This window comes from Bacillus sp. FSL M7-1345 (genome assembly GCF_038006985.1).
GTDB classification, from domain to species: domain Bacteria; phylum Bacillota; class Bacilli; order Bacillales; family Bacillaceae_G; genus Bacillus_A; species Bacillus_A cereus_U.
The window spans coordinates 4,284,503-4,399,845 of record NZ_JBBOWG010000001.1; the positions used below are offsets into that span (position 1 = coordinate 4,284,503).

Genomic DNA, 115,343 nt, shown 5'->3' on the forward strand with positions numbered 1-115,343 from the left:
CATTTTAATGCCGATTCCTGTTATGTGGACATTCGGTGCTATGTTCTCCGGTAACTTAGTTGGCAAGTTACAAACGAAACAAATTATTTTACTTGGAGCTAGCATTTTATCAGTTGCTACTTTCTTATTATTTACATTATCAACAGATTCACCATCATTCCTTATTTATGTTGCAGTCGGATTATTCGGCTTAGGAATGGGGCTTGTTACACCAATTTACATGGTAACAATTCAAGCAGCTGTACCGGCTCATACACGCGGAACGGCAGTTGGTTTAAACACATTTATTAATACATTTAGTCAAACACTAGGTGCTGCAATCTTCGGAACAATCTTCAATACGATGATTCATGCACGTGGCATTAAAAACCTTGATCTTGTTTCTTCTGGCGGACATGGAGGAGCTACAGCAAACGTAGTAACCGAGTCTCAATCCGCATTAGCATCAAGTGTACACGTCATTTATATGAGCACGTTCGTATTAGCGGTATTCACATTAATTATCGCTTGGATCCTATTAAAGCCAGCTAAACAAACAAGTGAACAATAAAAAGAGGATGACCATTTTGGTCATCCTCTTTGCATAAAATCTACTCTTCATTCTCCACAATATGTTTAAGCACGGACAATTTATTATCCCAAAAACGTTCATAATACGAGAGCCACTGTTGTAATTCCTCTAATGGTTCTGGATGCAAACGGTATATCTTTTCTCTCCCGCTCTTTCTCCCACTCACTAAATTCGCTTCTGAAAGAATATGAAGATGCTTTACAACTGCAGTACGGCTCATCGGAAAATGATCCGTTATTTTTGAAATTGGTAACTCTTTATCACTTAATAACCGCAACACTTCTCGGCGGGTTGGATCAGCAATTGCTTGAAATACGTCATATTTCGCTGCTGACGAGGCCATTTAACCTTCGACAACCTTTTTCAGTTTTTCATTTACAATCGCTACCCAGCCGCCATTCATTCTATCGCGAATAATAGAGCTCTTCGCATTCGCTTTCGGAAGAATTTCATCAGGATGTTTCCAGCCGCCGTGAATTAACGTAAATTCTGTTTTATTATCTCCTAAGTCTTTCAAATTAAATGAAACAACCCAACCATCTGTATCCCATGAGAAAGATAAATGATTTGGTTCATCAATCTCTAACACTTTACATGGTGATGGTCCAAAAGGTGATTGCACATGAAACTCATGTCCTACCTCTAATTCGAAATCATTTGGCATAAACCATGACGCAATTCCTTCTGCAGTTGATACTACATTCCATACTTTTTGAATAGGCGCGTCAAAAACGATTGTTTGTTTAATATCATTTAATGTATTTTGTTGTTCCATTTTATATCTCCTTTATTCGGCATCAAAATATAACACCTTTTAGTTTCACATTAACAATATAATACCTTTTGGTTTCATGTCAAGAAAGGCTCTTTTTCACTGTTGAGAAATTCTCAACATTTTTTCAACAGGACAAACACCCTCTCAGCATTCCTTCATAATATACTCACAAAGGCAATGAAAAATAGAAAATTCCCTCAACATGAAACTCCGTCATTCATATTGAGAGAAGCGCCTAACTTATCTCATCTGTACTTCGTCTCTCCTCCTTCCCTCGGGGACAATACACGAGATATGTAAAACTAGAAGGAGTATTCCCGCCATTTGGGTAGGTAGTTATTTCTCTTCTCCTCAACATTTCCTTAGGGGCGAAATGACTACCGACACACTTTTTTAAACAAAAATAAAAAGGAGATGAAAGCTATGTTCTATTGTATTAACTGTTCTGAAATTCACCATGAAAAACACCCGAATGATAAAGTTTTCAAAAACGGTTTTTATATTGATCCATTTTTAGGTGATCGTTATCACCTCGGTATGTGCACTGATGCTCAGGAGCATGAAACAGGAGAAGTTTTTTTAACGAAAAAGAAAATCGGCGCAACACAATCTATTATGAATATTTTACCGACACATGTTGTCCCAACATAAAGCATAAAAAAGAGCTGGCTCCCCAGCTCTTTTTTATGCTTTATAAACAATCATCGCTGAAAAACAATAAATTTGATTTTCATCATCGTTAATTGAAACACCAACTTGATACTTTATATCTACAAAATTTCCATCATCAATTTTTTTCAAAAATACATTTACAGATTCTTCTAAGTCTTTTTCATGACTTTCATCAAACACTTTCACACGAATCATGTTAACACCATCCTAGATCGCAGCCCTCCGCCGCTTGTTTATTGCCACGGTGCGTATCTATGATGCGATAAAACTTTCCATCTTCATATATATATCCGTCTTCTAACACATATTGTTTATCTTCAGTATAGACATAAAACTTACCTATCATAAACTTACTCGTATATAATTCCAAATAATCTTGCCTAAATTTAGCTACAACTTTATTTGTAATATCAATTCTAATTGTGCGCCCCACCTTCTCTCCCTCCCTTGCAAAGAACGGATTTAGGTATATTGTATTAGCGATTTTATATTTTATGCTTAAAAATAAGTGGATATGCCTTCTTTCTGCGCCTGTACTATTTTTCTAAAAAAATCCCCCCTATTTATTCAACGTTATAAGAGCAAAAAAACAAATTAAAAAACGACTTTTATATATTGACTACAGCATATCAGATGTGATATTATATAAAATTTGACATTTTTATCCTAGTATGTTATCATTAAAAGTGGTTACCACATATGGAGGTGGATGATTTGTTTCAAATTGGTGATAAAATCGTTTATCCAATGCACGGTGCAGGAATCATCGAAGCAATTGAAGAGAAAGAAATATTAGGCACTACGCGTCAATATTGTGTTATACGCATCATTAGTAAAGATATGCAAGTAATGCTTCCGATGAATCAACTACAAAAATCAGGTATACGTTATATCGTCGATAAAGGTACGTTAGATGGTATACTTCTTGAATTTCATCATGGGGAATCAGACCCATCACTCTCTTGGAAACAAAGATATACAATGAATATGGAAAAAATGAAGAACGGCAATCTTCAAGATAGTGCAGAAGTTGTTCGTGATTTACTTCGTCGCAATAAAGAAAGAGCATTAAATGCGAGCGAAAAACAAATGCTAGATAATGCGCGTAAAATGGTTATTAGTGAAGTTGCGCTCGTACAGAATGTTTCAGAACATCAAGCAACAGAATTTCTTCAAGATACAATCAATCATTAATTTTAAAAATAGCCGACCGCTATTTTTTTTTGCAAAAAAGGACAAAGAGATAAAACTCTTTGTCCTTTTCATATTACCCACGCCCAGCTTGGAATGATGGGTATAAAGTCATTCCACCATCTGCAAATAACGTAATTCCAGTTACGTAACTCGCCTCTGATGAAGCGAGCCAAGTTGCTACTGCTGCGATTTCTTCAGGTTTTCCAATGTAGCCCATCGGAATCATACTTTCTACGTCAGCACGCTGCTTTGGATCAGCAAACTTTTCAGCATTAATTGGCGTATTAATTGCACCTGGTCCAATATTATTTACTCGAATACCTTTCGGTGCATATTCTAACGCTAACGTTTCTGTCATAAGTTTAATACCGCCCTTACTTGCCGCATAGTGCACGAATAATGGCCACGGGATTTTCTCATGAACACTAGACATATTAATGACAGATCCTTTAATATCATTTTCCACAAAATATTTAATCGCTTCACGGCTCCCTAAAAAAGCACCCGTTAAATTTGTATTGATTACTTTATTCCAATCCTCTAACGGCATTTCGTGCGATGGGACTGCGTTTTCTATCCCTGCATTATTAATCATAACGTCGAGCGTACCAAATTCTTTCACAGCAGATTGAATGAGATTCACAACATCCGATTCAATCGTGACATCCCCTTTTACAGCAATCGCTTCTCCGCCTAATTTTTTAATTTCTTCTAACACATCATTTGCTTCTGACTCTCGTGAGCGATAATTAATAACAACTTTCGCCTTCTCCTTAGCAAATCGTACCCCCATCGCTCTTCCGAGACCCGTTGCTGACCCTGTAATAACGACAACTTTCCCTTCTAAATCGCTATACATTTCAATACCTCCTTTAACTTTTTGCAATACCTAGCATAATTCCGGCTGCGATAATAAAAACGATACCAACGACAATCCCTATTAATTGACGCTTCGTTTTTCTTTCACCTAATATAAGAATCCCGCCAAGCGTCGAAATAATAATGCCCATTTGTGAAAGTGAAAAACTTGTTGCAACTCCGACGCGCGGCTGCGAAATGAATAAAAACATATTTCCAGCTGCCCAAATTAATCCTGGAATAATATTTCGTATCGCATATTTATTAAATGGATGATGTTTAAACGTAAGTAAAATGCCTCCTAACACCATACCGACTGCTTGCGGTAATAAAGCAGACCAACCATCTACGTTAAATAACCTAATAACTACTACATAAACTAAATAACCGACCGTTGAAATTAATAAAATAATAATTCCTTTTTTGAAATTCCCTGCTTGCTCTGCATTCTTTTCTTCTTTACTTTGAAGTGATGTTAAAACAACCCCGATAATAATACAAACGAGCGCCAAAACTCCAAGGACAACTGATATTGTCGTCGACCATTCATGAAATACAATAACGCCAAATAAAGTCGTCGCAACTAATTGAAGTCCCGTTGAAATTGGCATCGTTCTGGAAACACCCATTAAATCAATACTTTTCAATTGATTCGCCTGACCAAGCGCCCAAAATAAACCTGACACAATTCCAACTCCAATAACGGTAGGCGTTAATACTGGCTTCACAAAAATATAAACAACAATCGCAAAAATAAGCGCACCGAACGTTGTACCGAGCGTTTGACTATACGGTCCCCCGCCCAGTTTCACGTTAAATAGCACAATGCTTCCCCAAAATATAGCTGGTAAAATCGCTAAAAGTATATCCATCGCTCATTACCTTTCTTTACTAAATGTCATCAGTTACTGCTCTACACCATTAGAGTGTGCCTTCATTTTTTCCTTCGCACGTGCGCAAACCTTTTCTGCGATCGCACTAGACACATTTTTTTCTCGCTCTACTTTTTTTATTTTTATTTGATCCAAATAATCTTCTAAAGTGAGTGTAATACGATCGTTCGGCGGATTATGTGCCCCTTGAAATGTAAGAAATTGTATCGCAACTGCAAATTTAGGAATAAACTCATCTTTCTTCCCTATGCGCTTTATGTTTGTAACGGATTCACATTCATGTTGATCTTCTGTCACTTGCCTTATAACCGAGTAATATCGATTCAGTAACGCACTTTCTAACAGCTGTTCCGTCGATTCTTTTGCCAAAGAATTGCTTGGAGAAAAGAAAAAAACAGAACATATCATTGAAATCATTACACATATCTTTTTCATAATTCCCTCCTTGTTCTATAAGTTAGTGTTCTCAAAACTTCCATAAAAAAACGACTTTCCCTATATAGGAAAGTCGTTTTTTATAGCACAAATCCAATATTAACCACCACTCACTGGTGGTATTAGTGCAACTACATCACCAGATTGTATCGTATCATCTTCATTTGCATACTCTTCATTAATCGCAACCATAATTGGCGCTGACACTGCTACATTATATTCTTTCGCAACAATATCTTTTAACTCTGCAACCGTAATATTTTCTTTCTCTATTTGTAATTCACTCGTTCCTGCTTCTTCTTGCAAGTTCGCAAATAACAATACTCGAATCATATTTATAACTCCTTCCCAGGCTCTCCTGCTGGATATGGTGTTTTTTCTAATTGATCACCAATCCATGAGTCACCATCTTCCCAAAACTCCTTTTTCCAAATCGGAACAATTTGCTTAATACGCTCCATAATATATTCATTCGCTTCATAAGCCTCTTTGCGATGAGGCGTTGACACAGCAACAACAACCGCTATATCAGAAATTTGCAGCGTGCCGATGCGATGCGTAATCGCAACATGTGTACCGGGCCACTTCTCCTTCACTTCTGACCCAATTTTCTGTAGCATCTTTTCTGCCATCGTCTTATAAGCTACATACTCTAAGTATAGTGTACGACGCCCTTTCGTAAACTCCCTAACTGTTCCGATAAATGTTGTGACAGCACCACATTCACGGCGAACTACTTTCTTTGTCACTTCTTCAATCGAGATTTCTGTATCCATTACTTCATAATATGTAGTTATCATTTTGCACTCCTAACCGTTTGTAAAAACCAGTCTATATACAATTTTTCTTCTGTTATATGAAATACTTTATATTCTTCTCGTACATTTGACGGAGCATCATACCACGTAATAACCGCCGCTATATTTTCTACTTTATGTAAAAGTTCAGCGTCTTCCGCAGAACGAAGTAACACTATTTTTGGATATTCCTCAGCTTTATAGCCCTCTATTAAAATCGTATCCACTTCAAAAAATTCGTACAAGCGGATAATTTCTTGCAAGGACCATTCATCTCGCAAAGAGGACAGAGATAGTAATCCAGCGCCTTCTACACTACTTACTACAGCACCAGCTTTTCGGTGTCTTTCACTATCTTTTTGTGCTACTTCAGGAAAGCCCCCGTGACCATGATGTTTAATTGTAGCAACCTTCATTTCTCTTTCAGCTAATGCATGTACCATTTTCTCTACAAGTGTTGTTTTCCCGCTATTTTGATACCCTACTATTTGTAAGATTGAAGAGGCTTTGCCCACGGCCAATCACTTCCCTCAGAGCATTCTAACAATAATACAGATACTTTCATTCCTGCTTCAAACCCTCTCGTCCCTCCAGGCAGCACAATAAAAGCATTTGCATCCGCAAGTGAAGAGACCGCACTCGATTTATCTAAACCAACTGGCGCCGCTTGTAGTGCCCCATTAACAATGCTCGCTTTCGCTCTTACAAAACGAGTAAACGGATTTGGTTTCGGAAAATCTTTTTGCAAAATAGCATCAGCTCTATATGCGTGAGGATCCTTCGCATGCAAATACGTTTTTATAATTGGATGCATTAATAATTCGAAACCTACATAACAAGCTGACGGATTACCTGATAAACCGAAGAGTAGCTTTCCATCAACTTCAGCTACTGTCGTTACACTCCCCGGCCTCATCGCTATTTTATTAAAGAGTACATTCGCCTGTAACCTTTCATAAATAGCTGGTAAATAGTCGTAATCCCCTACTGAAACACCGCCCGTTGTAATTAAAATATCAACCTCATCCATCGCTGATTTAACGGCTGTAAAACATGTGTCTAACTCATCGGCAAGTTGTCCATAGTAACGAACTTTTCCGCCAGCTTTCATAATTTGAGCGGCAATCATATAAGAGTTACTATTTCTAATTTTCCCTGGCTCTAACGCCTCATGCACTTCTAATAATTCGCTGCCTGTCGTTACAATACCGACAACCGGCTGTTTTACAACTTTCACAGTGCTATATCCAAACGTCGCTAATAATGCGGCAACACCCGGATTAATTACAACACCTTTCTTAACAAGGACTTGATTTTGTTTTATATCTTCTCCTTTAAATGACACATTGTCACCGTTTTGGAAAGGACGTTTTAACTTCATATATGTACTTTCGTTCCTCTCGAATCCTTCCGTCAGTTCTAGCATTACGACTGCATTGCAATCTTCTGGAATAGCTGCTCCTGTCATAATACGAACCGCCTGAAAAGCCCCTACTTCTTCTGTAAAAACAGATCCTGCTCCGATTTCTCCTATTACTTCAAATTCAACCGGCTGCTCTTGACTCGCTTCCTTCGTATCTTCTGCTCGAATTGCGAAACCATCGTAAGGAGAACGATCAAAGTGAGGAACGTCGTGATCTGAGACAACATCCTCTCCAAGAATCCTCCCGTAACTTTCTGTAATAGAAACTTCTTCTACTTCACCATGCTTAGCGTATTTCATAACCCGCTCTACTGCCTCAGCAACTTGAATCGGGATTCGTTTTTCTACCATTGTTTCTCACCTCATATTTGCAAAATATCTAATCTCGATTACACTTTATATATTAAATCGCAATTACTTCAAGGAGGAATTCCATGTCTTCATTCACACATTTCAACGACCAAGGACGCGCTAAAATGGTCGATATAAGTGATAAAAAAATAACCGTTCGAACAGCAATAGCATGCTCTAGCATTCTCGTTACGAAAGAGATTTTTGATAAAATCTCTCACAATGAAATTGGTAAAGGTGACGTATTAGCCGTCGCACAAATCGCAGGTATTATGGCTGCAAAACGTACTTCTGATATTATCCCAATGTGCCATCCTTTATTATTAAAAGGTGTTGACGTCTCTTTCGATTGGAAACAGTCAGAAGAACAATATCGACTACTTATTGAAGTAAAAGTTAAAACAGAAGGTAGTACCGGCGTTGAGATGGAAGCTTTAACAGCCGCTTCCGCTACCGCTCTTACTGTATATGACATGTGTAAAGCCGTTGATAAGGGTATGATTATTGGCGAAACGTACTTACTTGAAAAAACGGGCGGAAAAAATGGAGATTATATTAGAAATTCTTAATCCTACCTTTTCCATTTGAACCTAAAGGATCTCCCTTTAGGTTCAACCTATATATCTTGTATATAGTCGTTTCGCAACATTCATATCATTCGTACCATGAATAAACGCCCTGCCATCTGTAAATAAAACAAAACGATATTCTTCCACTGGAAATGATAATAAATATGGCGTTGCTTTTACATCCACACTTTTTTGTAAGCGCTTTTTAATTTCTTCTAAATTAAAACCCTGACGCACACCTGGACGGATTTGAACTGTATTTCGCCCACATAATACTTCTGTTTTCGTTTGTGCTTCAAATGTTAAACTCGGATATGTACGTAGCTTTCCACAAGATAAACATGTATCCTTTTTCTGCCTATTCACTTTAAATGCCATCTGTTGATTATTCCAAAGATCAAATGATAGCATCGTTTCACGAAGTGCCTCAAAATCTTCTACTAATATTTTCAAGGCTTCCGTTATTTGATGTGCAACTACTAATTGCACTGCTGGCTGTATAATACCGGCCGTATCACATGTCGCTCCGCTCGCCGGATGTTCCATTAAACATCGAAAACACGGCGTTTTTCCTGGCAAGATGGTATAAGTTACTCCGTAACTTCCAACACATCCTCCGTATATCCACGGAACGTTATACATCTGAGATATATCATTAATAAGCAGGCGCGTTTCAAAATTATCTGTCGCATCTAATATTAAATCTACCCCTTTAATTAACTCTTCCATTTCTTGCACCGTTACATCAGTCACAACCGGTACAATTTCTACTTCGGAATTAATAGCTTTTAAATGTTCTGCTGCCGCTATCGCTTTCGGCTTATAATGCTTTGCATCTTCTTCTGTATATAATTGTTGCCTTTGTAAATTACTCCATTCTACATAATCACGATCAGCAATTGTTATTTTTCCAACACCTGCTCTAACAATTGCTTCTGCATTCGCTGCTCCAAGCGCACCAGCACCGATGACGAGCACATGCTTCCTTCTTATTTTCCGTTGTCCTTTTTCCCCAACACCTGAAAATAACATTTGTCTTGAATATCGCTCTTGCATACGACATCCCCCTTTCTTATCCTCCTATATAAGACATTTCAATTTTCGGACGATTTTTCGCACTTTCTTCTGTCCGTTCATCTGAATAGCGATCTTTTCTATTCTCCCATACATCTTGTATAGCTTTTAATAACTCATTATCTGAAAGGTTTTCCCTCAGAAGTTTCCTTAAATCCATTCCTTCTGTCGCAAACAAGCAAGTATAAAACTTTCCATCTGCTGAAATTCTTGCTCTCGTACAAGAAGAACAAAACGACTCAGAAACAGAGGTAATAAAACCAACCTCTACATTCGTTCCAACGTATCGATACCGCTTCGCAACCTCCCCGAAATAATGAGCTTCAGCTGGCTCAATTGGATACACCCCATGAATCATATCAATTAATTCTCGTTTCGTAATAACTTGATCAAAATTCCATCCATTCGTACTGCCAACATCCATAAACTCAATAAATCTAAGTGAAATTCCTTGTTCTTTAAAATACGCAGCAACCGGAAGTACTTGATGATCGTTCATCCCTTTTTTCACAACCATATTTACCTTCACTTCAAGGCCTGCTTCTTTCGCTGCCATAATTCCTTTTAACACTGGTTTCGTATTCATATTCCGGCCATTAATTGCACGGAACACATTATCATCTATCGCATCCAAACTAACATTGACTCGGTGTAACCCAGCTTCTTTTAACGCCTTCGCTTGCTTCGTTAAATGAATCGCATTTGTCGTTAATCCTAGATCTACTAAACCGTCAATTTTCACGAGACGTTCGATAAGTTTTGTTAAGTCCTTACGGAGCAATGGCTCACCGCCAGTAAGTCTAATTTTCCGTACACCGATGCTAACAAATACTTTTGCTAATCGCTCGATTTCATCAAATGTCAGTAAAAACTCATCTTTCAAAAAAGCATAATCAGGACCAAACACTTCCGCTGGCATACAATACGTACACCGTAAATTACAACGATCAATGACAGAGATGCGCAAATCTTGAAGTGGGCGTCCGAAAAAATCTTTAACCTTCTCCTGCATCGCCACTCTCCCTTTCTGCCAAATTTATCCCTTTCTTCATTCTATTATAATATATTTTTGAAACGTGATGTTTTTGCTAAGGTGAATAAAGTGAAACTTTAAACAATAGAAGGTTATCAATTCCCCTCTGATTAGCGAGAACGACTCTCAAATACTGGGATAAAAAAACCTTGAAACATAAAAGTTCCAAGGTTTTTCTACTTATTAACTTAATCTAATAATAGTGAGAGTAGCTCCTGGTGTTGTCGTAGATAATGTAGCTATTGCAACTAATCCAAATAATTGTAAACTAACAGCAGCTCCAGCAGGCAAGTTAGCAATTATTGGTGCACTAAATGAACCAGTAGCCACTGCCGGAGAGTTTATCGTTCCCGCAAGCGGACTGCCATTTACAGTTATACGAGAACTTACAAGTAATCCTGCCGTTAAATTAATTGTATAGGCTATATAATAATTCCCTGCATTCGCAACTGTAAATACAGTATTTCCACCACTAACGGTTATTCCTGGTCCAATATTTTGATTGTTCGGTAATGGGATATTCGTACCACCTAATAAAACGGAAATAGCGGTTCCTGATGTATTATTTGCAAATGCATACGTTGCAGTTGTACTAACTCCAGTCACCCCGGTCGCTCCAGTGGCTCCGGTTGCTCCAGCTCCTGTTGGGCCTGTTGGACCTTGGATTCCTTGTGAACCTGTTGCTCCCGTGGCTCCGGTTGGGCCTTGAGTTCCTTGTAACCCTGTTGCTCCCGTGACTCCCGTTGGACCTTGAATTCCTTGTGGGCCTTGCGAACCGGTTGCTCCCGTGTCCCCGGTTGGGCCTTGTGGGCCTTGCAAGCCTTGCACACCCTGTGGACCTGTTGGACCTATTTCCCCTTGCACACCTTGAATGCCAGTTGGGCCTTGTGGACCGGTCGGGCCTTGGATTCCTTGTATCCCTTGAATTCCCTGTGGGCCTTGTGCTCCCGTTGCTCCGGTTGCTCCTTGTATCCCTTGCGGACCTTGTTCTCCTTGAATTCCTTGAGGTCCTGTTGGTCCTTGAATTCCTTGTGGCCCTTGGATTCCCTGTGGACCTTGATCTCCCGTCGCCCCAGTTACTCCTTGTATCCCTTGTGGACCTTGAATACCTTGCGGGCCTGTTGGACCTATTTCTCCTTGCACACCTTGTATTCCTTGTGGGCCCTGTAAACCCGTCACTCCGGTTGCTCCCGTTGCTCCTATATCTCCAGTTGCTCCTGTATCTCCGGTTGCTCCCGTCACACCTGTCGGACCAGGTGGCCCACCCGATGGACCTGTTACTCCTGTTGGTCCCGACGGACCTGTTGGACCACTCGGCCCTGCTGGCCCTCCGGAAGGTCCTGTTACCCCTGTTGAGCCTGTTACGCCCGTTGGGCCTGTAGTTCCCTCACCAGTCGCTCCCGTTGCCCCTGTATCTCCGGTTACTCCCGTCGGACCTTGTATTCCTTGTATTCCTTGTGGACCTTGAACACCTTGCGCTCCCGTCGCACCTATTTCTCCTTGTATTCCTTGCAATCCCTGTGGCCCCATTGGCCCTGTTGGGCCAATTGTACCTTGAGGACCTTGCACTCCTTGTGGACCCTCTGGCCCTGTTGGACCAATTTGTCCTTGTATCCCTTGTATTCCTTGAATCCCTTGTGCTCCTGTCGCTCCCGTCGTCCCCTGTATACCTTGCACTCCCTGTATACCTTGCACTCCCTGTATACCTTGCTGACCTTCTGGACCTGTTGCACCTACCGGTCCCACCGGTCCTTGTATTCCTTGCTGTCCCTCTGGCCCCGTTGGACCAATTGGCCCTTGTACTCCTTGTACTCCTTGTATTCCTTGTATTCCTTGCGGGCCCTGCAGTCCTTCTGGACCTTCTGGACCTGTTGGCCCCAATTCACCCATCGGTCCTTGGATTCCTTGTATTCCTTGTGGACCTGTTGCTCCTATTGGCCCTTGTACTCCTTGTATTCCTTGAGGCCCTTGCTCTCCTGTTGCTCCTGTCACTCCTTGAGGTCCTATAGCCCCCTGTATACCTTGTGTTCCTTGATCTCCCGTCGCTCCCGTTATCCCTTGAATCCCTTGTACTCCTTGTATTCCTTGTTCTCCCATTATTCCAGTCGGACCAGGAATACCTTGAATCCCCTGTGGACCTTCTGGTCCTGTTTGTCCAAGTGGCCCTTGGATCCCTTGAATCCCTTGCACTCCTTGCGGTCCTGTCGGTCCCATCTCTCCCATCGGACCTTGAAATCCTCTTGGTCCTTGAGGGCCCGTTGGACCTTGTGGACCTGTTGGGCCTGTAATCCCTATACCCGTAAATCCAGTTGGAACAGGAGGAAAAGTAGGCCCAATAAGTTCTGGTGGAATTCTAAAATTAGAGTTTAACGAATGTTGTTTCCCTTTATTATCACGCTCTTTCACATTTTCACCACCTACAAACCATCTTTTTACATGAAACAAAACTCTTCTTTTTAATCTATTTACAAAAGCAATCTCCAAGACTACTTTTATTAGACTCTAATTTATTTTATGAAGTGAATTTTTTAATTAAATTAATAAAAACTCCCCTAATTTCCTAGGGGAGTCCAGCTGTTGAATCCATATTATCTGTATTAGGGACAGCTTGCGCTATACCCGATGCATTTACACTTTGCCCCATATTTGTTCCTGTTAAAGTACCAGCAGGAGTTCCTCGTGTATATGTTGTCGTCACAGAATCTCCCGGCTGTAAACAAAGCTTCGTCTCCGTTCCTATTACTGTAACCACATCAATCCAAGTGCAACCCATTGAACCACTATACGATTTCGTAGCAGTAAATGAAGTATCACTCAAATTATCCCCTGTAAATATATTCCCAGTATTATTAACTATAATAAATTCTTTAATACGTGCAGGCATACTTACACTCTACCTTTCCTTTATGCACCTAATGTACGTGTACTTGTCGCTAATGGCGGAAGAAACACTGATGTTCTAATCACAGCTTCTGACTGTCGTTTCCCATTTAAAAAAACAGCCGCACTCGATCCTCCAGCACCAGCATATATTTTTGCCACAGCTAAAGGTGAGATATCATAACAGTCACCGACATTAACAGCTCCTGTATTATTTATAATTTTTACTTTACGCATGTTAATCCCCATTTACCTACCCCCCTTTTATACACTGTATGCAAAAGAAAAAAACTTGAAACAAACACGTTTCAAGTTTTTGCAGCTACTTATTTAGTTTCGCCTTCATATTGAAGCATACCGCCAACCATATTCACTGTTTTAAATCCTTGCTCATTTAAATAATGGCATACATTTTCACTACGCATTCCTGAACGGCAAATAAAGATATATTCATTCTCTTTCTCAAAGAAATCTACTTTATTTGGAATATCGCCCATTTTAATATGTACAGCTTCCGGAATTTTCCCTGCCGCTACTTCTTCATCTTCCCTTACATCTACTAAAAATAATGTTTCTCCATTTTCTAAACGCTCTTGCACTTCTTCTGTAGTAATTGTTTTTACTTCTGTCATATGTAGTTCCTCCTTATATACAATAAAACCTTCAGTTTCTTCTTTAAACAATCATTTCTCATCAATTTTAGCACGCGAAGGAAGGAACGCAAAGAATGGAACATGTATTTCTCAATTTTCCCGCAAAACTTATTCTTTACAAACATAACTAGCGCATTGTATCCTCAATATACTTGTTTGATGAAAGGAGCCAGTTAAAATGACACTTTTTCTTTTCATTATGGGCATCATTTTTTTAATTGTTGCAGTTATTGCTCTTAGTATGAAAAATAATAAAAAGATAAAATCCCCTCAAGAAATGTCATTCTTATTTCTATTACTTAGTATAGCTTTCTTCGGTTTATCAATCGCTTCATATATTTTCCGTCTGCAAATCATGTAAAAAAAGGTGCCTACTATAAATCATGCACCTTTCCACATTAATTATTTCCTACACAAAACTAGATACTTTCCGGTTTAAAAACTCATAAACTTTCTTTTCAAATAAATGAACATCTAACGCTCCTGCCATATGCCCATTTATACTTTCTATCTCATATACTTCTGCATACTTCCCTTGCTTTTGCAAAATTTCTACCATTTTATAATTGTAACGAGGCGGCTGAAGTAAATCTTGTTTACATGGAATCATGAGTACATTCGCTTCAATCTTAGAAAGAGCCTCTTCTAAGGAAGAAAATCCATGTGCAATATCATGTAATAAGACCGCTTTTGTAGTGTACATCCATGAATTTGCATCTACTAAATCTATACTTTTACATGTCACTTTATTTATTTCTTTCTCAAATGATGTTAATGCAGAAAATTGCTGATAAGGTGCCATTTCTATACTGTTCCGCGGGAATGCCGTTTCATAAAAATGTTCATCAAATGCGTTCATAAACATCATTTTATTCGCCAAATGAAGCCCCTTCGTTGGTTGTTCCTCTCCGTACTTTCCACCTTTCCAATTTGGATCAAGCTGAATTGCTTCGATCGCATTTTGCGCTACATTTCCCGACGTTATAATTGGGTTTTGCGGATTCGTAATAACTCCAATCATTCGTTCTACCATATGAGGATAGTGGACAGCCCATTGCTGCGCAATCATCCCACCTGCCGACGGTCCCATTACAGCATGTAATCTAGCAATCCCCATATCTTTTATTAACTCATATTGCATACGTGCTACATCTAAAAATGTGAAAACTGGAAAATCCATCGCATACTCAAAACCAGTCATCGGATTTATCGATTTCGGTCCCGTTGTAATCACGTAGGGGTTTTTCACCTGTACATTACAAAGATTATCAGTACATATAATGAAATATTTATTTGTATCAATTGCTTTCCCAGGTCCAATTAATCCATCCCACCAACCAGCCCCCTCATCATGCTCTGTATATTTTCCAGCCGCATGACTTGTTGCACTAAAATAGTGACAAACCAAAATCGCATTTGATCTTTCTCTATTTAAAGCACCATACGTCTCATACCCCATTTGAACAGGAATCTCCCTACCATTTTCAAACACAAACTCTTTTAAAACAAACTTCTCCTTTTTTACAATTTGCACAGACTCGCCTTCTTCCCGTCGTTTTATGAACTGCTTACTAAAGGATTTTTTCTATGCAAACCAATCTCCTCCTTCTTTTCATAAATAAATGAATAATATACAAAATTAGCCACAAAATAGCACTATATTACACAATCAAAGAGGGCATACATATGATTTGGAATTGGTTACGTAAGAAAAAAAATTCAAATACAAAAGAGACAGATGATTCGAAACAACAGTCTGATGATCAAAAGGAACATAACAAAAATAAGAATGACGAGCCAAAAAGTACGGAACAAACTGATGATTCTTCTCAAAATAAGCAACAAAACTCTAAACAAGAGGATAATTCTCAAAACAAACAGCAAAATTCTAAGCAAGAGGATTCTTCTCAAAACAAGCAGCAAAACTCTAAACAAGAGGATTCTTCTCAAAACAAACAGCAAAGTTCTAAACAAGAGGATAATTCTCAAAACAAACAGCAAAGCTCTAAACAGGAGGATTCTTCTCAAAACAAACAACAAAGTTCTAAACAAGAGGATACTTCTCAAAACAAACAACAAAATTCTAAACAAGAGGATAATTCTCAAAGCAAACAGCAACATTCTAAACAAGAGGATTCTTCCCAAAACAAACAACAAAGTTCTAAACAGGAGGATAATTCTCAAAACAAACAGCAACATTCTAAACAAGAGGATTCTTCCCAAAACAAACAACAAAGTTCTAAACAAGAGGATAATTCTCAAAACAAACAACAAAGCTCAGGAAGTAACAGCATTTATGACTTTAGCAAACCAGAAAATGACCATATTCATTCTCTACAAGATTTAATAGAGAAGCTGAAACAGTCTAGTGATTTTGTTAATTACCACACATCTGACGATGAAACGATGCCTTATTGGATTTCTTACTATCGCCCTTCACTTGATGGTGAGAAATTGCAAAAGTATTTAATGCCTACTCTAATGGAACGTCCTTGCGCTCCATTAGAAGAATTAAAAGAACATATTCCGATGAGTGGTATTACAATTACGAACGACTTACAAAAAATTGAGGACATGGTTTTAAAAGGCCATGCAATTATTCAATTAAATCAGCAAGATCAAAAGTGTATGCTTGCAAATATTGCAATTGATAATTATCGTGCACCAACTCCTCCATTAAATGAATCAACCGTTATCGGACCTCAAGAAGGCTTCGTAGAGGATATTGATACGAATATTAATTTAGTAAGAAAACGCCTTCCTGTTTTAGAGTTACAAACAAAAGAAATGATTATCGGAGAGTTCTCAAAAACAAAAGTCGTTATGATGTATTTAAATAACTTAGCTGAGAAAGATAATGTAGATTTTCTAGAGGAATCATTACGGTCTCTTGAATATGATCAAATTAACGATAGTGCATATATACAAGAATTAATGGGGGAAAAATCTATTTTTCCGCTCTATATAAATACAGAGCGTACTGACAGAGTTACAAAGGCACTTATTGATGGCAAAATTGCTATCTTTGTTGATGGTTCTCCAAGTGTCCTCTTAACTCCTGTATCATATTTCGATTTCTTCATTTCACCAGAAGACTATAACGTTTCTTGGTTATACGCTACATTCTCAAGGATTTTACGGCTAATCGCTGTTTTATTCTCAATTTGCGCGACACCATTATATGTTGCCACTTTAAACTATCACTATGAATTAGTTCCGAGTGACTTACTTGAAACATTGATTTTATCAAGGGCTCAAGTACCATTTCCCCCTTTAATAGAAGCACTCTTCTTAGAACTTGCCATTGATTTATTAAGAGAAGCTGGTGCGCGATTACCAATGAAAGTTGGTCAAACACTTGGTATTGTAGGCGGTATCGTAATCGGACAAGCATCTGTACAAGCTGGTTTAACGAGTAATATTTTATTAATTATCGTTGCCTTATCAGCGTTAGCTTCCTTTATTACGCCCATTTATAAAATGGGTAACGCCGTTCGTTTACTGCGTTTCCCATTTCTCGCCTTTGCAGAAATAGGTGGTCTATTTGGTATCTCTCTTGGATTTATCTTTTTATTTACCCATCTTTTTAGACTAACTTCTTTACGTAAACCGTACGCACTTTTTTATCCAACTAGACAACAATCAATGAAAGATTCATGGATTCGTTTTCCATTAACGATGATTGATACAAGAGATGTACAAGCGAGACCACAGCATGTGAAAAAGTCAGCAAAAGGAATTTCAACAAAACATAGATCGGATTTTGATGATTAAGAAATGAGGTGCATTGATGAGTAAAGTTCAAGAAAAATATCAAATATCTCCTATCTTTGTTTTCTTCTTAATTCACAGTGCACAGTTTGGTGCTGGCGTTCTCGGGTTTGCTCGAATTATAGCAAAAGTCGCTGGATACGACAGCTGGATGGGAGTTCTAATCACAGGAATCTGTATCCATATTCTTATATGGATGATGTATTTCTTATTAAAAGAAACAAACGGGAATTTAATTGATTTACATCGACAAACATTTGGAAAATGGCTAGGAAACGGTATTAGTCTTATCTTTATGATGTATTTTTTAATCGTCAGTATTTCTGTCATTCGAACATACGTTGAAATTATTCAAGTGTGGATGTTCCCTACCGCTTCAACTTGGATGTTAACACTCTTTTTATGCTTAGTTAGCTATTACATTATTTCTTCCGGATTTCGTGTAATTACTGGCATTTGCGTTATCTCTATTGGCGGTACATTAGGATATTTATTTCTTAGCCTTTTCGTTTTGAAATATTCACATTGGGCTAATTTACTACCTATGTTCACACATTCTTTTTCAGATATTTTAAAAGCTGCAAAACTTTCAATATATAGTATGACCGGATTTGAGGTCTATCTTATGATATATCCATTTGTAAAACAACCTAAAAAATCGCATAAATTCGCTCAATACGGAGCACTGTTTTCAAACCTGTTATATTTATTCAGTACTCTTTTAGCCTTTACTTTTTTTAGTGAAAAACAATTATTTAAAACAATCTGGTCTCAGCTCTCTATGACCCAAGTTATTCAGCTTCCGTTCATAGAAAGGCTAGAATATATTGCAATCTCAGCTTATGCACTCGTTATTGTTACAAGTTCCATCCTTCCTTTATGGGCGGCAATGAGAGGAACTCACGAAATATTTCGCGTAAAACAAAGAGGGGTTCTAATCGCGTTTATCCTTATCACCCTCATTGTTTCACAACTTTTAACAAACAGACACGATATTAATAATTTTATTAGTAATGCATCAAAAGTTAGTTTTTGGCTCATTTATGTATACATCCCAATCCTATTTATCATTGTGTGGGTGAAAAGAAAATGGAAAAAATAAAAAGCAAAAGCAAATTAATACTTATTTCTTGTATAACACTCTTCAGTCTAACTGGATGTTTACAAAAAAATATTATCGATGATGTACAACTTATTCAAGGAACTGTTTTCGATGTAGCAAAGGATAATAAAGTAAAAGTGACATTCGTTTGCCCTATTCAGCGAAAAGGAAATAAAGTTCAAGTTTTTGAAGGAACGGCAAATGCGGTAAAACAAGTAAAAGCAGACACATCTTTAGAATCTTCTCAACCATTTGCGAGCGGACAAATGCGAGTTGCTCTATTTACTACAAAAATTGCAAAAAAAGGAATGTCTACTACATTTGACACATTAATTCGAGATGTGAATATAGGGAACGCTTTATATGTTGCTTTATTAGAGGGAAGTGGCACTGAACTTTTAAAAGGAAAATATACGACTTCATCCAATGTTGCAATTTATATAAAGAAATTGCTAGAACATAACATGGAAACTGGTCCTTTACCAAAGGATAACCTGCATATAGGAGCATTCCGTTATTATCAAGAAGGGCAAGACTACTATATTCCGATTTTAAAGAAACATGCTGACAAAATAAAAATCATTGGAATTGGTCTTTTTAAAAAGGATAAATATATCGGTAAAATTGAGGAAAAAGATATGTTCATATTTAAAGGACTGTTAGAGAAACACAGATTAGATTCACATGAATTTAAAACGGATTCTGCGTACGTAATGATTAATAATATTCGTTCTGTTCCAACTTACGATATAAAAATAAAAAACGGTAAGCCTTCTTTTTTTATTCATGTTAAGCTTGATGCTCGTATTCAAGAATTATCGAAACAAATTAACTTAGAAAATGCAAAGAACACAAACAACATTGAAAAAGCCATCCAAAAACAATTGGATACACAGGGGAACAAACTAATTAAACAGTTTAAATCTTTAGGTGTCGATCCTCTCGGGCTAGGAGCTAAATATAAGCAACATTATCGCCCATTCAAATTAGAAGAGTGGAAACGAATGTACAAAGATGTTCCTGTTAAAATAAAATACACCGTAAATATTACAAATTCTGGTGTGATTGAATAAGTTAATGATTGAACTCCCCTCTCTGGCATGGTACAACGGAGAGGGGAGTTTTTATTTTTAAATAGAGAAAAGGGATATTTACGGGGGAGCTTATGTCTAAAAAATTAGTAAAACCTATTTTAAATGGTATTTTATTTCTCGGCGTCTTTTTATTTGCTCATACATACTTAAAAAATGTTTCTTTCACACGTTATTTACTTGTCGTTATACCAATGCTACTCATCGGAATGTTTGGCATCGATCTTATTTTATCCGTTTTAATTAAGAAAGAAGAATAACGAGCGAACATCTTATTTCTCATAAGATGTTCTTTTTATTAAATAATCACCTTATGTTACAATAAACTTCGGCACAAAATGAGAAAGGATGAAACAACATGACAAACGAAAAAGGTTTAGATAAAGGATACGAACTTGTTGCAAAAATGCATGAAGAATTCGGACATCCTGTGACAAATACTCCAACAAAACTAACAGAAGAGCGTGCAAAAATTCGTGCTAGCTTTATGCAAGAAGAGTTAGAAGAATTTCTAGAAGCAACAACTGTTGAAGATCAATATGATGCACTTATTGACCTTATTTACTTTGCATTCGGAACGTTTGCAGAAATGGGCGTACGTCCAGATAAAGGATTCGAAATTGTAAACAACGCCAACATGGCAAAACTATTCCCTGATGGGAAACCTCGATTCCGCGAGGGCGATGGCAAAATTTTAAAACCAGAAGGCTGGGAAGCACCAGAACCACAACTTCGTGCGGAAATTGAACGTCAACGTCAAGAGGCATTAGCAAACGCAGGAAAATAATATAAGAGCAGCTGCTAGGAATATTCTTAGCAGCTTTTTTGTACTATCATTCACAGGTCATGAACTTCGTGTTTTACTAATGAATCAATATCGCATTTCGAACTGCAAATATGTTTTTCCTCAAAATAAAAAATCCCCTTGTACACAAGAGAATTTTTCATGTAATTCATTAATGTCCCACATGTCCAGCATGACCCGCTGCTCCAGCTGTAATTCCAGCTGTTCCCGCTGCAGTTCCAGCTCCTCCACCGTACCAAATTTGTTGTTGCCCTTGATGATTTTGTTGTCCTTGATGATGTTGCTGCCCTTGGTGGTGATGTTGTCCTTGATGATGTTGCTGCCCTTGGTGATGGTGTTGCCCTTGATGATGGTGTTGTCCTTGATGATGGTGTTGCCCTTGATGATGGTGTTGTCCTTGATGATGGTGTTGCCCTTGATGATGGTGTTGTGTTTGAAAAAGAACAGCCTGCGGATGAATTTGGTGATGACCGTGGTGATGTACTTGTTGTTGATGGTGACCGTGGTGTTGATGATGACCGTGGTGCTGATGATGACCGTGGTGCTGATGATGACCGTGGTGCTGATGATGACCGTGGTGCTGATGATGACCATGGTGCACATGATGACCGTGAACACCTTGTGGGAAACCACCAACTCCACCAGCTACAACACCGACGCCAGGTACAGGAAATCCTGTTTGTACGCCTCCCACGAAAGATGGAAATGTAGTTGGCATACCTATAGGCACTCCTCCTTGTGCTCCTTCTACAAAAGATGGAAATGTAGTTGGCATACCTACAGGTACTCCTCCTTGTGCTCCTCCCACGAAAGATGGAAATGTAGTTGGCATACCTACAGGCACTCCTCCTTGTGCTCCTCCTACTAATGTCGGAATTCCTGTTTGTGCTCCAGCTACTGATGTTGGAAATCCTCCTTGTGTTCCCCCCATCCAACTTGGAATTCCACCATACCCGTGTTGCTCATCTCCTCCCATGAACATCATTTGTCCATAACTATCCGATCCGCCCCCGAAGAAGCCATGTGGTGCATTATTGTCCATTCCTTTCATTCCTTTCACCTCTTCTTCTCAATTTAGCCTACCTTGTTTATCATATTTTCTATAGAAGAATAGGTGTTTGTCTATATGGGAATTCCGCACCTTTTTCTTCGCTCTTCATTCATGATAGGATTAATTAACTGATTATTTTTTCTTCATTTGAAAGGAGGCATTTCCATTGGAGAACGTAGCAAAGGCTTCAATCGACGATTTAGATTCAATCGTACATATAGATATCGATGTGATCGGAGACGCTAGTAGACGAAATTATATTAAACACGCTATTGATGAAGGAAAATGCATAATTGCAAAAGAGGACAATTCTATTTCCGGTTTTCTAACATACGATACAAATTTCTTTGGTTGTACTTTCCTCTCATTAATAATTGTTTCGCCAACGAAAAGAAGACAAGGTCATGCAAGCTCATTAATCTCATATATGTTAAGTAATTCTCCTACTCAAAAAATATTTTCTTCAACGAACGAATCGAATGAAAGTATGCAAAAAGTTTTTAGTGCGAACGGATTTGTACGTAGTGGAATAATTGAAAACTTAGATGAAGGGGATCCAGAACTTATTTTTCACATAAAAAAGCTCAGAGCATAAACGCTCTGAGCTTTTATTAATAATTAATTAGTTTGCAACAACGTTAACAAGTTTTCCAGGAACGACAATTACTTTACGAACTGCTTTTCCTTCGATTTGTTCTTTAATTGCTTCAAGTGCAAGTTGTTCCATTTCTTCTTTTGATGCGTCTTTACTCATTGTTAGTTTTGCGCGAACTTTGCCCATAATTTGAACAACGATTTCAACTTCATCTTCTACAAGTTTAGACTCATCAAATGTTGGCCAGCTTGCATATGTGATTGTTTCATTGTATCCAAGCTTGCTCCAAAGTTCTTCCCCGATGTGAGGTGCAACTGGTGCAATCATTTTTACGAAACCTTCTACATATTCTTTCGGAAGTGTTTCAGCTTTGTATGCATCGTTGATGAATACCATCATTTGAGAAATCGCTGTGTTGAAGCGAAGCTCTGCATAGTCTTCTGTTACTTTCTTCACTGTTTGGTGGTAAGCTTTTTCAAGCTCTTTGTTTGGTGCATCAGTAATTTTCTCACTTAATTCACCGTTATCTTGAATGAATAGGCGCCATACGCGGTCTAGGAAACGACGAGCTCCGTCAAGACCATTTTCAGACCAAGCGATTGAAGCATCTAATGGTCCCATGAACATTTCGTATAGACGAAGTGTATCTGCACCGTGGCTTGCTACAATATCATCAGGATTTACAACGTTACCTTTTGATTTACTCATTTTCTCGTTGTTTTCACCTAAGATCATACCTTGGTTGAATAATTGTTGGAACGGTTCTTTCGTTGGAACTACACCGATATCATATAATACTTTATGCCAGAAACGAGCATATAGTAAGTGAAGTACAGCGTGCTCTGCTCCGCCGATATAAATATCAACTGGAAGCCATTGTTTTACTTTTTCAGGATCTACAAGTGCTTCGCTGTTGTTTGGATCGATATAGCGTAAGTAGTACCAGCAGCTACCAGCCCATTGTGGCATTGTATTTGTTTCACGACGACCTTTTTTACCAGTTTCAGGATCAACAACATTTACCCACTCTTCAATGTTTGCAAGTGGTGACTCACCTGTACCTGAAGGACGAATGTTCTCTGTTTTCGGAAGAACTAATGGTAATTCTTCTTCTTTCACAGCTGTCATTGTACCATCTTCCCAATGGATTACTGGAATTGGCTCACCCCAGTAACGTTGACGGCTAAATAACCAATCACGTAGACGGTACGTTACTTTTTGATTTCCTGCGCTTGTTACTTCAAGCCACTCAATCATTTTTACGATTGCTTCTTCTTTATTTAAACCATCAAGGAATGCTGAGTTTACGTGCGCACCATCGCCTGTATATGCTTCTTTCGAAATGTCTCCGCCTTTTACAACTTCCTTCATTGGAAGATTGAACGTTGATGCGAATTCATAGTCACGCTCATCGTGAGCTGGAACTGCCATTACAGCACCTGTTCCGTAAGTTGCAAGAACATAGTCAGCGATCCAGATTGGTAATTTCTCACCATTTACTGGGTTAACTGCGTAAGCACCAGTGAATACACCAGTTTTCTCTTTCGCAAGTTCTGTACGTTCTAGGTCGCTCTTCATTTTTACAGAATTAATGTAAGCTTCTACAGCTTCTTTTTGCTCTAGTGTTGTAATGTCAGCAACAAGTGCATGTTCCGGAGCAAGTACACAGTAGCTTGCACCAAATAGTGTATCAGGACGCGTTGTGAAAACTGTGAACTTCTCATCTGTACCATCGATGTTGAAGTGTACTTCTGCACCTTCAGAACGACCGATCCAGTTACGCTGCATATCTTTTAAGCTTTCTGGCCAATCAAGATCATCTAGATCTTCTAATAGACGATCTCCGTAAGCTGTAATTTTTAACATCCACTGTCTCATCGGACGACGCTCAACTGGATGTCCACCACGCTCACTCTTACCGTCAATTATTTCTTCATTCGCAAGTACTGTACCAAGTGCTGGGCACCAGTTTACAGGTACTTCATCAACGTAAGCTAAACCTTTTTCAAATAGTTTTAGGAAGATCCATTGTGTCCACTTGTAGTAGGTTGGATCTGTTGTATTTACTTCACGATCCCAATCGTAAGAGAAACCTAATGCTTTAATTTGATTACGGAACGTATTAATATTAAGCTCTGTAAATTCTGCCGGGCTATTTCCAGTATCAAGTGCATATTGCTCTGCTGGAAGACCGAATGCATCCCATCCCATTGGATGAAGAACGTTATACCCTTGCATACGCTTCATACGAGATAAAATATCTGTCGCTGTATATCCTTCTGGATGCCCTACGTGTAAGCCTGCACCTGATGGATATGGGAACATATCTAGTGCATAAAATTTTGGTTTTTCCGTCTCATCTGGCGTACGGAATGTTTTATTCTCTTCCCAATGACCTTGCCACTTCTTCTCAATTTTTTGATGATTAAAGCTCATGAGATACCCTCCTTGAAATTCCATTTATTTTCACCGCCCAAAATACAAAAAACCTCTCATCCCTAGAAAGGGACGAGAGGTTATAGATTCCCGCGGTACCACCCTAAATTAATGTAATAAATACATTCGCTTAGATCCGTAACGTGGATTAACGGCAATTGCTACTAATGATTTCACAACTGCAACTCAAAGGCGAGTTCATAACGAAACGTGGATTGACTTGCACCGACCGTCAACTCTCTAAACCAGCTTCTATTACTACTACTCCTTCTCACTGTTATTACAAATATGAGTTAATTAAATATATTCTAAAACATGTTACATGTTCCGTCAAACTAAACTGCAATTTTTTCTTCAACTGTTTCTTCTACTTTTACTCGTCTATCATAAATACTCGTTGCTATAAGCGCTACTACAAGCATTACCATGATCGCAATAAACAATACTTCCATATTGTATAAGTCAACAATCGCTCCGCCAACGACCGGTCCGAACATTTTCCCTACAGTCGCTGCGCTATTTACAACACCTTGATAAAATCCTAGCTTATCTTTCGGCGCAAGTATATTTGCAATGGTTGGAATTGCCGGCCATACGAATAATTCACCAATTGTCAATGTCACCATCGCAACGAGGAACATCGTAAATTGCTGCGCTTGACTTAAAACAATAAACGACGCCGCAAAAATGATAATTCCAATCATAATTTGCTGTTTTAAAGAACGCTTCATCCAGCGAATCAGCATACTAACGAGCGGCTGCGCACAAACAATCATCGCCCCGTTTATCGTCCATAATAAACTGTAGTGACGAAGGCTAATATTTAACTCTTGCATATACGTCGCAATTGCCCCTTGCCACTGTACGTATGTAACCCAGCATAAAGCATATGCTACACATACGATTAGAAGCGCTTTGAAGCCAGGTGTAAGTGACCAACCTTTTTTCGTTTCGGCTTCTTTTTGTACCTCTTGCTCTTTTTTTGCTTCCATACCACGAAATCCAATAAACGCAATTAAGAAGAAAATAAAGTATAAAATAAAGTTCGCTAAGAAAATATAATCAAAACGATAAGACGCAACTAATCCACCGCACGCTGTTCCAATAGCAATACCAACATTTTGTCCAACATACATTGCATTGAACGCTCGTCTCCCGCCTTCTGGCCAAACCGTACCAACCATCGCATACATCGATGGAAACACCATTCCAGAACCGAATCCAATTAATGCTAGCCACACAACATATAACGGCCAACCATGGAAAAATACAAGACCTAAAATCGATACAAGTGTAATGACAATCCCTACTAAAATTGATTTATAACCGCCCCATTTATCAAATAAAACACCGCCGAGCAAGTTTCCGATTACACCAGTAAGCGAGTTGATCATTAATACCATTCCGGCTACTGATAAAGATTTCCCTAAACTATCATGTAAGTAAATTGTATTAAAAGGCCATAAAAAAGAAGCACCCGTGACATTAATAATCATCCCAGCTACTAATAGCCATACTTTCCTTGGCATAGTCTCCCCTCCTATTCTCTTTTTTTCGTTCATATATATAACAGTAAAATTGTAGTCGTTTTTAAATAGGAAGGCAACTGATTAATAGTTGATGAAATTCAGATAATAGCACAAAGACGATTAGAATGTATTCTAATCGTCTTTGTAAAATATCAATCTATAAATAATGGAATCGTTCCCTCGCGAAAGGTTATCCAACTTCCTTTTTACGTTTTGCACTTTCTTTAGCACTCCATTTAAATATTTTGTCTAGTAGAGAGTATATTCTCCCAGACTCCTTCGTTAATAACGGCCCTAACGACGCCAATATTAAAACATATAAAGCTGAGAATGGTTTAATCGTTGCCATTAAGCCACCCGCTATTCCGAGATTCGCGACAATAATGGAGAATTCCCCACGTGATATAAGTGTTAAACCGATATTCGTAGAAGCCTTATGCGATAACCCGGCTTTACGCCCTGCAATCATTCCAGCTGTAAAATTACCGATGAGAGTAATGAAAACTGCTCCTAATGCCAACCATACTGCTCCTCCAAGCGAAAACGGATCTATACTTAAACCGAAGCTGAAGAAAAATATAGCCCCAAAGAAATCACGAAACGGGACGACGAGATGCTCAATTCGATCACTATGCTCTGTTTCTGAAAAGACGAGTCCTAACAATAAAGCCCCAATCGCTTCCGCAACATGAATTGTTTCTGAAAATCCTGCTACAAAGAATAAAATAGCGAATATTACGATAATAAAAATTTCGTTTGACGAAATATCTAATACTTTATTTAGAAACGGCGTAGCTTTTCTAGCAATTACAAAGAATAGTAACATATATCCTACTGCGATTAACACGGATGTAAGAGCACCTACAAATGACGTTGCACCTCCGAGTACTAATCCTGAAACGACTGATAAATATACAGCTAAAAAGATGTCATCAAACATAATGATTCCTAAAATTAGTTCTGTCTCTTTATTACCAGTTCTTCTTAAATCAACGATTACTTTCGCTACAATTGCACTCGATGAGATTGTAATGATTCCCGCAATAATTAATGTTTCGAGTAAGGGGAAGCCCATTATATATCCATAAAGTAAACCTAATATGAAATTAAGCGATATATGAACACTACCCCCAAAAGCAATCGACTTTCCTGATTTAATTAATTTTTTTATTGAGAATTCTAAACCTAAGTAGAATAGGAGGAATATGACGCCAACACGGCCGAGGAAGGAAATAACTTCTCCGCTTTCAATAAACCTTAAATCGATAAGTCCTAAATCTGGGGCATGAGGCCCCACTAGCATACCGAGTATAATGAGAAACGGAATAATCGAAAACTTTAACTTTGCAGCGAGGTTAGCTGCAAAAGCTACTAATACTAACGCAGTTCCAACTTCAAAAATTAAAGTATCCATCGATTACGAGTCACCTCCTGCTGAAAGTAACTCATTAATAATTTTTTTCACTTCATGTCTTTCGCCCGATAATACGAGCATATCGCCAGCTTCAATGATAGAATCTGGGCCTGGATTAAAGAATTTCTTCATATTCTTTTTCAAAATAGCAATGATTGTTACGTTATATGTTTTTCGAACGTGTAAGCTACCAATTGTTTTTTGTACCACTGGTGCGTTATTTTCTACTTTAAACCATTCAATTGATAATCCTTCAAAAGCCATCTCAATCGTGTCTAAAGCTTGTGGTCTATATACCATCCCGCCTAATATAGCCGCAATTTGTCTCGCCTCAGAATCGCGAAGAGAAATGCTTGAAATACTCTCATCATGATCCGCATCGAAATGATACATTTCCCTTCGTCCATCATCGTGAATAACAATAACCATTTTTTCATTACCCTTTGTTATCACTTCAAATTTACATCCAATGCCCGGTAGTTCACTCTCTCTAATATTCATATTCCCGCCTCCTAAAATTTTTTAGTTACGGCTCTTCCCTTTTACAAATCTACATCAATCTCTGTTTTAAACTTTTCATCTTTTGATATCCCTAAATACTTTAACGTTTCTGACGGAGTCGCGTGATGAAAATGTTTTTGCAACAGTGCGATTGCTATGCCTCTTTTATATGCATGAAATCCAAATGTTTTTCTCATTGAGTTCGTTCCAATCTTACCAAGTATTCCGACCGCTTCAGCTGCACTATGGATAACACGATACGCTTGTTGGCGTGAGATTGAATTTGTTGTTTTATTAGATTGAAATACGTAGTTTTCTCTTTGAATATCAAAAGATTGTACGTACGCTAAAAGCGCCTCTTTTACTTTTGTATTTAAATAAATATCTTGTTTAAACTTTTCATCTTTCACAGGAAGAGAATAAAACTCTTTAACAGTTCCATCTTCATTTAATACATCTTCAAATTTAATACTCAGTAGTTCTGTAATTTTTAATCCAGTGTTAATCCCAATAACAAATAAAAGATAATCTCGCTGCGAGTGTTCTTTTAAATATTCTTTCATAGCCTGAATGTGCTCTATATTCTTTAATGCCTCTACAACTTCCATACATGTATTCTCCTCATCTTATGAACGGTAATTTTCTCATTATCCTGTCCATTTTACCTTATCATGCTATGAGATTTCCATGTATTATCCATTACCTTTTAATTTTTTTTACACTATACAATTGGAGCGATATACTTTAATACACCTAAAAATTCTGGATATTTATGATTTGGAAACTTACTATTGTAAAAATACGTTGCGGTTAGAAAAATAACGAGGGATAAAGATGAAAATAGTAAAACTTCTTTTGACCTTAGCGCTATGCCTATAACTTCAAATAAAGACCCATCTTCTTTCTGCAAGTTGGATTCCTCCTTTCTTTTCCGCTACTTTATGCATTTAGTTTATGTTACTTAATTATATTGTATACTACAATTAAGTAACATATCAATGATTTTGTTATTTTTTCTGAAAATAACAAAAAATACCAAGCACCCTCTGCTCGATATTTTTCGTTATTAATCTTCTTTCGGAAGAACAATTCCTTTATACAATTGAACTGTAATGAAGTAGTAAATCGCATAAATGACTACGAAAATTACAATTGGTATCCAAATACGGAAGTACGGATCGACTAAAATAAATCCGAAAATATTCATACCAACTAATACGTGGGCGATACCCACAATTGCCGGGAATAAGAATACTAAGAATAACTCTTTATAAATTGATTTTGTTAATAATTCACGGCGCACACCGATTTTACGAAGCATTTGATAGCGTGTAATATCTTTTGATGCACCAGAAAGAATTTTAAACATTAAGCAACTTGCCATCATCGCCAAGAAAGCAATTCCAAGGAAGAAGCCCATAAATACTGTTCCACTCGCAACACCATAGAACATATCGTAAGATTGATATTTGCTGTTCATTCTTTCAGCTGTTACATTTTTATATTTATCTAGCTGCAACTCGTCAAGTTTTTTCCATTCTTTTGTATATGTTAAAAAGTCATCTGTTTTTCCGATAAATGCTATACCTTCTTTACCATTTATCCCATCGTACGTTTTTTGATCTACAATCTTAATTGCATGATCTTCGTATATATAATATGGATGGATTGTACTAAAAGCATCTACCCATTCTACTGAAAGTTCTTTAGCGTTCGCATCTTTTTCATTCATTTCTCTAGAAACTGCACCTACTGGTAGTTCCTCTGAAACTTTTTTCGTATTCACTAAATCCTTCATCGACTCCATATTTGCCATATCTCTTACTAAAGGACGATTTTTCTCTAAATCTTCTTTTACATAATAAACGTATTTATCATCCAATTTGTAACGATATTCACTTTTCTCTTTAAATGTAATACCGTCCAAAATTTTCTTTTCTTCAGCTGTTGGGTTATGAACTACTGAATCATATATTACTAAACCATCTACCATTTTTATAACGTTATTTTTAAACGCCATACCACCTGAAATTGCACCAGCTCCAAGAGCAACTAACATCGCTACCGTAGCAAGCACCTTTGTTAAACTATTAATACGGAAATTTAATTGTGCAAAAGTAAAAGCGTTAAGCCCTTTTTCACTACGTTTTTTATTACTCTTTAACTTTTTAATAATGACCGGGAGAAGTGATCCAAATAGCATGTAAGTACCGGCTGTTGTTGTAATTAATGCAATTAGGATTCCCATTTCTCTTAGTTTTTCCATATAAATCATTGATGCATAGCCAATTCCTAATAAAATAACCGCAAGGAATGCAACTAAACCTGTCATTTTTCCTTTTACCGCAACACGTTCTGTTTGTGCATCTGCATGTACAAGTTGTAATACAGAAATACGAGACAATTTAATACTATTCATAATTGCTGATAATACAAATAGTGCAAAGAAGAAGATGCAAGTAACAGTCATAGATGGAATATAAAATGCTTTATACCCTTCACCAGCAAATTCCAATTGTTTCATTAGTAATTGACCGATACCTTCTGCAAGTCCTACACCAACTGTAATTCCAATTGCAAGAGACGCAGCGCCTAATACGATTGTTTCAATAAACATAAGTAATGTAACTTTATGTTTTTTCGCTCCTAACATCATGTACATACCAAACTCTTTTTGACGAAGAGATAATAAGAAAGAGTTCGCATATAAAATATAGAAGAACGTTATAATAGCTAGTAAAAATGAACCTGCTTGGAATACGAATCCAATAGACTTAATTACAGAATTGGATTCAAGAAACGCTTTATTCAGCGCTAATGTTTGAAACATATAAAAAATTGAAATCGACATGACAAGCCCGATAAGTAAGACAATATAATCTTTCAACTTACTTTTTAGCCCTGACATGGAAAGTTTGAATAACATACTTAATCCTCCTTCCTTACGCTTTTTGTGTACCTAAATCTGCAAGTACATCTAAAATTTCTTTATAGAACTCTTCACGCGTACCACCGCGGTGAATTTCTTTATATAGCTCACCGTCTTGAATGAATAAAATACGCTGACAGTAACTTGCACTATATGGATCATGCGTAACCATCATAATCGATACGCCTTGTTCTTCATTTAAGTTTGTCATCGCATCAAGTAAACTCGCTGCATTTTTAGAATCAAGAGCTCCTGTTGGCTCGTCCCCTAAAATAATTGCCGGCTCATGCACTAGTGCACGCGCTGCTGCTGAACGCTGCTTTTGTCCACCAGATACTTCAGTTGGATACTTTTGAAGGATTGCTGAAATCCCTAACATATCTGCTACTTTTTCTACTTTCGGTCCAATATTACGTGATGAAACACCTTGAAGTGAGAGTGGAAGTGCAATGTTTTCATAAATAGATAAGTTCTCTAATAAGTTAAAATCTTGGAAGATGAACCCCAATTTTTGTGAACGGAAATCAGAAAGCTCACCTTGTTTCATTTTCGTAATGTCCGTACCTGCTATTTCCACAACGCCGCCTGTTGCTTTATCTAGTGTTGAAATTACATTTAATAATGTCGTTTTACCAGAACCAGAAGGTCCCATAATCCCAACAAATTCACCCTCTTGAATTGAGAATGAAACACCTTTTAATGCGTGTGATTGGTTCTCACCTTTTTTACCGTACACTTTTTGAACGTTTTTCACGTCTACAACTGGTTTCGTCATATATATCCTCCTACGTTTGTTTTTCCATTACCTATTTTGCTCCTTTTGGAAGTAAACTGCTATTTGTTAACATTACAATTACCTTACACTTTTGTAATAAAATAAAACCAGGTCGTATTTCGACCTGGTTTACTCTGATTGCTTCGATCTTTGAGGTTGTCCTTTTTTACTGTTACGCTGTTTCACTTGAACAACTGGATCAAGTTCATTTGAAAATTCAGCGTTATGTCCATTTTGCGTTTTTTGCTCTGGATTATTTTGATCTGAACGTTTCGCCATTACATTCACTCCTTTATTAGTGCGGCGTAATAATCATTTGATGTTGCAATTGGCGAATTGCCATACGTGCTCTATTTAACTGCTCACGTTGCTCATCATTCGCATGTTGCTGCATCGTTTGTAAGTCGTTATATGCTTGTTCTAATTGCAACTGCGCATCTGAATACTCCATCTTATTGTAATGCTCTTGTCTCATGCCTTGGTCTAATTGTTCTTTCGCATATTCCACCGCTTCTTCCGCTTGTGTAATATACGATTCAAGTGATTGACGCTCTGCCATACTTGTCCCTCCTTGCTTCAATTCTCCTTTAGTGTGTCCCTTCCATATGAACCTTATGAGTATGTTATAATGGATTTTGTTTCATTTTGACTCGTCTTAGGAGGGAAAATAATGAAGGTTCAAAACCCTTTTCCATATACAAATGACAATAAACGTTATCATACATGGAATTACCACTTACGAAATGAATTTGGTGAAAAAATCTTTAAAGTTTCATTAGACGCCGGCTTTGATTGCCCAAACCGTGACGGCACAGTCGCTTACGGAGGCTGCACATTTTGTAGTGCCGCTGGATCTGGTGACTTTGCAGGTGATCGCCGCGATGATGTAATAACGCAATATCATGAAATGAAAGAAAAAATGCACGCAAAGTGGAAAGACGGAAAATGTATCGCTTATTTCCAGGCCTATACAAATACACATGCTCCACTTGAAGTGTTAAAAGAAAAATTCGAACCGCTTCTAACAGAAAAAGACGTTGTCGGTCTTTCTATTGCGACTCGTCCAGATTGCTTACCGGATGATGTTGTTGAATATTTAGCGGACTTAAATAAACGCACGTATCTTTGGGTTGAACTCGGACTTCAAACTGTTCATGAACGAACTGCAAATCTTATTAATCGTGCTCACGATTATCCATCTTATGTGGAAGGCGTAAATAAATTACGTAAGCACGGTATTAGAGTTTGCTCGCATATTATTAACGGTCTTCCCCTTGAAGATTACGACATGATGATGGAAACAACTCGTGAAGTTGCAAAGCTTGACATACAAGGAATTAAAATTCATTTACTTCATTTGTTAAAAGGAACGCCAATGGTGAAGCAATATGAAAAAGGACAACTAGAATTCTTATCTCTTGAAGATTACGTAAGTCTCGTTGTCGACCAACTTGAAATTATTCCAGAAGACGTAATTGTGCACCGCATCACAGGTGACGGTCCACCTGATTTAATGATCGGCCCAATGTGGAGCTTAAATAAATGGGAAGTATTAAATTCCATCGATGCAGAATTTGTACGCCGCGGAAGCTGGCAAGGAAAATATGCAAATGAGGAGAAACAAAAATGAAATTAGAACGTGTATTACCGTTTGCTCGCATGCTACTGCAAACGGCTGTTAAAGAAGGCGATTACGCAGTAGATGCAACACTTGGCAATGGACATGACACTTGCTTCCTAGCTGAAATCGTTGGAGATAACGGAAAAGTATTTGGATTCGATATTCAAAAAGAAGCGATCGAAAGCTCTACTATCCGACTAAAAGAAAAAGAACTTTTCGAACGTACTGTTTTAGTTCACGATAGTCACGACACACTTGTATCCGTATTACCAGAAGATGCAAAAGGAAAAGTAACAGGCGCAATCTTCAACTTAGGTTACCTTCCTGGCGGTGACAAACATATCGTCACAAAACCGAACTCAACAATCTCGGCGATTGAACAATTGCTAGAACTAATGGCACCTGAAGGTATCATCGTCCTTGTCATTTACCACGGACATCCAGAAGGACAAGTAGAACGTGACGCTGTTCTCAAATTTGCAGAAGAACTAGACCAAAAGCAAGCTCACGTTTTGCAATACGGCTTCATTAACCAGCAAAATAACCCGCCATTTATTGTGGCGATTGAGAAACGATAATATATCAACGATTTTGCCGATATATCGATTCTTCGACAAAACATAACAAAAAAAGACGTGCACTCACTGCACGTCTTTTTCTTATTCTCCTATATAATGGATGTATACACTATTTGAAGAAAGAAGGATAGAACTTTGCTAGTAAAACTAAGAGGAATTCAAAAGAAGTACGGCAAATCACTCATACTAGACAACATCGATTTATCCATTCCAGAAGGAGAAGCACTCGCTATTATTGGCGGTAATGGAACTGGAAAAAGCACTTTGCTCAAAATAATTGCAGGTTTTATTTCACCTACGGCAGGGACACTTCAAAGAAAAGAACATATACAAATCGGTTATGTACCTGAGCATTTTCCTGAAGGGATTCGTTTTACATTAGAGGATTATTTATATCATCTCGGCCACATTCATGGTTTATCAACAAAATACTTAAGAAATAAAATTCCGGTGCTCCTTGAATCTTTTCACTTACATCACGCAAGGCATTCCGTTGTACGAAACTTTTCAAAAGGTATGAAACAAAAAACAGGTATTATGCAAGCATTACTTACGGACGTCCATTTATTAATTTTAGATGAACCACTTTCTGGGCTCGACCCTAACTCTCAGCAAGAACTAGAGCATATTTTACTTTCATTAAAACAACAAGGTATATCTGTACTCTTCACATGTCACGAAAAACAACTACTAGAACACTTCGCCGATAGAATTGTGACGTTAGCTAATCATACAATTGCGGAAGATACCTCTGTGCAAAAATCAACAGAACAGGTCTATATTGAGGCAATCGTTCACGAAACATTTTCAGCAATAGAACTACAACAACAATCCGGATTTATACATGTTACACACAATTCAAATCAAAACCTCATTCAATTACAAATCGAAAAAGATTATACAAACGACATACTTCAGTTTTTATTACATAAAAAGGCATCCATCACACTGCTACAACCTAATTTTTAAATCGAAAGAAGGTTTATTATGTTTGCGCTTATTCGTTACCATTTTCTCGATTACACAAAATCGTATAAGTACATTCCTCCTATTGCGATGTACTGTATAAGCTTGCTTTTTGTATATACATATAAACCGACTCCTATTGTACCGACATATTTAGAAACCGCACTCGCACTTTATTTATTATCTGCCTGGATTACAATCACAATTTTTCATACTGAAGACCCTGTACAAGAACAAATCACTATTTCACACACAAATAATATTTCGGCATTATACGTTGGTAAATATATTACGGCTCTTCTCATTTGTACTGTGTTATCTTTTATATCCATAATCTATCCAATTATTTTGCAAATGTTTAATGAAAAAATGACAGCTTCTTTATTTCTAGTCGGATTTCTCGCTCACATGTCTTTCTCTATACTAGGAATTTCAATCGCAACATTATTTACTAGAAATATTATTCAAAAAGCAAGCACCGCTTGGCTTAGTCTTACATTTATATTACTTATGACGATTGCTTCAATCCGTTTTAAAACAGAGCTACTATGGTTTTTACCACCTGTCGAAAGCTTTTTAATGCTTGGGCAATACAAATATAATATACTTACTCACACCCTATGGCTCACAGCTTGGGCTATCGTATATTCATTTTTATTACTTACTTTATTTCTTTTTCTCATTCGCAAAAAACGTTTTTAATTACATATTAAAGGGGACGAAACAATGATCGGAATACTAGCAGGAATGGGACCAAAATCAACTGGACCATTCGTCGATACAGTTGTAGCACAATGCCAAACAATATACGGAGCAAAGCATGATATGGACTTTCCTCATATGATGATTTATTCTTGTCCAACACCATTTTACATAGATCGGCCTATTGATCATATAGCGATGAAAAAGGCGATTATTGAAGGTGCACAAAAACTTGAAAGTACTGGTGTAGATTTCATCGCAATGCCATGTAATACGGCGCATCTTTATTTCGAGGAATTAAAGCGTTCTATTACCATTCCTATTTTGAATATAGTCGATGAGACGTTAAAAGCAATTCCTGAAAATACAAAAAGAGTCGCTCTTCTCGCAACAGAAGCGACTGTTCAAGCAGGTATTTACCAAGACGGGATTATAAAACGTAATATAGAGTACATTCATAATGAACAATGGCAAGAAATGATTAATCAAATTATTACTTGTATTAAAGGCGGAGAAATTGAGGAAGCTCGCAAATTATGGAGTGTGCTCGTTTTACAGTTAAAAGACGAAGTAGATACCGCTATTATCGCATGTACCGATTTGAATGTGGTGGTGAGTGAGGACTTTGTTGATTCCGCTCAATGTCTTGCGAAAGCAGTTGTTAGGATGTATGCATCAAATATAAAAAGGTCTTCATAAACATAGAACACATCCCTTTTGAAATGTGTTTTGTGTTTGATAAAAATCCCCAAAACTTTTAACATTTTTCACAATTCTTTCAAAATATCCACACTTAATCTCGCTATATTAAATAAGTAGTTTATTCATATAGGGAAGGTTAGGGGAACTGAAGTATGAAACAAAATCGTTCACTTCATTACATTTTTTGGCGTTGGCATTTTTATGCTGGACTTTTTATTACGCCGCTTCTTATTACTTTGTCACTGAGCGGAATTGGGTATTTATTTCGGGAAGAAGTTGAAGATTTCATCTATAAAGATTTATATTTTGGGAAGAGCGCCCAAACAGAATCTATTTCGATGTCTGATTCTATTTCATTAACAGAGAAAAAATATCCACATTATAGTGTGGCGAAAATTAGTGAGTTTAATGGGGATTATAATACGAGACTTACAATCGCAAATGAATATACAGGAACGCAAAAATACGTTTATTTAGATAGCAATAATCAAATTGTCGGAGATCAAAACGCAAGTGAAACGTTTGCCAATATAATGCGGGAACTACATAGTTCTCTTTTAGTTGGTGGCACTGTCGTCAATTATATTGTAGAACTTGCGGCGTGCTGGACAATCTTTTTGATTATAACTGGGTTGTATATGAGTATACGCCAATTCAAAAACACACCATCATCCAATAAGCGAGAAAAAGCAAAACGATGTCATTCTATTATCGGTATTATATTTACAATTCCTCTCGTTCTGTTAATCGCAACTGGATTGCCGTGGTCTGGATTTATGGGTAACCAAATTTATAAAATTGCATCGTCGAATGAAGCGCTCGGATATCCAAAATTGTATATGGCACCTCCTGAATCAAAGGTAAAAGAGTTGCCATGGGCAACAAGAAAAGAAGCTCCTCCTGAATCTAACTCAAGTGAGCCAAAAATAATTTCAATTGATGAGTTACAACAAGGGATTGAAATAAAGAAGCCATATGTTATCTCACTACCGACTGATCCGAAAGGTGTATTCACTGTTTCGAAATCAAGTGGTTCTGGTATTACGGGCATGCACGTGGCACCAAATGAAGAGATAACAGCTTACTTTGATCAATATAGCGGAAAACTTATTTCAAAAACGGACTATCGTGATTATGGATTATTTGCACGATGGTTCACTTACGGTATCCCGCTTCACGAAGGACATTTATTCGGATGGCCAAATAAAATATTATGCTTACTAACGACATTATCTTTATTACTTCTCATTTATTACGGAATAAAAATGTGGTTAGCAAGAAAACCGAAAGGCAAATTAGCAGCACCACCAAAACAAAAAGATAAGAAAAGCATATTCGTTTTCTTTATCATGATGGTTATACTAGGCACTGTAATGCCTTTATTCGGACTATCTGTTTTAGCTATCTTCACAATCGAACTTCTCATATACGTATTTTCAAAAATACGATCATAATAAAGTGAAACTTTAATCAGTGGGGGTTTTGTCCACCCCCCACTGATTATTAGTTGAACCAATCGGGCTTTTACGGGCAGTTGATCTCCCACCTAACTCCTTCGCATTCGCCGAATTTTGAGGTGGGAGTCTTACTGCCCGTTAATGCGGGATAAAAAAAACCACTCTACATGAGTGGTTTTCTTCGTCACTGCGCCATTTTCTTTCGGTACATCTTCCCGTTCCAGTAGAAGAATCGTGAAGTGAGCCCTCCGTATTTTACAATGCGCCGTGCCATTTTGTGCATATTCTTTTGCGCTGATACTTTTTGATCTGATAAATAAATACCAAGTAATCCTCGGCTTATGAGACGATGAAACTTCGCATGAGGCAAATCACCAATGCTCTTCTCTGCTTCTTCTACAAAATGTTTCATACGATCTAATATGGCTTGCTCGTTTTCGTAATAACTACAGAAATTCAAATCCCCGCCCATGCGATCTTCTTCTTGATCGATGAAATAATCAAGTAAAATGTGAAGTCCTTGTACGTAAGGAAAATATCCTTGTCTAATTTTCTCAATATCCTCATCATGTAATTCATCATGAAATGCATATGCCACAAGACAAAAGATTCCTAAGGTTGATCCTGCACAAGCCGAAAATTCAAACCAGCTCATCGGCGGTAAATTTTCTTTATGTGCTTCAAACCATGTTTTTAAGCGTGGTTCTCTTTCTTCTAACTTCACATGTTTATGAATTTGCAAATCACAATAATAACAAGCAAGCTCATGAAGAATTGGAGCAATTTTATCATAATGCTTCGTTTTCTTTAAAACATCCTGACACGTTTCAACGAGCTCATCTAAATAACCACCATCATCTTGATCATCACGATAACGATAATAATTACCGCCTCCTTCAACTTCAGGACTTAATGCCATTACCATCGACTCATGAAGAGCCGCAAAGTCTTTCGGATCAAGTGATGTACTACGATCACATAAATTATCCAAATAGTCGCTAATCGTTTGATATGCTACGATAAAACGAATACATTCCTCTCGATGTTCATTTGCTAGCAGCGCTAAAATGCCACCGCCCTCGCAATGAAACGTTTTATTCTCAATACTTGCGATTGCCTGACTATGAAGCTCGTCATTCGGAATATGGTAGGCACGCTCTTTCCACATCGCTAGCTCATGGTGTACAACCGGAAACACATCACGGTATACTTTCGCCATGAGCGTTATGGGATTACTCGGTACGTTCACTTCTTCCTTCATCTCCTCTGTTAAATGTACAAATAATGATTTATTTGTTTGTTTTTACTATATTATTGATATGAATTTCAGTAAATGACTGAATATAATTCAAAATTTCATCACGCTCATACTCATTTAATAACTCATGATAACAATTAGGCCATTCTTTATATGCCTTATCACTAATTTTAACATTATCAAACCACATGCGGACACGTGTTTTATCTACAAGTTTATCCTCACACGCCTGCATTAGCAAGAGTGGAACATCTGGAAAATCATCTATTTTCTCATGAGCAATCTCGATAGACTTAATCAATTCACTATACCAACGTACTGATACTTTGCGCAAGAACAATGAATCATTCTCCATCGCATCCCTCACTTCATGGTTACGAGTTGACATTTCTACAGTGAGATTTGTTGTAAATTGCAATTTTGGAGCAACGACATTTAATATTTTTGAAGCAGCACGAAGCGGAGCAGAAGGTGCAGCCAATACTCCTAAACAAGGCGAGCTTAATACAATCCCATCTATGTCCTCTCTTTTCGTTTCTTGCATCATACGAATAACGACAAGTCCTCCCATACTATGACCAAATAAAAAAATAGGCAATCTATATTTTCTTGCTTCTTTCACCCATAACTTTATTTCCTCTATGTATTCATCAAATGAATCGATATGTCCTCTATTTCTTGAAGTTGTTCCGTGTGCTGGAAGATCCCCCATAACGACGTGATAACCGCTATGATTCCACATTTCTGCAACTGCTTCATAACGCCCATGATATTCCATAGCACCATGCACGATAATAATGACGGCTTTCGCTTCTTCCGCTTCATAGTTCCACATACGAAACTCCTCCATTTCACTCTTTTTCATAATTTGATACACTAAAACTAGTCTCTAGGAAAGGAAGGCTTTACATGATATATCCTTACAAAGAAAAAAATCCGAAAATTGCGAGTAGTGCTTTTATCGCTGACTATGTTACCATTACAGGCGATGTGACAATTGGCGAAGAATCTAGCATTTGGTTTAATACAGTCATCCGCGGTGATGTATCACCAACGATAATTGGAAATAGAGTAAATGTACAAGATCAATGTACACTTCACCAAAGCCCACAGTATCCTCTTATTTTAGAAGATGACGTTACCGTTGGGCATCAAGTTATTTTACATAGCTGCAAAATTGAAAAAGATGCTTTAATTGGAATGGGATCTATCATATTAGATGGCGCTGAAATTGGTGAAGGAGCTTTCATCGGTGCTGGTAGTCTCGTTTCACAAGGAAAGAAAATCCCTCCTAATACGTTAGCTTTCGGTCGTCCTGCGAAGGTCATTCGCGAATTAACAGAAGAAGACCGTAAAGATATGGAACGTATCCGCACACAATACGTTGAAAAAGGACAATATTATAAATCGTTACAAAAATGATTTTATCGCTGCCATAAGACTGGCAGCTTTTTTTATGAAAAAATCTAACTTTTTCTTTACAAAACATTATTATTCCCTCAATAAAATCTTATTAAAATAGAAGTTAATAACTCCATATATATGTAAATGAGGGAGGAAAAATCTCATGAAGGTCAGTGGACTATATAAAATAGAATGTTACATTTTCAAAGGAATTAATCGCTACTTTGATCAAAAAACATTAAACATCTTTTTCAGCAATATTACCCATATCGGTGGTGCTACCTTCTCCATTGCACTTACCCTATTCTTTTTAATTTTCGCAACAGGGAATTTGCATCAAGCTGCAATTGCAACTGCTATTTCTTTAACAATTAGCCATATCCCGGTGCAAATACTAAAAAGATGGTATCCACGAAAACGCCCTTATTTAACAATTCAAGATGCGAAATATCCAGTACAGCCTTTAAAAGATCATTCTTTTCCATCCGGACATACAACGGCTGTTTTCTCTGTCCTCATTCCATTTATTTGCTATAATCCAAACTTGCTTGCTTTTCTATTACCGTTAGCATTATGCGTCGGTATTTCCCGTATTTATTTAGGGCTTCATTATCCGTCAGATGTATTTGTAGGCATGTGCCTTGGCACTTGCTCTGGCATCATCTCTTTTTATCAATTCATTCCACTCATGTAAAGGAGCGCTATGATGAGAGTCGCCATATTTACCGATACATTTACCCCACAAGTCAACGGTGTGGCGAAAACTTTGGAACGTTTAACTAAATATTTTCAAAAAGAAAATATCGCCTATTCTGTTTTCGCCCCTCAGCATACGGCAGAAGATAATTTCGTTACGAATGTGAATAAAATGAGAAGCATCCCGTTAACAATATTATATCCAGAATGTCGCTTTGCCTTTCCTACTCCGCGCATTAAACGGGAACTTCTTGCCTTTAAACCTGATATCATTCACATTGCTACGCCTTTCAATATGGGACTTTGTGGATTATATTATGCCAAAAAGTTAAATATCCCGGTCGTCGGTTCTTATCATACTGATTTTGACGCCTATTTACGCTATTACAAAATCGAATTTCTCTCTAATATGCTATGGAACTATTTAAAGTGGTTTCATGGTCATATGCAAAAAAACTTTGTTCCTTCTCCTGAAACATTACATCAATTAAAGAAGAAAGGATTTCAACAGCTCTATATTTGGGGACGTGGTGTAGATTGTACTCTCTTTCATCCAACTTACAATAAAGACCTATTCCGAAAAAAATATAATATTACAGCGGAATATATTCTTTCCTACGTCGGACGTCTTGCTCCTGAAAAAGATATCGACACTCTTCAAACACTTATTCAAATGACGAACAAAGAACGTGACGATATTCATTGGCTCATCGCTGGAGATGGTCCTCTCGCGAAGGGCCTGCATGAAAATGTTCAAAAAACAAATGTAACCTTTACTGGATATTTACAAGGTAAAGATTTAGCTGAAGTCTATGCTTCCTCCGATCTAATGGTATTTCCATCTACTACTGAAACATTTGGGAACGTCGTGCTGGAGTCACTCGCATGTGGTACACCTGTTATTGGTGCGAATAGTGGCGGGGTTAAAAATATTATTGCAGATGAAAAAACTGGAATTCTATGTGAACCAAAAAATGCGGACTCATTTTTGTCATCCATTTATGAATTATTAAATAATGAAGAAATGCGTAAACAAATGAGCCTAGATGCTCACTCCTACGCTACTACACAAAGCTGGGATGAAATTTCCAGTGATTTACTCATGCATTATGATGATGTGATTCAAAGTCGAAAAGCGGAAATGCTAGCTTAAACGCAGCTTATGTATCATCAATTTGCAAGATAAAAAGAGATCACACTTCGAAGTGTGATCTCTTTTTATCTTGCGCTTTTATTTAGCGGTTCAGTTGGTACATAGATATAATGAATAAAATTCGAACTTATTTTTCTTCCCCTTTTGTCTGAGCCGCATCGAACGTCCAGTTCAATTTCAATGTATCTCCTTGGAATACGTTTTGATCTTCTCCATTATCTTCAAATATGAATTTCACATAGAAAGTGTCATCCGTGCCTGGAGCAAGTCCGTTTCCTTCCCAGTTTACGACACCTTTTTCTACAAGATCAGGCAAGTTGCCATCAGCAGTAGCTTGTTTCAATTCAGACAAAGTAGTTTCCCATACAGGAACTGTGTTCTTGTCTATATTCCATAAAAACTCCACTTTGACATGATCACCGAAATCAGCATTTCCATTATCACCTTTTGCATCTGTTACAGTGTAATCAGTAAGAAGATGAACGTCCTTAATTTTCAAAGTACCGCTGTTGATTAAGTGGAAATCGCGTTCTATTTGATCACCCGGTTTGATTTTGTCAACATCGATGATAACTTGTGGATCAATGCTCAAATCTAACGTACCAGCCGCAAATGTGTTTTCTGATACTTCTTTATCACTGAAGTAAGCAAACGTTCCGCCTCCGATTAAAGATAAACCAAGAACTGCAGATGCAACACCCATACCAAGTTTTTTCTTAAGACTCATTTTAATAATCCCCCTATTTTTATAATATCTAAGCTATTAAAAAGCTGATAAGTCCATATGAGGTAAAAACGAATTGTTTCCTTACTTGATGTCTTTTAGATTTATCTCTAAGATAGTCATTGAATTCTTAATAAAGAACTTCTCGTTTTATTTAAGAGCGACTATCGATATTTACAGAAGATGATATTTCTCCCTCTTTTATCAACAGCCACTCCTAGGACACCTTCTTTTTATCCCGCTACTTGCGGGCAGTAAAACTCCCACCTTAAAATTCGGCTGGAGCAAAGAAGTTAGGTGGGAGTCGGGCTGCCCGTAAACGCCCGATTGGTGAAGGCTAATAATCAGTGGGGGATGAACAAAACCCCCACTGATTATAGTTTCACTTTATTTCTTCGGTTCTAGACCGATCTGACGTAGGAAATCTGCCAGTCCTTTTTTACCAATTGTTTCTTTTGGCTTAACTACTTCTGGAACACCGACTTCTTTTTGCAAGAAGTTTTTCTCAATGAAGCGGACATCTGTCTCGTCTACGACACCGTCTTGATTGATGTCTTGCGGCAAGATAGATGCATCCTTCTTACCGTATACTTCAACTACACTTTGCATATCGCGAATATCAATCAATCTGTCACCATTTACGTCCCCTGCAAGACCTTTAGCACCTAATGTAACATGTTGCCCGCGCATCTCACCATTTACAGAATATCCAGGAATGAATTTCTTCATCGATTTGAGATGTCCCGGAATATCGAAAACAACTGTGTATGCTTCAGTAGAAGCTGGGATACCATGAATGGTGAAGAATCCTTTATTATCAATTGTTCCCTGATATTTTTTACCTTTTGGTGACATCGCATATACTTGGGCACCGATTTTTGTATAATCCGCTTTTCTCAAGTACTGAGAGCCCTCAGACCCAATCAAAAATGCTTCCGGTTTGATGGAACCCTGCACTCTCGAATGCGTTGGAATGATATTAAAGTTTTCTGTTTTGAGATAAGGAATGGCAGTAGCTGCTGTTTGTCCAGCTTTCATATAAGACGCCTGTTTTACATTAAATCCGATAACATTATCGAAATATGCATCACTTACTAATTTGAACGTGACATCAAGGAAAGGCATATCTCCATCCATACCACTGAATGCATTCCCTTTCATAGATGCGCCGACCTTCACTGTATTAGTGTGAGTTCCTTCTGTCACGACAGGTTCTTGCAGCGATACTTCCAAGCCCTTGTCCTTCGCGTACTCGTTTACCGCATTGTTCAGTTTCACATTCTCAAACTTAAACAAATCTTTGATGAACTCGGCCTGGAATTCTCCAGATACAAGCTGCTTCACATTATTGAGACTCAGTGTCATCGTAACGTTATCGCCGACTTTCACATCTTTCTTATCGTAACTAGAAGTCGTATATTCCGTACCTTCTTTTACAAAGACATAGTTTTGTTTACCCATTGCCGTTGCCATATCAAACGTAGTCAAAGTTAAATGTAAAGGTTTTTTTGCAATATCACTTTCCTCAATTCCGAATTTTACATCTCCATTCGCTTGGATCGGGAAGAACCCATCTATGAATCCAGAGTTTGCAGAGTAACCCATTGTATTGGAAGATTGGTCATAGTTTAAGCCTTTTGATTGTAATACGTCCACTGTCTCATCCTTAGCCGTTCCATGTAACCATACTGCTTTTTGTCCATCCTCTTCCGTAAACATGGAGTCATTAATCTCGATCACTCCTGGTTTTTTATCCATATTTACTTCCGGTGCTGTATTGTCCACAATAAGCGGATTGTCTACAACATATGATTTCCCTTCCTCATCATGTGCAATCATTTCCAGTATATAATCGCCTACCGGAAGCTTCACAGGAAGATCGCCAATCGGCTTGGAAGGATCATTTGTAAATGGATAGACAGTACCGCTGAATACTCCTAGAAGAAAAGTTTCTACGTCTGTCGGCAATTTACTGATGTTCGCTGTTCCTATAAAACCTACAGCTTTCCCTGTTTTACTGTCCTTAACAAGCACATCGATTGTTTTCATTGGGCTATTCAACTTCATTATTCCGTGGACCATAGGGTTTAAATATTGCCAGAAAGGTGTTGTATTTGTTACGGATGGTGAAGTCGTTTTTATATATTCAAATCCCTTTTCCGTCACCATGACAGCGAATGGGATTTGATATGTTTCGGCCGGATTGTTCGCATTCGTCACATGGATATACCCTTCATATCTGCCTTTCGCTGCGCTAGCAGGAATCGTGATTTTCGGCTCCATCTCCTGTGATTGTCCACTTGCTACTGTAATAGAGCCTGGTACCTCAACTTTTACACCGTTCTTCGCTGCATCTTGAATACCTGTACGTTCGCCGTGATACTCCACTTCTAATTTAAAGGATTTTTCTTCCTTGCTGTGGTTTTGGACATTTACTTTTTTGCTCGCTTCAATCGGTTTATCCCCTTGCTTAACATGTCTGCCAAACACGATGGATCCTGTTTGTTCGTCAATTTCGACAACGTTTCCGTTCTCGACATTTTGTGTTTTGTCTAATACTTTAATGGATGTGTCCGTATGAACGGCTTGATACGCATCAATGCGCCCCGCACCCACTTCGTATACAGAATTCTGGCCATTCAAATCATCGGATGTATTCATAAGAGCCGCTTTTACATCGAAAGGAGTATATTCTGGATGCTCCTGCAAAATCAATGCAGCTGTACCCGCTACGTGAGGAGACGCCATAGAAGTACCAGACAAGCGTACATATGCATTGCCGTAATTTATACCGTCCTGCGGATCATTGATGTATTCCGGTGCAGTAGAGAAAACCGACACACCAGGAGCGACTACATCTGGCTTAATGTCATAATTCCCATTTACCGGTCCGCGTGAACTAAAATCAGCTAAGTGATCGCCTTCCGTTTTTGTATTGCTCAGCGTCTCGAATTTGAAAGATACTTCACCTAGCGCCTTTAACCGTTCGCCATCTGCTTTTGACAGACGGAAAGATGGAATAAGGCCTACCCCCTCACCTAAGTAGGCAGATATTTGTCCGTCAGCATTGTTATACACGATAACAGCTTTCGCTCCGGCTTTTTTAGCATTTTTGATTTTTTCATCAAACGTAATTTCCCCGCGTTGAATCAGCGCAATTTTCCCGCTCAAATCTTTTCCAGTAAAATCAGCTTCTTTACCAAGTCCCGCAAATACAATCGGTAAGGTTTGCCCTTGTAGATCTTCTAACTTATCAGGGAAATCTTTACCTAATAGCTGCATATTTTCAAATTTTTCATTGGATGCACTCCCGCTGAATGTAGGAATAGACATAGAAACATCACTTGCTCCTACCGAAATGCCAAGAGCTGCCGTTCCCGGGGAACCGAGAGTTTTTTCGTTCGGTCCGGCGTTACCTGCGGCAACAACTGTTACCACACCTGAAAGCATAGCGTTATTTGTCGCAACAGAAGTAGCATATAAAGGATCGTTAGTCTGCGCACCAAGTGACATATTGATAACATCCATACCATCTGTAATCGCTTTATCTATTCCAGCAAGAATTCCTGCTGTATTACCTCCGCCCCAAGGACCTAATACTCTATAAGCATATAAATCTACATCAGGTGCTACACCTTTCACAGCATAATCTGCATTGTTTTTCTTTTGAGCTGCAACCGTCCCCGCTACATGTGTACCATGATTTGTATAGTACACTAAGCCTGGATATTCCGGCTTACCAGCTTTTATCCAATCCTCGTACGTTGTTTCCATCGGATCTGCATCGTTATCTACAAAATCATATCCGCCTTTATAAGCATCTTTTAAGTCAGGATGATTATAGTCAACACCTGTATCAAGAACACCGACTTTAATCCCTTTACCCATAATGTTTTCTGCATGAAGCTTGTCCACACCAATTTGCGGAATGCTGTCCGCCATTTTCGGATCGATTGTTTCTTTTGTTTCTACCGGAGGTTCCACTTTTACCTCGTAATCTTTAAAGACACGTTTTACTACTCCAGATTGGATCAGCTCCTGCACAGCCACACCAGGTAACGTCATCGCTACACCGTTGATTGCATTCTTATATTCACGTGTGATTTCCACTTTTTTCGTATCGTACGTGCCGGCATCCTTCTTCGATTTTAAAGATTCGACATGTTGTTTGAACACTTTATGCTCTTCATCCACTTTTGCTTGCGCAGTAGTAGCAGCTATTTTCTTCCCTTTCGCCGCTTGTTTCATCACTTCAATTTTTGCTGGAGCTTGATTGAATTCCACGATAACGTTAACTAATTCAGGACTATTAGAATCAATATCAGGTGAAATCGTAAAATTAGGACTTACATCTAACTGTTCCAACGCCTTTCTTTGTTCTGGAGACAGATTCATTAGTACCTGTTCCGCATTATCAACTGGCTTCAGTTCAACCGCGCTTTCTGCCAATACATTATACGGAATACCTTGTGACACTAGCATACCAGCAACTAAAGTTCCTGTAAGAACCCTCCCAAATTTCCCTCTCTTCATACAAGTTCCCCCATCTAAATTTATTTGTATTTGTAGTCATTGCATAACATAAATTTCCGAAGCTATTAGGCTACGACTCTACTTTCTTATCTTATTAAATTTAAACTTTTCTGAAAATTATCAAAAAGTAATATTTTTTTAGTTATTAGTTCTATACCGTATAGTACAAAAGAACTACCCCGCACTTTATTATTTTGAGTAAAATAATAAAGTGCGGGGTAGTTCTTTTAAATGATTTTTATTTAAGAAAATGGAACAAGCTGATTTCGCACGGCATATATGACTGCTTGTGAACGGCTTTTCACATTTAGTTTTCTGAAAATCTTATTAATATGGATTTTAACTGTCTTGTCACTGATATATAGAGCTTCAGCAATTTCCTTATTGCTAAGACCTTTAGCCAATTCAAACAGTATTTCTTTTTCACGCTCTGTTAGTTCATTTTCATTTGATTCTGATTTCGTTTGCTGATGATATGTAATCAACTTTTTAGTCATACGCGGATGAATCACAGAATCTCCTTGTAATACCATTCGGATTGCCGCCACTACCTGATCGGATGATGAATCCTTCAGTAAATAACCGTCTGCACCTGCCCGAAGAGCAGCCATCAAGTATTCATCATGTTCATACATAGTCAATACGAGAACACGGCAGTTCGGATACTGATCTTTCACGAGTGATGTAGCCTCAATACCATTTTTTCCCGGTAAATTAATATCCATTAAAATACAATCAGGCCTACAATCTTCCACTTTCTTTACTACCTCATCCCCGGAAACAGCTTCTCCAACTACTCGCATATCAGATTCGAGTTCCAATATACTTCGAATTCCATCACGCAAAACAGTATGATCATCCACTACTAATATTCGAATCATGATACTCCTCCCCCATTTCTGAATCTGGAATTAACAATGTGATTTCTGTACCTTTTCCTGCTGAACTATCAATCTGAAGGGTAGCCCCTAGCTGTTCAGCCTGTTCATTCATATGTAATATACCATAATGCGGCTCATGCTTTGCTTTAATCATAGATTCAAAAAGAGAAAAGCCAATTCCGTTATCCTTTACCTTTAAAAGTACATGTTCCCGTTGATAGCTTAGTAAAATGTCAACTTTATCTGCCTTTGCATGCTTTATAATGTTCTGCAAGCTCTCCTGTAAAGTATCGAAGATGACTCGTTCTTTCGTAAAACTAAGTTTTCGAGAACGGCCTCTTTCATGATATAGAATGGCTAGACCATATTCTTGTTTTAAGGATTGAACTTTATTTATAATTGCTTGTTTTAGTCCTAATCTTTGTGTTGGATATGGCTTTAAAGCATAAATAGAATAACGAACTTCACTTAAACTCTTCCGTAATTTTTTTATGCTTGTATCTACCACTTGCTGCATGTCCTTTGGTCGATCTGCATATTTTTTCTGAGCTGACTCCATCTGAAATATCACTCCAGCCAATGCTTGTGCGATTCCATCGTGGATTTCACGAGCAATTCGATTTCTTTCTTCTAAAATCGTTCTTTTTTCCTGTTCAGAGACGAGTGTCCGTGTTTTAAGCAAGCTACCTAATTGATTGGCAAACGTAGCTAAAGTCTGTACATCTTCAGTAATAAAACTCGCACTCCTGCTTTTCCCTGCCACAAACATTCCAACTAATTCATGATTTACCTTAAGAGGTAAATATACAAGCGAGCGCATAGTATTTTCAAACACTTCATCTCCCGGAGCCATACCTGTTTTCCAATCAGTAACAACAACAGTTTCTGATATCTCTTCAAACTTCTTATGCAGGTCAGAATAATTAGAAATATCACGACGTACTTTTCCATCCTTTAATAAAAGTGTCCAGTTCTCTTCATCTTTTGCCCATAAAACATATGCCTGTATTCCTAAGAATCCTTTCAGCGATTGTTTCATCTGCTGTAAGTTTCCGGCAGATAATCCATGACTTAATTCCGTCGTAATGGAAAAAAGCTTATATAATCGTTCTTTTTCCACCCGTATTTGTCTAACGAAAGAGCTAATGATACAAATTGCCACAAGCGGGAAAAAGAAGAATAGAACCATGATTTCATCCATCACTCCGCGATATCGGCAATCTAAAATATGTATAAGTGAAGAATAAAATAAACAAAAACTCAAACTCAAGAGTACTAATATATTCTTTTTACGCCACTCTTCTAGCGGATAGGGCTGAGGAAGAAGTATGATTAAAAGATCGTAAAATAAACTGTTAAAAAGGCAAAGAAATGCGCTGAATAAAAACAAGCTTATAAATTTTTCATATAAAACTGAAAGATTCATTCCAGAAATAAAAAAAGAGAAACATCCACTGGAAAACCATTCTGCTAATACGATACTAAGAGCAAGTTGCGCACAATTGAATACCGTCCTTTGCATAGGTAATCGGCGAAGCAATTGGATACTTAACATCACACCCACACACGAAACAACAGTTATATGCATTCCAAACTGCCAATTCATTGTATAAATAAGTGTAAGGCTGAGTGTGATCCCCCCTCTCCAAATGCGGATAGGAAAATACTCAGTAATTCCCATAAACATAATTAACAACAAAAGCAGTATAAGATGGGAAGGCATTTCACTTAAAAATAAGGAAATAATAACAGCAATTAAACCAAGAAAAGAGATAGAATAAATATAAAAACTAGCTACTTGCTCTCTCATAGAAGTAAAATCTATCTTTTTCAAAACGATCCCTCCCTCAAAAAAATTTATCCCGCTATTTGCGGGCAGTAAGACTCCCACCTCAAAATTCAGCTGGAGCAAAGAAGTTAGGTGGGAGCCCCGCTGCCCGTAAACGCCCGATTGGTGAAGGCTAATAATCAGTAGGGGATGAACAAAACCCCCACTGATTATAGTTTCACTTTATTATCATCATTATCTACTAAAAAACCGGCACTGGCAAAATGAGAAGGTTCTCATTAGCCAATCACCGGCTGTGCGCTGTCCCTTAGAAGGGATGACACAATATTAGTATAAAACAGGCCTCTTCATTCCGCCACCCATCAAATGTTATAATTGTAAATATATTCTATGTCTATCATATAGAACTAAAGATGTATATGAATCAATTTCATAATTGGTTTTTACCGGTAGAAGATACTACTTTAAATCCAAGTTGTTCATATATTTTCAGTAATTCACTCTCCATTATATATTTTCTTCTTCCACATTCATTTTCTATTCTGTAATTGACTATATTCTTCTTTTGTATTTACATTAAGAAATAACCCCTTCGACAGCTGTGATTCTTCTGCCGTAATATACTGCGTTTTACAATGAGATAATAGCCCCTGCATACTTCTCTTATCTTCTTTTAATAACCGCTCTATTTTTTCTTTTGCTCGGTGATGATACAATGCTAACAGTGGTTGTTTCCGCCCCTCCACCAATGGAACAATTGCTTCATACGCTTCATCTACTCGTTCTATAAATGCCATCGCCCATTCTTTCGAAACATTTGGTGTATCACACGGTGCAACGATATACCAATCTGCATCTACGAATTCCATGCCTGTTAATAAACCAGCAAGCGGACCGTTTCCTTTATACATCGCGATATCTTCTACAACTGGTACATGCAATATATGCAAGAGATCATTAGTAATCGCTGGGTTGCTAATTACAACAACGTCTGTAACAACCTCTTTCAATGCCTCTATACTATACTCAATAAATGTTTTCCCGCGCCAGGTTGCCAATGCTTTCGGCTCTCCAAAACGACTAGACTGTCCGCCGGCCAATACAATTCCTGCAATTTTCATTGGCGATGCAGCTCAAATGTAATATGACCTAATTCCGGTAAAATTAACTTATTCATCGCAAGACGAACCGCTCCGCTAGACCCTGGCATTGAAAAGACAACTTTACGTCCGATTGTACCGCCGATTGCTCTACTTAACATCGCACTACTTCCGATATCTTCTAAGTAACTTATCATACGGAACAACTCACCAAATCCAACAATTTCTTTATCTAATAACACTGACACTGCCTCAATCGTTACATCACGTTTCGTAATACCAGTTCCGCCATTCGTTAACACAACATCAACATCTTCCCTATGATAACCAGCTAACACAGCCTGCTGAATACTTTCTTTATCATCTTTCACAATTTCATAAGAGGTCACTTTATGTCCTGCTTCTATTAATAATGCATGTAACAATTGACCACTCTTATCCGTCTCTTCCGTACGTGTATCGGAAATCGTCACGATCTTACAACGCACTTCTTTTGGCGCTTGTTTTTTATGTTCAGTTACACTCATTTTGCATCTTCCCCTTCTTAAAAGCTTTTCTTCATTTTATCATACATATCTTTACACAATTCTGTATGAAGCCACCGATACGTCATGATACAATATAAGTATGAAAACCCACAAAAAGGAATTTAAATAGGTATACTATTTCCATTTCTTATACTCCTAGCTTTCACATCATTAGCTACTATTTATCTCTTCTTATGTTTTCTACATAATAGGTTTAGTTTTTAAATTTACAATACAAAATAATTCGGAGGTTCACATACTATGGAACTTTATAAAAAATTAACAACGACATTCATCCTCTTATTTGTCGCTTCCATCACTGTCGGCTTTTCTTTAAAAGGCGCAATTCCATACGCTACATTAGTGAGTATTATATTTGCAACGCTATTTTTACTGAGCAGTGCTTTTTGCGCAGGAAAAGCGCGTCAACTGAAAGGTTGATTGTCTATGTTCCGTAAGAAACCAATCCTTTGTAAATTATGTGAAAAGGAAATACAAACGTATGAAAAAACATGGATTCACATGCCATTTCCGGCAAGTGGTATGACAAATATGAAGAAGTATATTGAGCTAGACGGGGAAGTTTATTGTAGTTCTTGCATTCAAGTAGTAAATAAAGTGAAACTTTAATCAGTGGGGGTTTTGTTCTTCCCCACTGATTATTAGCCTTCACCAATCGGGCTTTTACGGGCAGTTAGCCTCCTACCTAACTTTTTTGCTTTACAGCCGAATTTTGAGGTGTGAGGCTTACTGCCCGTTAATGCGGGATAAAACCAAATAAAAAAAGCTTTGCGACACGCGCAAAGCTTCTTTTTCATATATTATAGACCAGCTTGCTCTTTTAAAGTAGCTGCTTTGTCTGTACGTTCCCATGTAAGATCTACATCAGTACGTCCGAAGTGGCCGTAAGCTGCTGTTTGTTTGTAAATTGGGCGACGTAAGTCTAGCATTTTAATAATACCAGCTGGACGAAGATCGAAGTTGTTACGAACTAGTTCCACTAGTACGTCTTCAGATACTTTACCAGTGCCAAATGTATCAACTGAAATTGATACTGGTTGCGCTACGCCGATTGCGTATGCAAGTTGTACTTCTGCTTTGTCAGCAAGACCAGCTGCTACGATGTTTTTCGCAACATAACGAGCTGCATATGCTGCTGAACGGTCAACTTTCGTTGCATCTTTACCAGAAAATGCACCGCCACCGTGGCGAGCGTATCCACCGTAAGTATCAACGATGATTTTACGTCCTGTTAAACCAGCATCACCTTGTGGTCCACCAATTACGAAGCGGCCAGTTGGGTTAATGAAGAATTTCGTTTCTCCATCCATTAATTCTGCTGGAACTACAGCTTTAATTACATGTTCTTTTAAATCGCGATCGATTTCTTCCCATGTAACATCTGGATGATGCTGTGTAGAAATTACAATTGTATCCACACGTACAGGTTTACCATTTTCATCATACTCAACTGTAACTTGCGTTTTTCCATCCGGACGTAAGTATGATAATGTGTCATCTTTACGTACTTCAGTTAAACGACGAGCTAATTTGTGAGCAAGCGAGATTGGAAGTGGCATTAATTCTTGTGTTTCATTACATGCGAAGCCAAACATTAAACCTTGGTCTCCTGCACCAATTGCCTCAATCTCAGCGTCAGTCATTAGACCTTCGCGTGCTTCTAGCGCTTGGTCAACACCCATAGCGATGTCAGCAGATTGCTCATCGATAGATGTTAAAACTGCACAAGTTTCTGCATCGAATCCATATTTTGCGCGTGTGTAACCAATGCCTTGAATTGTTTCACGAACGATTTTTGGAATATCTACGTAAGTAGAAGTCGTAATTTCCCCCGCTACCAATACTAAACCAGTTGTTACAGTTGTTTCACAAGCTACACGTGCATTTGCGTCCTTTGCTAAGATCGCATCTAAAATTGAATCAGAAATTTGGTCACAAATTTTATCTGGATGTCCTTCAGTTACAGACTCAGATGTGAACAGATGACGTTTTTTTGTCATGTGGTAAACCTCCCTACAGTAATTGTATATATTGTACGGAACTCATCCTTAATTTGCCACAAACTGCGACATACATTTATTCTCCCACACAAGCATACAGAAAAACCTTTCCTACTTAACATAGAGGAAAGGTTTAATTTGCTACTTGCATACTGCTTTTTGCCCTTTGCTCTTATCGTTCGAGACCGTTAGCCTCGCACAGGTTTTAGCACCTATTCACCTGTATTTACCACTACAAGTGAGGTTGCTGGGCTTCATCGGGCCTGTCCCTCCGCCAGCTCGGGATAAGAGAGTATCCGTCCCAACCTATACTAAAGAAATGATATTCATTTGTCAATTAATATTCACATTTTCCTGAAAGTTTTTCTCAATACGCATAGAATGAAATATTAATAAGGAAATGATACATTCACACAAACAAAAATAAATAAATAGTATACATTATTTATATAATTGTGTTATACTCTTGATGGGGATTACGAGAAATATTTCATTAAATGAAAAGGATGGTATATAAATATGAGTACTGTGAATGTCCAAATTGGTTTACATGAATTATTGAACGGAAGCAATGCACAGATTCAATTAAGTGTTCCGCAATTAGTGGAAAAAGTATTAATGCGAAACGAAGGGAAATTAACTTCTACTGGTGCCGTTTCTGCTTCAACAGGAAAATACACAGGACGTTCTCCTAAAGATAAATTTATTGTGAAGGAAGCATCGGTTGCTGACAAAATTGCTTGGGGAGCCGTGAACCAACCGATCTCTGAAGAACATTTTAATAAATTATATATAAAAGTTTTAGAATACTTAAAAGAAAAAGAAGAGTTATTCATCTTCAAAGGATTTGCTGGCGCTGATCGCAACTATCGCCTACCAATTCAAGTTGTTAACGAATATGCATGGCATAATTTGTTCGTACATCAATTATTTATTCGTCCAAATGAAGAAGAATTAGCAACTCACGAATCAGAGTTCACAATTGTTTCTGCACCAAACTTCAAAGCAGATCCAGCAATTGACGGTACAAATTCTGAAGCATTCATTATGGTTTCATTCGAAAAACGTATCGTACTAATCGGTGGTACAGAATACGCTGGAGAAATGAAAAAATCAATCTTCTCTATTATGAACTTCTTACTACCTGAACAAGACATTCTTTCTATGCACTGCTCTTCAAACGTAGGCGAAGAAGGCGACGTAGCACTATTCTTCGGTTTATCTGGAACAGGCAAAACAACATTATCTGCTGATCCAAACCGTAAATTAATCGGTGACGATGAGCACGGTTGGTCTGATAACGGTGTATTCAATATTGAAGGCGGTTGCTATGCAAAATGTGTAAACCTTTCTCATGAGAAAGAGCCACAAATCTTCGATGCAATCAAATTTGGTTCCGTTTTAGAAAACGTTGTCATTGACGGTCAAACACGCATCGCCGACTATAACGATACTACTTTAACAGAAAATACACGTGCTGCATACCCTATGCATGCGATTGACAATATCGTACTGCCAAGTGTTGCAGGACATCCAAATACAATTATTTTCTTAACTGCTGATGCATCTGGCGTATTGCCTCCAATCAGTAAGTTATCAAAAGAGCAAGCTATGTACCACTTCTTAAGCGGTTACACTAGTAAGCTAGCAGGAACAGAGCGCGGTGTTACATCTCCGCAAGCTACATTCTCTACTTGCTTCGGTTCACCATTCTTACCGCTTGATGCATCCCGTTATGCTGAAATGCTTGGTGAAAAAATCGAGAAACATAATGCAAAAGTATTCTTAGTAAACACTGGCTGGACTGGTGGCGAATACGGTGTTGGTAAACGTATGAACTTAGGTTACACTCGTGCAATGATTCAAGCAGCACTAAGCGGTGAACTTGCTAAAGCTGAAACTGCAAAACACGACATCTTTGGCCTTGAAGTACCTTGTCACGTTCCAGGTGTACCTGACGAAGTATTAATGCCTGAACAAACTTGGGCTGATAAAGATGCTTACAAAGCAAAAGCAATTGAGCTTGCAAACGAATTTAAAGAAAACTTCAAAAAATTCGATAGCGTTTCTGAAGATATTATTAACTTAGGCGGTCCAATCGCTTAATATATAAACTTTCTGTTGCAATAACCCTTTACTCATATGAATAAGTATCGTGTAGCCAAAAGTTTCGCGTACTCACCGACAAAACCCAATGCGGCTTAACGGCTACACATACTTACATAAAAAAGAAGCTTACGTTTTTCGCGTAAGCTTCTTTCTATATATTCTTTAATTTACCCACATACAAACCACCGCAAACAGATTTCTCGCTCATTCTCTCCTTCTAGTTTCACACCGCATAGGGCTAAAAGAAGTCTAACCGCTTCTATCCATCGCCAGATCCTCTATTCCATCTAAAAAAGTTCCAAACCTAATTTTCAATTGATATACTCGGATTTCCATACATACAAACCACGGCTTCGAAAATATAAATAGGTTTTACGCTCACTTGCTCCTTCTGGTTTCACATCGCATGTGGCTAAAAAAGGCCCTAACCGCTTCTATCCACCGCTGGATCCTCTGTTCCATCTAAAAAGAGGCTTTTTATCTTTTTATCTTGTCATCTTTTTTAGCCCTTTATTAATTCTTCTTCATCCTTCATACTATAATACCCTAAATTCACAACGATTAAGAAATAACCACCCAGAATCCCTACTGCAAATGCCCACATTACCATATGATGCTCAATTTCGTACATAATAATAGCACCCAAAATGGCAGCTGCAAAGCGATTAAACATACCAAGCGTCGGCGCTTTTGTCTTCTTTACGATACTATCTCCAAGTTTTTCGATACGCCTTCCTAAAATCCAAACACAATACATGCTTACAATAAGTCCAATTCCTGCACCTAGAAAATGTGCTGAAAACGGTGTTAACATCCAGCCTAATAACAGAATACCTAGTAGATAATACGATTGAATTTTAAACGACCTTAATGACATACTAATCATGTTGTACTCCCCTTCAATAGTTTTTATCTATCCAACCAAAGCTATATAACTCATTTCTTTCGAGTCCATGCTACTTAAAATCCATTTCACTCAAATTAAAAAACATAAACAGTATGTTTATGTTTTTTAATTACTTTTAGGAAATAATATTATACAAGATTTATAATGTAGAATCCCTCATAAATGTGACGTTTTTCCAAACATTTTTCGTCCATTTATGAAAAAAGTGATATCAATCTATGAACATACGGATATGATGTAATAAGCACAAAAATAAAGGGGGCGTCTAATGGTTTATTTTTTAATGGCTCTCATTCACCTCATTGTCCCTGCACTTATTGGACTTTCCTTGTATTGGTACACGAAAAGACATAGTATTTTCTATGCTGTCCTCGGTGTTCTTCTTCCAGGTATTATTCTTATTACACTCTTCCGTATTCCATTTTTAAATTTAATTCCACTTATTACTGCTATCTTGTTTCTCATCTTTTTACCAAAAATAAAAAAATAGGAAAGCAGATCATAGGTAATCTGCTTTCCTATTTTGATATAGGTTCTTGTACGGTAGAGTGCGCTTCTATTTTCTCCGATTTCACAAACCATAGACCGAAGAAAATGATAATTCCACCGATTATTTGTTGAAACGATACATATTCATTTGCCCATACAGCTGCAAATAAAACAGCTACAAGCGGTGTTATATACATATATACCATCGTATGTGACGCACCAATTTTTTGAACACCAACATACCACATCACTAAACCGAATACTGTTACAAAGAAAATAGAATATAGTAAAGCAAATAGTGTCATTCCGTGTGTAATGTGAAATGGCATGACAAATACATGTGGACCACTTAACAATAAGAGCGGAATCGCTCCAACTAATGTAGACCATGCAGTAACACGTAATGCTGAGTATTTTTTAATAAGCGGCCCTGCTAAAACGGGATAAAGTCCCCAACATATTGATGTAATAAGTCCAATCCCATTTCCGTAGAAAGAACTAGCGAGTGAATGCCCCGCTACTAAAACTAATGTAGCACCAATAAAGGCAATCATGGAACCAACTAACTTTCGAGAAGAAAATTTTTCTTGTTTCAAGAAAATCGCAAATAAAGTTGTAAAAATAGGTGAAATAGAAATGAGTAAAGAGGCATTTGTAGCGGATGTATATTGTACAGTTTCCATGAATAACGTTTGATACAGTACAATACCTACCGTGCTAACGATGATTAATCTTGGTATATCTTTTCGCTCCATATAAAGTGACTTTTCGATAAAGAACGTAAGTAATAACAGTAGTGGTGCTGCTGTCATCATTCGAACTGCCGTAAACTCAATCGCCGTAAATTCTAAAAGTCCATATTTTGCAATCGTATAGTTAATCCCCCAAATAATAACGACACTTAAAATTAATAACTCAATTCCCCATTTTCTCATACGCAATCCCCTCCGCAAAGAAAATTATACAGAAAATTCAATAATGTGTACATTTCATTATGTGAAAAAATCTTTTTATTGTATGAAGAACCTTATCTTAGTAAATGAAATTTTATAGACGATTTTCAAAGTATATCAGCGATTCGAAAAAGAATATCGACTTATCAATAAGAAACGACAATAGTATCACCCTATACTATAAAGAAAAGGCAGCTCCAAAATTTTTTTGGGCCGCCTTTTCTTTACTATACTCGAACATGTAACTTCATATTCGGATTATAAAACTGGCTTGGGCTCTTCAGCTGAAAAGTCCCTCCAACTTCATGCCAATCAACTGTTAACTTATCATCCATAAATACAAGCTTTGTTCGATCTGCAATAAAGTTTAGTACGCTTGATTCAATATCTACATCGCGCTCATCTTTCTCTGAAACGGCTACTAAATCAATAATCCCGCTCATAACACAACCGCAACCTTCATTATCGTAAAATAATTTTATATATTTCGCTTCATTTGGAATCGTATCCATAATCTTTTTATATGCTGCTTCTGTTACAGTAACGTACATGCGTAAATCTACATCCTCTCTTCTCGTATCCTTTATATATTGTACCACCATTTTTCTTAAAATTTATATACAGAAAATTAAGACTAACATACAATGTATGTGGTAAAGGATGCTATATCACTGATGTTCAAACTACAGCGATATCCCATTTTCTTAAGTCTATTAGGTAGCTTTTTTATTTCTAGCGGAATGATATTACAACACATACTTCCCTATTCTCCTTCTATTGGCTGGATTCTAGGTTTTATTTGTTTTACATCCGCTTCTTATTTTGCTATGAAAAATAAAAACAACTAACAAAGTAAGAATTATCTTAAGGAGAATTTTGATGTAGACGTTACTTTGATTCCACAGGAGACATGGTGGTTATCAAACTAATAACACCTCCCCTATTTTTGAGATCTATATACACAATACGATCGACCACACAAAAATATAGAATCTACAATATATATATAGTAGTTCTACTTTTAAAACTAGATTTTCAAAAATATAGAGAGGAGACAATATATGTACCAACGCAATTGCTTTAGTTGTGACGGTAGACGCAACAGTGGTTCTATCGGAAGCACTGGACCTACTGGTGCTACAGGTCCTACTGGCGCTACAGGTCCTACTGGCAATGCCGGACCTACTGGGGCCGGTTTACAAAGTACTACCGCTTTTAGTCTAGCAGCCGCTCCTAACTATAAAACGGGACAAGTTGTGACTTACACAAGTAGCGGCTATGTTGTAAAAAAAGATGCACCTCAAGGGTTTCCGAATGTGTCCCCAGATTATATCGTATTAGTAGAAGGTGGACCTACTGGCAACACTGGTTCTACTGGCATCACTGGTTCTACCGGCATCACTGGACCTACTGGCATCACTGGACCTACTGGCATCACTGGACCTACTGGCATCACTGGTTCTACCGGCATCACTGGACCTACTGGCATCACTGGTTCTACCGGCATCACTGGACCTACTGGCATCACTGGTTCTACCGGCATCACTGGACCTACTGGCATCACTGGTTCTACTGGCATCACTGGACCTACTGGCATCACTGGACCTACTGGCATCACTGGTTCTACCGGCATCACTGGACCTGCAGGTAGTTCATCAGCGAAAAGTATTGTTTTTCAAGGGACGAATGCTGGGTTTCAACGTATAGCAGGTTCTCCAGGAATTGATTCTAACGTTATTCCGTATGTAACTGCTGGAGCTGGGAATATAGTTGGTTTTGCTGCATCTATAAATATTAATAACTTACCCGCTGCTGTTTATACGATTGATATTTGCAAGGATGTCCCAACAAACCTCTCTGCCCCTACCTCTAGTTACATCCTATCTACTATCACTTTAACTACTACAGATAAAATTACGGGGACTATGACATTTTCAATTAAACCTACGGATATTGGCTCTAGACAACCTCAAGTGTATAACCCTACTCCAGTACCTGGACCTGCCACTGTAACTTGGACTAGTATTACAACTGGAAACCTGGTTTCGAGGGGGGATGCGATATCTCTTTATATTACCCCCGGGATTACGGCAAGTGCTGTATATTCTGTTTTTCTAATCACTGATATATAGCCCACACTTACAAATCGTTCATTTCACAAAAAAACTCGCTACCGAGGCCAACAAAATTACAAATAAATTAAAACAAATAACAGACAAATTCATTATATACCTCACCTTGGATATATCCATATTTGGATTTTTCAAATTGGTACACTATGTCAATATTGTAAACATCCCCTTTATTGGATTCCGTACTTCCATCCAAAATGAAAAGGGAAATCACTCTAAAGAAAGTGATTTCCCCTTTTTTAAAATATCCCACCGTTAAATCGGCAACATAATCTCAACAGTCGTTCCAACTCCAACTTCACTTTCAAAGTTCAATTTACCGTGGTGATCTTTAATAATTTTTTCCGTAACTACTAATCCTAAGCCTGTTCCAGTTTCTTTCGTTGTGTAAAAAGCTTCATTTAGCTTCGGAATTTTATCTTTCGGAATGCCGCATCCCTCATCTATAATTTGAACAATGATCACATCTTCCACTATAACTTTTACAGTAATAGTTCCGCCAACTGACATTGCTTCAATCGCATTTTTAATTAAATTAAAAAATACTTGTTTCAATCGTTTCTCATCACATGTAATTGAAGGTATGTCTTTACTATAAATAGCATGCATTTTTATCCCTTGTTCTAAAGCTGGCTTTTCCATAACCCTGATAACATAAGAGATGATTTCTTTAATATTATGAGTTTCGGATTCTACCGATTTAGATTTCTCAAACCCATTTAGTTCTGTAGCAATTGTATAAATTCGCTCTACTTCCTGTCTCATAATTTCACTATAAATCTTATCTTCTGGATATTTTTTCGCTTGCTTATTCACAAGTTTTTTCAATTTTTCTAACGGTCTTCTAATCTTATCGCCAATTACTGTTGCCATTTTTCCAACCATCGCTAATTTTTCTACATTTTGTATTTCTTTGTCCATCATTTCAAGTGTACGAACGTAAGATTGGAATCTTAAAAATATAATCCAACATATAATAACAAACACGCTATATAATGCTATTGGGATAAGAACGATAAAGGATTGAACAACGAATCCCATAAGTGCATATTTTCCAACAATAGTTCCGGCAACTAACCAAAAGTACCTCTTATTCACAAATATCGGTGCAAATAAAATAAAGAATCCTTCTACTATATTCCCGCCATCAAATTCCGCATCACTTCCGTAATAAATAATGAAGTTATTAATAAAATCCAATATATTATAGCCAATTAAAATAATATACTTCACAATATACGGCTTTTTCCATTTCATAAAATAAAGTCCTATAAAGAATAATCCAACCATCAAACTATATAGCCCTAAACCTAATCCTTCTCCAAAAACATCTGCTAGTTTTTGATTTTTATCTGATAAAAGGACAATAGCCTTTTCAGCAAAATCATACGCAAAAAATATAACGAAGAATAAGCTTAAAAATATTATTAATGCCTTTATCTCTTCTTTTGCAAATATATTGCCTTTTTCCATATGATAACTCCTTTAACAACACCTCTTAATCTTGTGTCACATTGCGCTCACATTTTTTCGGGAGTAGTATTTCTACTCTCGTCCCTTTCTTTACTTCACTAGAAATGTGTAATTCTCCAAGATGCTCTGTCATAATTCGCTCTGCTACCGTAAGACCTAATCCAATTCTATCTTGCTTCGTTGTATAAAAAGCATCCTTAACTCGTCCTAAATTATCCTTTTTTATCCCAAAACCACTATCTACTATACTTACTATTACGTAATCTCTTTTTTTATTTTCAACTTGTATTTTTAATGTTCCGCCATGCTCCATTGCCTCTAAAGCATTTTTAATAACATACAAAAATACTCCTTTTAATTTGCGTTTATCACATTCAATTTCACTTCTATTTTGCTCTTCATTAAAGGTGCAATTTATATTTAACTCGTTCATTTTTTCGCGCATGTTTTCTACCGCTTGTACTAAAACATCACTTACAATGTGTTTTTCATAAACAGAAGGTTTACATGTAGCAACCTCCATTAATTCGCTAATCATATTATTCATATTTTCTATTTCGAGAATCATTTGTTCATATGTTGCATCTTTTTCGTGTTTCTCTTTTTGTAATTGCGTAAACCCTTTTAATGAAGCAAGTGGGTTTTTAATTTCATGTCCGACTGTCGCTGCCATTTTTCCGATAACCGCCAATTTTTGTGACTGACTTGCCTCTGCAATACGTCCCTTTACTGCTGAAAGATATTGTAAAAATCGATTTAAAATAATAAATGACACGAAAAGTAACACCATATTTATAACAAGAGACATAAACAAGTTAAGTTCTCCAAATACAAATAGGTATATCATATATTTCCCTATAAGAAATGGCGCTAAGACAAATAAATATCTTTTACTCAAAAAGATCGGTACGAAGAAAATGAAAATATATTCAATTACATTCCCTTCATCAAATGCTATTGTATTATGAAAAGCATACCATCCAATATTAAAAGTCTCTGCGATCATGTATGCAAATAAATATGTATATTTAACTAAATATGCTTTTCCTCTCTCAAATAAGTAAACACTAATACCTAATATAGCCATAATATATGCAAGCTTCCATATCACTTTATGCCAATTTCCTAAAGGCATTGTATCTTCTAATATAATCGCGTATGCAACCTCGTATACAATTAAAATAACATGTATTACCCATAAGAAAATCTTAGCGTTTTTCTTTTCTTCTTTAGCTGATAGAAAACTCTCTCCCACTTCAACACCCCTTCAAAAGAATACCATTTATTATAATAAATGATTTTCATAGACAAACAAAGATAAATTGAACAAATGAGGAAAATCAATCCATAGATAATATACTTCTTCAGACCATATGTAAGCATAAAAACCATGAACAATAATACGTATAATATGGGAGGTGCTTTATATGGATGGTCGTGAAAATAAGAAGATAGAACAGTTACAATCCTTTACGAAAAACAATGAAGGAAAAGAGATGACGACGAATACGGGGGTCAAAATTTCAAATGATGAAAACTCTTTAACCGCCGGCGATCGTGGCCCTACACTTTTAGAAGATTTCCTGATGCGAGAAAAACTCGCTCATTTTGACCGTGAACGAATTCCTGAAAGAGTCGTTCATGCTCGCGGTTACGGAGCACATGGTGTTTTTGAGCTATATGATTCTTTAGAAGATTTAACAATGGCTCATTTTTTACAAGACCCATCTAAAAAGACACCTATTTTTATTCGTTTTTCTGAAGTTGCAGGATCAAAAGGTGCAAATGAAACGAACCGAGATGTACGAGGATTCGCTGTTAAGTTTTATACAGAGGAAGGAAATTTCGATTTAGTGGGTAATAACATCCCGATTTTCTTCATTCAAGATGGTATTAAATTTCCGGATCTTATTCATGCTCTTAAACCAGAGCCACATAATGAGATTCCTCAAGGACAAACAGCACATGATACTTTTTGGGACTTTATCGCCAATAATCAAGAATCAGCTGCGATGATGATGTGGATTATGTCTGACCGTACAATTCCGAGAAGTTTTCGAATGATGCAAGGGTTCGGCGTTCATACATTCCGCTTAGTTAATAAACACGGAAAGTCACGATTCGTAAAATTCCACTGGAAGCCTAAGCTTGGTGTTCACTCGTTAATTTGGGATGAAGCTCAAAAACTAGGCGGTGCTGATCCGGATTACCATCGCCGTGATTTATGGGAAAATATTAATGCTGAAAACTACCCTGAGTACGAACTTGGCGTTCAAATTTTAGAAGAAGAGGACGAATTTAAATACGATTTTGATATATTAGATGCAACAAAAATTTGGCCGGAAGAAGACTTCCCTGTTAAAATCATCGGAAAAATGACGTTAAATCGGAACGTTGATAACGTATTTGCGGAAACAGAACAAGTCGCACTGCACCCTGGAAGCATCGTCCGCGGTATCGATTTTACAAATGATCCTCTCTTACAAGGTAGACTCTTTTCTTATACAGATACGCAATTAGCCCGCGTCGGTACAAACTATCAAGAGTTACCGATTAACCGCCCTGTATGTCCTTTTCATAACAATCAAAGAGATGGTGCGTCTAAATATATAATTGATAAAGGAAAAGTCGCTTACCATAATAACTCTTTAGCTAATAACTCTCCCTTTACTGTACCTGGTACGAAAGGCGGTTTCGTTACATATCCTTCTACTGTTTCCGGACATAAAACAAGAGAAACAGCCGCTAGTTTTAAAGACCATTTCTCACAAGCCCGTTTATTTTGGAATAGTATGAGCCACGTCGAAAAAATCCATATTATGCAGGCCTTCTCCTTTGAATTAGGAAAAGTAAAAAGTAAATCAGTTCGCCAACAAGTCGTAGATATGATTGGTCATATAAGTACAGAATTAGCTACTTTAGTAGCTGAAGCAGTCGGGGCAACAGTGCCAAATGTTCAAGAATCAAATGTTACAAAATCCTCACCAGCACTAAGTATGGAACATACAACATTCAGCCCAAATACATTAAGAGTAGGCGTCATTGTCGCAAACGGATATGACGGTCAAAACGCACAATATATTATAAATCAATTCAAACAAGCCGGTCTTCAGCCCGTTATTATTTCCGAACGATTAGGTTTTGTGCAAGGCTCTCAAAATGTAAAGTGGGAAGTGAATGATACTTTCTTAACAGGATCACCGCTTCTTTACGATGGGCTACTTCTTATTGGCGGAAATATTGATGATCATTTTCTTAACAAAGCAAGTTCATTTGTCGTAGAATCATATAATCACTTTAAGCCAATTGGTGCTTTCAAAAATGGAACTACTATTATTCAATCTTTAAACATCGAAGGAAAACCTGGTGTTATAACAGAACAAACCCCTACCTTACTTGCGAATGAATTTATTCAGGCAATGACAAAACAGCGATTTTGGGAAAGAGCCTATTAAAATACATGAGGAGGGTACATCATGTTCGTTACAGTGGAAAAAGATGTACACATTTTTGTTGAGGATATTAACCCAGGCCCTGGAAGTAAACCTGTCTTCTTCGTTCATGGCTGGCCTTTAAATCATCAAATGTACCAATATCAATTTAATATCTTACCACAACATGGTTTCCGCTGCATCGCCATGGATATACGAGGAAACGGACAGTCTGATAAACCATGGACTGGTTACACTTATGATCGTTTAGCTGATGATATCGCAATTATATTAGAAGCACTTCAAATAGAAAATGCTACGTTAGTTGGTTTCTCAGTCGGCGGTGCTCTTTCTATTCGATACATGTCACGATATAACGGTCGCCGTATTTCTAAACTTGCATTAATTGATGCCGTCTCCCCCTCTTTCGTAAAAAACCAACAATCTCCTTACGGCGTACCGAAAGAGCAAGCAGATGCCCTGATTGCTCAAATGTATGCGAATTTACCTAAATTTCTTAATGATGTATCTTTATCATTTTTTAATAGAAACTTAGGAGCTGCCACGTTAGAATGGTTTTCTTATCTCGGTATGCAGTCCGCTTCTTATGCTCTCATCAAAATTTTGCAAGCTGCTGCAAACGAAGACGTAACGAAGGACTTAAGTAAAATTAACGTCCCAACAAAAATATTCCACGGTGTTCACGACCAACTCATCCCTTACAAAAGTGCTGAGTTAACAAAAGAACGCATTAAAAACTCTGAGCTATATCCTCTTACAAATAGCGGTCATGGCTCTCCAATCGATCAAGCGGATGAATTGAATAAAGAACTTATTAAATTTATAAACTCATAACAAATTAACAATGCCTCCTCAACAAAAAAGAATTTGCCAAAATGGCAAATTCTTTTTTAAAAATTACCACACAACTTTATTGCAACTGATTTTCCTGAAATTTCAATATATATCTAGATAAAAAAACTCTTAGAAACCTTAAAGAGTTTTTTTACGCATTAAACAAATTATCCAATTATATACCAAACGAAAAATTCACACACTTCTCACAAATCAATTATTAAACCGATTCTATTTTAATTTATACTAAATGTACAAGTAATACTCCCTAAACCTAGCTTGTCTGGTTATCCCGTTAAATACTATGAAAAAAGAACTTGTATCGTATACAAGTTCTTTTTTTCGCTTATTTAAATAATATATCCTTACTATATTGCTTTCCGACGAGTAAGTCATATTGAATAAGCTCATATTGCTTTAGCATTTCTTTTTGTTTTTCTGTTAAACTTTTTATTGCTTTTCCATCTTTTCCTATCCTCAATTCGTCACGAAGTACAGGAATTTCTTCATATAACTTCGATAAAAATTGATAGAACGGTACCTTAGTTAATCCAGCATAATCAAAGACAAGATTTGAAAAATAAATTGGACTTACTAAACCTAAATTGTCATTTGGCATATCAAAATTTGCATACATTAATAACGGCGTTTGCGCCATCGCTAATCGTTCACTTGGCGTTTTTTCATTCGTTATATACCCATTCTCTTTATAAAGAGATTTATTTGTTCCTAGCGACGGAAGATGGTCCCCAAAGAATACTAATAATGTAGGTCTATCTAAATTATCTAGCTCCTCTATTAAATATTGAAGAGCTTCATCTGAACGTCTTAAACCTTCTGTATAAGTCTCTAATTCAGCCTTCGATTCTTCATTTTCTAAACCACTAATTTCTATTTGATTTTCGCCAAATCTTCCTTCTGTAAATGGAAAATGATTTTGCATCGTAACCGCATGAATAAAAGTAGGTTGTTTTTGCTTCTCTAATTCAGCTATTATCTCTTTACTCATAGATAAATCGCTAATATAATCTCCATCAACTTCTACATTCTCCATCGTATCTTGCGCATTAAACTTGTCAAAGCCTAACACTCTATATACATCATCCCGTTTAAAGAATGAGCGACCAAATGAATGAATTGCACTTGTGTAATACCCTTCTTTTTTTAACTCTCGAGTAATAGATGGAATTTCTTTCTTATTTGTAACAACTTGCTGATACGGTATAGAGCCTGGTTTTAACAAACTCATTGAATAACTCGTTAATACCTCAAATTCAACGTTCGCAGTATTTCCTCCAAATGTAGGAGAAATAGTTTGTCCACCAGGAAAACTTTCTATATAATGATGCAAATTAGGTAAAGGATCTTCACTAAAGGACAGGTTCGTTAACTTCGTTGGGTCCCAAAACGATTCACTCATTACAAAAATAATATTCGGTTTCTCTTTTTGCTTCTGCGCCCCTATATTGCTGCTATATTGTTTTTTTATATCGTTTGCTATTTGAAGCATATTTTCTTTTGAATAATCTTTCGGCTTTTCAATGACTGTCGTATCCAAATTACTTATAAAGCCTAGCACAAAACCATTCGAAGCATAATTTTCATTTTGATTCCACAAAACGAACTCTATACCTGACTTTTGAAACCATTTATTCATAAACGTATTCGTAAAATTACCATACGCATATAAAACAAAAACGGATCCTATTATAAATAGAACTCGTACGCCTGCATGAACTTTTACATTTTGAATATATTTCCTTATATACATACCCGCTAAAATACAGGCAACAACACTTACAATAACGAGAAGAATATAACCCCAACTAAAATAATCCATCACCATTGGTATAACAGATTGCATATGTCCAATCTGTGTAAAATCAGAAGGATATAGTGGGTCTCCCCTAAAAACAATTTTAAAGTGATTTACAATAGCCAAAATGATTAGCAAAATGCTTGTCAAGATAGTACTCAAAAAAACTTTCCCAAGCACGTTATACACAAAAATATATATCGCATAAATTACAATTAAACTAAATATAAACTGTGCGTTATAATTGTAAATCCAATTCAGTGTATTTACGAAATCCATATTATTTTGCGTAAAAATAAAAAGCAAAGTAACCACATTGGCTACTAAAAACATTCTAATATAAATCCTAATAATCGGTTTAAATTTATTAACTATATCTTTATTCAAATACGCAACATACAATAGTACAATCCACATCAAAATTGTCATTATACTTAAAACAATTTTTTGATTTAACATATCTTTCATCGTATCTAAACTAAAATATTTTAAAATCAAGAAAATTGTGGGTACTACATATAGGGTTACTAGACCACTTAACATCGCTGAAATTAATATACTTCTTCTTGGCTGATGAAATGAAAAATTACCCCTCAATTCATTCCCTCTTTTCTATTTATTAATTTCACCCCGCACCGTAATAAAATATTACTTATATAAACATAACATATTATGTACACAACGTCTTCTCATGTACACCCTCCGTATAATATCATCTGTTACCTCTTGTACATACCGAATGAAAAAAAGAGATTTCCTAAGAAAGGAAATCTCTTTTTCATTACCCAACACTTTGCACACGGCCAATTTGTCCATCTTGTAATCGAACTTTAATTCCGTACGTATGTGTTTCTGTATTTGTTAAAATATCTTTCACAACACCACTCACTGTTTTACTATAATCTTTATCTAATTGAATAACTACATGTGAACCAACCGAAATTTGTGATCTTGTCGGCTTCCCACCAGTTGCTTGTGTTGTTTTTTCTTGTTTCTGTGTTCTCTCTTGTTGTGCAGACTGCTGTTGCTGAGCCTTTTTTTGCTGTTTACCTAACTGGGATACTATCAGGTCCCTCTAAGGGCCATTTCTCTTTCTATACTGTCTTTCTCAATGATTTTACATAACGTACTGTAATTAAAATCATACCAATGGTAAATGCAACTATTGATACCAATAATATAGCAATAGATAATATAACTTGATCAACTAATTCTATAGACTTGAATGGTAAAGACCATAAATATCCAAATCCCCACTTTGCTTCTGAAAAAAGAAATAAACCGATTAAAGATAGGATTATATTAACAAATGTAAAAGTGATAGATGTTTTTATAAATAAGAATAATAGGAGTTGCACTATTATAAGAGGAAATGTCGCAACAACAGAAATTAAAAATACTTTAATCATAAATTCTAAAGGAAATGGATCTGTAAAATCAAAATACATTCCTGATACATACAAGCTCATTAAAACTATTAAGTGTATTGCAGAAAATAATAACACACTAGATACAAATTTAGATAAAACAATTTTAAAATTAGTATTTGGAGATAGATGCATTATTTTCCAATTGGTTTTGTTTTCAAACTGACATAAGAAGGCTGTTACCATCCCTGAAATGACAGGGAGAAAAAAACCAACATAGAAAAAAGATATAAACATCCATACGCCCATCCATGAATTATCCAAACCGTGATTATACTCTCCTACCACGAATTTAGTATACATAATCATTGAATATATAATCGGACAAAGTGCTAAGATGAAAAATGTAATTTGTTGTGGGTGTTTTCTTATTTTTATCCAATCGGAATAAATTAAATTTATCATTTGAGATCTCCTTTGTTAGTTTTTATTATCCATTTTAATAAATAAGATGTATCCAATTCCTAAAATAAGAATAGTAATAGGAATTCCTGCTAGCATGTACCATTTATCGTATGACCATAACGTATTAAAAACATCTAGATTATTCACATAATTGATTGGAAAATATAAGATTTGATATGAAATAGGAAACCACCAAAGCTTAGTTGAGCTTAATATATCGCCGAAAAGATACGAAGCTAGAGCTAGTGCAACGATCACTGATTGATTCGATACATTAATGGATATAATGAACGCCAAAGCGCAAAATGGGATGCTAATAAGAAATGGATATAACGTAAAAACAAACAAATGCTGCATGGAAACCGCATCTAAAGAAACACCTAAACCTGGAAGTAATAACACTGTACAAATCATATGTATTACGGTTGTAATAATAAGAGCAACCATAACAACAAGGAACTTATTTATATACACACTAAATTTCTGTACTGGATACGTAAATGTTCTTTTCCACGTAGAATTTTTATATTCAACATTGTTTACACTAGCTATAATAAACACCATAAAAAAGTTTAATATGTATTTTAAAATTTGCAAGTTTATACCGAATATAGTTTCTAATTTAATAGTATGAGAATTACTATAGTAATTTAGTCCAGCAAATTCACCTAATGCAAGTATAATAGGTCCTAAGATAACCAAAAACCAAAAATGACTTTTTCTATATTTTATATACTCAGTGGCTAATACATTTCTCATACACTTACAGCACCTTGTTCAACAATATCTAAATATGCTTCCTCTAAATTTTGCTTTTTGGTTTGGAAAGATTGAATAAAAATCTGATTCGTTACTAATAGTTGTTGAATATCATTCAGTGATTTTTCATCGTTATATTCAATACTAAAGATGTTATTATTTACATTGAATGTATAATTGGATTGTTCAAGTAATTTATCAGTAAGAGTCATATTATTAACACTAATTTCAACAATATTTAATGATTGTTTATTTTGTAAAGAAGATAATAAACCTTGGTACTTTATTTCTCCATGATGAATAATCCCGATATGATCAGCCATTTGTTCCACTTCACTTAAAATATGACTTGAAAGGATTATGGTAGAATTAAACATTTTTGGAGCTTTTTTTATTAATTCTTTCACTTCATAAACTCCCTGTGGATCTAAGCCATTAGTAGGTTCATCTAATATTAATAATTCAGGGTTATTTATGAAAGCAGCAGCTAATCCTAAACGTTGTTTCATACCAAGAGAATATTTTTTAAAAGCACGATTTCGATCCTCATATAGTTTAAATAAATTCAAAAGTTCTTTTATATGTTCTTTATCATGAACATTTTTCATTTTAGAAGCAATTAACAAGTTTTCGTATCCGGATAAATGCTCGTAAAAGGTTGGAGCTTCAATTAATGAACCTGTTTTAGATAAGATTTCTATTCTATTCTTTTGTATATCCATTCCCAATACTTCTACAGTTCCCTCATCAGCCTCTATCAATCCTAAAATGATTTTAAAAAATGTAGATTTACCCGCGCCATTCGGGCCTAATAATCCAAATATTTCACCCTTTTTTATAGTTAAATCAATCCCTTTTAAAACATGTTTGTCTTTATATTTTTTATGCAAACCTTTAATATTTAAAACTTGATTATTCATCATATCAACCACCTGACGTTAGAATTTTAAATCAATTACACGACTCTGGAGGCACATCTCCGGCACCCGCTATTTTTTTCAATTCATCTTCATCGATTGCACCAATTAATTTTTTTGTATCAAATTCTTGATTACGTAATTTAGCTAATTTTTCATTTTTAGACATAGTAACCATCTTTTTAGAATGTTCAGAAAACAAATATTAGAGTACTTCAAATTTCATTAACAAAGATTGGTGACAGGTTTAGATGTTATAGAAGGTAATTTATGTTGCCTTCTATCTCCAACATCACCAACCTTTTTTATTCCTTTAATATAAAGCTGTCTGTTTAATCCATTGTAAGACGATTAAAGGCATCATTATTTTCTTGAAATCAAATGATAGCTGAATTTGCTCTTCTAACTCTCCATGTATCTGCAATTGCTTTTGTAAGGCTAACATACACTCTGTAGTTTGGTCCTGTAACTTTGGATACATAAATTCTTTTGAATGCTGAATGCTTTCGCTTTGGTTTATCATATATCCAATAGCTATAGGTCCTTTTTCTTCACCTATTCCAGCCTTAAATTCTTGAACATTGATGTCTTTTAAATGAATAAAATAATCATTATAAAAATCTATTGCATAAGCACCTGGGGTAGATATACCAGTTACAATATTCGGTTGAAAAACAAATAGAATAGGTGCCAAAGCTGTAAATATTTGATTGTGAAATGCTTCATATAGAATTTGTGCTAAGGTATTAATATGAATAAATGGTTGAGCTAGACTAATCGATTCTTTTTGGGATGCTTGTTTATTCAATTGCTGTTTGTAAACATGATATGGCAATACGTCTTGTTCATTTGAAAAGTTTTTTAAACGTTGATTATTTTTCCCACCAAGATCCAAATGATAATTTATATTGTTTATCATATCTATAGAACTTTTTGTCTCTAGCATCAGATTAACCACCTCCTTGCTGTCTAACTTTCTGTACCTAAAATATACGTGTTAATTTATGTTAATAACAAGTAGTAAAATTCAGTTAAAAATATTTAAAATTATTGTTGTTTTTTTCTATATTATTTTACATGTTTTGTAATTCAGGAAAGTTTCTATAGGATTTAACCTTGTACAAATAAAAATATTGCTATCGTTGAAAATAAAATTAACTACTTAGTTTCGTTTAAAGCAAAGTTAATATAATAAAAAAAACAGGTGGAACTTACTTTCCGCCTGTTTTTTATCTATGGATTATTTAATAAGGGTATGTATTTGAAGGAAATCTTGAATATGGGGGGATTAATTAATCAGCACCTGGTTGAATATCAGCGTAGAAAGTTGAGATGTCTTCTATACTAGTTTGTGCAGCTACATTTTGTGTAGTATCTGTACTAGTTATATTTTCAAATAAAGAAATACCGGATAACATAATAGCTGTAGTAAGAATGACATAAATTTTTTTAATTTTCATAATTCCAATCTCCAGTAGTAGTTGCTTTGTTAATTTAAATACTAATGGATGTCCTTTGTTACACGGAATTAGTAAAAAATTTTGATTTATAATTCCTTTTTTTATAAAAACAAGTTACCTATTTAACCAATTTTATTTGTGATTTATCTTATGTTAAATTATATTAATCCAATACCTACTATTACTGCAGAATCACATAGAGGGGATATTGCGGATATCATTACCAAGATCCTTGATTAATCTCCCTCTATCTATGTATTTTTAGTTTGTTTTAATTCGTCGAATTTTCAATTGATATTTTTAGATATTTTGCTGACATTTTATAAGCGCGATTATCAAAAAAATAGTCTCCTAGTTCATGAGACAGTTCACTTACTAAAGGATATTGTTTCTTTTCTAAACCAATTTCAATTGCTTTTTGCATCTGTTTTTCATATCCATAATCATCTCCTCTTAATTTAGATATCTTCCCCTTCAATCCATATAGTTGAACATTAGCGTAAGGTACATCAAAAATTGATAATAAATCAAACGCTTCATCCATAAATTTATTAACAGTTTTCCAATCTTTAAATTCTATATGAATCTCTATTAAGCTTCGTAATGCGTATACCTTTTGATGTTTTTGTTCGAGAAACTCACTTAATTGCAAACATTCTTCATAGTACTTAATAGCATTAGTATAGTCTTTTAAACCTTGATAAATTTTCCCATAATTATACGAGATTATAGGTGAATACATAGAATCTCCTTTATTTTCCAACCTACTTTCTGCCTGCTGTAAGCATTCAAGAGCCCTGTCATATAATCCATCTAAATCATACAGTATTGCGAGCATTAACAAAGTATCTATTACTTTATTCTTTATATTAAATCTCAAAAATATTTTGTAAGCTTTCTGCGCATACAAACGACTAATGCTTTTATCTTTATACAGCGCTTTATTTACAAGACACAGATTATAATATACACTGGCGTGTTGAGTAGTTTCTTCTAGATCAAGTAAACTCTCTATCTTCACGTAGATTTCATGTGCAGCCATATAATCTTGTTTATTATAAAAATAATAACCTCGAGCCATTAAATAATATATATAATCTTCAGTATACTGGAGGTCTATTTGATTTGGAATAACTTGCACAGCCTGATTTACAATTGCTTCTACATATACTAAGTTATTATTTCGGGAATGATAGTATATTAAAACACCATAAGCCTTTAATAATAAAAGAATAGAGTCTATATCACGAACATACAGTTCTAAAGAAGATAAATCTTTTTCACTTATAATTTTATCATTTTTATACTTATTACATATTCCAAGGAGCATAGGTTCTATATCCCCATAATCTGCATCTACAAGAAAATTGTAATCAACTTCCATCTTTTTAGCGACCTTTTCTAAAAAAGAAACAGAAGGTTTAATTTGTCCATTTTCAATTCTGCTTAAATACGTTATAGAGCATATTTCTGATACTAATTCCCCTTGCGTAAATTCTTTATGTATACGGATTTGTCGAATACGTTCACCAATATTCATATTTCCACTCCTTTCTTCGAATAACCTGGTTTGATTATTTTAGGGCAATATAATAAGAATAACGCCTATATTATCTATCATAGTATGTGTATAGTTTTATGTTCAGAGAGGGAAATGTTATTAATACGTATTTGGATGCATATGAAATTTGTATGCCCGATTTACTAACATCAGATTTTCCACCTTCTACTTATATTACTATATTATACCAATTTACTCATACTTACGCCTAACAAAATTTATCTTTTATACCTTCAGATCTTTAAAATAAAAGTCTTCTGTCTAAAAACGATAAAATAATTAAAGAACCTTATATGTTGCAGAAACTATCTCAAATCACGAAACATGTAAAACAATACAGAAAAAACTATAAAAAATTCACAATTTTTTTAATTAAATTTTACTAATTGTTATTAACGGGGTACAGTCCCATCGCTATCAACCTAATAAAACAAAATACCCCCTAAAATTAAAAAATGAGCTGACTTCTCAAAATAAATAACTATAGAGAAAGAAAATTTTCATTTAGGGGGTACTTCAAAACCTTAGCTTGATGGGCATGGGGTACCGCCAGCATTTCGGAAAAAAACCACGCTAAGAGCATGCAAGATTTTATACAAAAAATCGGAAGACATAGGGAACCATGGGGAAGCCAAAAGGCGCGCTAGAATAGAAATGTATAAAAAGATGTATAGCGTCATATAAAAAGAAAAAGGCGGACTCCTTGTAAGAGTAGGAATCCGCCTTTTTCTTGCTACCGATAATAGGTCATTATGTTAACTAGACGTGTATGATATATACAATCAAACAAAGTTATTTTCCATTTTCATTCTTATTTTGAAATAGATGCACAATCAAAAGTCCACCAACAAATAAGATTGGAAATCCTACGACTATATATAATCCGTTTTTTGGTATTCCTAATATAATTGCAAGATAACTAAAAGAAAAAGCCCATAATGCTAAAATTATGATTTCTAACATCTTCTTTTTCATTAAAAGTTAAGCACCCCAAATCCCCTTAAAAAAGTTGCATTTGGAATATTGTAACAAAATCAAAAAAAAGACCCTACAAGAGGGTCTTTCATCAGCTAATATTAAGCTTTTTGAACATTAGTAGCTTGTAGGCCACGTTGTCCTTTTTCTACTTCAAACGTTACACTTTGTCCTTCGTCTAAAGATTTGAAACCGTCGATTTGGATAGCTGAGAAATGTACGAATACGTCTTCTCCATCTTCACGCTCGATGAATCCAAAACCTTTGTCTGCATTAAACCATTTTACTTTACCTTGTTCCATAATTGTTGCCTCCTAGTATGGATACCCACACATATGTTACTACCCTTGCTCAAATACCTTAGACGAAAAACAAAATTTATTCTTAATCTCAAACCGAACAAAAATAGGTCTTTCTTAAATTAACATACTTTCTAAAAAATAGCAAATTTCAAAAATAAGTCCTTATGGTAATTAGCCACTAATAGTGCTTGCTGGAGAAAAAGTCACTATGATAGTCATCACAGCAAGAAGTTACCAAAAGATCTCAACAATATCATTGGTTTGATTTTTTTCAGACATTCAACAACTGATAAAATTAGATATTTTCGAGTTAAATTTTACTTCTGATAACGATAATTATGTAAATGAGCTGTCCATATGGGCGGCTTATTGTATTTTTTGCTTAGCGCGTTTTTTTCCGAAATGCTGGCGATACCCTTACTTGTTCAACAATCGGGGCGATTGTTGAACATGAAGTAAAAGTGCGATACATATTGGTCATGTCTAATATGTATCGCACTTTATTTTTTATGACTTTTTACAATTTAGGTCTTGATAAACCCTCACAGGTTCTTTTCGTTATTTATTATGAACGGGAAAAATGATGAAATGATTAGCATGTTTACTATATAAGAGGAAGCATCCATATTTTCCATATGATACTTACGATTACTATAAAGATAAAATCAAAAAATCTAATCTCGGATCCTTTTTCATAGTCATATCTAACCACATATGAACCAATTTCAATCTTTTGTATTTATGAATATTTTTCTTTGCAAATCGGTAAGTGAGCACTTGCATGATGTAAATTCCATTTAGGCAAATAAACAATAATATGAGAAATCAAATCACGAAATTCCTCCCTATTTTTGAAGCGTTCTTTCTACTATATGGTTCTTCAAGACCCATTCCTCAAACTGAGCACTTCCAAATTCCCAGCTCAAATCACGAGCATGTACAGAAAAAACGTAATAACCGGCATATTCGTCCATAAACATTCCTGCCCCTACATCATCTTTTTGAATACCGTATACTCCGAAATTAAAATACACATCCCACACGTCTTCATGCTTCCTCTTATAGGCAATCGATTCCATATCACATTCAGTTCCGAAATAATCAAGATGTAAATGTACGCTATCATCGTATTCGTAATCCATTTTATCACCCCTTATATTTGTACTTCTTTACTACCCAAAAAATTCCTGCTATATATCCTCACATATGGGCACTTACCTACATATTATGCTTGTAGATTGACTTCTAGGAGGTGTCATATAGTGAAAAAATTAATAACCGTTTTTTGCATCATGTTACTAGCTGTTTTCACATTCGCTGCTTGTAGTAGTACAAAGGAAAGTACGAAAGAACAAGCGCAAAAAATTCGCGTTGGCGAAGTTACCCACTCTCTTTTCTACGCACCATTATATGTTGGAATTGAAAAAGGATTTTTTAAAGATGAAGGTTTAAATATTGACTTACAAACAACAGCTGGCGGAGATAAAACGATGACCGCCCTTTTATCTGGCGGAATTGATATTGCGCTCGTTGGTTCAGAAACGTCGATTTATGTTCATCAACAAGGAGCAAAAGATCCTGTCATTAATTTTGCGCAGCTTACACAAACAGATGGCACATTTTTAGTTTCACGTAAAAAAGTAAATTCTTTTAATTGGAACGACGTAAAAGGCGTTACATTTTTAGGACAGCGTAAAGGCGGCATGCCGCAAATGGTTGGAGAATACGTTTTAAAGAAAAATGGCATTGACCCTCACAAAGATACGAACTTAATTCAAAATATCGAGTTTGCTAATATTGCAAATGCCTTTGCATCTGGTACAGGAGAATTTGTACAGCTCTTTGAACCGACTGCAAGTATACTTGAAAAAGAAGGAAAAGGTTATATCGTCGCGTCTTTCGGAGCTGAATCTGGTACTGTTCCTTATACAACGTTTATGGCAAAAGAAAGTTTCTTAAAGAAAGATAAAGCTGCGGCAGAAAAATTCACGCGTGCACTATATAAAGCGCAGCAATGGGTTGATACACATAGTCCAGAAGAGATTGCCGATGCCGTTTCACCACTATTTAAAGACACTTCAAAAGACATTTCAGTAAAAGTAATTGAGCGCTACAAAAAACAACATTCATATGCAACAAATCCATTATTAGATGATGCAGAATGGAAACAGCTCCAAACGATTATGAAAGAAGCTGGTGAATTACAAAAAGAAGTTCCACATGAAGCGCTCGTCAATACAAAAATTGCCGAAAGCGTTATTAAGAAATAGAGGCGAAGTGTATGAGCTTTTTACAAATACGTAACGTTTCTCACTGCTTTTTTGCAAAAGAAAATGCCAAACTTATTCTTGAAGATATAAGTTTGCACGTAGAAGAAGGGGAATTCATTTCAATCCTTGGTCCGAGTGGTTGCGGAAAAACAACGCTCCTCTCCATCATCGCGGGGCTACTTGATCCAATTGAAGGTATCGTATTTTTAGATGGTGAACCGATTACAACTAAGACTCCATCTATGGGCTATATGCTCCAGCAAGATTACTTGTTTCCGTGGAAAACAATTGAAGAAAATATTATGCTCGGACTTCATATTCGAAAAATTTATGATAAAAATACGAAAGAACATACATTAAAACTTTTAAAACAAGTCGGCCTATATGATATAGAACAGCAATACCCTCGTGAACTATCCGGCGGTATGCGCCAACGTGCTGCACTCGTTCGAACATTAGCGACCGATCCAAAAATTTTATTGCTAGATGAACCATTTTCCGCTCTTGATTATCAAACAAAATTAAAACTAGAAGATCTCGTCTTTACATTACTACGTAAATATAAGAAAACATCCCTACTTGTGACACATGATATTGAAGAAGCAATTGCGATGAGTGATCGTATTTATTTGCTGCAGGCGAACCCTGGAAAAATTGCAAAAACGTTCATCGTCCCAGAAAGTATCCGTTCCTTATCGCCATTAGAAGCACGCCACCACCATGACTTCCCATCCCTCTTCCAAGAAATATGGAAGGAGTTGGAACGACTTGGATAATATAAAACAACTACATGAGCAGTTTCGAAAAAAAGAAAGACAACATGCATGGTTAGCTCGCTCTTTACAACTTGTTCTTCTTGTTCTTTTCTTTGCACTATGGGAAATAGCTAGTAAAAAGGAATGGATTGATCCTTTACTCTTTAGCTCTCCTTCAAGTATTTGGGATCTCTTTTTAACGAAATGGATTGACGGTTCAATTTGGATTCACATATGGACGACATTACTTGAAACAGGAGTAGGCTTCATTCTAGGAACTGTACTCGGAGCAATTATTGCTACTTTCCTTTGGTGGATGCCACTTTTGGCCCGCGTACTTGATCCGTATCTCGTTGTCCTAAATGCAATGCCAAAAGTTGCACTCGGTCCAATCATCATTGTTATTTTCGGTCCAAATATTTCATCCTCTATCGCAATGGGCGTAATCATCTCCATCATCATTACTATTCTCGTTATTTACAGCGCATTTCAAGAAGTCGATTCCAATTATATTAAGGTCATGGACACATTTGGCGCAAATAAATGGCAATGCTATAAGCACGTTATTCTCCCTTCATCTTTCCCTGCAATTATTTCAACGTTAAAAGTGAATGTTGGCTTATCATGGGTCGGTGTTATTTTCGGGGAACTCCTCGTTTCTAAACAAGGACTTGGCTATTTAATTAGCTACGGATTCCAAGTCTTTAACTTCACACTCGTCTTACTCAGTGTATTGCTCACTTGCGTCCTCGCAACTCTTATGTATGTATTTGTCGAGGCATTTGAAAAACTCCTTATTGGAAAACGAAAAAAAAGCTGACTTAGAGCGATACGCTAGAGTCAGCTTCTTTCTTTTACCTTTTATCACACATTTTCGAATCATCTGTAACATTCCCATTAGCAACCGTAACTGTATGGAAACAATCTTTCACACGCACCGTAACGACATTATCTTTTCGATCAATAATATGATAATCATTAAACTCTTTATTTAATGCACTACGAATTTGCTCCCCTTCAAAAATCGGAAAACCGTGAGACATTACCCAAATGAGACCAGCAACAGCAAGAATCGTTTTCATACGTTTCATTACCTCCTCGAGAGTAAACTTATAGCCCCTATACTATGCGCATTATAATTGTGTCTAATTTGTGACGTTTTTATACTAATTCTCTTTTAATGATTCAGTTCCTTCTTCTTTTTTGAAAAAAGACAGAATTTTCAATTTTATCAACATGAAGAAACGCAAAGAACAGAACGTCCTCGCGTTTTCATTTGATCGACCAAAAATATATCGAACATAAATCCAATTTTATTGACTTACCAACAAATAATTACCACTAAACTATGACTGCTCTATATCCCTTGAAATATCATATAATCCAGCTAACACTTCCGCTCTCATTTTTACAAGCTCGGGGAATTGATAGAAGAAGGCAATTTTTTTATATTTTAATTCTGTTCCTTCTTTCACCTTTTTTGAATCTTGTAATATAAACGCTGTAAATGTATCCGCAATATCCTCTGCTACATTTGTCGTCCCATACAGTGAAACAAACTCACCATGCTTTTCCTTAAAAAATTCAATTTGAGCTTCTTCGCTTTCTTCCACTTTCTTTTCTGTCCACTCCTGGTCAATTGGTTTCCAGAACAAATTATAAAATTGATTTATATAAGAGCTCTCCTTCGCACATCCTTCTTGTAAGAAAAGAGATTTACATTTATTTTGGTATGATGAAATATCTTTATCTTCTTCAAAAGCCTTTAAGTACTTTTCATTTACTGGTATTTGTTTATGTCCCAGCGTCAATACGTGAGCCGTCTCATGTATTAATGTTTTCATCACTTGATCGATATTTACTGCTGAATCAAGCGTATCTAAACTAATGGTCCACTCTTTCGGATACTCCATACTCGGCATAACGTGGGCGACAATTCCGTCGTATCCATCTGTTACCATGTCAAACTCTTTTATGTCAGTGCGATACTTAACTGGAATAAGAGTACTGTACATCTCCCATAACGATTCATGATAATCCCTATCTTGACGTTGCTTTAATACTTCTTCTTTCGCGTCCTTATCATCCGCAAAAGCCTTATTCAATCGTTTGCGATCTAGTTTATCGAAATAAGGATCTACAATTTCATCACCATCAATATAATACGAAGCTAAAAAGAAATAATTTTCATCATCCTCTTTTTTCATTTCTGCTTCTTTCATATCGTTACTTGAATGTCCTTCTAAATCATAATCCTCTAGTACTTCAAGTTCTGAAAGTCCATCTATCTTTTTATATACTTTTTGAAGCGTCTTATCACCTATTTGTGTGCATTCTTCTGTCGTTTCGCACACATCTTTTTTCTCTCTTTTCGAAGTTTTTTCCGCCATATCACATCCAGCTACTAAGCCAATTGAAAGTATAAAACAAACTAATTTCCCATACAGTTCTTTCATATGAACCTCCGTCGTTACAGTCTACAAAAATATGATAATCATTTTTTCACAAATATGCGATAATTATTTATAAAAACTTTGAGGAGGTTACATATGATTCGTACGGTGTTATTTGATTTAGATGGGACACTATTAGATCGTCGTCAATCTTTAGTACGATTTATTCACGACCAATACAATCGCTTTTCTCTTCATTTTATAAACATAGAACAAGCCGAGTATTGCTCTCGTTTTCTTGAACTCGATAATAATGGATATACGTGGAAAGATAAAGTATACGATTCTCTTCTTTCTGAATACGACATTACCACTTTAACATCAGAACAACTGCTGCATGACTACATTACAAACTTTCAACATCACTGCATTCCCTTCCCAAACATGCATGAATTACTTCAACAACTAACGCGGCAAAATATAAAAATCGGTATTATTACAAACGGCTTTACTGATTTCCAAATGAACAACCTTCGAGCACTAAACATACATACGTATACAAACACAATTCTCATTTCAGAAGCAGAAGGAATTAAGAAACCACACCGAGAAATTTTCGAACGAGCTTTGCAAAAGCTAAATGTTAAAGCAGAAGAATGTCTTTACGTTGGAGATCATCCTGAAAACGATGTGCTTGGTTCTGAACAAATAGGCATTCTTGGCGTTTGGAAGAGAGATTTATTTTGGGGTGACTTTGAACATTCACGTGTAGTAGATGATTTATTAGAGGTTCTTTCGTTTTTAGAGCTGAAGGTAAAAACAATACAATAGTAAATAAATTATATTAGCGATTTTTCGAATATATCGACCGCAACTCCAAATATATCAGCGATTTTTGAAATATATCGATTTACCGACAAAAAGTGACAATAGTAAGTGGATACTTTCATTCCCAAATGCCTCCCTAAAAGTAAAGATATATTCACACCTTTTTTGGGTATTTAATCAAAAAAAGAAACCGGCCATTTTACTTCGTAAAACAGCCGATTTCTTCTATATGTTTCATCGTACGCGCTAATACATCATCGCGCATAATAAAGCTAAATTTTCTATCAGTTTTAATATTATCAGGAATGTCTTTTAATAAAACAGACCCTTTCGTTTCTTCGTAATGCGTATGCTGCTCTACCGCACTAATTGTTGCAAAATAAATGTTTTTAATGATTATTTTGTCTTTTCCGGATACTTTGTATTGCCCTAAGTAAGTTAAATCAGAAACTATGCCGCCGGTTTCCTCATGAACTTCTCGAACTGCCGCTTCTTCCGGTGTTTCCCCGAGTTCTACTTTACCACCTGGAAATTCAAGACCACGGCGTAAATGATGCGTTAATAACCATTGATCCCCGTACCGGCATACAACCCAAACATGCTTTGGCTCAGGAGAAAATGGGTAACGTTCAAACGATAATTGTACAGTGTTGTGGTAATAATCTTTAAATTTGTACATGCCATTACTCCCCTATTGATGATTACAAGTTTTTCCTACCACAAATTGTAGCATATTCTCGCTTTTCTGCATAATATTATCCAATTACAATCCATTGATTATTCCCATTTGCGCGACTAATTCTTTCGTTTCATGATTCCCTAAATCATAAATCATTTTATATGCTTTTTGTAGTTGTTCATCATATCGATCATTATTCGAATCGTGATGATACTCAACGAATGGAACGTGGGAGCGTACATACGAACCTAAGTCCTCTTCATACGCTTGATCAAAATACTCTCTTAACTCCGTAATCTCTTCGTCATTTGCATAAATTTCAAAATTATACGTATCCGCCGTCTTCACTTGTGAAATTTGACCATTTCCAACTGATATATAATATGTTTTTTTATTCTCCATGTAACACCCTTCTTTCATCCTTTTAATTTCTATTGTTTTCATCAATTACAAAATTATGTAAAATAAAGAAAAGGAGGGATTTCATGCTCAAAATATTAATTATCGGCATTATAATCGTACTGATCGTATTAGTACTCTCCGTTATGACGATCAATAAAGGTTACGCATATAAACATTCCGTTGATAAACCAGAAGATAATCCTTACTCGAAAGATAATAAGGAGAACTCATAGTATACTTCGTATCGTAATCGCACTCACGGTGATAATTATGTCGGCAATTGGGCTCTATACAGATCAAAATAACTTTCTACCACTTTCACAATTTCTATTAGGGGTTTTAATGTTTCTCATCGCAATTGAGCAAATAAAAAAGAAGGAGGTTCCTTTATGTTAAAAGGATTTCGAATTACTTTTTCACTTATCGCTTTATCTATAGCAATCTATAGTTTTATCAGCGGCAACAGAGACATTATGCCTTACATGTTTATTCCCTTAGGATTGATGGCTTTCACTATAGGTCTAGAAGAAATAAAAAAACATAGACAATCTAGTGGCACACTTGCTTTCATAGCTGGCGCTGCTGCTTTATTACTTGGTTTCTCAGAAATATTTCGTTAAATAGTCTATTTAAGGAGGTATACAATGTTAACTGGATTACGGATTTTTTTAGCGCTTTTCACGCTTCTCACACTCTCTCTTTGCACCTATTCTCTTATTACCGATAATTTCACACTTCTCCCATACATACAATTTACTCTCAGTTGTTCCTTTATTCTTCTAGGAATTAATGAACTGAAATCCGGAAGAAAATCAATGAGTATTCCGTTTTTTTTCGTTTCTAGTCTTATGCTCTTCATTATAATATCGAACTACTTTCGCTACTTGTAGAATGAAACTTTAAGTACCCACTGGCTATTACTTTTTACGAACTGTTAATAACTTGGAGGATAATTTTTTAAAAAAGGTGGAGAATAGTATGCTAAAAGTATTTCGTATTATATCCGCACTCATCGTCATCGCTCTCGCTCTATATGGAATGTTTAGAAACCCACTTGTTACGATGCCCTATATGCTTATTGCCTTATCTATTATGACTTTCATCATAAGTGCAGAGGAGAAACAGAAACAGAATAAAGTAAATAGTACACTCTCTTTCTTTTCTAGCGTATTCACTTTAATCGTTGTCATTATAATTATTTTCTCTCGATAACTATCTCTTTCTACTAAGGAGGGCTAAAATGCATATTAGACACTTCCAACTAATCATCGTTTTTATTACTTTACTTCTATGTTTATACAGCTTATTTACAATGAACTTCCAAATCTTTTCACCTATCATTTTGTTTCTCTTTAGTTTATATGGCATTTTAGTAGGAATTGAGACGATTCAAAAAAAGCAAAAGCAAATTGGATTCATTAGCATCGATTTAAGTCTTTTTACGATTGTTTTTGTTATTCCATTTATACTGTTCTTCTAAAGGAGGATTATATGTTAAAAAACATTCGAATTATACTAGCAACGATTGCCCTCATTCTCGCTCTACTTAACCTCTTTGCAAACTTCTCTATGCTTTTACCATTCGTATTTATCCTTTTAAGTATTATGTTTATCCTTTTTGGAATTGATGAAATAAAACAACAGCAAAAAGCAAAAGCATTTGTTTATTTTCTCGGTTCTGCCTTTATTTTATATGTTGGGGTGTCTAGTATACTTTCATAAAAAGAAGAGCAAGTTTTCTCTTAACAAAATAAAAAAACTGCCCTTTCACAGGCAGTTTTTTCCTTCTATCCAAACACTTTCTCAAGTTCATCTTTATCTTGGCTTAACCAGAAGTTCATTAAGCGTTGTGCTCCTTCTAAGTCATGAAGCTTCGCTTGGCCACACTGCGTTTCATTTGCAGCTGGAATTTCTGTAATTTGAACCGCATCTTTTAATGTTAGTTCTAATAAATCAATGATTTCTCGAACCGTCGGTGTTCCGCTTACAACAAGGTAATACCCTGTTTGGCAGCCCATTGGTGAAATATCGATAATATCAAAATGCGGATAACGATCAATATATTTACGTAAATTAAATGCTAATAAATGTTCTAACGTATGAATAACATCTGGTTTCATTGCTTGTTTATTCGGTTGGCAGAAACGAATATCAAATTTATTTACAATACCGTCACTACCTACATTGTGGACTCCGCAATGTCTTACATAAGGCGCCTTTACAATCGTATGGTCTAATTCAAAGCTTTCTACTGATGGCATACAACATCTCTCCCGCTTTTAATTTAATTCCGTTATATCCAATATGATATAACGGAAATAGACATTAGTAAAGAATTATGTACGGTCGTGCTATAATACTTTAAGACTATGCTGAAAAGGAGACCATTATGAAACAGATTTTTATCGGTATTATACGCTTTTATCAAAAGTTCATTTCTCCGCTGACACCGCCAACGTGCCGCTTTCATCCCACTTGCTCTCATTATGGATTAGAAGCGTTTCAAAAACACGGTGCCTTCAAAGGATTTTGGCTTACATGTAAGCGTATATTAAAATGTCACCCTTTCCATCCAGGAGGATTTGATCCTGTCCCAGATAAAAAGGATGACAAAGTAAATTCTTAATTGTCGTAGCCATTCACAACTACATCTAATTTTCCTGTGTCAGGGTGAATAACAAGACCGTGAACAGGCACTTCTTCAGGAAGTAACGGATGGTTGCGAAGTACTGATACACTATGTTCTACACTTTCTTCTACACTAGAGAACCCTCGTAAGAATTGTTCTAAATCAATTCCAGAATAACGAAGTGTATCTAATTTTTCTTCTGTTACACCGCGCTCTTTCATTTTTTCGATCGTACTGCTTGCTTGAATTTTTGCCATACCACAATCGTGGTGACCAACAACACATACTTCTTCAGCACCAAGTTCATATACAGCAACTAAAATACTACGCATAATACTTCCAAATGGATGCGAAATAACCGCGCCTGCTACTTTAATAATTTTCACATCACCGTTACGCATATTCATTGCTTTCGGTAATAATTCAACAAGACGTGTATCCATACAAGAGATAATTACCATTTTTTTATTTGGAAATTTCCCAGCTACAAACTCTTCATATTTCTTCTCTTCAACGAATTTTTCATTGTACTGCAAAATCTCGTCTAATGACTTCATAGTAAAAACCCTCTTTTCTCTCATTTACACTACATAGCTAGTGTACCAAAATATGAAAAACTCAAAAAGGATATTGCTTTATAGTAAAAAACGAATATTTTCAGATAATCGACATAATTCTTTCAAAATATACACACAGCTTTGTAACAACTCTCACATACCTTACTCCTATTCTCACTATAAACTGATTGTAGATAATGTAAAAAAGGAGTGAATATTTATTATGTCCGACGTTCTGTTACTGAGTCGTTTTCAATTTGCAATTACTATTTTTTATCACTTTTTATTTGTACCTTTGACAATCGGACTTGTTATTTTAGTAGCATGTATGGAAACTCAATACGCCCGCACATTGAATCCAACATACCGCAAAATGGCAAATTTCTGGGGTAAATTATTTACAATTAACTTCGTAATGGGGATTATAACCGGGATTACGATGGAGTTCCAATTTGGAACAAACTGGTCTGAGTACTCCAAATATATGGGAGATATTTTCGGATCACCTCTTGCAATCGAAGCACTTGTTGCCTTTTTCTTAGAATCTACTTTCATGGGAATATGGTTATTCGGTAAAGACAAAATCTCACCAAAGTTCCGTGCTTTCTGTATGTGGATGGTTGCACTTGGAACAAATATTTCTGCCCTTTGGATTATTACAGCAAACGGCTTTATGCAAAATCCTGTTGGCTATGTAATACGTAATGGCCGCGCTGAATTAAATGACTTCTGGGCTCTTGTTACAAATCCATATGCATGGAATATGTTCTTCCATACTGTAATTGGTTGTTATATTGTCGGTGCTTTCTTCGTTATGGCAATTAGTGCATATCACTTACTACGTAAAAATGAAGTGGAATTCTTCAAAAAATCATTTAAGTTTGGTTTAATGTTAGGGTTATTCGCAGCAACTATTACACCTTTTATGGGACATCAATCCGGTGTATCAGCAGCTAAGTATCAACCAGCAAAAGGAGCTGCAATGGAAGCTGTTTGGGAAACTGGAAAAGGACAAGGCTTCTCAATCATTCAAATTCCTGATGTGAAAAATGAAAAGAACTTTGAATTCCTTACTATTCCAAAGCTAGGAAGTTTCTTCTATACAAACTCATTTGATGGAGAAATTGTTGGTTTAAAAGATATTCCGAAAGAAGATCGTCCAAATGTTAACCTCGTGTACTATAGCTTCCGCTTAATGGTTGCACTTGGCATGTTCTTTATGGCATTAACTTGGTTCGGTTTCTATTTAAACCGAAAAGGGAAACTAGAAAACTCAAAACGCTATTTAAAAATTACAATGTGGTCTGTCTTACTTCCGTATATTGCAATTAATGCTGGTTGGATTGTTGCTGAAGTAGGTCGTCAACCATGGACAGTTTATAAACTAATGCGTACAGCAGAATCTGTGTCACCTATATCAGTTCCACAAATTTGGTTTTCATTAATTAGTTTAATATTGTTCTACACTCTACTCTTAATTGCAGATGTCTACTTAATGCTAAAGTTCGCGAAAAAAGGACCAGCTGCATTAGAAGAACATGATACTGAAGGAGGTACAGCTCATGTCTCATGATATGCTTGCAGTCATCTGGTTCGGTTTATGGGGCATAATTTGGACAGTTTACTTCATTCTTGATGGCTACGCACTCGGTAACGGGATGATTTTCCCATTCGTTGCGAAAGACCGACAAGAACGAAATCAATTACAAGAAGCTATTGGTCCGTTCTGGGGTGGTAATGAAGTATGGTTAATTACAGCTGGTGGCGCAACATTTGCTGCCTTCCCAATCACATATGCAAATATGTTTAGTTACCTGTATACACCACTATTTTTAGTATTACTTGCACTATTTGCTCGTGCCGCTGGACTTGAATTTATGCATAAAGACGATTCACCAATTTGGCAAAAAACTTGTAAATGGGCATTTACAATTGGTAGTTTCCTAATCGCCTTCTTATTCGGTGTTACATTCGCTAACCTGTATTACGGGCTGCAAATCGGAAAAAACGGTTATGAAGGAAATTTACTTAGCTTATTAAACCATTATGGTATTTTAGGTGGTCTTTTCTTCACTACTATATTCGTCGTATCTGGTGCCCTTTGGATTATGATTAAAACAACTGGCGAAGTATCTGATCGTGCTTATAAAATCGCAAGACCATTTTCAATGGCAGCTGCTATCATTTTAGCTATCTTCTATGTCGCAACTGCAAATCGTACAAATTTATTCCAAAACTTCACGGAATATCCTGTACTATTCATTCTTCCAGTACTTGCAATGTTAATGAGTGTACTCGCACTTATTATGGTGTACAAACATAAAATTGGCCTTGCATTCACATTCGTTTGCTTAACAATCGCAATGTTTATGACAACTGGCTTTGCAGGTATGTTCCCAAGAATGTTACCATCACGTATTAACGACGCATACAGTACAACGTTATATAACGCAGCCGGTAGTGAATTAAACTTGAAAATTATGTTCTTCGTTGCAATCGTCATGGTACCAATCGTTATTGGATATCAGCTTTGGAGCTACAGCATATTTAAAAGTAAAATTCATAAAGACTCTGCTAAAGGGTATCACTAAAATGAAAAAGACACTTCGAGCGAAGTGTCTTTTTTCTTATACGTATGATTTCCGATGCGATGTTACATTTCTAATCTAACAACTATGATAAAGAAGTATCACTAACAGCTCACAGCTAAATTGTATCACAGGGCAAACACATCACTTTATGCAATTTTACATATAGCTACTATAAAGTAAACTGAATTCCTTGATCATTCAAATCGTTATCCGTTACATCTGCCGTACTAACACCACTGAATGTCCTCACATTTAATCCGGTATTTGAAGATCCCGATCCATTATAAGCTTTCGTTTTTTCAATTGGATGTACGTTATATTTATCACCTAAGTTAATTGTTCCGTTACAGTTTTCAATAATAACACCTTCAACAATAGCTGGCATTTTGTCACCTACTTTCATTTCGTTACTTTCAGTGTATGAAAAATGCCTATAAAAATAGCTTATTTATATGAGAAAAAGCACTCAGAAGAGTGCTTTTTCTCATACCATGAATAGCTAGTTTGGAGACAGTTGACTTCTTCAAAATTTTATTAGGGGTAATATTTTGAAAAAGAAAGCCTTTCATATGTAGCTTAACACCGCTGGAATATATAGTAAATTGATAATCTTTATACGGAAGATTGCTAATGTTTAGTATAGATATTTTCCACTATATCAACAGTGATAACTATCTACACTAAACAACAAAAAGGCGCCTTTTAAAAAGACGCCCTTTCCCCTGTTTATGTACAGCCCATCCCACTTTTCGTAAACACACACTAGAAAACAGAATCATGAATCGTTACAAGATTGTTAGATACAAAAAGAGTAGAGGCTAATGTTTGTATACAATTCTGCTTTATAGCATGTATCCACAATTTATATTTTAATCCTCTTTCATTAAAAAGGAACAAAATATGCAAAATTACATATTTCAAAGAAAAAGACACTCTACAGAGTGCCCTCTAAACCATTTTACTTTTAATATATCGCTTTGAATACATTTTATCATATTTATCTATATCGTTTATTGAGAAAATTCTAAATCGTTATTTTAATTATTAATAACTTCAAAATCATGTAGTATTAGGGGTGCAATAAAAACATCATAAAAATTGAGGTGTACTATATTTATGTATTTTGGAATTATTCCTCTTATATTGTTTATTATTTTTCTTATCTCTTACTTAAAAGATCCGCGAAAAATAATAAATGGCTTTTTATTTAATGCCTTTTTCTGTTCTTTTCTATTATTTTGTGCAGTCGTCTCGTTTGCATCTGGTAATAACGCTTTACATTTTATCGTTATTATTCCCATGATAGCGCTAATTGTAATGATACCTTTTGCTATAGTCGCTTTAATGTTTGGGCTATTTCTTAATGCGAGAATCTTGATGAAGCGTGAAGGAAGACGCTTTACAAACTCTTTAACTTTAATTGCAGCTTTAGGGATTTTATTCTTTATGCTACTCCCTATCATAAATCCAGCAAGTTTAGTCTCAACACACTTTCAATTTATTTTTGCTGGTATTTCTCTTATAACTATGTATTTCTTTATACATTTATCTAACTTCTTAAGCGCTTATTTTCTATACCAATTCAATAGACCGAGACGTAATCAAGATTTCATCATCGTTCTTGGTAGCGGCTTAATTAATGACAAAGTGCCACCTTTACTTGCAAGTCGTATTAATAAAGCTATCGACTTCTATTGGAAACAAGCAGCTGTGAATACACCACCAACAATTATTTTCTCTGGTGGACAAGGTCCAGATGAAGGGCTTCCTGAAGCAGAAGCGATGCAAAATTATGCGGTTGAAAAAGGAATTCCTCTTGAACATACAGTGCAAGAAAATCGCTCTGTAAACACATATCAAAATATGTCGTTCTCTAAAGAAATTATGGATTCATTAAAACCTGAAGGTAAGTATAAAAGTATCTTTACAACGAATAATTTCCATCTTTTCCGCGCCGGTATATATGCAAAACAAGCCAGTCTGAATAGCCAAGGAATCGGATCAAAAACAGCATTTTATTACTGGCCTAACGCAATGATTCGCGAATATGTTGCAATCGTCGTTATGGGACGTAAACGACATATGAAAGTGTGCGGAACTATTTTAGGATTCTCTTTATTCCTAACAGTAGTTAGTTTTATATTTTCTTAACAACCTCCCATCCTTTGAACGGATGGGATTTTTTATACGAATTCCAAAAATATTTTAATGGTAATATGGTGATAATATTCCCTGCATACATCCATTAAAGGAGAATTTTTTCAAATAAAATGTTAGAATGAACTTTAGATGTGAATTATGTAACAAATACGAAACTAGTTTGAAACGAGGAAATTATATGGAGAGAATTATGAAAAACAAACCCAATAAGCTAAAAATCGCTTTTAAAGCTTTGATGATTATTATTGGGGCATTTATCACAGCGTACGGATTAGAAGCTGTATTAATTCCAAATAACGTATCCGACGGTGGTGTAACTGGTTTAAGTATCGTTAGTTCAAGATTATTCGGATTACCATTAGGTCTTCTAATCGCAGTCGTTAACATCCCTTTCGTTTGGTTAGGATATAAACAAATCGGTAAAAGCTTTGCACTTTATTCTATTATCGGGATTGCTTCACTAGCAGTAGGTACCGTTCTCATGCACGGAGTACCAACAATTATTGAGGGCGATACACTTTTAATTACTGTTGTTGGTGGTATTATTATCGGTTTTGGTATGGGACTAGCATTACGTAATGGCGGGGCATTAGATGGAATCGATATGCTAGCCGTATTACTTTCTAGAAAGTTACCGTTTGGAACAAGTGATCTTATCTTATTCTTAAATATGTTTGTCTTTATTTTTGTCTCAACAGTATTTGGTCTTCAAGGAGCTATCCTTTCGGCGATTGCTTACTTTATCGCTTCTAAAGTAATTCATATTGTTGAAGTTGGTTTAAGTGGTTCTAAAACGTTTAAAATCATTACAAAAGAACCTGAATTAATAGTAGAAACAATTCGTGATCGTTTAGGTCGAAGTGCAACATACAATGAAGTTTATGGTGGGTATTCAAGAGAGAAATTTAAAGAAATCTCTTGTGTAATTAACCGTTTAGAAGAAAGTAAAATGAAAGAACTTATTCATGAAATTGATCCAAATGCCTTTATTACAGTGTATGACGTAGCAGAAGTAAAAGGCGGTAATTTCAAGAAGCATGATATTCATTAATCGTTATGAAAAACGAGGCTGTGCCAACATTTGGGCACAGCCTCTTCTTATTATTAAGTTGCTACCGTTGTCAGTTTTTGTCGGTAAATCGATATATTTCAAAAATCGCTGATATAATTTTACTCCCCCCATCTTCCTCCGCTTTTAATCCATGCTACGTATTTTTGAAAGGCAGTCACTTCATCTTGAAAGCGCAGCGGAATATATAGAAATAGAGTACATGTACATAGTATCCATAGAATACCTACTACAAAGTGAAATTTCATCGTTGTACTAATAAACAAACCGAGGAATAATACGAGGAACATAATCAAACTAAATCTTTTATACATAGTCATACTATCCCCTCCTTATCCCTTAATTGTACTAGTTAAAAGGAGTTAATTTCCATAATAAAAAGGACCGAAAAGCAAATTCCACTTTTCGGTCTCTATACTATCTTCTCTTCATAATTTTCCCTGAACCGCCAACCCTTGTTTTCGGGGGAGACGTATTCTTTGGTGGCGTTTTAATAGATGATTTCGGCTTCACATCAGATCCGCTCGAGCCACCTGGATTTTTCGTGATTTTTCCTTTGCTTCCGGTAGAAGGCGGAGGCGTCGTTTTACTTCCTTTTTCCGTAATACTTCCTTTATCACCTACAGATGATTTCGGATCTACATTATCGCCTCGCTTAATAATAGATCCTTTCCCTTCCTTCGTAATTGGAGGCGGGGTTTTCTTTTCTTCTTTCGTAGGTGGTCTTTCCGGGATAATCGGTTTATGATTTTGTCTGTCGTTATATCCGCGATAATCACCGTATGATGATTTTCGTGAACCGAATATATCGTTTAATATACTCCCCATAATATATCCTTGTAAGAAGGATGGTTGGTAATTTTGACGGACAAATTCTTCATTACTTATTTCAATTAACGTATCAGATGGTTTCTCTTTATCCTTTTGCAAATTATACATTTTATCAGAATAAACGAGGAACATTTGATTTTCGTCTTCTTTAGATGCTTGCTTCGGTTTCCTTTCGGCTATAAGTTCCTTTGCGACTTCAGGAACTGACCGATTGGCAGCCCTATACACGTAAGATTCTTGTTTACCATCCTTTGCGACAGACTCTAGCGGATAACGGTCTTGAATTGACTTCGCCTGACCACTTTGACAGCCCGATAAAGCATAGCCGGCAATAACAAGTAATGTAACGATAGCAAGTATAGGGATCACGAACGATTTAATCATGGTAAACAATCGGTTTGACATGATTATGCCCCCCTTATGTTGCTCTTATGATTTGTACATCAGCAGGAATAATTGCTTCTCCCTCATACATCATTGTGCGACCATTTTGCCATTCAACACGTAATAATTTACGGTTGTCAGACTGGAATTCCCATACGTACTGTTCTTCTGAAGCAGCGAATGGCGTTTTCCCCATAACAACAACACGTCCATTATATTGTTCTTCCATATGATACTCTATATCATCCATTTCAATCGTCGTCGGAATTTCATCAATTGAATCTAAACGACCATCAATCGGTGTATACAATTTGTAATACGTATTTTCACGGTCTTCAATTTTCAAATAACGAATATCTTTCCCGTCCTGCAAAGTTAAAACAATTTCTTTGCGAGAATGCATGCTCGTTTTCCCAGTTAATTCGTACATGACTAACGACACTTCAATCATATCTCCAGGAGCTAACGTCAAAAGACTCTTTTCTGGTTTCGGCGGCTCTGGGCTTTTCATTATATTTTTAATACGTTTAAATAAGCTCACAATCTACCCCTCCTTTTCTCTTTATAAACAAGCACCTAAAATAAGTGCCCCAACGATATGTAATGAACCAGCTAACATCGCATGTGCTACGCTGCCTTCTTTCGTTCCTTCTTCTAAATCTAAACCTGACATCTTCTTTAGCACAAACTCAATGAACATTTCTACAACTAATAAAATAACGAAAGAAACTGCTGAGGCAAGAAGCGCCTGCCATAAATCATTTGCTTTCGTAATCGATTGTGACAAAATGTATCCTTGAGCGAATAATTTCATAACGAAACGTGTTGTCACTGCTGTGTTTCCATTTTTTATTTCTTTTAAATCATTGTATTTTGTAAAAATCGAATCAACCCACATAATTGCAAATAAAAGTACCGCACTCGCTCCAGTCCATACAAGCATAGCTAAAACATTCATCCACGTCATTACAAAACCTCCTCTAAAATAGTAATAGAAAACCGACATGAATTCTCTTCAGACATGTCGGTTTCTTTGTCTATTCTATATTATTTCTCGTACTGCTTCATAATACGAGCTAATTCATCGTCAACAACAGAATTTTTGTTTAAGCTTGCGAATTCATCATCTAACGACTTTTCTTTTTTGTAAATTTCACCGCTTGCTTCTGCTTCAGCCTCTAATTGAAGTGCTTTCTCTTCCATACGGCTTAAACCAGCTTTTGCTGAATTTGAATCGAATCCAGACATCGCCTGATTAATATTCTTTTGTGCTTTCGCTGCATTTACACGTGCTACAAGTGTTTCACGCTTATTTTTCAGCTCTGTTAATTGTTTACGCATTTCTTCTAGCTTAAGGCGAAGGTTATCAGCAGCAGCTTTGTTTTGCTCATAGCTTGCTTTATACTCATTCATCTTTTGCTCTGCATTTTGTTTTTCTTCTAATGCACGGCGCGCAAGATCTAAGTTACTAGCTTGAACAGCCATATGAGCTTGCTCTTCACGTTTTTTCACAAGTGCTTCTTGCTCTTCAAATAATATTTTGAATTTCTTCTCAAGTGCGATTTGAGCTGCTACACTTTTCTCAGCTTCTTGTACATCCGCTTGCATATCGCGTAAATATTGATCCGTCATCTTAACTGGATCTTCAGCTTTTTCAATTAATGAATACACATTCGACATTGTTAAATCTCTTAATCGTTTAAATACAGACATCCAAATTCCTCCTATGATATACCTCATATTTCAAATTCACTACTTGGAAAATTAAAAATCTCCCTTTTCAGTAAGAATATTCATTTTTACAACCTATGTGTTTATTATAACAAAACTAAGATGTCCTTACATGTTATTTCCAAAATACAGCTAATATAATATGACATTCCATATAGAATATTGTATTCCTACTATATCCTTATTATTTCTGCCTCCAAAATCAACTTATTTTTGCGTGATTTCACTAAATTACATAATTGTAATGTTACTGTAAGCTAACTCGATAGTTACGTTTCAACATTTCTTATACACTAATACCAGAAGCAACAGAATAACAAAAAAGCTTCTCATACTGTAAGGACTAATACAGAAACTGTATTTACTATAAAACATATAAAAAGGAGAAATCATCATGAAAAAATTAGTAGGAATCGGGTTAGCAGCAGCAATTTCATTCGGAGCATTATCAGGTTGTTCTTTATTAGGAGAAAAAGCGAACGGTATCGTTGCTTACGGTAGTGACCAACAAGTGAATTAAATTATTGATAAAAATAAATCTGACATAAAAGAAAAGAACACATACAAAATGAAACTTGCGACATTAGAAGGTAAAAAAGTACTTGTAATGGATAAGAAAACTGGTGAAGAGTTAGTGAAGAAAGAACTACTTAAGAAAGAACTACTTAAGAAAGTAGAAAAAGACGATGCAAAAGCAATTGATAAATTACCAGCAGTAACAGTCGAACAAGGTGTATTATTTGCGAAAGAAAAAGTAGAAAACGCCGAAATTAATGGTACAAAATTGAAATATGAAGGTAATACAATTATCGGTGATGGTCGTTCTTATACAGATATGTTTGCAATCGTCGATGATGCTGCATATGGAAAAGTAACAGGAGAAGAAAAATCTGTCGGTGTATTAAAAATGAATAAAGATCCTAAAAAAGAAATGGCTGATCATAGAAAAGCAGCAGAAGAAGCTCAATTAGTTAAAATTAAATAATAAAAAAAGCTTTGCGAAATTCGCAAAGCTTTTTTCTATTTATGGGCAATTTGCTCCATATCTGGACTACAAGTTTGCGACTGACATGACTTACTTAAAGAGCATGCTGCGCATTTTCCTTTTTTACTTCTCTTTACAAAATTAACTAACGTATATGCTGCATAACCAAAAATGATAGCTCCAATTATAATATTGACCATCATTGTAATACATCTCCTTCTAGAATCCGAGTAAGGACCCAACTTGGTATATAATGAGCGTTAATACATAAGCAACAACGAGCGGATAAACGACAGAGAAAACTGTCCATTTCATCGATCCTGTTTCACGTTTAATAACAGCTACTGTCGCTAAGCACGGAACATATAATAAAATAAAGAACATAAATGCATAGGCTGATAGTGCCGTATAATGTGCTCCCATTACATTTCCTAGCACATCTTCTTTAACCGCATAAATAATTGCCATTGTAGAAACGACAACTTCTTTCGCTAAAAATCCTGTTAAAAGGGATGCTGCAGCTTGCCACGTTCCAAAACCGAGCGGTGCAAATAGTGGTGCGATAAATCCACCAATCATTGCTAAGTAACTGTCTCCCATATCAACACCAAATCCTGATGGACCTGCATAGTTTAATAACCAAATGACAACAGAACCACCGAAGATGAATGTACCTGCTTTACGAACAAATCCTTTACCTTTCTCCCACGTGCTCAGCCATAACGTTTTCGCTTGCGGCACACGGTAAGGTGGTAGTTCAATGACAAAAATAGATTTTTCCGCTTTTAAAATAGTAAGAGACATAATTTTTGTAACAAGTAACGCAAGAACAATACCTGCGATATATAAAGAGAACACAACAGTTGCCTGACTATTAGGGAAGAACACTCCCGCAAATAATGCATATACAGGTAAACGTGCTGAACAAGACATAAACGGTGTTACAAGAACTGTAAGTAAACGTTCTTTCTCTTGTTCAATCGTTCTCGCTGCCATAATACCTGGAACGTTACATCCAAAGCCGATAATCATCGGAATGAACGCCTTTCCGTTTAAACCGAAAAACTCCATAATTCTATCCATAACAACTGCAATTCGTGCCATATATCCTGAGTCTTCTAATAATGAAATGAAGAAGAATAGTGCAAAGATTTGTGGAACGAATACTAATACCGCACCAACGCCAGCAATAATACCTTCTGTAACGAGTGCTTGAATAAAATCAGAAGCGCCAACACTTGTGAGCCCAGCTGTAACCCAATCAGTAAGTTGTCCTCCAAAAAATCCATCAAGCATATCCGATAAAGGTGTACCAATCCACGTAAACGTAACCTGAAAAATAAAAAACATAACTGCTAAAAAGATTGGAAGTCCTAAAATTTTATGTGTAATTAACCTATCGATTTTTTCCGAAAAAGGAATTTTTCCTTCTTTCTCATGTTGCATAACATTTGTTTTTAACTTTTCAATATACGCTTCACGAGTCTTGTAAATGTGCTCCTCCAACGTACAATCAAGTTTTCCATCTAAACGAGATCGAATGGCTATAAGTTCCTTATAAATTGGTAGTGCTTTCATTTCTTTTTCTACTACTTCGTTATTGCTTAGAAATTGTAGGGCTAACCATCTCGGATGCTCATAATTCGCTGTCTCTAAAAGAGCGATTATCTCTCCAATTCCTTCATCCATTTGTACACCATATGAAATAATGAATGGCTTTTTCTCTTTTTGTTTCTCTTCATGCAGAGTAGTAAGTAATTCTTCACAGCCTTTTCCGGTTCTTGCGATGACAGGAACGACTGTTACACCTAATATTTCTGATAACCGTTTTACATTAATCACAATTCCTCTTTGCTTTGCCACATCAACCATATTTAAACCAATTGAAACGGGCTTACCAAATTCAAGTAATTGCAATGTTAAATGCATATTCCGCTCAAATTGAGAAGAATCCACTATATTTAACATATGATGAAATTCGTCTGTTAGTAGAAAATTCGTAACGACACCTTCATCACGTGAAACTGGATTCAAATCATAGACGCCTGGTAAATCAATTAATGTTCCTTGCTTATCTTTTAATTTACCAACCTTCTTTTCTACTGTTACACCGCTCCAGTTTCCTACATACTCATAAGAACCAGTAAGTGCATTAAATAATGATGTTTTCCCTGTATTCGGATTCCCTAGCAAAGCAACCTTATTCACGCTAATTCCACCTTTATCATTTTCGCGTCACAATGACGAATACTAATTAACTGCCCACGACACTCCAATGTACAAGGACCTTTAAACATCGCTTTCTGTTTTATGCGAAGTTCGCTTCCTTCCGCAAGACCAAAAGCAGCTAGTCTACGCTTTAATAACTGATCTAACGACTGAATACTTTTTACTAACACTTTCTCACCAATTTTAATATCTACTAAGCTCATAACCTTCCCCCTCAGAAGAGAATGATAATTATTTTCAAAAAAATTATATCATACTCTATTTCACTTGGACTATATCTTTTTGCTTCATATTTATTAACATTTCGATACAATTATATTTCAATAATTGTCATACACGGTACATTTGCCATTCTCATCCATTTCAATTACAATAAACAATAACAAATAAAGAATCTCGTTATCGCAGGGGGAGCCTTACCGCTGAGAGGGAACATTTCGTTCCGACCCTTTGAACCTGTTAGTTAATGCTAACGCAGGGATTGTGCAAACGTCCGAAATACATACCTCTTTTTTATTTACGTATTTCGTATCCTCCTATGATAATGTTCTTTTTTGTGCAACTTGGATTTAGGGGGAAACAACATGCGTAACACCAATTTACAAGCGATGATCGAATCTGCTATTCTTGCAGCCTTCGCCTTGATCATCGACATTTTACCATTATCAATTAAACTTCCAACAGGCGGTTCCATCTCATTTGCTATGATTCCTATTTTTATTATTGCATACCGCTGGGGCTTCAAAAGTGCTTTCTTAGGAGGCTTAATTTGGGGGCTATTACAAATTGTTGTAGGCGATGCAATTATCGTCACACCAATTCAAGTAATCATTGAATACTTCGTTGCTTTCGCATTCATTGGATTTGCTGGACTATTTTATAAGCCAATTCAGCAAACATTAATGAATAATCAAAGAAAGAAAACCATTGCTTATATTATCTTTGCTACATTTATTGGTAGCTTCGCACGTTATTTCTGGCACTTTATTGCAGGCATTATCTTTTGGGGCCAATATGCACCAAAAGGGCAATCAGCCATCTTATATTCATTAATTGTAAACGGTAGTACAATGCTCGCTTCTTTCGCATTATGTACTGTATTACTACTTCTTTTATTTACAACTTCACCACGCTTATTCAAAAGCATCGGTGCTTATCAAATGAATTCACAAAAAAAAGGCGCTTAATTAGCGCTCTTTTTTTTATCAAAGCTCTCAATGAGTAATATCAATAATAAATACAATAAATGCACAAAAGAAAATAAATACCATCACACCTAGTAAATTGCTATTCACGGCTAATCTACTCCTTACATAATCTCTTTTTCTAACCAGATTATATCGCTTAAAAATAAAGATTAAGTAAAGATAATATGAAATTAAATTAAAAAAGCGTAACATGCATTGTCTACGCTTTTTTCGGTAAATAGAAGTAAAATAACACACCATCTTCGGTATTCTTCACCCCATATTCAGCATTGTGCAGTTCTAAAATATTTTTTGAAATCGCAAGGCCAAGCCCGGTTCCACCTTGTGAACGTTTCCGCGCCGCATCCACACGATAAAAACGATCCCAAATTTTATCTAATTGTTCTTCTTCAATGTGAGAACCTTTATTTTCAATACACACTTCTATACGATTCTTCTCATCTATTACGGAAATAATAATATCTTCTTTTTCTGGTGTATAACGTATTGCATTCGTAATGAAGTTCACTATTACTTGTTCAATTCTATTTTGATTCCCAACCACTTCAGCTGGACATATATGCTTGTGCACACTCAGTTCTTTTTTCTCTATCTCCGATGAAAGCTGTTCACATATTTCTTCAATCATTCCATCGATATAGAAAGAATCCATCTTCATGTTGTATGTGCCAGACTCAAATTTAGCTAATTCAAGCATATCCAAAATTAGTATATCCATCTTGTCTACTTCTTTTTCCATCGCCTGAAAATAGTAGTCTTTCTTATGTTCAGCTACCCCATCTTTTAAAATAGAAATACAGCTTTTCATAATACTCAGCGGTGTTTTTAATTCATGTGAAACACCTGAAATAAATTCTTTTCTCGTGTTTTCTAACTTTCTTTCTTTTTCAATATCTTGTTCTAACTGTCCAATATGTGAATGTAGTTTATTAGACAGTGTATTAATATTTTGCGATAAATCACCGATTTCATCTTTTGAAGTAATCGGGATTTTTTCTGTAAAGTCTAAATGTGCTATTTTCTTCGTTGTATCATTTATTTTTAATAACGGTTTTGCAATTTGTTTTGAATAATAGAAAGAAGCTAGAAAAATAAGAATGACTACAAACGCAATAATGTAAATGTAATAATCTTGTACCATTTGTACAGCCTCATCTACAGGTTGTAAAGAAGCCATCGCGTATATGTATGTCACCGATCCATCTTTTTCTTTTATTGGTTTGATTAATAATTTATATTTTATATCATTTTTTTCATAGTCCATTGTTTGTGTTGCATATTGTATTTGATTGCTTTCTTTTAGTAATAAATCAGCTTGAAATTCTTTTATATTATCCAAAAATAAATTGTTTTTATAAATTGGGTTTACAGGTCCTTTTACATTAGGGAACTGTACCTTCGTAATTTTCCCTGATATATTAAAATCTGAATTTTGAGCCGCCCTCTTCTTTTCCTCATCACTCATAATTCCAGCAATTTTTTTTCTTTCCACAGTGATAGAATCTTGAGCAACCTTTGGTTTTTCCTCGCTCATCTTAGGTTCTTTTTCAGCTAACTTCTTACCTAATGGTTTATGAAACCAACTCAAATTCACCTCATCTATCTTTAAATAAGATGTGATGAAACTATCGTCTCTTTTTAGTCCATCGAAATAAACTGGTCGTCCTTCCAAATCAGGTAGTGTTCCACCTTCAATCTCATCTATATTCATGAGATAGTACAAAGGAATGATAATTGTTTTTTGTCCCACTCGCTTCTCTTCTCGTCGATCTAAAGTAATTTCAAAATAAAAATCATCTGCGTGCTTTAAATTCCCATTATGATCTAACGTCGTAATCCAAGTATTATTTTCTCTTAAAAAATCTTGCTCCAGTTTCTGAACTTCCTCCGAACTCCTCGCATAATTTAAGTAACTCTTTTCAAAGGAATCTAAATTCACTTTAATATCTTCCACTTTTCGATTCGCATAATATTGCTTGAAAAATATCGTTTGTCCAATAAATATCGTCGCTAAAATCAACATGCATAAGGCTGTTGTAAGGGTAAATAATTTAAGTACAATCCCTTTTCTCATACATTCCCCTCAAATTTATAACCAGTTCGCACTACAGTTGTAATGCACTTTGCTTTCTCTCCTAATTTATTTCGCAAATTACGAATATGGCTATTAACAGTGCGATCATCTCCAGCAAATTCATATCCCCAAATTTTTGAAATTAATTGCTCTCGTGTTAGAACAATTCCTTGGTTTTTCATAAAATACACTAATATTTCAAACTCTGTATGTGTTAAAGCAATACTTTCTCCATCAACAGTAACAGTACGAGATGGGAAGTGAACATAAATTCCATGAATACATAGTGTGTCATCTTCACTATTTGGAGACTCTTTCAAAGCTTTTCTACTTTCCAATAATCGTTTCGCTCTCGCTAATAAAATTGGCGGGCTATACGGCTTCGTCACATAATCATCTGCTCCAAGTTCAAACCCAAGTAACGTATCATCTTCATCTACGCGTGCTGTCAGCATAATAATTGGTACTTGGGACGTTTTACGAATCCTTCGGCAAACAGACCATCCATCTAGTTCCGGCAACATAATATCGAGTATAACTAAATCGACCTCTTCTTCCTCAAACAAGGTTAAAGCTTCTTTCCCGTCTCTCGCTTCAAGCACTTTATATTGTTCACTCAAAAAATAATCCTTTAATATTTCACGTAAAATATCTTCATCTTCAACAATTAAAATCCTTTTTGACATAACTTATGTATCCCCCTCCCACTTTCAGAAACTACAATTTTATTTTGAATAACTACCAGTTAACTTCGCCTCGATAATATATCTATCTGGTGCATCTCCTATATAATCAAACGGATAGCAAGTCGTCAGTGTTAATATTGGTTCTTCTTTTTTTATAATAACAGTACGATCATCCGCATGGGTAATCCATGTCTTTTGAATTTCATATGTGTAAGTTTTATTATCATACTCTAAAATAAGAGTATCCTTTTCTTTTAACTCTCCTAAATCTGTAAATACAGTATCTCGATGCCCACTCAGTACAGTATGTCCTCCTCCAGATGGAGTTGTCGTTAAATCGCTAACAAACATACCAACTCCTTTTTTCAAAGTTGCATCATTCGCTCCCCAATATATAGAAAACTTCTTCTTTATTTTCGGTATATTTAACATCGCTACCTTTTCTCCTTCTTTATGTTGTGTTTGAGAAGAAGGTACTTGGGACGTTACTGGTGTTTCATATGAAAGTTGATTATCTTGTATATTTTTAAGGCTCTTTATTTCTTCTTTCGTTAATTCTTGAGCAGAGCTTTTTCCTTTATACCATTCCACAGCGTAATACGATCCCATGAATAGCCCTATGGCCATCAATATGATACCGATATAATTGAGTAACTTCACGTTCCATCCCTCCATGCAAAAAATGGTAGGAATAACCTACCATTTTTAATATATGAAATTATCCCGTTCTTTATAGGAAAATATTTTATTTATGCCTTAACTTTATTACGACGATTCAAACCAAATAATGTCCCTATCCCTACAAGACATGCGCTTAGCGCCATCATTGCTACATTATTTGATGCTGTGTTTGGTAATTTTTCACCTTGTACAGCTTGCTTCGCTACTTCTTTTTTAGCCACATCACTTTTTTCTTGTACTTGTGCTGCTCCCTTTTTCTCTACTTCGTTCTTTTGTTGCGCTTTTATTGCTTCTTCTTTTTTAGCCACATCACCTTTTTCTTGTACTTGTGCTGCTCCCTTTTTCTCTACTTCGTTCTTTTGTTGCGCTTTTATTGCTTCTTCTTTTTTAGCCATATCACTTTTTTCTTGTACTTGTGCTGCTTGCTTTTTCTCTACATCATTTTTTTGCTGTTCCTGAATTGCTGCTTCCTTTTTAGCTACATCTGACTGTACTTGCGCTGCTTCTTCCTTTGTCAGTGTTCCAGTTGAAGCACTCGCTACCGAAGAATAACCTACTGTTAAAAGTGCCATTGCACAAATTGGTAATAGTTTCTTTTTCATTTTCATTCTCTCCTCTTATACGTTTTACATCACGTCGCATCGGATGTATCACTAGAATAAACAATAGATATAAATATAAGATGCAGATGAAGTATATTTCATTTAAAGATTTCATTGTAGAAAAATAAAAAAACATCGCAATATATACGATGTTTTTTCGGGTGTGTGTCTCGATATTTATTTGTTACTTTCGCGTGATTGAGAAGTAGAAAGGGCCGGAGTGATAACTAATTGTCTCGGCTCAGTTTTCTTGAAGTGATTTTTGACGTTACACTTACGACATTGAACGACCCATGCTTTAATAGGATTTGTTAAAATAATTTTTTGCCTTTCGTTAGGGGCCTCTTCTTCCAATTTACAACTATCGCTCCACTTACTCCATTTCATTGTAAATTTAGAAGAAGAATGATCGTCTTCTCGATCAAACATCTGCAAAAAATCCATTTCTCCAGCTAACATTACGGTGTTACTAGTTGCTAAAAAAGAAAAGGTCGTCCAATGTTTCTCCATGCCCTCCTACTCCTTTTTCACATATAGAGTGCCTAAAACTTAATTTACCTAAAATATGCTTGCCTTTTACCTTACACTTATAGTTTATCCAAAACACTACTATGCAACTATCGATTTGTCTTACAAATCACCTTACATTTTTGTAAGAAACGAAAAAACCTTCACTCTATATACGTGAAGGTTTCTCATTTCTTATCTATAGAATCTTTCATATCATCAAGTCCAGCCTCTTGCAGCTGCGACATCATACCGTGGGATATTGCGCCTAATACTAAAGTCATTCCAATTAGTGAAATGCGAATTGCAGGTACATCAATTATGTAAGCCAACATACCAAGAACAATTGTTAAAAGCAATGCTTTTATAAATGTTACACTTGTATACTGTTTCTTTTTCATCATAATCACCCTTTATGGAAGCGTTTTCTTAATGTAATCAGTATATCATATCATCTGATTATTTTGTGGGGATTTCTGTAAAAACCTTATATCTTCTTTGACTTTTTTCTTTCTATCCTTTACAGTCGAAATGTTCACAAGTTTTACACTGTAGGAGGATTCAAATGAAAATTGAAATAAAAGACACTTTAATTTCTGAAGAACAATTACAAGAAAAAGTAAAAGAACTAGCTCTTCAAATCGAACGTGATTTTGAAGGAGAAGAAATCGTAGTAATCGCTGTATTAAAAGGATCTTTCGTATTCGCTGCTGATTTAATTCGTCATATTAAAAACGAAGTAACAATCGACTTTATCTCTGCATCTAGCTACGGAAATCAAACAGAAACAACTGGAAAAGTAAAACTATTAAAAGATATCGATGTAAACATTACTGGAAAAAACGTAATTGTCGTAGAAGACATTATCGATTCTGGTTTAACACTTCACTTCTTAAAAGATCACTTCTTTATGCATAAACCAAAAGCATTGAAATTCTGTACGTTACTTGATAAACCTGAACGCCGTAAAGTGGACTTAAAAGCTGAGTATGTTGGCTTCCAAATTCCAGACGAATTTATCGTTGGCTACGGTATTGACTGTGCAGAAAAATATCGTAACTTACCATTTATCGCTTCAGTTGTAACGGAATAATATAAAAAAATAAAGTGAAACTTTAATCAGTGGGGGTTTTGTCTATCCCCCACTGATTATTAGTTGAACCAATCGGGCTTTTACGGGCAGTTGATCTCCCACCTAACTTCCTCGTATTCGTCGAAATTTGAGGTGGGAGTCTTACTGCCTGTTAATGCGGGGTAAACTTCCATCAATTATTGATGGAAGTTTATTTTCTATCACGATTCGTAAAAGACAAAGGGAGAGAATAAAAATGACAAAGACAAAATTTGAAAAAGTACTCCTCATCGTAAATCCGAAAGCAGGACAAGGTGATTTACATGCAAACTTAACGAAAATCGTACCACCACTTGCCGCAGCTTTTCCAGACTTACATATCCTTCATACGAAGCAACAAGGTGATGCAACAAAATATTGTCAGGAGTTTGCTAGTAAAGTAGATTTAATTATCGTCTTCGGTGGTGACGGAACTGTATTTGAATGCACAAATGGCTTAGCCCCTCTTGAAACTAGACCTACCCTTGCAATCATTCCAGGCGGAACTTGCAACGACTTCTCTCGCACACTCGGCGTTCCGCAAAATATTGCAGAAGCAGCAAAACTCATTACAAAAGGACATGTAAAACCAATTGATGTCGCAAAAGCAAATGGACAACACTTCTTAAACTTTTGGGGTATTGGACTCGTCTCTGAAGTATCAAACAATATTGATGCAGAAGAGAAAGCAAAGCTTGGTAAAATTGGTTACTATTTAAGCACAATTCGAACTGTAAAAAATGCTGAAACATTCCCAGTAAAAATCACTTACGACGGACAAGTATATGACGACGAAGCTGTCCTTGTTATGGTTGGAAACGGTGAATATCTCGGTGGTATTCCTTCCTTTATTCCGAACGTAAAATGCGATGACGGAACACTTGATATTTTCGTCGTAAAATCAACAGGCATCCAGGCGTTTAAAGATTACATCGGAAAGAAACTATTTGAGGACACAAATACAAATGATATCTTCCATGTAAAAGCGAAATCCATTCATATTGAAACAGAAGAAGAAAAAGAAGTAGATACAGATGGAGAAAGTTCGCTTCATACACCATGCCATATTGAATTGTTACAAGGGCACTTTACGATGATTTATAATCCTGCGTTTGTATAATCACTATTTCACTATAACTTTAATAATTACTAAACTTCGCATTTTTCAAAAAAATATAGTATGATGAATAAATAAAAGGTTGTTAACAAAAACGTTAACAACCTTTTTTGTTTTTTCTAAAAAACTTTTCAATTTAAAGGAGCGATCACATGTATTGGAGAAAAAATGATAAACCTGTAGAAGAACCAGAAGCAATTGCTGTGTGGGAATGCGAAGCAGACGACTGCCTTGGATGGATGCGTAAAAACTTTTCTTTAGAAGATAAGCCGCAATGCCCGTTGTGTAAAGGCGACATGAAAAGCAGTGAACGATTACTACAGAAGTTATAATACCTTTCCCTCTTTATCTTTTATATACTGAAAAGATAGAGGATTTTATTTCTCCTTATCTACAGTACAAGTTGCTTCCTAATTATAAATAATGAAAGAAGCAGCTATTACGTAGAATAGCTGCTTCTTTCAATCTATAACTTCTTCATCGCTATAAATTCCATATAATATTCCCCTAAATTTATCTCTATTCATCATCCCCCTTACTCACTACATACTACACTTCTTTCGGAAGAACAATTTTTTTATACAATTGAACTGTAATGAAATAATAAAACACATAAATGACTAAGAAAATAATAATCGGCAGCCAAATACGGAAATATGGATTATCTATTAAGAACGAGAACATGTTCATTCCGACTAACACGTGCATTATACCTACGATCGCTGGGAACAAGAAAACTAAAAGTAACTCTTTATAAATTGATTTCGTTAATAGCTCATAACGCACACCCATTTTACGAAGCATTTGATAGCGAATAATATCTTTTGAAGCACCAGAAAGAATTTTAAACATTAAACAGCTTGCCAGCATCGCTAAGAAAGCTATGCCTAAGAAAAATCCCATAAATACTGTTCCACTGTAAGTACTGTAATATCCTTCATATAGCATATATTTACTCAAAAGATGTACGTCCTTCATATCTTTATATTTAGCTAGCTCTAATTCATCAATTTTTTTCCATTCTTCTTTATACGTTATAAAATTGTCCGTTTTCCCCAGTATTATAATTTCTTCTTTACCTTGTATCCCGTCATACATCTTTTGATCTACAATTTTTATCTTTTGACTAGGATTCATATATGTCTTTTGAAGAGACCTTAAAACATTTCCCCACTCTTCTGGAATTACATTGGTATTATCCTCATTTTTTTCTTGCCTATGGCTTAAAACGGCTCCGACAATTAGCTCCCTCGAAACAGGAACGAATCGGCTACTATTCTCGTCTTTTCCAGTACGTGTTAGCGGACGATTTCTTTCTAAATCTTCTTTCAATTGATAAATAAACTGCTCATCTACTTTATATCGATATTCATTCTTTTCTTTAAATGTAATACTATCTAATATTTTCTTTTCTTCTGCTGTGGGATTTTTAATTTCGACATCATAGTATTCTGCACTCTCCACCATATTTGTGACATTATTTTTTAACGCCATACCACTGGAGATGGCACCCGCACCGAGAGCCACTAACATAGCAACTGTCGCTAATACTTTCGTTAAACTATTAATAGAAAAACTTAACTGTGCAAACGTAAACGCATTGATTCCTTTTTCACTACGATTTTTATTCGCTTTTAGTTTGTTAATAATAATGGGAAGGAATGATGCAAATAGCATATAAGTTCCTAGTGTTACTGTAATTGTAGCAATGATAAATCCTGATTCCTTTAACTCTTTCATATAAATCATCGAAGCATAACCAACTGCTAATAAAATAATTGATAAAAGTGCTACTATATTCGTTAGTTTTCCTTTAGTAGGCGTACGCTCTGTGTGACTATTGGAGTGAACGAGTTGTAATAGCGAATTACGCACTAGTTTCATACCATTCATAATTGCGGACAACATAAATAATGCAATGAAAAAGATGAAAGTAACAATAATTGATGGTACATAAAATGCATGATAACCACCGCCAGTAAATTCTAGTTCCTTCATCAGTAAATGTCCAACGCCTTGCGCCAAGATTATACCGACTATCACACCTACTATAAGAGATACTATTCCTAATACAATTGTTTCAATAAACATGAGCAATGTAATTTTATGCTTTTTTGCCCCTAATACCATATACATACCAAATTCTTTTTGCCGAAGTGATAATAAAAATGAATTGGTGTATAAAATATAAAATAATGTAATGAAACCTAATAAAAATGATCCTGTTTGGAAGACTGAAAAAATTCCATCCATGGAATTCCCTTCGATAAACGTTTTATTTAACGCTAACGTTTGAAACATATAAAAAATTGAAATAGACATAATAAGCCCAACTAATAAGACCATATAGTCTTTTCGTTTACTTTTTAGTCCCGACATGGAAAGTTTGAATAACATGTTGAACCTTCTTTCTTATGCTTTTTGTGTGCCTAAATCTGCAAGCACATCTAAAATTTCTTTATAAAACTCTTCACGAGTACCTCTGCGATGAATTTCTTTATACAATTCTCCATCTTGGATGAATAAAATACGTCGGCAATAACTTGCGCTTAATGGATCGTGTGTAACCATCATAATTGAAACATCCTGTTCTTCATTTAAGTTGGTCATCGCCTCTAATAAACTTTTCGCATTTTTAGAATCAAGCGCTCCTGTTGGCTCATCTCCTAAAATTATTGCTGGCTCATGTACAAGGGCACGAGCCGCCGCCGAACGTTGTTTTTGTCCCCCAGATACTTCGGACGGATATTTTTGAAGAATCTCTGAAATTCCTAACATCTCTGCTACCTTTTTCACATTTAATCCAATTCTTTTCGAATGAACACCTTGCAGAGAAAGCGGTAATGCAATGTTTTCATAGATTGATAAATTTTCAAGTAAGTTAAAATCTTGAAAGATAAACCCTAGTTTCTCTGAGCGAAAATCAGATAATTCCCCTTGCTTCATTTTCGTAATATCTGTTCCAGCAATTTCAACAATTCCACCTGTCGCTTTATCTAATGTAGAAATTACATTCAATAATGTTGTTTTCCCTGAGCCAGATGGTCCCATAATTCCAACGAATTCACCCTCTTGAATCGAGAACGATACATTCTTTAGTGCATGTGATTGACTCTCATCTTTTCTACCGTATACCTTTTGTACATTCTTTACCTCTACAACTGATGCTGTCATTTATATCCTCCTACACTTCTTTTCCAATTTTTGTTTTCCTTACATATTTTCCGAGCATTTCTTAACCCATTTCTAAGTATAGATAGCATTTCTTAATAAATAGCAGCGGATATTCTTAACATTTCTTTAAGAATATGAAAAAGCCCCAAAGCTAGTAGCTTGGGACTTTTGGTTTCTATATTCTATTTTTAAATAAGAAATAAAGACTTTATTTCTCCTCTTTAATCTTAATTTTTGCTTGTTTCTGAAGAGCTGCATCTTCCATTTTATCTATAGATTTATGAACTGATTTTACTTCTTCTCGTACTTTTCCAAAAGCTTCTTTTTCTTTGTTCCATACTTTTTCTTATTCCTCTTAATCTTACTCTACCTAAAAAAAAATGATATTCATCTCTTCTTCACTTTTAATAGACACTATTCTTTGCTACCCTTTAGGTTCTACTAAAATGACATCTTCTAAATCATATAAATTCGCCTTGGTTTTTGCATAAATAATATGTGCAAGACCATATTTATCGGGCTCTTGATCTATTACCTCTGCTACTTCAAGACCAGGTGGTATTTTCTGGCTCAATTCAGAGGTAATAATGCTATCACCTATTTTTATTTCTTTCGCTTTATCTGATGGAATATTATTAATTCGAAGAGCTTGTTTTTCCTTATCATACCCTGTGACAAATCCTAAAATGGATGAGTTATTTTGGAAGGTGATTGCTAAACGATTTGTTCGTTCATCTTTCGTAATTAATTTCACAATAGATGTAAATTGATCTACACTCTCTACCTTTCCAATAAGACCACTCACCGTCATAACAGCCATATCAACCTTTACACCATGTTGTACCCCTCTATCAAGAGCGATTTTTCCATACCAATCTTCTGCTACACGCCTTACTACTGTAGCTTGAATTAAATTATATTTTCCTTGTTCCTTTAATTCTCTCGTCTTGTTGATAAGCTTAGTAAGGTTTTCTTTCTCCTCACTTAACATTTGCACTTCACTCTTTAACGATTCTTGGTTCTCGATTTTTTCTTTCAATAATTGATTCTCTTTATATACTTTATAAATGTCTTCTATATTGTGAATAATATTTTGTACATGCCTATTATTCGTACACACATACATCATCAATAAAACAAAAAGAATAATTGAAAGAAATAATAATATTTTCCTCTTAGAAACCTGCATAATCATCCTGTTACTCCTTACCATTTTTTATCTACACAATATAGAATACTAGTAGTTGTATACAGAAGAAATGCAGTTTAGATAAAGTTCAGATAATCTTTATCTTCCTTATAAAAAATTTAGAAATTATCATATACTGCCATTACATTTGAAGCTTGATCGTTACTTTATCTATTGAATACAACTTATCATTTCTATAACTAGACATGCTTTATTGTTACTTTTTCTTTTGCTTTAGCGGGCATTTCGTCACCTTGTATTTCTTCCCATTTCATACCATAAGTCCCTTTAGACTTAATCTTTACATATGCTCCTATTCGTAAATGTTTTGAAGAAGTCATCATAATTTTTTGTTCTTTACCAGATTCATCATATCCTTTAAATTTATAGTTCCATCTACCAAAACCATTACTTTTGGCTTCATATTCCCCATCACTGTCGACAACAGCATAATAAATATCTTCTTTAATAAACGGATTGAGTTGATCTACAATCGGTCCACCTTTCACTACAAGTAATGTAACTCCAACTATAATCAATACGATAAACGCACTTAATTTTTTCATATAACTTTCGATTCTCCACTTCTCTGTTTTATTAGTCAACGTCCACCTGAATGATGGAATAAGACTCTCTCTAAATCAATAGCAACACTATCGCTCATTCTTCCCTAATTAGAAGGTAACCGATATTTCTAATGCCCTTCTAATTAAATTGGCAATAAGATAATAAATTGAATAACCCCATTTTCATATTCCGCTCGAATTTCTCCTTTATGCAATTCAACAATGCTTTTTGCAATTGCAAGCCCCAAGCCTGAACCTTCTACAGCTCTACTTCTAGATTGATCTTTTTTATAAAAACGCTCAAACAAATTCTCCAATTCTATTTTTGTAAATTCTTCACTATGATTCGCTATAGAAATTTTGATATGCTGTTCTTCTCTTTGAAGTGAAACTTGAATTTCTGCTTTATCTATACTGTATTTAATTGCATTTATTAAGAGGTTTTCAAACACACGCACCATTTTTTCCGAGTCCACAACGGCATATATACGATCTTCCTGAAATTTTTTCACGAATGAAAGATTATGTTCCTCCGCTTGTGGTACTAGCTCTTCTATTAACTGATCAAGTAGTTCATTCATACACACTTCTTGTGAATCTAACACCATATTTTCATCTGTTAGTTTTGTATACTCAAACAAATCCTCTATTAACATCTTCAACTGCTCTGATTTTGAAAAAGCAATTTTTATATACTCATCATGCTGTTCTTTATTTTCATATTTCGCATCACCTAGTAAGCGTAAATACCCCATAATAGAAGTAAGTGGTGTTCTTAAATCATGTGATACATTTGTAATCAATTCACTTTTTTGTTTCTCTATTTGTTTTTCTTTTTCTATATTAGCCAAAAGCTTTTCTGCCATTTGATTAATATTTGAAGTTAATACACCTATTTCATCTTGACCTGCCTGTTTGATTTTGTATTGTAAGTTCCCTTTCGAAAACTCTCTTACTCCTTCTGCCATTGCTTCAATCTGATTCATCTTTCTTTTCGTTATATAAAAGAAAGAAAGTAGAAAAGTAATAAAACCTAGTAAAGATGGGAATGGACTACTACCGTTCACTACATACTTTACATTTCCTTGTGGTATACCACTTGCAATGATATACATATTTTTCGAATTAACAGTAACTGGATAAAAGGTTGTAAACTCCTTACGCTTTTGTTCAGCTCTATCTTGAATTAAATTCTGTGCCTCTACATATCGTACTTGATCCATTTTAAAATCCATTACATTACGCATCGTCTCATGAAGATTAATCTGTTCTTCCGGTGCTCCCTTTGTTTTATAAACCACTTTCCCATTCTCATCTATTATTAAAACCTTCAATTGATTTTGATGATTCAATTGATCAAGCAGTTCTTGTATATTAATTTCCTTACCCTCTTCTGTCATACTTTCAACAAGCCTTTGTGTCTGTCCATCAATGGCTTCCATACCTGATGCATAATCAATGATAGAAATTTTATTCGCATCCTCGAAAAAGGAAGATGAAGACCACCCTACTAATACACCAAGTAATGTACAGAAAGTAAATGTAGTAATTAGCTGTACACGTATACTCTTTTGCAAATAACTAACTGTTTTACCTATCATTTTTTTTAAAACTTGATTCATCCATATTATCGGTTCAAATATCTTTCTCAATCTTGTAGCCAACTCCCCATATTGTTTTAATGTAACGAGGCTTCCTTGGAATTGCCTCTATCTTTTCACGTATTTTCCGAATATGTACCATCACAGTATTATCGGATTGGAAAGCTTGCTCTTTCCATACTCTTTCATAAATTTGTTCTGCATTTAATACCATTCCTTGATTTCGTGCAAGCAATTCTAATATCTCAAACTCTCTCGGTGTCAATTTCACCTCTTCATTTGCAATAATGACCTGCCGCGTTGCTATATTTATCTTTATATCTCCAACTTCAAATACATTTTCATCTTTTACACTTGCCCCGCTCATTTTCATATATCTCCGAAGTTGTGATTTAATACGAGCAATGAGTTCAAGTGGATTAAATGGTTTTGCTACGTAATCGTCTGCTCCAGTTGTTAACCCTAGAATCTTGTCCATATCTTGCGTTTTTGCCGACAGCATAATAATGGGCATTTCCGCTATTTCTCTCACTTTCATACACATATGAATACCATCTATTTTCGGCATCATAATATCAAGTACAATTAGATGCACGTCTCTTTTCCTTACTATTTCTAACCCCTCTTCACCATCTCCAGCTTGTAATACTTCGTAACCTTCATTCTTCAAATAGATGGCAATAAGTTTTCTAATTTCCTTCTCATCGTCCACGATAAGTATCGTTCCTTTACTCACAAAATCTCCTCCAGCATCATTTACCAAACTATGAATGTTGCTTTATTTCACTCACTACTGCATTCTTCTTATGCATATACACATAAGAAATACTAGAAACTATGATAACGATGCCACCAAAATATATACCATACTCGGTCACAAGGGTTACTATCATTTCTATATGCTTTCCAAATATAGAGCCTAGTACAAAGTAAACTAACGTCCAAACAAATCCTGTTACATATGAATAAATCGCATACGTTTTAAATGACATGTTATTCATTCCTACTAAATACGGTACGATATGTCTCACAACGGGGATAAAATAACTTATTACTAATGCATAATGACCATATTTCCCTACTATCTCTTGTGATTTTAAAAGGTACTTCGCCTTTTTCTTTTTCATCAATTTTTTAAGCACTTTTATGCCAAATATTTTCCCTAGTATGTAACCTAAAGAAAGCCCAGATACAACGCCTAAATATGTTAATAAAAACGCAGGAATGACACTTAATACGCCTAATGAAGATACAAATCCACCACTCATTACAATCATTTCATCTGGAATCGGCATACCGATAATACCAAGCCATAAACAAAAAAATAGTGCCCAATAACCATACTGCTCAATGTATGATATTAATTCATGTAGCTCCATTATGCATATGCTCCCCTTAGCTCTTTTTTACAGCTAAAGACGTAGGCTGGCGGGAAATTAAACCAAACTTTTTCTAGTGTAATTTCAGGGAAGAAATGCTGTATAAATCCTTTTTTTACAAGTGAATATTGAAATGTAATGAATTCACCACTCTCATGTATCGCTTCCATTGCGTTGTTTAAAATGCGTTTTGAAACCTCTTCTGGTAAAGATGTGAAAGGCAATCCTGATAAGACGTAATCAATGCATTCTATATTGAGCTCTTCCATATACGTCTTTATATTTTCAGCTGAACCATGTACAACAATGACATTCTGCTCATCTTTAAATTTTCTCTTTAGCTCTTTGAAAAACACTTCATTAATTTCGATAAGAAGAAATATTGTCTCCTTCTTCTTTCGCTTCATAATTTCTTTCGTAAAGACCCCTGTACCAGGACCTAATTCCACAATGCACTTCGCTCTATTAAAATCAATTACATCTACCATTTTCTTTGCTAATATTTTTGAACTTGGCGCAATCGCACCAGTATGTTTCGGGTGTTTAATAAATTCATGTAAGAATGTTATGAGTTGCATGTAAATCTCTCTCCATTCGTTCAATAGTTTTTAACTTGTGTTTAAGTATAACTATCGTTTCTTAATAAAAATTGAGGAGATTTCTTAAGATTTTATGAAGAAATCAAAAAACAGCTA

The 115,343-nt window shown here is 35.9% G+C and carries 128 protein-coding genes, 3 pseudogenes, 2 riboswitches and 1 other annotated feature (1 of these 134 cut by a window edge); of the genes and pseudogenes, 47 read left to right on the top strand and 84 right to left on the bottom strand.

Translation table 11 applies throughout. The features are described 5' to 3' along the window. Window positions 1–550 carry the 3' end of an MDR family MFS transporter gene (locus MHB76_RS22385; protein WP_078173965.1) on the top strand. The gene continues 893 nt to the left of window position 1, outside the view, so the window shows 550 of its 1,443 coding nt (coding positions 894–1,443); the start codon falls outside the window, past its left edge; it ends in the stop codon at window positions 548–550. A gap of 40 nt (window positions 551–590) precedes the next feature. Here the strand turns inward: MHB76_RS22385 and MHB76_RS22390 are convergent, their stop codons facing one another. Together MHB76_RS22390 and MHB76_RS22395 are read right to left on the bottom strand one after the other, a co-directional pair. Further along, complete coding sequence (locus MHB76_RS22390; RefSeq protein WP_078173964.1) at window positions 591–914, bottom strand: ArsR/SmtB family transcription factor; 324 nt, start codon at window positions 912–914, stop codon at window positions 591–593. Next, complete coding sequence (locus MHB76_RS22395) at window positions 915–1,346, bottom strand: SRPBCC family protein (protein WP_078173963.1); 432 nt, start codon at window positions 1,344–1,346, stop codon at window positions 915–917. It abuts the gene before it with no gap. A 423-nt stretch (window positions 1,347–1,769) separates the two neighbouring features. On the opposite strand from MHB76_RS22395, the gene MHB76_RS22400 reads away from it, so the two are divergent. Continuing rightward, window positions 1,770–1,997: a DUF3973 domain-containing protein gene (locus MHB76_RS22400; protein WP_002160181.1), complete on the top strand. Its 228-nt coding sequence runs from the start codon at window positions 1,770–1,772 to the stop codon at window positions 1,995–1,997. Window positions 1,998–2,030: 33 nt separating this feature from the next. Here the strand turns inward: MHB76_RS22400 and MHB76_RS22405 are convergent, their stop codons facing one another. After that, window positions 2,031–2,213, bottom strand: coding sequence for a sporulation protein Cse60 (locus tag MHB76_RS22405; protein WP_002160180.1), 183 nt, complete (start codon window positions 2,211–2,213; stop codon window positions 2,031–2,033). A 1-nt stretch (window position 2,214) separates the two neighbouring features. Next, the gene (locus MHB76_RS22410; RefSeq protein WP_002089059.1) at window positions 2,215–2,451 is read right to left on the bottom strand and encodes a DUF2553 family protein; all 237 of its coding nucleotides are present in this window, start codon (window positions 2,449–2,451) and stop codon (window positions 2,215–2,217) included. Window positions 2,452–2,717: 266 nt separating this feature from the next. Here MHB76_RS22410 and MHB76_RS22415 point away from each other — a divergent pair, with 266 nt between their 5' ends. Beyond that, complete coding sequence (locus tag MHB76_RS22415; RefSeq protein WP_087947353.1) at window positions 2,718–3,212, top strand: CarD family transcriptional regulator; 495 nt, start codon at window positions 2,718–2,720, stop codon at window positions 3,210–3,212. Between the two features lie 73 nt (window positions 3,213–3,285). Here MHB76_RS22415 and MHB76_RS22420 read toward each other — a convergent pair whose 3' ends face one another. The 7 genes from MHB76_RS22420 to MHB76_RS22450 all read right to left on the bottom strand — a co-directional run bounded on the left by MHB76_RS22420 (window position 3,286) and on the right by MHB76_RS22450 (window position 7,969). Further along, complete coding sequence (locus MHB76_RS22420; protein ID WP_016106386.1) at window positions 3,286–4,071, bottom strand: glucose 1-dehydrogenase; 786 nt, start codon at window positions 4,069–4,071, stop codon at window positions 3,286–3,288. Between the two features lie 13 nt (window positions 4,072–4,084). After that, a complete protein-coding gene (gene glcU / locus MHB76_RS22425) occupies window positions 4,085–4,942 on the bottom strand; it encodes a glucose uptake protein GlcU (protein ID WP_002199106.1) in 858 nt (285 codons plus the stop codon). A gap of 33 nt (window positions 4,943–4,975) precedes the next feature. After that, window positions 4,976–5,398 carry a DUF3888 domain-containing protein gene (locus tag MHB76_RS22430; RefSeq protein WP_002199105.1) on the bottom strand — a complete coding sequence of 141 codons (423 nt, stop codon included), beginning with the start codon at window positions 5,396–5,398 and terminating at the stop codon, window positions 4,976–4,978. 99 nt (window positions 5,399–5,497) lie between these two features. Continuing rightward, window positions 5,498–5,731 carry a molybdopterin converting factor subunit 1 gene (gene moaD / locus MHB76_RS22435; protein ID WP_016106388.1) on the bottom strand — a complete coding sequence of 78 codons (234 nt, stop codon included), beginning with the start codon at window positions 5,729–5,731 and terminating at the stop codon, window positions 5,498–5,500. Window positions 5,732–5,733: 2 nt separating this feature from the next. After that, window positions 5,734–6,198 carry a molybdopterin synthase catalytic subunit MoaE gene (gene moaE, locus MHB76_RS22440; protein ID WP_002138696.1) on the bottom strand — a complete coding sequence of 155 codons (465 nt, stop codon included), beginning with the start codon at window positions 6,196–6,198 and terminating at the stop codon, window positions 5,734–5,736. Then, window positions 6,195–6,716 (bottom strand): molybdopterin-guanine dinucleotide biosynthesis protein B, encoded by a 522-nt coding sequence (gene mobB / locus MHB76_RS22445; RefSeq protein ID WP_078173961.1) that lies wholly within the window; start codon window positions 6,714–6,716, stop codon window positions 6,195–6,197. The genes moaE and mobB overlap by 4 nt, the downstream gene beginning before the upstream one ends. Then, complete coding sequence (locus MHB76_RS22450) at window positions 6,680–7,969, bottom strand: molybdopterin molybdotransferase MoeA (protein ID WP_078173960.1); 1,290 nt, start codon at window positions 7,967–7,969, stop codon at window positions 6,680–6,682. The genes mobB and MHB76_RS22450 overlap by 37 nt, the downstream gene beginning before the upstream one ends. A gap of 83 nt (window positions 7,970–8,052) precedes the next feature. On the opposite strand from MHB76_RS22450, the gene moaC reads away from it, so the two are divergent. Then, the gene (moaC, locus tag MHB76_RS22455; protein WP_002112363.1) at window positions 8,053–8,538 is read left to right on the top strand and encodes a cyclic pyranopterin monophosphate synthase MoaC; all 486 of its coding nucleotides are present in this window, start codon (window positions 8,053–8,055) and stop codon (window positions 8,536–8,538) included. A gap of 42 nt (window positions 8,539–8,580) precedes the next feature. Here the strand turns inward: moaC and MHB76_RS22460 are convergent, their stop codons facing one another. From MHB76_RS22460 to MHB76_RS22485, 6 genes are all read right to left on the bottom strand, one after another. Beyond that, window positions 8,581–9,594, bottom strand: coding sequence for a molybdopterin-synthase adenylyltransferase MoeB (locus MHB76_RS22460; protein ID WP_002160176.1), 1,014 nt, complete (start codon window positions 9,592–9,594; stop codon window positions 8,581–8,583). A gap of 16 nt (window positions 9,595–9,610) precedes the next feature. Further along, window positions 9,611–10,624, bottom strand: coding sequence for a GTP 3',8-cyclase MoaA (gene moaA, locus MHB76_RS22465; protein ID WP_002160175.1), 1,014 nt, complete (start codon window positions 10,622–10,624; stop codon window positions 9,611–9,613). Between the two features lie 204 nt (window positions 10,625–10,828). Next, window positions 10,829–13,051 (bottom strand): BclA C-terminal domain-containing protein, encoded by a 2,223-nt coding sequence (locus MHB76_RS22470; protein ID WP_340987704.1) that lies wholly within the window; start codon window positions 13,049–13,051, stop codon window positions 10,829–10,831. A gap of 154 nt (window positions 13,052–13,205) precedes the next feature. Further along, complete coding sequence (locus MHB76_RS22475) at window positions 13,206–13,529, bottom strand: hypothetical protein (RefSeq protein ID WP_070140014.1); 324 nt, start codon at window positions 13,527–13,529, stop codon at window positions 13,206–13,208. A 20-nt stretch (window positions 13,530–13,549) separates the two neighbouring features. Beyond that, window positions 13,550–13,774: a spore germination protein gene (locus tag MHB76_RS22480; protein ID WP_078173958.1), complete on the bottom strand. Its 225-nt coding sequence runs from the start codon at window positions 13,772–13,774 to the stop codon at window positions 13,550–13,552. Window positions 13,775–13,851: 77 nt separating this feature from the next. Further along, window positions 13,852–14,157, bottom strand: a complete 306-nt coding sequence (locus tag MHB76_RS22485; protein ID WP_000141214.1) for a rhodanese-like domain-containing protein — start codon at window positions 14,155–14,157, stop codon at window positions 13,852–13,854. A 199-nt stretch (window positions 14,158–14,356) separates the two neighbouring features. Between MHB76_RS22485 and MHB76_RS22490 the strand changes: the two genes are divergently transcribed. Next, entirely contained in the window at window positions 14,357–14,539 is a 183-nt protein-coding gene (locus MHB76_RS22490) for a hypothetical protein (protein WP_002160171.1), read from the top strand. A 48-nt stretch (window positions 14,540–14,587) separates the two neighbouring features. Here the strand turns inward: MHB76_RS22490 and MHB76_RS22495 are convergent, their stop codons facing one another. Next, window positions 14,588–15,712, bottom strand: a complete 1,125-nt coding sequence (locus MHB76_RS22495) for an alpha/beta fold hydrolase (RefSeq protein WP_215557574.1) — start codon at window positions 15,710–15,712, stop codon at window positions 14,588–14,590. Window positions 15,713–15,864: 152 nt separating this feature from the next. Here MHB76_RS22495 and MHB76_RS22500 point away from each other — a divergent pair, with 152 nt between their 5' ends. From MHB76_RS22500 to MHB76_RS22520, 5 genes are all read left to right on the top strand, one after another. After that, the gene (locus tag MHB76_RS22500) at window positions 15,865–17,952 is read left to right on the top strand and encodes a spore germination protein (RefSeq protein WP_340987709.1); all 2,088 of its coding nucleotides are present in this window, start codon (window positions 15,865–15,867) and stop codon (window positions 17,950–17,952) included. Window positions 17,953–17,968: 16 nt separating this feature from the next. Continuing rightward, window positions 17,969–19,051, top strand: a complete 1,083-nt coding sequence (locus tag MHB76_RS22505) for a spore germination protein (RefSeq protein WP_078173955.1) — start codon at window positions 17,969–17,971, stop codon at window positions 19,049–19,051. Next, window positions 19,039–20,124, top strand: coding sequence for a Ger(x)C family spore germination protein (locus tag MHB76_RS22510; protein WP_078173954.1), 1,086 nt, complete (start codon window positions 19,039–19,041; stop codon window positions 20,122–20,124). Before MHB76_RS22505 ends, MHB76_RS22510 begins: the two co-directional genes overlap by 13 nt. A gap of 92 nt (window positions 20,125–20,216) precedes the next feature. Then, window positions 20,217–20,402 (top strand): hypothetical protein, encoded by a 186-nt coding sequence (locus MHB76_RS22515; protein ID WP_002129504.1) that lies wholly within the window; start codon window positions 20,217–20,219, stop codon window positions 20,400–20,402. A 98-nt stretch (window positions 20,403–20,500) separates the two neighbouring features. Continuing rightward, entirely contained in the window at window positions 20,501–20,929 is a 429-nt protein-coding gene (locus tag MHB76_RS22520; protein WP_078173953.1) for an HAD family hydrolase, read from the top strand. 169 nt (window positions 20,930–21,098) lie between these two features. On the opposite strand, the gene MHB76_RS22525 is transcribed toward MHB76_RS22520, so the two are convergent. Beyond that, window positions 21,099–21,998 carry a VrrB protein gene (locus tag MHB76_RS22525; protein ID WP_340987713.1) on the bottom strand — a complete coding sequence of 300 codons (900 nt, stop codon included), beginning with the start codon at window positions 21,996–21,998 and terminating at the stop codon, window positions 21,099–21,101. A gap of 166 nt (window positions 21,999–22,164) precedes the next feature. Here MHB76_RS22525 and MHB76_RS22530 point away from each other — a divergent pair, with 166 nt between their 5' ends. Further along, entirely contained in the window at window positions 22,165–22,593 is a 429-nt protein-coding gene (locus tag MHB76_RS22530; protein ID WP_078173951.1) for a GNAT family N-acetyltransferase, read from the top strand. A 27-nt stretch (window positions 22,594–22,620) separates the two neighbouring features. Here MHB76_RS22530 and leuS read toward each other — a convergent pair whose 3' ends face one another. The 10 genes from leuS to MHB76_RS22580 form a co-directional block, all read right to left on the bottom strand. Then, window positions 22,621–25,029: a leucine--tRNA ligase gene (gene leuS / locus MHB76_RS22535; RefSeq protein WP_078173950.1), complete on the bottom strand. Its 2,409-nt coding sequence runs from the start codon at window positions 25,027–25,029 to the stop codon at window positions 22,621–22,623. A gap of 65 nt (window positions 25,030–25,094) precedes the next feature. Further along, window positions 25,095–25,313, bottom strand: a binding site (T-box leader). Window positions 25,314–25,364: 51 nt separating this feature from the next. Further along, window positions 25,365–26,558 carry an MDR family MFS transporter gene (locus MHB76_RS22540; RefSeq protein WP_016106406.1) on the bottom strand — a complete coding sequence of 398 codons (1,194 nt, stop codon included), beginning with the start codon at window positions 26,556–26,558 and terminating at the stop codon, window positions 25,365–25,367. 190 nt (window positions 26,559–26,748) lie between these two features. After that, window positions 26,749–27,972 (bottom strand): cation:proton antiporter, encoded by a 1,224-nt coding sequence (locus tag MHB76_RS22545; protein ID WP_340987715.1) that lies wholly within the window; start codon window positions 27,970–27,972, stop codon window positions 26,749–26,751. A 3-nt stretch (window positions 27,973–27,975) separates the two neighbouring features. After that, window positions 27,976–28,473 carry a cation:proton antiporter regulatory subunit gene (locus MHB76_RS22550; protein ID WP_070129085.1) on the bottom strand — a complete coding sequence of 166 codons (498 nt, stop codon included), beginning with the start codon at window positions 28,471–28,473 and terminating at the stop codon, window positions 27,976–27,978. Window positions 28,474–28,514: 41 nt separating this feature from the next. After that, entirely contained in the window at window positions 28,515–29,081 is a 567-nt protein-coding gene (locus MHB76_RS22555; protein WP_002160158.1) for a tyrosine-type recombinase/integrase, read from the bottom strand. 113 nt (window positions 29,082–29,194) lie between these two features. After that, on the bottom strand, window positions 29,195–29,383 hold the full coding sequence (locus MHB76_RS22560; RefSeq protein ID WP_002123196.1) for a hypothetical protein: 189 nt from the start codon (window positions 29,381–29,383) through the stop codon (window positions 29,195–29,197). 156 nt (window positions 29,384–29,539) lie between these two features. Continuing rightward, the gene (locus tag MHB76_RS22565) at window positions 29,540–31,399 is read right to left on the bottom strand and encodes an ABC transporter permease (protein WP_340987719.1); all 1,860 of its coding nucleotides are present in this window, start codon (window positions 31,397–31,399) and stop codon (window positions 29,540–29,542) included. Window positions 31,400–31,415: 16 nt separating this feature from the next. Continuing rightward, a complete protein-coding gene (locus MHB76_RS22570) occupies window positions 31,416–32,177 on the bottom strand; it encodes an ABC transporter ATP-binding protein (protein ID WP_002112390.1) in 762 nt (253 codons plus the stop codon). A 129-nt stretch (window positions 32,178–32,306) separates the two neighbouring features. Next, the gene (locus MHB76_RS22575) at window positions 32,307–32,456 is read right to left on the bottom strand and encodes a hypothetical protein (protein ID WP_001129345.1); all 150 of its coding nucleotides are present in this window, start codon (window positions 32,454–32,456) and stop codon (window positions 32,307–32,309) included. Between the two features lie 16 nt (window positions 32,457–32,472). Then, window positions 32,473–32,736, bottom strand: a complete 264-nt coding sequence (locus MHB76_RS22580; RefSeq protein ID WP_340987721.1) for a YtzC family protein — start codon at window positions 32,734–32,736, stop codon at window positions 32,473–32,475. 111 nt (window positions 32,737–32,847) lie between these two features. Here MHB76_RS22580 and MHB76_RS22585 point away from each other — a divergent pair, with 111 nt between their 5' ends. The 6 genes from MHB76_RS22585 to MHB76_RS22610 all read left to right on the top strand — a co-directional run bounded on the left by MHB76_RS22585 (window position 32,848) and on the right by MHB76_RS22610 (window position 38,200). After that, window positions 32,848–33,807: a TIGR01212 family radical SAM protein gene (locus MHB76_RS22585; protein ID WP_016106412.1), complete on the top strand. Its 960-nt coding sequence runs from the start codon at window positions 32,848–32,850 to the stop codon at window positions 33,805–33,807. Further along, on the top strand, window positions 33,804–34,376 hold the full coding sequence (locus MHB76_RS22590) for a class I SAM-dependent methyltransferase (protein ID WP_016106413.1): 573 nt from the start codon (window positions 33,804–33,806) through the stop codon (window positions 34,374–34,376). Before MHB76_RS22585 ends, MHB76_RS22590 begins: the two co-directional genes overlap by 4 nt. Window positions 34,377–34,511: 135 nt before the next feature. Further along, window positions 34,512–35,345 carry an ABC transporter ATP-binding protein gene (locus MHB76_RS22595; protein ID WP_204208849.1) on the top strand — a complete coding sequence of 278 codons (834 nt, stop codon included), beginning with the start codon at window positions 34,512–34,514 and terminating at the stop codon, window positions 35,343–35,345. Window positions 35,346–35,363: 18 nt separating this feature from the next. Then, a complete protein-coding gene (locus MHB76_RS22600) occupies window positions 35,364–36,044 on the top strand; it encodes a hypothetical protein (RefSeq protein ID WP_002160153.1) in 681 nt (226 codons plus the stop codon). 24 nt (window positions 36,045–36,068) lie between these two features. After that, the gene (locus MHB76_RS22605) at window positions 36,069–36,743 is read left to right on the top strand and encodes an aspartate/glutamate racemase family protein (RefSeq protein ID WP_016106416.1); all 675 of its coding nucleotides are present in this window, start codon (window positions 36,069–36,071) and stop codon (window positions 36,741–36,743) included. Between the two features lie 155 nt (window positions 36,744–36,898). After that, entirely contained in the window at window positions 36,899–38,200 is a 1,302-nt protein-coding gene (locus MHB76_RS22610) for a PepSY-associated TM helix domain-containing protein (protein ID WP_078173941.1), read from the top strand. A gap of 187 nt (window positions 38,201–38,387) precedes the next feature. Here MHB76_RS22610 and MHB76_RS22615 read toward each other — a convergent pair whose 3' ends face one another. Both MHB76_RS22615 and MHB76_RS22620 read right to left on the bottom strand, forming a co-directional pair. Further along, a complete protein-coding gene (locus tag MHB76_RS22615; RefSeq protein WP_016106418.1) occupies window positions 38,388–39,452 on the bottom strand; it encodes a tetraprenyl-beta-curcumene synthase family protein in 1,065 nt (354 codons plus the stop codon). Between the two features lie 40 nt (window positions 39,453–39,492). Beyond that, window positions 39,493–40,296: an alpha/beta hydrolase gene (locus tag MHB76_RS22620; RefSeq protein WP_002112403.1), complete on the bottom strand. Its 804-nt coding sequence runs from the start codon at window positions 40,294–40,296 to the stop codon at window positions 39,493–39,495. Between the two features lie 74 nt (window positions 40,297–40,370). Here MHB76_RS22620 and MHB76_RS22625 point away from each other — a divergent pair, with 74 nt between their 5' ends. The 3 genes from MHB76_RS22625 to MHB76_RS22635 all read left to right on the top strand — a co-directional run bounded on the left by MHB76_RS22625 (window position 40,371) and on the right by MHB76_RS22635 (window position 42,714). Next, the gene (locus MHB76_RS22625) at window positions 40,371–40,883 is read left to right on the top strand and encodes a gamma carbonic anhydrase (protein ID WP_002015678.1); all 513 of its coding nucleotides are present in this window, start codon (window positions 40,371–40,373) and stop codon (window positions 40,881–40,883) included. A gap of 145 nt (window positions 40,884–41,028) precedes the next feature. After that, window positions 41,029–41,559: a phosphatase PAP2 family protein gene (locus tag MHB76_RS22630; protein WP_002112405.1), complete on the top strand. Its 531-nt coding sequence runs from the start codon at window positions 41,029–41,031 to the stop codon at window positions 41,557–41,559. A 12-nt stretch (window positions 41,560–41,571) separates the two neighbouring features. Beyond that, complete coding sequence (locus MHB76_RS22635; RefSeq protein ID WP_078173940.1) at window positions 41,572–42,714, top strand: glycosyltransferase family 4 protein; 1,143 nt, start codon at window positions 41,572–41,574, stop codon at window positions 42,712–42,714. Between the two features lie 127 nt (window positions 42,715–42,841). On the opposite strand, the gene MHB76_RS22640 is transcribed toward MHB76_RS22635, so the two are convergent. From MHB76_RS22640 to MHB76_RS22665, 6 genes are all read right to left on the bottom strand, one after another. Further along, the gene (locus tag MHB76_RS22640) at window positions 42,842–43,441 is read right to left on the bottom strand and encodes a TasA family protein (RefSeq protein WP_002199072.1); all 600 of its coding nucleotides are present in this window, start codon (window positions 43,439–43,441) and stop codon (window positions 42,842–42,844) included. Between the two features lie 384 nt (window positions 43,442–43,825). Beyond that, a complete protein-coding gene (locus MHB76_RS22645) occupies window positions 43,826–47,971 on the bottom strand; it encodes a S8 family serine peptidase (protein ID WP_340987729.1) in 4,146 nt (1,381 codons plus the stop codon). Window positions 47,972–48,213: 242 nt separating this feature from the next. Then, a complete protein-coding gene (locus tag MHB76_RS22650) occupies window positions 48,214–48,852 on the bottom strand; it encodes a response regulator (protein ID WP_078173938.1) in 639 nt (212 codons plus the stop codon). Continuing rightward, window positions 48,827–50,686 carry a sensor histidine kinase gene (locus MHB76_RS22655; protein WP_078173937.1) on the bottom strand — a complete coding sequence of 620 codons (1,860 nt, stop codon included), beginning with the start codon at window positions 50,684–50,686 and terminating at the stop codon, window positions 48,827–48,829. The genes MHB76_RS22650 and MHB76_RS22655 overlap by 26 nt, the downstream gene beginning before the upstream one ends. 485 nt (window positions 50,687–51,171) lie before the next feature. Continuing rightward, window positions 51,172–51,762 carry a molybdenum cofactor guanylyltransferase gene (gene mobA, locus MHB76_RS22660; protein WP_078173936.1) on the bottom strand — a complete coding sequence of 197 codons (591 nt, stop codon included), beginning with the start codon at window positions 51,760–51,762 and terminating at the stop codon, window positions 51,172–51,174. Next, entirely contained in the window at window positions 51,759–52,268 is a 510-nt protein-coding gene (locus tag MHB76_RS22665; RefSeq protein WP_002015669.1) for a MogA/MoaB family molybdenum cofactor biosynthesis protein, read from the bottom strand. The genes mobA and MHB76_RS22665 overlap by 4 nt, the downstream gene beginning before the upstream one ends. 261 nt (window positions 52,269–52,529) lie before the next feature. Between MHB76_RS22665 and MHB76_RS22670 the strand changes: the two genes are divergently transcribed. Both MHB76_RS22670 and MHB76_RS22675 read left to right on the top strand, forming a co-directional pair. After that, window positions 52,530–52,709, top strand: a complete 180-nt coding sequence (locus MHB76_RS22670) for a hypothetical protein (RefSeq protein ID WP_002067722.1) — start codon at window positions 52,530–52,532, stop codon at window positions 52,707–52,709. Between the two features lie 6 nt (window positions 52,710–52,715). Continuing rightward, the gene (locus MHB76_RS22675) at window positions 52,716–52,898 is read left to right on the top strand and encodes a hypothetical protein (RefSeq protein WP_016106424.1); all 183 of its coding nucleotides are present in this window, start codon (window positions 52,716–52,718) and stop codon (window positions 52,896–52,898) included. Between the two features lie 191 nt (window positions 52,899–53,089). On the opposite strand, the gene metK is transcribed toward MHB76_RS22675, so the two are convergent. Then, the gene (gene metK, locus MHB76_RS22680; protein ID WP_002112417.1) at window positions 53,090–54,289 is read right to left on the bottom strand and encodes a methionine adenosyltransferase; all 1,200 of its coding nucleotides are present in this window, start codon (window positions 54,287–54,289) and stop codon (window positions 53,090–53,092) included. A gap of 169 nt (window positions 54,290–54,458) precedes the next feature. Continuing rightward, a riboswitch (SAM riboswitch) is annotated at window positions 54,459–54,580 on the bottom strand. A 228-nt stretch (window positions 54,581–54,808) separates the two neighbouring features. Between metK and pckA the strand changes: the two genes are divergently transcribed. Next, on the top strand, window positions 54,809–56,395 hold the full coding sequence (gene pckA, locus MHB76_RS22685; protein ID WP_002112418.1) for a phosphoenolpyruvate carboxykinase (ATP): 1,587 nt from the start codon (window positions 54,809–54,811) through the stop codon (window positions 56,393–56,395). A 505-nt stretch (window positions 56,396–56,900) separates the two neighbouring features. Here pckA and MHB76_RS22690 read toward each other — a convergent pair. After that, a complete protein-coding gene (locus tag MHB76_RS22690; RefSeq protein ID WP_016106426.1) occupies window positions 56,901–57,284 on the bottom strand; it encodes an ATP synthase subunit I in 384 nt (127 codons plus the stop codon). 289 nt (window positions 57,285–57,573) lie between these two features. On the opposite strand from MHB76_RS22690, the gene MHB76_RS22695 reads away from it, so the two are divergent. Then, complete coding sequence (locus MHB76_RS22695; protein WP_002112420.1) at window positions 57,574–57,795, top strand: hypothetical protein; 222 nt, start codon at window positions 57,574–57,576, stop codon at window positions 57,793–57,795. A gap of 28 nt (window positions 57,796–57,823) precedes the next feature. Here MHB76_RS22695 and MHB76_RS22700 read toward each other — a convergent pair whose 3' ends face one another. Further along, window positions 57,824–58,729, bottom strand: a complete 906-nt coding sequence (locus MHB76_RS22700; RefSeq protein WP_002160140.1) for a DMT family transporter — start codon at window positions 58,727–58,729, stop codon at window positions 57,824–57,826. A gap of 245 nt (window positions 58,730–58,974) precedes the next feature. After that, window positions 58,975–59,298 carry an iron-sulfur cluster biosynthesis family protein gene (locus MHB76_RS22705; protein ID WP_000289566.1) on the bottom strand — a complete coding sequence of 108 codons (324 nt, stop codon included), beginning with the start codon at window positions 59,296–59,298 and terminating at the stop codon, window positions 58,975–58,977. 93 nt (window positions 59,299–59,391) lie between these two features. Here MHB76_RS22705 and MHB76_RS22710 point away from each other — a divergent pair, with 93 nt between their 5' ends. Both MHB76_RS22710 and MHB76_RS22715 read left to right on the top strand, forming a co-directional pair. After that, window positions 59,392–59,595, top strand: a complete 204-nt coding sequence (locus MHB76_RS22710; protein ID WP_078173935.1) for a hypothetical protein — start codon at window positions 59,392–59,394, stop codon at window positions 59,593–59,595. 213 nt (window positions 59,596–59,808) lie between these two features. Beyond that, complete coding sequence (locus MHB76_RS22715; RefSeq protein ID WP_340987732.1) at window positions 59,809–60,879, top strand: collagen-like protein; 1,071 nt, start codon at window positions 59,809–59,811, stop codon at window positions 60,877–60,879. 255 nt (window positions 60,880–61,134) lie between these two features. Here the strand turns inward: MHB76_RS22715 and MHB76_RS22720 are convergent, their stop codons facing one another. Both MHB76_RS22720 and MHB76_RS22725 read right to left on the bottom strand, forming a co-directional pair. Then, window positions 61,135–62,352: an ATP-binding protein gene (locus MHB76_RS22720; protein ID WP_340987734.1), complete on the bottom strand. Its 1,218-nt coding sequence runs from the start codon at window positions 62,350–62,352 to the stop codon at window positions 61,135–61,137. A 25-nt stretch (window positions 62,353–62,377) separates the two neighbouring features. Next, window positions 62,378–63,607, bottom strand: coding sequence for an ATP-binding protein (locus MHB76_RS22725; RefSeq protein WP_199708973.1), 1,230 nt, complete (start codon window positions 63,605–63,607; stop codon window positions 62,378–62,380). A 172-nt stretch (window positions 63,608–63,779) separates the two neighbouring features. On the opposite strand from MHB76_RS22725, the gene MHB76_RS22730 reads away from it, so the two are divergent. Together MHB76_RS22730 and MHB76_RS22735 are read left to right on the top strand one after the other, a co-directional pair. Continuing rightward, window positions 63,780–65,807 (top strand): catalase, encoded by a 2,028-nt coding sequence (locus MHB76_RS22730; RefSeq protein WP_016106433.1) that lies wholly within the window; start codon window positions 63,780–63,782, stop codon window positions 65,805–65,807. 21 nt (window positions 65,808–65,828) lie between these two features. Further along, window positions 65,829–66,638 carry an alpha/beta fold hydrolase gene (locus MHB76_RS22735; RefSeq protein WP_002160133.1) on the top strand — a complete coding sequence of 270 codons (810 nt, stop codon included), beginning with the start codon at window positions 65,829–65,831 and terminating at the stop codon, window positions 66,636–66,638. A gap of 346 nt (window positions 66,639–66,984) precedes the next feature. Here MHB76_RS22735 and MHB76_RS22740 read toward each other — a convergent pair whose 3' ends face one another. The 12 genes and pseudogenes from MHB76_RS22740 to MHB76_RS22795 form a co-directional block, all read right to left on the bottom strand. Beyond that, window positions 66,985–69,051: an LTA synthase family protein gene (locus MHB76_RS22740; protein WP_340987738.1), complete on the bottom strand. Its 2,067-nt coding sequence runs from the start codon at window positions 69,049–69,051 to the stop codon at window positions 66,985–66,987. A 184-nt stretch (window positions 69,052–69,235) separates the two neighbouring features. Beyond that, window positions 69,236–69,502, bottom strand: a pseudogene (locus MHB76_RS22745) (YwbE family protein); the annotation flags it as partial. Window positions 69,503–69,548: 46 nt separating this feature from the next. After that, on the bottom strand, window positions 69,549–70,286 hold the full coding sequence (locus MHB76_RS22750) for an ABC transporter permease (protein WP_002160131.1): 738 nt from the start codon (window positions 70,284–70,286) through the stop codon (window positions 69,549–69,551). A 15-nt stretch (window positions 70,287–70,301) separates the two neighbouring features. Beyond that, window positions 70,302–71,045 (bottom strand): ABC transporter permease, encoded by a 744-nt coding sequence (locus tag MHB76_RS22755; protein WP_078173929.1) that lies wholly within the window; start codon window positions 71,043–71,045, stop codon window positions 70,302–70,304. After that, window positions 71,042–71,968 (bottom strand): ABC transporter ATP-binding protein, encoded by a 927-nt coding sequence (locus MHB76_RS22760; RefSeq protein ID WP_002160127.1) that lies wholly within the window; start codon window positions 71,966–71,968, stop codon window positions 71,042–71,044. The genes MHB76_RS22755 and MHB76_RS22760 overlap by 4 nt, the downstream gene beginning before the upstream one ends. Window positions 71,969–72,005: 37 nt before the next feature. Then, window positions 72,006–72,131: pseudogene (locus MHB76_RS22765) on the bottom strand (class II lanthipeptide, LchA2/BrtA2 family); the annotation flags it as partial. Between the two features lie 144 nt (window positions 72,132–72,275). Then, complete coding sequence (locus MHB76_RS22770; protein WP_002160126.1) at window positions 72,276–72,908, bottom strand: hypothetical protein; 633 nt, start codon at window positions 72,906–72,908, stop codon at window positions 72,276–72,278. A gap of 346 nt (window positions 72,909–73,254) precedes the next feature. Beyond that, on the bottom strand, window positions 73,255–73,422 hold the full coding sequence (locus MHB76_RS22775) for a hypothetical protein (RefSeq protein ID WP_002160125.1): 168 nt from the start codon (window positions 73,420–73,422) through the stop codon (window positions 73,255–73,257). A 271-nt stretch (window positions 73,423–73,693) separates the two neighbouring features. Further along, entirely contained in the window at window positions 73,694–74,962 is a 1,269-nt protein-coding gene (locus tag MHB76_RS22780; RefSeq protein WP_340987742.1) for a helix-turn-helix domain-containing protein, read from the bottom strand. Window positions 74,963–75,775: 813 nt separating this feature from the next. After that, window positions 75,776–75,958, bottom strand: a complete 183-nt coding sequence (locus tag MHB76_RS22785) for a hypothetical protein (RefSeq protein ID WP_033714597.1) — start codon at window positions 75,956–75,958, stop codon at window positions 75,776–75,778. A gap of 101 nt (window positions 75,959–76,059) precedes the next feature. Next, window positions 76,060–76,260, bottom strand: coding sequence for a cold-shock protein (locus tag MHB76_RS22790; protein ID WP_002160121.1), 201 nt, complete (start codon window positions 76,258–76,260; stop codon window positions 76,060–76,062). An 845-nt stretch (window positions 76,261–77,105) separates the two neighbouring features. Then, window positions 77,106–77,402 carry a DUF3986 family protein gene (locus MHB76_RS22795; RefSeq protein ID WP_002112440.1) on the bottom strand — a complete coding sequence of 99 codons (297 nt, stop codon included), beginning with the start codon at window positions 77,400–77,402 and terminating at the stop codon, window positions 77,106–77,108. A 120-nt stretch (window positions 77,403–77,522) separates the two neighbouring features. Here MHB76_RS22795 and MHB76_RS22800 point away from each other — a divergent pair, with 120 nt between their 5' ends. Genes MHB76_RS22800 through MHB76_RS22810 form a run of 3 tightly spaced genes read left to right on the top strand, consistent with a single transcriptional unit; the run spans window position 77,523 to window position 80,105 of the window. Continuing rightward, on the top strand, window positions 77,523–78,530 hold the full coding sequence (locus MHB76_RS22800) for an ABC transporter substrate-binding protein (protein ID WP_133059536.1): 1,008 nt from the start codon (window positions 77,523–77,525) through the stop codon (window positions 78,528–78,530). A gap of 11 nt (window positions 78,531–78,541) precedes the next feature. Beyond that, the gene (locus MHB76_RS22805) at window positions 78,542–79,306 is read left to right on the top strand and encodes an ABC transporter ATP-binding protein (protein WP_340987746.1); all 765 of its coding nucleotides are present in this window, start codon (window positions 78,542–78,544) and stop codon (window positions 79,304–79,306) included. Further along, complete coding sequence (locus MHB76_RS22810) at window positions 79,299–80,105, top strand: ABC transporter permease (protein ID WP_078173924.1); 807 nt, start codon at window positions 79,299–79,301, stop codon at window positions 80,103–80,105. The genes MHB76_RS22805 and MHB76_RS22810 overlap by 8 nt, the downstream gene beginning before the upstream one ends. A gap of 34 nt (window positions 80,106–80,139) precedes the next feature. On the opposite strand, the gene MHB76_RS22815 is transcribed toward MHB76_RS22810, so the two are convergent. Further along, window positions 80,140–80,367 (bottom strand): hypothetical protein, encoded by a 228-nt coding sequence (locus tag MHB76_RS22815; RefSeq protein WP_002089142.1) that lies wholly within the window; start codon window positions 80,365–80,367, stop codon window positions 80,140–80,142. A 264-nt stretch (window positions 80,368–80,631) separates the two neighbouring features. Then, window positions 80,632–81,741 carry a recombinase family protein gene (locus MHB76_RS22820; RefSeq protein WP_340987748.1) on the bottom strand — a complete coding sequence of 370 codons (1,110 nt, stop codon included), beginning with the start codon at window positions 81,739–81,741 and terminating at the stop codon, window positions 80,632–80,634. Between the two features lie 93 nt (window positions 81,742–81,834). On the opposite strand from MHB76_RS22820, the gene MHB76_RS22825 reads away from it, so the two are divergent. After that, complete coding sequence (locus MHB76_RS22825; protein WP_340987750.1) at window positions 81,835–82,509, top strand: HAD family hydrolase; 675 nt, start codon at window positions 81,835–81,837, stop codon at window positions 82,507–82,509. Between the two features lie 196 nt (window positions 82,510–82,705). Here MHB76_RS22825 and mutTA read toward each other — a convergent pair whose 3' ends face one another. Both mutTA and MHB76_RS22835 read right to left on the bottom strand, forming a co-directional pair. Further along, the gene (gene mutTA / locus MHB76_RS22830) at window positions 82,706–83,185 is read right to left on the bottom strand and encodes an antimutator 8-oxo-(dGTP/GTP)ase (RefSeq protein ID WP_002015736.1); all 480 of its coding nucleotides are present in this window, start codon (window positions 83,183–83,185) and stop codon (window positions 82,706–82,708) included. Window positions 83,186–83,269: 84 nt separating this feature from the next. Beyond that, window positions 83,270–83,587, bottom strand: coding sequence for a hypothetical protein (locus MHB76_RS22835; protein ID WP_002089150.1), 318 nt, complete (start codon window positions 83,585–83,587; stop codon window positions 83,270–83,272). An 83-nt stretch (window positions 83,588–83,670) separates the two neighbouring features. Here MHB76_RS22835 and ytzI point away from each other — a divergent pair, with 83 nt between their 5' ends. The 5 genes from ytzI to MHB76_RS22860 all read left to right on the top strand — a co-directional run bounded on the left by ytzI (window position 83,671) and on the right by MHB76_RS22860 (window position 85,309). Beyond that, a complete protein-coding gene (ytzI, locus tag MHB76_RS22840) occupies window positions 83,671–83,820 on the top strand; it encodes a YtzI protein (protein ID WP_002112449.1) in 150 nt (49 codons plus the stop codon). Window positions 83,821–83,976: 156 nt separating this feature from the next. After that, on the top strand, window positions 83,977–84,207 hold the full coding sequence (locus MHB76_RS22845) for a YczI family protein (protein ID WP_002160114.1): 231 nt from the start codon (window positions 83,977–83,979) through the stop codon (window positions 84,205–84,207). Between the two features lie 358 nt (window positions 84,208–84,565). After that, window positions 84,566–84,799, top strand: coding sequence for a DUF3953 domain-containing protein (locus tag MHB76_RS22850; RefSeq protein ID WP_078173920.1), 234 nt, complete (start codon window positions 84,566–84,568; stop codon window positions 84,797–84,799). A 28-nt stretch (window positions 84,800–84,827) separates the two neighbouring features. After that, window positions 84,828–85,067, top strand: a complete 240-nt coding sequence (locus tag MHB76_RS22855; RefSeq protein ID WP_002160113.1) for a hypothetical protein — start codon at window positions 84,828–84,830, stop codon at window positions 85,065–85,067. A gap of 11 nt (window positions 85,068–85,078) precedes the next feature. After that, a complete protein-coding gene (locus MHB76_RS22860; protein ID WP_002160112.1) occupies window positions 85,079–85,309 on the top strand; it encodes a YczI family protein in 231 nt (76 codons plus the stop codon). 65 nt (window positions 85,310–85,374) lie between these two features. On the opposite strand, the gene luxS is transcribed toward MHB76_RS22860, so the two are convergent. Next, complete coding sequence (luxS, locus tag MHB76_RS22865) at window positions 85,375–85,848, bottom strand: S-ribosylhomocysteine lyase LuxS (protein ID WP_001141371.1); 474 nt, start codon at window positions 85,846–85,848, stop codon at window positions 85,375–85,377. A gap of 128 nt (window positions 85,849–85,976) precedes the next feature. Here luxS and yidD point away from each other — a divergent pair, with 128 nt between their 5' ends. Then, window positions 85,977–86,213: a membrane protein insertion efficiency factor YidD gene (yidD, locus tag MHB76_RS22870; RefSeq protein ID WP_340987757.1), complete on the top strand. Its 237-nt coding sequence runs from the start codon at window positions 85,977–85,979 to the stop codon at window positions 86,211–86,213. On the opposite strand, the gene MHB76_RS22875 is transcribed toward yidD, so the two are convergent. Then, entirely contained in the window at window positions 86,210–86,773 is a 564-nt protein-coding gene (locus MHB76_RS22875; RefSeq protein WP_002160110.1) for a beta-class carbonic anhydrase, read from the bottom strand. The two genes, yidD and MHB76_RS22875, sit on opposite strands and share 4 nt — an antisense overlap. A 223-nt stretch (window positions 86,774–86,996) precedes the next feature. Between MHB76_RS22875 and cydA the strand changes: the two genes are divergently transcribed. Both cydA and cydB read left to right on the top strand, forming a co-directional pair. Then, window positions 86,997–88,346, top strand: a complete 1,350-nt coding sequence (gene cydA / locus MHB76_RS22880; protein ID WP_002160109.1) for a cytochrome ubiquinol oxidase subunit I — start codon at window positions 86,997–86,999, stop codon at window positions 88,344–88,346. Continuing rightward, the gene (gene cydB, locus MHB76_RS22885; RefSeq protein WP_340987759.1) at window positions 88,336–89,364 is read left to right on the top strand and encodes a cytochrome d ubiquinol oxidase subunit II; all 1,029 of its coding nucleotides are present in this window, start codon (window positions 88,336–88,338) and stop codon (window positions 89,362–89,364) included. The genes cydA and cydB overlap by 11 nt, the downstream gene beginning before the upstream one ends. Window positions 89,365–89,533: 169 nt before the next feature. Here the strand turns inward: cydB and MHB76_RS22890 are convergent, their stop codons facing one another. Next, complete coding sequence (locus MHB76_RS22890) at window positions 89,534–89,767, bottom strand: spore germination protein (RefSeq protein WP_078173919.1); 234 nt, start codon at window positions 89,765–89,767, stop codon at window positions 89,534–89,536. A gap of 713 nt (window positions 89,768–90,480) precedes the next feature. Here MHB76_RS22890 and MHB76_RS22895 point away from each other — a divergent pair. Both MHB76_RS22895 and MHB76_RS22900 read left to right on the top strand, forming a co-directional pair. Further along, the gene (locus MHB76_RS22895; RefSeq protein WP_078173918.1) at window positions 90,481–91,515 is read left to right on the top strand and encodes a YdcF family protein; all 1,035 of its coding nucleotides are present in this window, start codon (window positions 90,481–90,483) and stop codon (window positions 91,513–91,515) included. 187 nt (window positions 91,516–91,702) lie between these two features. Further along, window positions 91,703–92,575, top strand: coding sequence for a YitT family protein (locus MHB76_RS22900; protein WP_016106459.1), 873 nt, complete (start codon window positions 91,703–91,705; stop codon window positions 92,573–92,575). 119 nt (window positions 92,576–92,694) lie between these two features. On the opposite strand, the gene MHB76_RS22905 is transcribed toward MHB76_RS22900, so the two are convergent. The 5 genes from MHB76_RS22905 to MHB76_RS22925 all read right to left on the bottom strand — a co-directional run bounded on the left by MHB76_RS22905 (window position 92,695) and on the right by MHB76_RS22925 (window position 95,521). Next, a complete protein-coding gene (locus MHB76_RS22905) occupies window positions 92,695–92,913 on the bottom strand; it encodes a hypothetical protein (RefSeq protein WP_078173917.1) in 219 nt (72 codons plus the stop codon). Window positions 92,914–93,010: 97 nt separating this feature from the next. Beyond that, a complete protein-coding gene (locus tag MHB76_RS22910) occupies window positions 93,011–93,829 on the bottom strand; it encodes a DUF4247 domain-containing protein (protein ID WP_340987764.1) in 819 nt (272 codons plus the stop codon). 13 nt (window positions 93,830–93,842) lie between these two features. Continuing rightward, complete coding sequence (locus MHB76_RS22915; protein ID WP_000051748.1) at window positions 93,843–94,349, bottom strand: DUF4178 domain-containing protein; 507 nt, start codon at window positions 94,347–94,349, stop codon at window positions 93,843–93,845. Window positions 94,350–94,370: 21 nt separating this feature from the next. Further along, on the bottom strand, window positions 94,371–94,775 hold the full coding sequence (locus MHB76_RS22920; RefSeq protein ID WP_000220084.1) for a DUF350 domain-containing protein: 405 nt from the start codon (window positions 94,773–94,775) through the stop codon (window positions 94,371–94,373). An 80-nt stretch (window positions 94,776–94,855) separates the two neighbouring features. After that, window positions 94,856–95,521 carry a PspA/IM30 family protein gene (locus MHB76_RS22925; protein ID WP_002015754.1) on the bottom strand — a complete coding sequence of 222 codons (666 nt, stop codon included), beginning with the start codon at window positions 95,519–95,521 and terminating at the stop codon, window positions 94,856–94,858. Between the two features lie 412 nt (window positions 95,522–95,933). Between MHB76_RS22925 and MHB76_RS22930 the strand changes: the two are divergent. Next, window positions 95,934–96,524: pseudogene (locus MHB76_RS22930) on the top strand (lipoprotein BA_5634 family protein). A 35-nt stretch (window positions 96,525–96,559) separates the two neighbouring features. Here MHB76_RS22930 and MHB76_RS22935 read toward each other — a convergent pair. Genes MHB76_RS22935 through MHB76_RS22945 form a run of 3 tightly spaced genes read right to left on the bottom strand, consistent with a single transcriptional unit; the run spans window position 96,560 to window position 98,956 of the window. Continuing rightward, complete coding sequence (locus MHB76_RS22935; protein WP_000989601.1) at window positions 96,560–96,727, bottom strand: FeoB-associated Cys-rich membrane protein; 168 nt, start codon at window positions 96,725–96,727, stop codon at window positions 96,560–96,562. A gap of 16 nt (window positions 96,728–96,743) precedes the next feature. Further along, window positions 96,744–98,732, bottom strand: a complete 1,989-nt coding sequence (gene feoB, locus MHB76_RS22940; protein ID WP_002160102.1) for a ferrous iron transport protein B — start codon at window positions 98,730–98,732, stop codon at window positions 96,744–96,746. After that, entirely contained in the window at window positions 98,729–98,956 is a 228-nt protein-coding gene (locus tag MHB76_RS22945; protein WP_000060510.1) for a FeoA family protein, read from the bottom strand. The genes feoB and MHB76_RS22945 overlap by 4 nt, the downstream gene beginning before the upstream one ends. Window positions 98,957–99,150: 194 nt before the next feature. Continuing rightward, window positions 99,151–99,252: riboswitch (TPP riboswitch) on the top strand. A 64-nt stretch (window positions 99,253–99,316) separates the two neighbouring features. Here MHB76_RS22945 and thiT point away from each other — a divergent pair. Then, window positions 99,317–99,940, top strand: coding sequence for an energy-coupled thiamine transporter ThiT (gene thiT / locus MHB76_RS22950; protein WP_340988224.1), 624 nt, complete (start codon window positions 99,317–99,319; stop codon window positions 99,938–99,940). A 220-nt stretch (window positions 99,941–100,160) separates the two neighbouring features. Here the strand turns inward: thiT and MHB76_RS22955 are convergent, their stop codons facing one another. The 6 genes from MHB76_RS22955 to MHB76_RS22980 form a co-directional block, all read right to left on the bottom strand. Next, entirely contained in the window at window positions 100,161–102,035 is a 1,875-nt protein-coding gene (locus MHB76_RS22955; protein ID WP_340987767.1) for a sensor histidine kinase, read from the bottom strand. After that, window positions 102,032–102,721 (bottom strand): response regulator transcription factor, encoded by a 690-nt coding sequence (locus tag MHB76_RS22960; RefSeq protein ID WP_340987768.1) that lies wholly within the window; start codon window positions 102,719–102,721, stop codon window positions 102,032–102,034. The genes MHB76_RS22955 and MHB76_RS22960 overlap by 4 nt, the downstream gene beginning before the upstream one ends. A 39-nt stretch (window positions 102,722–102,760) precedes the next feature. Further along, complete coding sequence (locus MHB76_RS22965) at window positions 102,761–103,381, bottom strand: class D sortase (RefSeq protein WP_078173912.1); 621 nt, start codon at window positions 103,379–103,381, stop codon at window positions 102,761–102,763. A gap of 89 nt (window positions 103,382–103,470) precedes the next feature. Continuing rightward, window positions 103,471–104,004, bottom strand: coding sequence for an LPXTG cell wall anchor domain-containing protein (locus MHB76_RS22970; protein WP_340826465.1), 534 nt, complete (start codon window positions 104,002–104,004; stop codon window positions 103,471–103,473). Window positions 104,005–104,181: 177 nt separating this feature from the next. Then, a complete protein-coding gene (locus MHB76_RS22975; protein ID WP_002112483.1) occupies window positions 104,182–104,514 on the bottom strand; it encodes a hypothetical protein in 333 nt (110 codons plus the stop codon). Between the two features lie 185 nt (window positions 104,515–104,699). Further along, entirely contained in the window at window positions 104,700–104,915 is a 216-nt protein-coding gene (locus tag MHB76_RS22980; RefSeq protein ID WP_000976189.1) for a hypothetical protein, read from the bottom strand. Window positions 104,916–105,076: 161 nt separating this feature from the next. Between MHB76_RS22980 and hpt the strand changes: the two genes are divergently transcribed. The 3 genes from hpt (at window position 105,077) to MHB76_RS22995 (ending at window position 107,071) form a co-directional block, all read left to right on the top strand. Next, window positions 105,077–105,604 carry a hypoxanthine phosphoribosyltransferase gene (hpt, locus tag MHB76_RS22985; RefSeq protein ID WP_000687586.1) on the top strand — a complete coding sequence of 176 codons (528 nt, stop codon included), beginning with the start codon at window positions 105,077–105,079 and terminating at the stop codon, window positions 105,602–105,604. A 235-nt stretch (window positions 105,605–105,839) separates the two neighbouring features. Continuing rightward, complete coding sequence (locus tag MHB76_RS22990) at window positions 105,840–106,742, top strand: diacylglycerol/lipid kinase family protein (RefSeq protein WP_078173910.1); 903 nt, start codon at window positions 105,840–105,842, stop codon at window positions 106,740–106,742. Window positions 106,743–106,891: 149 nt separating this feature from the next. Further along, a complete protein-coding gene (locus MHB76_RS22995) occupies window positions 106,892–107,071 on the top strand; it encodes a cold-inducible protein YdjO-related protein (protein ID WP_002067775.1) in 180 nt (59 codons plus the stop codon). Between the two features lie 217 nt (window positions 107,072–107,288). Here MHB76_RS22995 and MHB76_RS23000 read toward each other — a convergent pair whose 3' ends face one another. The 8 genes from MHB76_RS23000 to MHB76_RS23035 form a co-directional block, all read right to left on the bottom strand. After that, window positions 107,289–109,136 (bottom strand): ABC transporter permease, encoded by a 1,848-nt coding sequence (locus tag MHB76_RS23000; RefSeq protein WP_340987773.1) that lies wholly within the window; start codon window positions 109,134–109,136, stop codon window positions 107,289–107,291. 15 nt (window positions 109,137–109,151) lie between these two features. After that, window positions 109,152–109,913 (bottom strand): ABC transporter ATP-binding protein, encoded by a 762-nt coding sequence (locus tag MHB76_RS23005; protein ID WP_002067773.1) that lies wholly within the window; start codon window positions 109,911–109,913, stop codon window positions 109,152–109,154. Window positions 109,914–110,337: 424 nt separating this feature from the next. Then, a complete protein-coding gene (mreC, locus tag MHB76_RS23010) occupies window positions 110,338–111,108 on the bottom strand; it encodes a rod shape-determining protein MreC (RefSeq protein ID WP_340987775.1) in 771 nt (256 codons plus the stop codon). Between the two features lie 194 nt (window positions 111,109–111,302). Further along, window positions 111,303–111,668, bottom strand: a complete 366-nt coding sequence (locus tag MHB76_RS23015) for a YxeA family protein (RefSeq protein ID WP_215569360.1) — start codon at window positions 111,666–111,668, stop codon at window positions 111,303–111,305. A 143-nt stretch (window positions 111,669–111,811) separates the two neighbouring features. Continuing rightward, window positions 111,812–113,320: a sensor histidine kinase gene (locus MHB76_RS23020; RefSeq protein ID WP_340987777.1), complete on the bottom strand. Its 1,509-nt coding sequence runs from the start codon at window positions 113,318–113,320 to the stop codon at window positions 111,812–111,814. Further along, entirely contained in the window at window positions 113,304–114,005 is a 702-nt protein-coding gene (locus MHB76_RS23025) for a response regulator transcription factor (protein WP_340987779.1), read from the bottom strand. Before MHB76_RS23025 ends, MHB76_RS23020 begins: the two co-directional genes overlap by 17 nt. Before the next feature lie 28 nt (window positions 114,006–114,033). Further along, window positions 114,034–114,648, bottom strand: coding sequence for a DedA family protein (locus MHB76_RS23030; RefSeq protein ID WP_070140046.1), 615 nt, complete (start codon window positions 114,646–114,648; stop codon window positions 114,034–114,036). Then, entirely contained in the window at window positions 114,648–115,226 is a 579-nt protein-coding gene (locus MHB76_RS23035) for a class I SAM-dependent methyltransferase (protein ID WP_002123387.1), read from the bottom strand. The genes MHB76_RS23030 and MHB76_RS23035 overlap by 1 nt, the downstream gene beginning before the upstream one ends. Window positions 115,227–115,343 lie beyond the last annotated feature (117 nt).

Coding starts and splice junctions, on each gene's coding strand:
- MHB76_RS22390 (WP_078173964.1), bottom strand. CDS start 914: ATGGCCTCGTCAGCAGCGAAATATGACGTATTTCAAGCAATTGCTGAT.
- MHB76_RS22395 (WP_078173963.1), bottom strand. CDS start 1,346: ATGGAACAACAAAATACATTAAATGATATTAAACAAACAATCGTTTTT.
- MHB76_RS22400 (WP_002160181.1), top strand. CDS start 1,770: ATGTTCTATTGTATTAACTGTTCTGAAATTCACCATGAAAAACACCCG.
- MHB76_RS22405 (WP_002160180.1), bottom strand. CDS start 2,213: ATGATTCGTGTGAAAGTGTTTGATGAAAGTCATGAAAAAGACTTAGAA.
- MHB76_RS22415 (WP_087947353.1), top strand. CDS start 2,718: ATGGAGGTGGATGATTTGTTTCAAATTGGTGATAAAATCGTTTATCCA.
- MHB76_RS22420 (WP_016106386.1), bottom strand. CDS start 4,071: ATGTATAGCGATTTAGAAGGGAAAGTTGTCGTTATTACAGGGTCAGCA.
- glcU (WP_002199106.1), bottom strand. CDS start 4,942: ATGGATATACTTTTAGCGATTTTACCAGCTATATTTTGGGGAAGCATT.
- MHB76_RS22430 (WP_002199105.1), bottom strand. CDS start 5,398: ATGAAAAAGATATGTGTAATGATTTCAATGATATGTTCTGTTTTTTTC.
- moaD (WP_016106388.1), bottom strand. CDS start 5,731: ATGATTCGAGTATTGTTATTTGCGAACTTGCAAGAAGAAGCAGGAACG.
- moaE (WP_002138696.1), bottom strand. CDS start 6,198: ATGATAACTACATATTATGAAGTAATGGATACAGAAATCTCGATTGAA.
- MHB76_RS22450 (WP_078173960.1), bottom strand. CDS start 7,969: ATGGTAGAAAAACGAATCCCGATTCAAGTTGCTGAGGCAGTAGAGCGG.
- moaC (WP_002112363.1), top strand. CDS start 8,053: ATGTCTTCATTCACACATTTCAACGACCAAGGACGCGCTAAAATGGTC.
- MHB76_RS22460 (WP_002160176.1), bottom strand. CDS start 9,594: ATGCAAGAGCGATATTCAAGACAAATGTTATTTTCAGGTGTTGGGGAA.
- moaA (WP_002160175.1), bottom strand. CDS start 10,624: ATGCAGGAGAAGGTTAAAGATTTTTTCGGACGCCCACTTCAAGATTTG.
- MHB76_RS22475 (WP_070140014.1), bottom strand. CDS start 13,529: ATGCCTGCACGTATTAAAGAATTTATTATAGTTAATAATACTGGGAAT.
- MHB76_RS22480 (WP_078173958.1), bottom strand. CDS start 13,774: ATGGGGATTAACATGCGTAAAGTAAAAATTATAAATAATACAGGAGCT.
- MHB76_RS22485 (WP_000141214.1), bottom strand. CDS start 14,157: ATGACAGAAGTAAAAACAATTACTACAGAAGAAGTGCAAGAGCGTTTA.
- MHB76_RS22490 (WP_002160171.1), top strand. CDS start 14,357: ATGACACTTTTTCTTTTCATTATGGGCATCATTTTTTTAATTGTTGCA.
- MHB76_RS22500 (WP_340987709.1), top strand. CDS start 15,865: ATGATTTGGAATTGGTTACGTAAGAAAAAAAATTCAAATACAAAAGAG.
- MHB76_RS22505 (WP_078173955.1), top strand. CDS start 17,969: ATGAGTAAAGTTCAAGAAAAATATCAAATATCTCCTATCTTTGTTTTC.
- MHB76_RS22510 (WP_078173954.1), top strand. CDS start 19,039: ATGGAAAAAATAAAAAGCAAAAGCAAATTAATACTTATTTCTTGTATA.
- MHB76_RS22515 (WP_002129504.1), top strand. CDS start 20,217: ATGTCTAAAAAATTAGTAAAACCTATTTTAAATGGTATTTTATTTCTC.
- MHB76_RS22520 (WP_078173953.1), top strand. CDS start 20,501: ATGACAAACGAAAAAGGTTTAGATAAAGGATACGAACTTGTTGCAAAA.
- MHB76_RS22525 (WP_340987713.1), bottom strand. CDS start 21,998: ATGAAAGGAATGGACAATAATGCACCACATGGCTTCTTCGGGGGCGGA.
- leuS (WP_078173950.1), bottom strand. CDS start 25,029: ATGAGCTTTAATCATCAAAAAATTGAGAAGAAGTGGCAAGGTCATTGG.
- MHB76_RS22540 (WP_016106406.1), bottom strand. CDS start 26,558: ATGCCAAGGAAAGTATGGCTATTAGTAGCTGGGATGATTATTAATGTC.
- MHB76_RS22545 (WP_340987715.1), bottom strand. CDS start 27,972: ATGGATACTTTAATTTTTGAAGTTGGAACTGCGTTAGTATTAGTAGCT.
- MHB76_RS22550 (WP_070129085.1), bottom strand. CDS start 28,473: ATGAATATTAGAGAGAGTGAACTACCGGGCATTGGATGTAAATTTGAA.
- MHB76_RS22555 (WP_002160158.1), bottom strand. CDS start 29,081: ATGGAAGTTGTAGAGGCATTAAAGAATATAGAGCACATTCAGGCTATG.
- MHB76_RS22565 (WP_340987719.1), bottom strand. CDS start 31,399: ATGTTATTCAAACTTTCCATGTCAGGGCTAAAAAGTAAGTTGAAAGAT.
- MHB76_RS22570 (WP_002112390.1), bottom strand. CDS start 32,177: ATGACGAAACCAGTTGTAGACGTGAAAAACGTTCAAAAAGTGTACGGT.
- MHB76_RS22575 (WP_001129345.1), bottom strand. CDS start 32,456: ATGGCGAAACGTTCAGATCAAAATAATCCAGAGCAAAAAACGCAAAAT.
- MHB76_RS22580 (WP_340987721.1), bottom strand. CDS start 32,736: ATGGCAGAGCGTCAATCACTTGAATCGTATATTACACAAGCGGAAGAA.
- MHB76_RS22585 (WP_016106412.1), top strand. CDS start 32,848: ATGAAGGTTCAAAACCCTTTTCCATATACAAATGACAATAAACGTTAT.
- MHB76_RS22590 (WP_016106413.1), top strand. CDS start 33,804: ATGAAATTAGAACGTGTATTACCGTTTGCTCGCATGCTACTGCAAACG.
- MHB76_RS22600 (WP_002160153.1), top strand. CDS start 35,364: ATGTTTGCGCTTATTCGTTACCATTTTCTCGATTACACAAAATCGTAT.
- MHB76_RS22605 (WP_016106416.1), top strand. CDS start 36,069: ATGATCGGAATACTAGCAGGAATGGGACCAAAATCAACTGGACCATTC.
- MHB76_RS22610 (WP_078173941.1), top strand. CDS start 36,899: ATGAAACAAAATCGTTCACTTCATTACATTTTTTGGCGTTGGCATTTT.
- MHB76_RS22620 (WP_002112403.1), bottom strand. CDS start 40,296: ATGTGGAACTATGAAGCGGAAGAAGCGAAAGCCGTCATTATTATCGTG.
- MHB76_RS22625 (WP_002015678.1), top strand. CDS start 40,371: ATGATATATCCTTACAAAGAAAAAAATCCGAAAATTGCGAGTAGTGCT.
- MHB76_RS22630 (WP_002112405.1), top strand. CDS start 41,029: ATGAAGGTCAGTGGACTATATAAAATAGAATGTTACATTTTCAAAGGA.
- MHB76_RS22635 (WP_078173940.1), top strand. CDS start 41,572: ATGAGAGTCGCCATATTTACCGATACATTTACCCCACAAGTCAACGGT.
- MHB76_RS22640 (WP_002199072.1), bottom strand. CDS start 43,441: ATGAGTCTTAAGAAAAAACTTGGTATGGGTGTTGCATCTGCAGTTCTT.
- MHB76_RS22645 (WP_340987729.1), bottom strand. CDS start 47,971: ATGAAGAGAGGGAAATTTGGGAGGGTTCTTACAGGAACTTTAGTTGCT.
- MHB76_RS22650 (WP_078173938.1), bottom strand. CDS start 48,852: ATGATTCGAATATTAGTAGTGGATGATCATACTGTTTTGCGTGATGGA.
- mobA (WP_078173936.1), bottom strand. CDS start 51,762: ATGAAAATTGCAGGAATTGTATTGGCCGGCGGACAGTCTAGTCGTTTT.
- MHB76_RS22665 (WP_002015669.1), bottom strand. CDS start 52,268: ATGAGTGTAACTGAACATAAAAAACAAGCGCCAAAAGAAGTGCGTTGT.
- MHB76_RS22670 (WP_002067722.1), top strand. CDS start 52,530: ATGGAACTTTATAAAAAATTAACAACGACATTCATCCTCTTATTTGTC.
- MHB76_RS22675 (WP_016106424.1), top strand. CDS start 52,716: ATGTTCCGTAAGAAACCAATCCTTTGTAAATTATGTGAAAAGGAAATA.
- metK (WP_002112417.1), bottom strand. CDS start 54,289: ATGACAAAAAAACGTCATCTGTTCACATCTGAGTCTGTAACTGAAGGA.
- pckA (WP_002112418.1), top strand. CDS start 54,809: ATGAGTACTGTGAATGTCCAAATTGGTTTACATGAATTATTGAACGGA.
- MHB76_RS22690 (WP_016106426.1), bottom strand. CDS start 57,284: ATGATTAGTATGTCATTAAGGTCGTTTAAAATTCAATCGTATTATCTA.
- MHB76_RS22695 (WP_002112420.1), top strand. CDS start 57,574: ATGGTTTATTTTTTAATGGCTCTCATTCACCTCATTGTCCCTGCACTT.
- MHB76_RS22700 (WP_002160140.1), bottom strand. CDS start 58,729: ATGAGAAAATGGGGAATTGAGTTATTAATTTTAAGTGTCGTTATTATT.
- MHB76_RS22705 (WP_000289566.1), bottom strand. CDS start 59,298: ATGTACGTTACTGTAACAGAAGCAGCATATAAAAAGATTATGGATACG.
- MHB76_RS22710 (WP_078173935.1), top strand. CDS start 59,392: ATGTATGTGGTAAAGGATGCTATATCACTGATGTTCAAACTACAGCGA.
- MHB76_RS22715 (WP_340987732.1), top strand. CDS start 59,809: ATGTACCAACGCAATTGCTTTAGTTGTGACGGTAGACGCAACAGTGGT.
- MHB76_RS22720 (WP_340987734.1), bottom strand. CDS start 62,352: ATGGAAAAAGGCAATATATTTGCAAAAGAAGAGATAAAGGCATTAATA.
- MHB76_RS22730 (WP_016106433.1), top strand. CDS start 63,780: ATGGATGGTCGTGAAAATAAGAAGATAGAACAGTTACAATCCTTTACG.
- MHB76_RS22735 (WP_002160133.1), top strand. CDS start 65,829: ATGTTCGTTACAGTGGAAAAAGATGTACACATTTTTGTTGAGGATATT.
- MHB76_RS22750 (WP_002160131.1), bottom strand. CDS start 70,286: ATGATAAATTTAATTTATTCCGATTGGATAAAAATAAGAAAACACCCA.
- MHB76_RS22755 (WP_078173929.1), bottom strand. CDS start 71,045: ATGAGAAATGTATTAGCCACTGAGTATATAAAATATAGAAAAAGTCAT.
- MHB76_RS22760 (WP_002160127.1), bottom strand. CDS start 71,968: ATGATGAATAATCAAGTTTTAAATATTAAAGGTTTGCATAAAAAATAT.
- MHB76_RS22770 (WP_002160126.1), bottom strand. CDS start 72,908: ATGCTAGAGACAAAAAGTTCTATAGATATGATAAACAATATAAATTAT.
- MHB76_RS22775 (WP_002160125.1), bottom strand. CDS start 73,422: ATGAAAATTAAAAAAATTTATGTCATTCTTACTACAGCTATTATGTTA.
- MHB76_RS22780 (WP_340987742.1), bottom strand. CDS start 74,962: ATGAATATTGGTGAACGTATTCGACAAATCCGTATACATAAAGAATTT.
- MHB76_RS22785 (WP_033714597.1), bottom strand. CDS start 75,958: ATGAAAAAGAAGATGTTAGAAATCATAATTTTAGCATTATGGGCTTTT.
- MHB76_RS22790 (WP_002160121.1), bottom strand. CDS start 76,260: ATGGAACAAGGTAAAGTAAAATGGTTTAATGCAGACAAAGGTTTTGGA.
- MHB76_RS22795 (WP_002112440.1), bottom strand. CDS start 77,402: ATGGATTACGAATACGATGATAGCGTACATTTACATCTTGATTATTTC.
- MHB76_RS22805 (WP_340987746.1), top strand. CDS start 78,542: ATGAGCTTTTTACAAATACGTAACGTTTCTCACTGCTTTTTTGCAAAA.
- MHB76_RS22815 (WP_002089142.1), bottom strand. CDS start 80,367: ATGAAAACGATTCTTGCTGTTGCTGGTCTCATTTGGGTAATGTCTCAC.
- MHB76_RS22820 (WP_340987748.1), bottom strand. CDS start 81,741: ATGAAAGAACTGTATGGGAAATTAGTTTGTTTTATACTTTCAATTGGC.
- MHB76_RS22825 (WP_340987750.1), top strand. CDS start 81,835: ATGATTCGTACGGTGTTATTTGATTTAGATGGGACACTATTAGATCGT.
- mutTA (WP_002015736.1), bottom strand. CDS start 83,185: ATGTACAAATTTAAAGATTATTACCACAACACTGTACAATTATCGTTT.
- MHB76_RS22835 (WP_002089150.1), bottom strand. CDS start 83,587: ATGGAGAATAAAAAAACATATTATATATCAGTTGGAAATGGTCAAATT.
- ytzI (WP_002112449.1), top strand. CDS start 83,671: ATGCTCAAAATATTAATTATCGGCATTATAATCGTACTGATCGTATTA.
- MHB76_RS22845 (WP_002160114.1), top strand. CDS start 83,977: ATGTTAAAAGGATTTCGAATTACTTTTTCACTTATCGCTTTATCTATA.
- MHB76_RS22850 (WP_078173920.1), top strand. CDS start 84,566: ATGCTAAAAGTATTTCGTATTATATCCGCACTCATCGTCATCGCTCTC.
- MHB76_RS22855 (WP_002160113.1), top strand. CDS start 84,828: ATGCATATTAGACACTTCCAACTAATCATCGTTTTTATTACTTTACTT.
- MHB76_RS22860 (WP_002160112.1), top strand. CDS start 85,079: ATGTTAAAAAACATTCGAATTATACTAGCAACGATTGCCCTCATTCTC.
- luxS (WP_001141371.1), bottom strand. CDS start 85,848: ATGCCATCAGTAGAAAGCTTTGAATTAGACCATACGATTGTAAAGGCG.
- yidD (WP_340987757.1), top strand. CDS start 85,977: ATGAAACAGATTTTTATCGGTATTATACGCTTTTATCAAAAGTTCATT.
- MHB76_RS22875 (WP_002160110.1), bottom strand. CDS start 86,773: ATGAAGTCATTAGACGAGATTTTGCAGTACAATGAAAAATTCGTTGAA.
- cydA (WP_002160109.1), top strand. CDS start 86,997: ATGTCCGACGTTCTGTTACTGAGTCGTTTTCAATTTGCAATTACTATT.
- cydB (WP_340987759.1), top strand. CDS start 88,336: ATGTCTCATGATATGCTTGCAGTCATCTGGTTCGGTTTATGGGGCATA.
- MHB76_RS22890 (WP_078173919.1), bottom strand. CDS start 89,767: ATGAAAGTAGGTGACAAAATGCCAGCTATTGTTGAAGGTGTTATTATT.
- MHB76_RS22895 (WP_078173918.1), top strand. CDS start 90,481: ATGTATTTTGGAATTATTCCTCTTATATTGTTTATTATTTTTCTTATC.
- MHB76_RS22900 (WP_016106459.1), top strand. CDS start 91,703: ATGGAGAGAATTATGAAAAACAAACCCAATAAGCTAAAAATCGCTTTT.
- MHB76_RS22905 (WP_078173917.1), bottom strand. CDS start 92,913: ATGACTATGTATAAAAGATTTAGTTTGATTATGTTCCTCGTATTATTC.
- MHB76_RS22910 (WP_340987764.1), bottom strand. CDS start 93,829: ATGTCAAACCGATTGTTTACCATGATTAAATCGTTCGTGATCCCTATA.
- MHB76_RS22920 (WP_000220084.1), bottom strand. CDS start 94,775: ATGACGTGGATGAATGTTTTAGCTATGCTTGTATGGACTGGAGCGAGT.
- MHB76_RS22925 (WP_002015754.1), bottom strand. CDS start 95,521: ATGTCTGTATTTAAACGATTAAGAGATTTAACAATGTCGAATGTGTAT.
- MHB76_RS22935 (WP_000989601.1), bottom strand. CDS start 96,727: ATGATGGTCAATATTATAATTGGAGCTATCATTTTTGGTTATGCAGCA.
- MHB76_RS22945 (WP_000060510.1), bottom strand. CDS start 98,956: ATGAGCTTAGTAGATATTAAAATTGGTGAGAAAGTGTTAGTAAAAAGT.
- MHB76_RS22955 (WP_340987767.1), bottom strand. CDS start 102,035: ATGAGAAAAGGGATTGTACTTAAATTATTTACCCTTACAACAGCCTTA.
- MHB76_RS22960 (WP_340987768.1), bottom strand. CDS start 102,721: ATGTCAAAAAGGATTTTAATTGTTGAAGATGAAGATATTTTACGTGAA.
- MHB76_RS22970 (WP_340826465.1), bottom strand. CDS start 104,004: ATGAAAAAGAAACTATTACCAATTTGTGCAATGGCACTTTTAACAGTA.
- MHB76_RS22975 (WP_002112483.1), bottom strand. CDS start 104,514: ATGGAGAAACATTGGACGACCTTTTCTTTTTTAGCAACTAGTAACACC.
- MHB76_RS22980 (WP_000976189.1), bottom strand. CDS start 104,915: ATGATGAAAAAGAAACAGTATACAAGTGTAACATTTATAAAAGCATTG.
- hpt (WP_000687586.1), top strand. CDS start 105,077: ATGAAAATTGAAATAAAAGACACTTTAATTTCTGAAGAACAATTACAA.
- MHB76_RS22990 (WP_078173910.1), top strand. CDS start 105,840: ATGACAAAGACAAAATTTGAAAAAGTACTCCTCATCGTAAATCCGAAA.
- MHB76_RS22995 (WP_002067775.1), top strand. CDS start 106,892: ATGTATTGGAGAAAAAATGATAAACCTGTAGAAGAACCAGAAGCAATT.
- MHB76_RS23000 (WP_340987773.1), bottom strand. CDS start 109,136: ATGTTATTCAAACTTTCCATGTCGGGACTAAAAAGTAAACGAAAAGAC.
- MHB76_RS23005 (WP_002067773.1), bottom strand. CDS start 109,913: ATGACAGCATCAGTTGTAGAGGTAAAGAATGTACAAAAGGTATACGGT.
- mreC (WP_340987775.1), bottom strand. CDS start 111,108: ATGATTATGCAGGTTTCTAAGAGGAAAATATTATTATTTCTTTCAATT.
- MHB76_RS23015 (WP_215569360.1), bottom strand. CDS start 111,668: ATGAAAAAATTAAGTGCGTTTATCGTATTGATTATAGTTGGAGTTACA.
- MHB76_RS23030 (WP_070140046.1), bottom strand. CDS start 114,648: ATGGAGCTACATGAATTAATATCATACATTGAGCAGTATGGTTATTGG.
- MHB76_RS23035 (WP_002123387.1), bottom strand. CDS start 115,226: ATGCAACTCATAACATTCTTACATGAATTTATTAAACACCCGAAACAT.